Source organism: Bradyrhizobium sp. Kon37 (assembly GCF_055807535.1).
This window is the reverse complement of sequence record NZ_JBVVOY010000016.1, coordinates 56117-164252: the sequence shown is the minus strand read 5'-3', so window position 1 is coordinate 164252 and position 108136 is coordinate 56117. Positions and strand designations below refer to the sequence as shown.

Genomic DNA, 108136 nt, shown 5'->3' with positions numbered 1-108136 from the left:
CGCCGAAGCCCGTTGCGGCACCCGCTGCACCGCGCACGCCGCCGACCTCGGCCAATGCCAGTGCCAATCAGCCGCTCTCGCTGGCGCCGCAATCGGCGCCGGCTGCGGAGCCGCCGCAGCGGATGGCTGCGACCAATCCGACGCAAATTGCGCCCGCGAGCAGCGGTGGCGGCAGCTACGTCGTGCAGGTCTCCTCGCAGCAGACCGAGGATAGCGCTCACGCCTCCTACCGGGTCCTTCAGGGCAAGTACGGCAGCGTGCTCGGCTCCCGCGCACCGGTGGTCAAGCGGGTCGACCTGACCGACAAGGGCAAGGGAATCGTCTACCGCGCCTTCGCTGGGCCCTACGGCTCGCTCGAAGAGGCCAACCAGGCCTGCAACAGTTTGAAATCCGCGGGCCTGTCTGCCTGCTTCGTCCAGAGGAATTAACGGCCGTTTCCTTGACCCTCTCGCGGGTCGGGGTTAATCGGCCGTATGAGCACGCGGGCCTTCATTACCGGCGTTTCCGGAACGGAACTAACCGCCGCCGAGCGGGAGTTTATCCGCAGCGAACGCCCATGGGGTTTCATCCTCTTCAAGCGCAACGTCGAGACGCCGGCTCAAGTTGCTGCACTCGTTGCGGAATTGCGGGCGGTTGCGGGCTCTCCTGATGCCCCTGTCCTGATCGACCAGGAGGGCGGCCGGGTGCAGCGCCTAGGGCCGCCGCATTGGCCGATCTATCCGCCAGGCGCTATTTTCGCGGGCCTCTATGATACTGATTCGGCGCTCGGGCTGACCGCGGCGCGCCTCAGCGCCCGGCTGATCGCGGCCGATCTCGCAGATCTCGGCATTACCGTGGATTGCTTGCCGCTGGCCGACGTGCCGGTGGCTGGCGCCAACGCCGTCATCGGGAACAGGGCTTACGGCACCGAACCGGGCAAGGTCGCCGCGATCGCCCGCGCGGTCACCGAGGGCCTGGAACAGGGGGGCGTGTTGCCGGTCCTCAAGCACATCCCCGGCCATGGCCGAGCTACGGCCGATACCCATTTCAATCTGCCGAATGTCGACACGCCGCGAGACGAGCTGGATCGCACCGACTTCGCGGCGTTCAAGCCTTTGGCGGATTTGCCGATGGCCATGACTGCACATGTTGTGTTTAGCGCGGTCGACCCCGCCCATCCGGCGACGACATCTGCGACAATGATCGCCGAGGTGATTCGCGGCACAATCGGGTTCCAGGGTTTGTTAATGAGTGATGACGTGTCGATGAATGCGCTGTCGGGCAATATCGCCGAGCGGACCCGCGCCATCTTCGCGGCCGGTTGCGACATGGCCCTGCATTGCAACGGCAACATCGAGGAGATGCGTGAGGTCGCCGGCCAGACACCCGAACTGGCGGGCAGGGCGCTGGAGCGGGCGAATGCCGCGCTCGCGGCGCGCAAGGGACCGCAGCCGTTCGATCGCGCGGCCGCACGCGCCGAACTGGACGCATTGATCGCACGGGCAAACACGGCATCGGCATGACCGCAGAAATCCTATCGTTCGAAACCGGGCGGCCCGCAGAGCTCGCCGAGGGTGAGCCGGCGTTGGTGGTGGACGTCGAGGGCTACGAGGGTCCGCTCGACCTGTTGCTCGCACTGGCGCGGCAGCAGAAGGTCGATCTCGCCAAGATTTCGATCCTGGCGCTGGCCGACCAATATCTCCACTTCATCGAAGCCGCGCGAAAGATCCGCCTCGAGCTTGCCGCCGACTATCTCGTGATGGCGGCCTGGCTCGCCTTCCTGAAATCGCGCCTGCTGCTGCCGGAGCCGCCGAGTGCGGAAGGCCCCAGCGCGGAGCAGATGGCGACGGCGCTCGCCAACCGCCTGCGCCGGCTGGAGGCCATTCGTGAAGCCGCCAACCGGCTGATGAACCGGCAGCAATTGCTGCGCGATATCTTCCCGCGCGGCGAGCCCGAGCAGATCGCCGAGATCAAGCATCCGAAATACACCGCAACGCTCTATGACCTGCTCACCGCTTATGCCGCGCAGCGCCAGTCGCGCGTGCTGGCGAGCGTGCATCTGGCCAAGCGCACGGTGTGGTCGCTCGCCGAGGCGCGCGCCACGCTGGAGCGGCTGGTCGGCAGCATCAGCGAGCAGGACGATTGGGGCGTTCTCGACGATTTTCTGCTGCAGCACGTCGCCGATCCGACGCAGCGCGCGACGGTGCTCGCCTCGAGTTTCGCGGCTGCGCTCGAGCTGGTGCGCGAAGGTCAGCTCGAGCTGAATCAGAAAGAGGCGTTTGCGCCCATCTATTTCCGGAAGGGGCGCCCCAAGCCGGTCATGGACGCAGCTCCTGCGCCCGATGCGCCGGTCGCTTAAGTGCAACAAGGAGAATCTGCCATGGCAAGCCTGGCTGAAGTGCGGGTAGAAGAGGCCGAGCCGATGGAGAACGAGTCCCAGGCACGTCCCGAAGAATTGCGGCTGCTGGAAGCGCTGCTGTTCGCTTCGAATGAACCGCTGGACACCGCGACGCTGGCCAAGCGCATGCCCGAGGGCGTGGACGTGAAGGCTGCGCTCGAGCAGTTGCAGGCCGACTATTCCCTGCGCGGCGTGAATCTCGTGCGGGTCGCCAACAAATGGACCTTCCGCACCGCGGGCGATCTCGCCTGGCTGATGACCCGCGAGAGCACCGAGACCCGCCGCCTGTCGCGCGCCGCGATCGAAGTGCTGGCGATCATCGCCTATCACCAGCCGGTGACGCGCGCCGAGATCGAGGAGATCCGTGGCGTCGTCACCTCGAAGGGCACGCTGGACGTGCTGCTGGAAACCGGCTGGATCAAGCCGCGGGGGCGTCGCAAGACGCCGGGCCGTCCCTTGACCTTCGGAACCACCGAGGACTTCCTGTCGCAGTTCACGCTGGAACAGCTCGGCGATCTGCCGGGTCTGGAGGAGCTGAAGGGCACGGGCCTGCTGGATTCGCGCCTGCCGACCGGATTCAGCGTGCCGACGCCGTCGGATGACCCGACTTTGCGTGAGGACGAGGATCCGCTGGAGCCGGGCGAGGACCTTGATCTCGCGCTGGCGCCTGCTGTCGAGCCCGAGACGCCGCCGGAAGGCGGCCATGAGGGTGGCGTGGGCGGCAGCGAGGACTGACGTCCGGGCCTTTTAGTGGCCCCCTGCGACCAGTTAACACTAGCAAAATTACGTAGCGCCAACAGCGAATTGGCGTTGCCTTGGTCCTTGTTTTTGACACCTGCCAAGCCTAGGTTTCGGTGAAGATCGGCCGGTCCCCGGCCATGCGCGTTTGGAGGGTTGCAGGATGGGTTCACTCAGCATTTGGCACTGGGTCCTGGTGATCGCAGTGGTCCTGCTGCTGTTCGGTCGCGGCAAGATTTCGGATCTGATGGGCGACGTGGCGCAGGGCATCAAGGCGTTCAAGAAGGGCATGCAGGACGACGATAAGGTCGCCGACAAGCCCGAGCCGGCCAAGTCCATCGAGCACAACAATGCCGCGCCGACCGCGGCACGGTCCGACGCCGGCAGCAAGGCCGTCTAAGCCAGAGAGCACGCGAGACGCGGGTAGCGGACCCGATCCTGCGCGCGAGGGATTGGGCCGGCTTGCTGCTGGCGTGAACGGAAGACCTCATGTTCGACATCGGGTGGAGTGAACTGGTCCTGATCGGGGTCGTGGCCCTGATCGCCATCGGCCCGAAAGAGCTGCCGGGCGTGCTGCGCATGGTCGGGCAGTGGATGGGCAAGGCGCGCAAGATGGCCGCCGAATTCCAGGGGCAATTCCAGGAAGCGATGCGCGAGGCCGAAATGGCCGACCTCAAGAAGAGCTTCGATGAGGTCAAGGAAGCGGCTTCCGGGTTCGCCGGCAATAATCTGATGACCTCGCTCCAGAAGGACGTCAGCGACGCGCTCCGCGTCGATGCGCTGGACAAGCCGGCCGAGACCTCGACCACCGCCGATCTCGAATCGCCGGCGACTTCAAGCGACTTGCCGGCGACGCCCACCACACCGGAAGCGCCGACGCCCGAGACCTTCGTGGAAGCCGAGGCACATGCGGCCGTGAACGAGCCGCTCGCCATCACCCGTGAGGTCGAGCAGGCGCAGATCACTCAGGCTTCGGTCACCCAGGATACTGCGCCGGCCGACGCCATCAAGGACGCCAAAGCGTCATGAGCGCCGCCGATATCGAGGCCAGCAAAGCTCCCCTGATGGACCATTTGATCGAGCTGCGTTCGCGGCTGATCAAGGCGCTGCTCGGATTCGGCATTGCCTTCATCTTCTGCTTCTTCTTCGCCAAGCAGATCTACAACGTGCTGGTCTGGCCGTTCGTGTGGGTCGCGGGTCCCGAGAACTCGAAATTCATCTACACCGCGCTGCTGGAATATTTCATCACCCAGCTCAAGCTGGCGCTGTTCGGCGCCGGCTTCATCTCGTTTCCGATCATCGCGACGCAGATATACAAGTTCGTCGCTCCGGGTCTCTACAAGCACGAGAAGCAGGCCTTCCTGCCGTATCTGGTCGCGACCCCGTTCTTCTTCGTGCTGGGCGCAGCACTGGTCTATTTCGTCGTGCTGCCGATGCTGGTCCGCTTCTCGCTCGGCATGCAGCAGGCCGGCAGTGACGAGACCGCGCAGATCCAGCTGCTGCCCAAGGTCGGCGAATATCTGTCGCTGATGATGTCGCTGATCTTCGCCTTCGGCATCGCCTTTCAGCTTCCGGTGATCCTGACGCTGCTCGGCCGCATCGGCATCGTCACGGCGAAAATGCTGCGCGAGAAGCGCCGTTATTTCATCGTCGTCGCCTTCGTCATCGCGGCCGTTCTGACCCCGCCCGACGTGCTCAGCCAGTGCTCGCTCGCGGTCCCCTTGCTTTTGCTCTACGAGGGCTCGATCATCGCGGTGGGGATCGTGGAGAAGAAGGCGGCAGCTTCAAAGGCCAGTACCGGCACTGACGTGTCGACGCCGGCAAATCCGGCGGAGTAGGGCGCTTTCGCTCTATCATAGCGCTGCTCAGCCCATGATTCGTCATGCCCGGGCTTGACCCGGGCATCCACGACTTGATCTAAGGCGGCAGACACGTGGATGGCCGGGATAAACCCGGCCATGACGGGAAGACAGCCATGCACGACATCAAATCGATCCGCGACAACCCGCAAGCCTTCGACGCCGGCCTCGCACGACGCGGCCTGAAGCCGATGTCGGCGTCGCTGCTCGCGATCGACGAGAAGCGCCGTGCGGCGATCCTAGCGTCTGAGCAGGCGCAGGCGCGGCGCAATGCGGCCTCGAAGGAAATCGGCGATGCCAAGAAGGCCAAGGACGAGGCGCGCGCGGCGAAGCTGATGGCGGAGGTCGCCGAGCTCAAGACCACCATGCCGGAGCTCGAGGCGACCGCGAAGGCTGCCGACGAGGAGCTGACGAAAGAGCTGTCCGCGATTCCGAACATCCCGTTCGACGAAGTGCCCGATGGCGTCGACGAGCACGGCAACGTTCAGCACCATGTGTTCGGCAACAAGCGCAATTACGGCTTCGCGCCGAAGCTGCACGACGATCTCGGCACCGCGCTCGGTGACATGGATTTCGAGGCAGCGGCGAAACTCTCGGGTGCGCGCTTCGTCGTGCTCAAGAAGGGGTTGGCGAGACTGGAGCGCGCGCTCGGCCAGTTCATGCTCGACCTGCATACTAACGAGCACGGCTACACCGAGATCAATCCGCCGCTGCTGGTGCGCAACGAGGTGATGTTCGGCACCGGGCAGTTGCCGAAATTCGAGGACGATCAGTTCTGGGCGATCAGGGGCGAGCTCCTGGCCGCGCCGGACCCGGAGCGGCTGATGACCGAGCGCCTCGGCCTCATCCCGACCGCCGAGGTTGCCCTCACCAACCTCGTCCGCGAATCCATCCTCGACGAGAAGCAGTTGCCGATGCGGCTCACCGCATTGACGCCGTGCTTCCGCGCGGAGGCGGGTGCGGCCGGGCGCGACACCCGCGGCATGATCCGGCAGCACCAGTTCACCAAGGTCGAGCTGGTCTCGATCACGACGCCCGAAATCAGCAAGGACGAGCTGGAGCGGATGCTGTCCTGCGCTGAGCAGGTGCTGCAGAAGCTCGACCTGCATTATCGCGTGATGACGCTGTGTGCGGGAGATATGGGTTTTTCGTCGCAAAAAACCTATGACATCGAGGTCTGGATGCCGGGGCAGGGCGAGGGCGGCATGTTCCGCGAGATCTCGAGCTGCTCGGTCTGCGGCGACTTCCAGGCCCGCCGGATGGACGCGCGCTCGCGCGGACCCGACGGCAAGCCGCGTTTCGTGCACACCCTCAACGGCTCCGGCACTGCAGTTGGCCGCGCGCTGATCGCCGTGATGGAGACCTATCAGCAGGAGGACGGCTCGATTGCGGTCCCCAGTGTGCTCCAGCCCTATATGGGCGGGCTGAAGGTGGTCGCACGCGACTAGGCGCGTCCAATCTGAAGCGGTCGAAACGTTTGGTTGCGAAGCTCGGGCGGCCGGTTATCCTGCCGGCCACCCGACAACGCGAACCGATCGTTCATGGCCTTGCACCGCGACATCTTCTGGGTCGGCAGACAATGGGCGGTGACGGGTGCCGGCATCCAGGCTGTCGATCAGCGGCTGCGTGGCGTGCTCGACATCGAGATCACGCGGCTCTGGGACGACGATCTGGTCCAGAGCCGGCGGGCCAAGCCCGGTGTGAATGCCGCGGATTTCGACCAGGCACTGACGCTGGCACGCGAACGCTTTCCGCAGGCGCCGGTGGCGGACCCGTTCGTCGCACAGTTGGAGGCGCTCGGCGTCATCGAGGCTCCCATCGTGAGCCCGGTCGTGCCGGCGATGAAATTGCACGCGGAGGGTCGGCTGGCGCGCTTCCTGCCGCAATGGCGCGTTCGCCGGTAGCGGCCCAAGCCGGGACCGGCAGCCCGCCCCGATCGGCCGGTTTGCCTGATCGACCCCGGCCGGATAAGACGGCTCAGACCCCGCTTCAGGAATCGACCTTTCCCATGCGCATTCTCTGCACCAATGACGACGGCATCCACGCCCCGGGCCTCAAAGTCCTGGAGGAGATCGCGCGCGCATTGTCCGATGACGTTTGGGTGGTCGCGCCTGAGCTCGACCAGTCCGGCGTGTCGCATTCGCTGTCGCTGAACGATCCCCTGCGCCTGCGCGAGGTCGGACCGCGGCACTTTGCGGTGCGCGGCACGCCGACCGACTGCGTGATCATGGGCGCGCGCCACATCCTCGGCGCCAAGCTGCCCGATGTCGTGCTGTCCGGCGTCAACAAGGGCCGCAATGTCGCGGAGGACGTGGTCTATTCCGGCACCATCGCCGGCGCGCTGGAGGGCACCATCCTGGGGCTGCCGTCTTTCGCCCTGTCGCAGGAGTTCAGCGTCGAGACCCGCGACCGGCCGCTGTGGGACACGGCCCGCAAATTCGGACCCGAGATCCTGCGCAAGGTGATCGCCGCCGGCATCCCGAAGGACACCGTCATCAACGTCAACTTCCCGGCCTGCGCGCCGGAGGATGTGCTCGGCATCCGCGTGACGCGACAGGGCAAGCGCAATCTCGGCTTCCTCAAGATCGACGAGCGCAGGGACGGCCGTGGCAATCCCTATTTCTGGATCGGCTTCGAGCGTACCGCGATGATGGATACCCCGGCCGACGGCACCGATCTCGCGGCGCTGCGCGAACGCTACGTCTCCGTCACGCCGCTCAGGCTCGACCGGACCAACGAGGCGTTTTCGGAGGCGCTGAGTGCGACGCTGAAGTAAGTCCGACCGGGAACTGGGCCTAGTCTAGCCGCCGCGAAGCGCGGCTTCGATGGTCTTGCCGAGGGCGTCGAGCTGAAATGGCTTCTGAAGCGCCGGCCGATCGCGGTACTGCTCGGGCAGGCCGGAGGAGCCGTATCCGGTGGCGAAGATGAACGGGCAGCCCTTCGCCTTGATGACATCGGCGACCGGCGAGATGACCTTGCCGTTGACGTTGACGTCGAGAATGGCGATGTCGAACTCGGTTGCCTGGGCGAGCCGCATGGCTTCGGTGATGTCGCCAGCCTCGGCTGCGATCTTGTAGCCAAGCTCTTCGAGCATGTCCGCGACCATCATCCTGATCATCACCTCGTCTTCGACGAGGAATACAGAGCGGCCGGTAAGCCCCGTCGAGGTCATGGTCGAGTCCTTGCCCATTGCCAAAAACGTTCGCAGATAACATGAATCGACGCAATGCGCGTTTCGACGAACGGATGCATCAAAATGGCCGTCGAGGCTCGCCCGTTGCAAGCCAATTTATGGTCAACTACGCCATCCGAAGCCTATCATGGGTTCCCTGAGCCGGAACAGGAGCCCCCGCCCCAGGGTTGGCGTCCCGGACCCCAGACAGCACAAGCAGGCAATGACCTCCCATCAGCACCCGCCGGAAAAGATGATGTTTCAGCTCACGCTGAGGCGTCGGGGCATCAGCGACCAGGCGGTCCTGCGGGCCATGGAGGAGGTGCCGCGCGATCAATTCGTCGACGACGCCGATCGCGACGGCGCGTATCGCGACAGCGCGCTGCCGATCGCCTGCGGGCAGACCATCAGCCAGCCCTTCGTCGTCGCCTACATGACAGAGCAGCTCCAGCTTCAGAAGAAGCACCGCGTGCTCGAGATCGGCGCCGGCTCGGGCTACCAGGCGGCGGTGCTGTCGCGGCTCGCCGGGCAGGTGCTGACGGTCGAGCGTTACCGCAAGCTTGCGGATGCCGCACGTCTCAGGCTTGAAAAGCTCAACTATCACAACGTCGAGGTGATGCTGGGCGACGGACTCAATCTGCCCCCCAATATCGGCCCCTTCGACCGCATCATCGTCACGGCCGCGATGGAGCAGCTCCCGGACAACCTGGTCGAGCGGCTGGAGGTGGGCGGCATCCTGATCGCGCCCGTCGGCCCGCATCAGGGGGTGCAGACGCTGATCCGCCTGAGCCGGACCGAAGCCGGGATAGAGCGCAAGGAACTCGTCGAGGTCCGGTTCGTGCCGGCGCTACCCGGCGTGGCGCGGGAGCTGTAGAATTCCGGATTGGCTGTGCTGCCAACATCTTATTGGGAGGGTTAAGCCGTTATTTACTCGGCGCGTGTTTACTTAAAACACCAGTTCTGTTGCGTACGAGTGAGTAACCATGTCCGTTGCCGCCGAGTTGCTTTACTCGCGCCGTGTGCCGCAGGTCGCGGTGCTGGCGCTGATCTCCTTCAGCTTCGCAGGGTGCAGCGCCGACATGTCGTCGCGCATGTCCCAGTCGAACTTCTCCAATCCCTTTACGCAGGAATCGACCGGTTCGGTGCAGCAGGCACCGCCGCCGCAGCGTGAGCTGCCGCAATATTCGCGGCCGCAGACGCAGTCCGGTTATTATCAGTCGCAGCCTTTGCCGCCGGCGGTGTCCGCGCCGCAATCCTACCCCGTTGCAGCAGGCGGCGTGTCCGGAGGCGGCCGCGGTGTTGGCTCCTACGCACCCCCGGCGCAGCCGCATCTCGAGACCACGGCCACCGTGCCGCCGCGCTCGGTTGCAGCCGCCCAGCCGGTCGGTGGAACCAAGATCATCGTCGGCACCAGCGATACGCTCGACCTGCTTGCCAAACGCTATCGCGTCACGCCGCAGGCGATCCTCGCCGCCAACGGCTATAAGGGCCCGCGCGCGCTCTCGCCCGGCCAGCAGCTGATCATTCCGCACCAGGCTACGGCCGCTGCGCCCGCGCCGCTCATGGCTCCCGTTGCCGCTGCCCCCGCGCTGGCGCCCGCCGCGAGGCCGGTTGCGGCTGTTGCCGCGCCCTCGAGCACGCACTTCGTGAACCACGGCGACACGCTCGCCAGCATTGCCCGCAAGAACCATATCTCGGCGGCCGAACTGGCCCGCGCCAACGGCCTCAATCCCTCTGCAAAACTCAAGCTCGGCGCCAAGCTGGCCGTGCCCGGCGCCAAGACCGCCGCTGTCGCGGCACCGCTTGCCGCGGCCCCGGTCGGAGCCGCTCCCGTCGCGGGAACGCTGCAGCCCGTTGCGGCCGCACCTGCGCCCGCCACTAAGATGGCGGCCGTCGCCGCGCCAGTCCAGAGCGCGCGCCTGGCCCAGGCCACGGCCAATGTCGAAGACAAGGCCGCGGACGCTCCAGCGAAAGCTGCGGAGACCACCAGCGCGCTGCCGACTTTCCGCTGGCCGGTGCGCGGCAAGGTGGTCACGAGCTACGGCGCCAAGACCAATGGCAAGTCCAACGACGGCATCAATCTCGCGGTGCCCGAGGGTACGCCGGTCAAGGCGGCTGAAGACGGCGTCGTTGCCTATTCCGGCAACGAGCTGAAAGGTTATGGCAATCTCGTCCTGGTTCGGCACTCCAACGGCTACGTCACCGCATATGCCCATGCGAGTGAGCTGATGGTGAAGCGCGGCGATACCATCAAGCGTGGCCAGGTCATTGCCAAGTCGGGTCAATCCGGGGAGGTGGCGTCGCCGCAGCTCCACTTCGAGATCCGTAAGGGATCGAGCCCGGTTGACCCGCTTCAATTCCTGAACGGCGCGTGAGCTTGAAGTAGGGCGCGCCATCGCCACAAACGCGGTGTCGTCACCCGGCTCGACCGGGCGATCCAGTACGCCGGAGCGTCTCGATCGATCAAACCCGTCTCTGGAATGCTGGATTCCCCGCCTGCGCGGGGAATGACAGGTGAGGGAGTGGCGGCAGCTTGCTACGTCGCCGTCAGCTTCACGCCAAGCCGTCCCGCAAGCTCCTGCACGAACTGCCAAGCGACGCGGCCTGAGCGCGAGCCGCGCGTCGTCGACCATTCAAGGGCCTCGCGCTCCAGCGCGTCGTCGTCGACCTTGACGCCGAAATGGCTGCAATAGCCCCGCACCATGGCGAGATATTCGTCCTGGCTGCAGCGGTGGAAGCCGAGCCAGAGACCAAAGCGATCCGACAGCGAGACCTTCTCCTCGACGGCTTCGCCGGGATTGATCGCGGTCGAGCGCTCGTTCTCGATCATCTCGCGCGCCAGCAGATGGCGGCGGTTGGAGGTGGCGTAGAGGATGACGTTCTCCGGCCGACCCTCGATGCCACCTTCGAGCACCGCCTTGAGCGATTTGTAGGACGCATCATTGCCGTCGAAGGAGAGGTCGTCGCAGAACACGATGAAGCGGAAGGGCGAGGCGCGAAGCTGCTCCATGAGGGCAGGCAGGCTCTCGATGTCCTCGCGATGAATCTCGATCAGCTTCAGTCTGTCGGCTGGTTTGCGCTCCGCGTTGATGCTGGCATGCGCGGCTTTCACCAGCGACGACTTGCCCATGCCGCGCGCGCCCCAGAGCAGCGCGTTGTTGGCGGGCAATCCGTTGGCGAAACGCTCGGTGTTCTCCATCAGGATGTCGCGCATCCGGTCGACGCCCTTGAGCAGGAACAGTTCGACGCGGCTGACGCGCGGCACCGCCGCAAGGCGGCCGTCCGGATGCCAGACGAAAGCGTCCGCCTGCTTGAACGATTCGCGTTCGGCGGCGGGCTTGCCTTGAGCGGAGAGATGCGCCGCGATCGTCTCCAGCGCGCGGACAATGCGCTCCTGGGAGACGTTTTGGTTCGCCTTGGAAGTCGCCTTGGAAGTCGCTTTGGAAATGGTCTTGGAAGCTGCCCTGAGGGCTGCCTTGGGACGTTTTGCCGCGACGCGGGCTGGCTTCGTGGCAGGGGTGCGGGGGCCTTTGCCGGCCGGGCTTTTGCTTGGTTTTTGGGGCATGACCGAAGTTCCTGAGAATGCAGCCTTATCGGGCCTGAGCGCGCGCCGCAAGGTGGCTAAAAGGGCGGTCTGGCAGCGTTGCAATTGGGGCAATGGCCGCTATAGTCCGCGCGAATTTGACCGAACCGGTCGCCATTTGGGCCTGACCGGTTTTCCCCCGTTCTCACGAGGATCGTCCGAATGCTGATTACCCCTGCGTATGCCCAGGCTGCGGGCGCCGGCGACACCAGCGGCATGTTGATGTCGCTGCTGCCGTTCGCCCTGATCTTCGTGATCATGTACTTCCTGATTCTGCGTCCGCAGCAGAAGAAGGTCCGTGACCACGCCGACCTCGTGAAGAACATTCGCCGCGGCGACACCGTCGTGACCTCGGGCGGTCTCGTCGGCAAGGTCACCAAGGTCGTCGACGACGACCAGATCGAGTTCGAGATCGCCGATGGCGTGCGCGTGCGGCAGATGCGCTCGATGGTCTCCGGCGTGCGCGCCAAGGGCGAGCCGGCCAAGGAATCCAAGGAAAGCGCCAAGGATAGCGCCAAGGACGACGCGGCGGCGAAGTGAGCGCTTCCGCGAGTCTCTGAATCCCCTGATCTGACAGGTCCAGTCGATGTTGTATTTCACGCGGTGGAAGGCGCTCGGGATTATCCTGACGGCGCTGATCGTGTGCCTCTGCGCGGTCCCGAACTTCTTCTCCGAAGCGCAGGTCAAGACCTGGCCCGCCTGGGCGCAGCGGAAGCTCGTGCTCGGCCTCGATCTCCAGGGCGGCTCCTCTTTGCTGCTCGAGGTCGATTCCAACTATGTGAAGAAGGAAAAGCTCGATCAGATCCGCGACGACGTCCGTCGCGTGCTGCGCGAGGCCAAGATCGGCTTTACCGGCGGCGTCACCGTGCGCAACGACGCGGTCGAGGTTCGCATCACCAAGGAATCCGATCAGCAGCCGGCGCTGGCCAAGCTGCGCGATTTGGCCCAGCCGCTCGGCGGCCTGATGGGATCCAGCGGTCAGCGCGACCTCGAAGTGACTGACGCCGGGGGCGGCTTGATCCGCTTGAGCATCCCGCAGGGCGCGATGCTCGACCGTTTGCGCAAGACCATCGAGCAGTCGATCCAGATCGTCGAGAAGCGTGTCAACGAGCTCGGCACCGTCGAGCCAATCATCCAGCGTCAGGGGAACGACCGCATCCTGGTGCAGGTCCCCGGCCTTCAGGATCCGACCCGCCTGAAGGAGCTGCTGGGCAAGACTGCGAAGCTGGAATTCCGCATGGTCGATCCCTCGGTGCCGCCGGACCAGGCGCAGCAGGGCACGTTGCCGCCGGACACCGAGTATCTGCCGAACGCCTCGCCGCCGCCGCCCGGCGAGGTGGTCAAGAAGCAGGTGTTGGTTGCGGGCGGCGACCTAACGGACGCCCAGGCGACCTTCGACCAGCGTAGCAATGAGCCGGTCGTCAGCTTCAAGTTCAATAGCTCGGGCGCGCGCAAGTTTGCGCAGGCCACGCAGGAGAATGTCGGGCTGCGCTTCGCGATCATTCTCGACAACAAGGTGATCTCCGCGCCGGTCATTCGCGAGCCGATCACCGGCGGCCAGGGCCAGATCTCCGGCAGTTTCACCGTGCAGTCGGCCAACGATCTCGCGATCCTGCTGCGCGCCGGCGCGCTGCCGGCGCCACTGACCGTCGTGGAGGAGCGCACCGTCGGCCCGGGTCTCGGCCAGGACTCGATCGAGAAGGGCGAACTTGCTGCCTATGTCGGTTCGATCATGGTCGTCGTGTTCATGCTGTTGACGTATCGGCTGTTCGGCGTCTTCGCCAACATCGCCGTCTGTATCAACGTCGCCATGATCTTCGGCCTGCTGTCGCTGCTCAGCGCCACGCTGACCCTGCCGGGCATCGCCGGCATCGTGCTAACGGTCGGTATCGCGGTCGACTCCAACGTGCTGATCTATGAGCGCATCCGCGAGGAATTGCGCGGCGGGAGAAGCCCGATATCGGCGATCGACGCAGGCTTCAAGCGGGCGCTTGCCACCATTCTCGACTCCAACATCACCACCTTCATCGCCGCTGCAGTGCTGTTCATGATCGGCACCGGTCCGGTGCGCGGCTTCGCAGTGACGCTCGGCATCGGCATCATCACCACCGTCTTCACCGCCTTCACAATGACCCGCCTGATCGTCGCATGGTGGGTGCAGTGGAAGCGGCCGAAGAGCGTGCCGATTTGACCATTCGAGGCCGGCTGTGACCACTACTCAAATCGTTCTCATCTCCCTCGGCGTCGTCATTGCCGTGCTGACCGTGGTCAGCGTGCTCGGGCTGTTGCCGTCGCTGCGCATCGTGCCGGATGACACGCATTTCGACTTCACCCAGTTCCGCCGCATCTCGTTCCCGATCTCGGCGACGCTCTCGATCCTCGCCATCGTGCTGTTCTTCACGCACGGCCTGAATTTCGGCATCGACTTCAAGGGCGGCACCCTGATGGAGGTGCGTGCCAAGTCGGGCACGGCGGACATTGCGCAGATGCGGTCCACCCTGGGTAGTCTGGGCCTCGGCGAAGTCCAACTGCAGCAATTCGGCGGCCCCGCCGACGTGCTGCTTCGCGTTGCCGAGCAGCCGGGCGGCGACAAGGCGCAGCAGGCAGCTGTCGACAAGGTCCGCGCTGCCCTCGGCGACTCCGTGGACTATCGCCGCGTCGAGGTGGTGGGGCCGCGTGTCTCCGGCGAATTGCTGAGCTACGGCATGCTCGGCCTGATGCTGGCGATCGTCTCGATCCTGGTCTATCTCTGGTTCCGCTTCGAGTGGCAGTTCGCGCTCGGGGCCATGATCGCCAACGTGCACGACATCGTGCTGACGATCGGCTTCATGTCGATCAGCCAGGTCGATTTCGACCTGACCAGTATCGCGGCGCTTCTGACCATTTTGGGCTATTCGCTCAACGACACCGTCGTCATCTACGACCGCATCCGTGAAATGCTGCGGCGCTACAAGAAGATGCCGATGCCGCAGCTCCTCAACGAGTCCATCAACTCGACGCTGTCGCGCTCGATCATCACCCATTTCACCGTGACGCTGGCGCTGCTGGCTCTGCTGCTGTTCGGCGGTCATGCCATCCACAGCTTCACCGCAGTCATGATGTTCGGCGTGGTGCTGGTCGGCACCTATACCTCGATCTTCATTGCGGCGCCGATCCTGATCTATCTCGGTGTCGGCGAGCATCGCGAAGATGCGGTCGATAAGGCTACGCCGGCGAAGAAAAGCAAGGCATGATCCGAACCGCATGCCCTCGCAGGAGTTTGCGAGGGCAGTAAGCTCATTCGGACGAAGCTCATGGCCGGCGATCCCAACGCACCGCATTTCCCCCGCTCGGCGCCGATCGAAGCCTATGGCAAGGGCGGCTTTGCCTTTGCCGGCATGTCGCATCGGGGATCGCTGCTTTGCCTGCCCGACGCGATCTGGGCCTGGGACATTACCGACCCCGCGAAGATCGACCGCTATTCGCTTGATCGAGTCTTCAAGTCCGCCAACAGCATCGACACGCTCCTGATCGGCACCGGAACCGGGGTCTGGCTGCCGCCGGCGGAACTGCGCCAGGCGCTTAAAGCGGCGAGGGTGGTTCTGGATACGATGCAGACCGGTCCCGCCGTGCGCACCTACAACATCATGATCGGCGAACGGCGGCGCGTCGCGGCCGCGCTGATCGCCGTGCCATGAGTGGCTCCGCGCCGCCGCCGGATTCTGCTGCGTTCTGTGCTGACCTCGTGCGCAACCACGACTTTGCGCGCTATGCCGCGACCCTGTTCGCGCCCGCTGCCGAGCGCCGCGCGCTGCTGGCGCTCTATGCCTTCAATGTCGAGATCGTCCGCGTCCGCGACCAGGTAAGCCAGCCCTTGCCTGGTGAAATCCGCCTGCAATGGTGGACCGACATGCTGTCGGGCCAGGTCCATGGCAGCGCCGAGGGCAATCCGGTGGCGGCGGAGTTGCTCCGCGCAATCCGTGATTTCGACCTGCCGGTCGAACCGCTGTCGCTGCTCGTCGACGAGCATCAATTCGATCTCTACAACGACCCAATGCCGACCATGACGGCTCTCGAAGGTTATCTCGCCGCAACCTGCTCGGCGTTGTTCGCTCTCGCGGCGCGGATCATGGCGTCACCCTTGGACCCAGCCGAGCACCTCGCGCGGCATGCCGGATTGGCCCAAGGCATCGCGCAAGTCATCACGAACCTGCCGCGTGATGCGGCGCACCGGCAATTATTCCTGCCGCAGCAGCTGCTGACCAGCCACAATTGCAATATGGAGGACGTGTTTGCCGGCAAGGAGACGCCGAATTTGCGCGCTGTGCTGGACCAGCTCGCCGGCGAGGCCGGGCAGCATTTGACGACGGCCTTGTCGCTGTTGGCCGAGGTGCCGGTGTCGGCTCGGCCAGCGTTTCTGCCGCTGAGCCAGATACGGGCCGACCTCAAGCGCCTGTCGCAGCCCGGGCGTAATCCGTTCACGCCGGAGCAATCGCCGCGGCTGCGTACGTTGTGGACGCTGTGGCGGGCCTCGCGTTCCCGGGAGTTTACCAAATAGCGGTTGGCTTATCGCCTCAAACTGCCAAATGCCCTATGCTGTCCCATGGCCGAGTTGTCCCAAAGTATCGTCAGCGATCTCAGCGCCCTTCCAGTCTCGCTGAGCGACATCCGTGCCGCCGCCGCGACCATCCGCGACGCCGTCGTCGAGACGCCCTGTAGCTACAGTCGCACGCTGAGCAATATCTGCGGCTGCGACATCTGGCTGAAATTCGAGAACCTCCAGTTCACGTCCTCGTTCAAGGAGCGCGGCGCGCTCAACCGCCTCACCGCACTGACGCCGGAGGAGCGCGCGCGCGGCGTCGTCGCGATGTCGGCGGGTAACCACGCGCAGGGCGTCGCCTATCACGCCAAGCGGCTCGGGATTCCCGCAACCATCGTCATGCCGGTCGGCACGCCCATGGTGAAGGTCGAAAACACCAGGCATCACGGTGCCGAGGTGGTGGTGACGGGCGCCACGCTGGAGGAGGCGGCCGCGTATGCGCGCAGCCACGGCGAAGCCCATGGCATGATCTTCGTCCATCCCTATGACGATCCGCTTGTCATCGCGGGGCAGGGCACGGTCGGGCTGGAAATACTCAAGGCCGTGCCGGAGCTCGATACGCTGGTCGTTCCGATCGGCGGCGGTGGCCTGATCAGCGGGATCGCCATTGCCGCGAAATCGATCAAGCCGTCGCTGCGGATCCTCGGCGTCGAGGCCTGGCTCTACCCCTCGATGTACAACGCCATCCATGACGGCAATCTGCCGGCGCGCGGCGACACGCTCGCGGAAGGCATCGCGGTGAAGTCGCCCGGCAAGCTCACGACCGAAATCGTCCGCCGCCTCGTCGACGACATTGCGCTCGTCAACGAAGCCGAGCTCGAGCGCGCGGTGGCGACCCTGATCTCGATCGAGAAGACGGTCGTCGAGGGCGCCGGCGCCGCCGGTCTCGCCGCGCTGATGTCCGACCCGTCCCGTTTCGCCGGCCAGAAGGTCGGGCTGGTGCTGAGCGGCGGCAATATCGACACGCGGCTGATTGCATCAGTCCTGACCCGCGAGTTGGCGCGTGAGGGGCGGCTCACCCAGCTGTCGCTCGACATCCCCGACAGGCCCGGCCAACTGGCTGCGGTCGCGGCACTACTGGCCGAGGCCGGCGCCAACATCATCGAGGTCTCGCACCAGCGCACCTTCTCGGATCTTCCGGCCAAGGCGACGCTGCTGCAATTGGTGATCGAGACCCGCGACAGCGCCCATCTCGACGAGGTCATGGCGAAGCTTGGCGCATCGGGATTGAGTGCGCGCTGTACCTGAGCCGTGCATGCTCGCCGCTATCGCGGCGTCAAACCTGCCAAATTGGCGATCAGCCGATCGATCTCGGCTTCCGTATTGTAGTAATGCGGGGAGGCGCGCACCACCGGCGGCAACGAGCGAATTTCGGCGTCGATGCGCGTGCTCGACGGATCTGAGGCACCGATCGTGATGCCGGCGGTGGCCGCGTTGCTGACGACCGCTTCCGCATCGTACCCTTCCACCGTGAAGCTGACGATGGCCCCCGGAGCGCGTCCGAGGTCACGAATTCTGATGCCGTGAATGGACGCAAGGCCGCCCCGGAGGCGGTCGGCCAGCATGCGGCAACGCTGCTCGATGGGGCATATCCCGATATCGAGGGCATAATCGACCGCCGCGCCGAGCCCAAGCCGGGCTGCGTAGTTGTTCTCCCAGGTCTCGAAACGGCGCGCATCGTCACGCAGCCGATAAGCGTCCCGGGAGACCCAGGGTGCGGCGAAGTGGTCGATCATTGGCGGTTCGAGCCGCTGCAGCATCGCCCGGCGGACGTAGAGAAAGCCGGTGCCGCGCGGACCGCGAAGGAATTTACGCCCGGTTGCGGACAGCATGTCACAGCTGATAGCCTCGACGTCCACCACCATCTGTCCGACCGCCTGGCAGGCATCGAGCAGATAGGGGATGCCGTGCGCCCGCGCGATCTTCCCGACGGCTGCAGCCGGATTGACCAGCCCGCCATTGGTCGGAACCCAGGTGATCGCAATCAGCTTCACGCGCTCGTCGATCATGCGTTCGAGCGCGTCGAGGTCGAGCTCGCCGCTGACATCGCTCGGCACGATGTCGATCGCGGCGCCTGTTCGCTTGGCGACTTGAAGAAAAGCGACATAGTTGGCCGCGTATTCCGCCTCCGCGGTCAGGATCCGATCGCCGTCGCGAAACTGAAGCGCGTAGAATGCCATTTGCCAGGCAACCGTCGCGTTCTCCATGAGCGCGATCTCATCGGGCGCGGCATTCAGCAGGCGCGCCACGGAGCCGTAGACTGAATCAAGCCGGCGGGCCTCGCGATCGGCGGCCGCATAGCCTCCGATTTCGCTCTCCAGATCGATGTGCTGCTTCATGGCTTCGACGACGGGGACGGGCATGAGAGCAGCTCCCGCATTGTGCAGGTACGCCAGCCGGGAGGTAGCTGGCGTGTCGGCACGTATTCGCTCGATGTTGATCAAGTGCGCCGCCTTTGCTCTCGCGATCGTCCCGATAGATTAGACCGGCGAGGAACGCGGACAAGAGGCCGGCTGCAACATCTGATCTCACCTCAGATGCAGAGGCCGAGCAGCTTGATGTGGCAGCCGCTGGATTTCGGCTTGCTCGCGGGCGCGGCCTCGCGCTTCACGGCGACCAGAGGCTCACCGTCCTTCTTACCTTTGCCTTTGCCCTTCGGTTCGTAGTCGCCGGCGATCACCATCGCCCAATAGGTACGTTTGCCGCTGGCGTTTTTCGCGCTCGCGATCCCCACGCGGGACGCGTTGTGCAGCAGCAAATTCTTGCGGTGTCCCGACGAGTCGATCCACTGTCCGAGGGTCTTCTCGAAATTGTCGTAGCCGTAGGCGATGTTCTCGGCGGCGCGGCCTGCGCCGGCCGGTGCGACGCGGCGGTTGAACGGGCCGAGCGCGTCGTGACTGAGGTCGTCCTTCGTCGCCATCGCGCGCGCCTGGTCCATGGCGATGCGGTCGAGAGTCGAATCGCGGACGACGCGGACCTCACCATGCTTGAGGCGGAAGCTGGAGATCAGCTCGGCCGGAGCCTCGGCCATTGCGGGCGTGGTGGCGAGCAGCAGCAGGCCGGCGATCAGGCTGCCAACCACACGATGCATCATCGTCCCCCGAGTGCCCATGACCCCGCCAAGTCCTCCCGCCAAGCCGCGAATTATCCGATCGCTTCTCTATCGCCAATGTGGACGCTTCAAGGCGTGATCCACGCTAGCCAGCAGGCAGGTCGGCCTCGAAATTGAAGCGGTCGCGCAGGTTTTTGCGCTGCTCCAGGATGTCCTTGAGGAAGGCGCGGTCCTGATCGTTCTTCATCATCGGCTCGATCAGGTCGAGCTGGTTCATGGCGACCAGTTGCAGGATCTCGGTGCGCGGCTTGCCGTCGGCGTTGCGTGGAAGCGCGTGGACGACCTGGATGTGTTCCGGCGGCTTCGGCCCCTTGGCGGCGCTGAGCTCGATCCGCAATTGGCCTTCGAGCGCGGCCTGATCGGCTTCGACGAAGGCATAGAGCCCGACACCGGAACGGCGGTCGGCAAAGGCGACGATGGCGGTGTCGCGCACGGCGGGGTTCTTGCGGATCAATTCCGCCAGCACCGGCGCGTCGTTGACGAGCCGCCGGCCGCCGCCTTCACGATCGGTGAAGTTGAACAGGCCGCGGGTGATTGCCCGATAGACCTTCTTGCCGGTGGCGAGCCAGAGGCTGGCGGCGAACGACTTCTTCGCCAGGATTTTTCGCTCGCGCGGCGTCAGCGCCTCGGGCGCGTAGGAGCGCTTGTGCTTGAGCAGATGCCGGAGGTCTTCATAGGCCAGGATGCGGTAAAGCCGGCCGCGCCGGTCGAAGCACGCCGCGAGCTGGAAGTCGGTCACGTAGGCGCGACCGTCGCGGCCGACCAGCCAGTTCTGTTCCTTGGCAAGATCGTTGTGGCAGATGCCGGCGCGGCGCAGCCGTCGCAGCGCGGTCTTGGCCGAGCGAAAATAGGCGAGGTCGCCATGCGGTTTCGCCAGATGCAGCGCGACACCATCGACGAAGCTGCGCACCAGCGCGCGGCGTCCGGCCCACAGCAGCTCCGGGCCGACATCGAGTCCCTTGGCGAGTGCCAGCGCATGCGTCTCGCGGGCGAACAGATGGCGCGCCAAAAGGAATGACCACCACGGCACCTCGTCGAGGCGGCGCAGCACCGCGTCGACCTCGCCGGCATCGTCGCGGAAACGGCCGCGCTCGACGGTCGAGAACACGTCGCGCTTGAGCAGCACGCCCTCGGTCCAGCGCGCCGAGAGTGTTGCGGCGTCGTCTTTGGGAAGGTTCATCGAAAACTCACGCCGCAGCGGCAATGCGCAGGTGATCGGCGATCCAGCGATCGAGATCGGCGAGCGCGAGCGCGCTCATCGCCTGCTTTTTGGCCACCGTCTTCTCGTTGCCGCGCAGCCGGCTTCCGTCCGGCTTCTTCGTCGGTGCGCTGGCAAGCGGCGGGAACAGGCCGAAATTGATGTTCATCGGCTGGAACGAGCGCGTGCCGGGCTCGATGGTCTCGATATGGCCGCCGGTGATGTGGCCGAGCAGGGATCCGAGCGCCGTCGTGACCGGCGGACTCGCAAGCGTCTCGCCGCGCACGTCCGCTGCCGCGTAGAGGCCGGCAATCAGGCCGACGCTGGCGGATTCCACATAGCCCTCGCAGCCCGTCATCTGGCCGGCAAAGCGCAGTCGTGGTTGTGCGCGCAGGCGCAACTGGCCGTCGAGCAGCTTTGGCGAGTTGAGAAAGGTGTTGCGATGCAGGCCGCCGAGGCGGGCGAATTCGGCCTTCTCCAGCCCCGGAATGGTGCGGAAGATGCGTTGCTGCTCGCCGTATTTCAGCTTCGTCTGGAAGCCGACGATGTTGTAGAGCGTGCCGAGCTTGTTGTCTTGGCGCAGCTGCACGATCGCGTAGGCCTTGGTGGTGGGATCGTGCGGATTGGTGAGGCCGACCGGCTTCATCGGGCCGTGGCGCAAGGTCTCGGGGCCGCGTTCCGCCATGACCTCGATCGGCAGGCAGCCGTCGAAATAGGGCGTGTTGGTCTCCCATTCCTTCAATTCGGTCTTCTCGCCGGCGACCAGCGCCGCGACGAAGCCGTCATACTGCTCCTTCGTCATCGGGCAGTTGATGTAGTCGGCGCCGGTGCCGCCGGGGCCGACCTTGTCGTAGCGCGACTGGAACCAGGCCACCGACATGTCGATGGATTCGCGGTGCACGATCGGCGCGATCGCGTCGAAGAAGGCGAGGGCGCTCTCGTCGGTCAACTCGCGGATCGCGTCGGCCAGCGGCGCCGAAGTGAGGGGGCCGGTCGCAACGATGACGTTGCTCCACTCGGCCGGCGGCAGGCCTGCGACCTCGCCGCGGGCGATCTCGATCAGTGGATGATCGTTCAGCGCCTTGGTGACGGCCGCCGAGAAGCCGTCGCGATCCACCGCCAGCGCGCCGCCGGCGGGCACCTGGTTGGCGTCTGCTGCGCGCATGATCAGCGAGTCGAGGCGGCGCATCTCGGCATGCAGCAGGCCGACCGCGTTGTTGGCGGCATCGTCCGAGCGGAACGAATTGGAGCAGACGAGCTCGGCAAGCCCGTCGGTGCGGTGTGCCTCGGTCGTGCGGGTCGGCCGCATCTCGTGCAGCACCACGGGCACGCCGGATTTGGCCACCTGCCAGGCGGCTTCGGAGCCGGCAAGGCCTGCGCCGATCACGTGCACGGTATTCGATTGGGGTCCTGTCATGGGGCGGACAGGTAGCGCTTTTCGGCGGTCAGTGGAATCGCCGAGATCGAGTTTTCTGCCTCCGGATGCGACAACGCCCGCACGAGGCGGGCGCTATCGGTTCGTCCGGTTAAGGGCTGAACGATATCAGCCCTGATACTGACCGGCGGCAACGCGCGGGATGTCCGAGCGATCGAGGCCGATATCGGCCAATTCGCGATCGCTGAGCTGGGACAGCTCGGCAACATTGCGCTGATAGTCCCGGAAAGCCTGGATCATGCGGATGAGCGAGAGCAGCATTGGTAGTCTCCTGTAGTTCGATTCAGCTCTTGCCCGAGCCTCATCGTTGAAATGAATATAGGTGAGAGTGGTGCAGTGCGAAAGTTCCGATGTTGCGATGCAGCTAAGCGCTGGATGCATGGCATTGGTAACGGACGATTAACCCAGCAGCACTCCCGCCCAAAGGGTGGGCGAAACAGGGAAAAGAGCGCTGAAAATGCCCGTTAATTCACGGGTTTGTCTTAGCTCGGCCGGTTCCATTCAGCGGTGAAATAGGCTGCTTTCCGGTCATCGCAAGATGATTGACTAGCTTCTACACCCAAGTCTCGCATGCGCGAATCGCATGGTGGGTGGTGCATAAAAAGTGAATATATATTCATCTTTTGGCCTGCGGTACCTCTTCCACTGTGGCCAGCGATTCACCTGACGCCGGCGGATTCGATGTGACGAACGGCGGCCAGGAGACGAATCCATTCCGCATGGTCCGCTCTAACCGCCGCCCGGGCGCGGTGCACACACGCCGAACGTGTGGCGTTGATTACAAACGTGTAATGAAAATCAGAAATTTTGCAGGTGGCTCTGCGTGGCGCGCAACATCACGCAATTCTCGCGGGGAATTCATTGCGTCAAGTTGCCGCGCCCGGAGGAAGGTGATGTCGCAGAATCCGGCAATGTCGCTGGCTCTGGCCCAAGAACAAGAGAAGGAAGGTAACGTCATGACGAAGTTACTCGGGGTTATCGCTATTGCCGCTGTCGCGTTCGCCGTCGCGCCGGCCCAAGCCGCCAAGCACGCCGCCGCCGGCTGCAGCTCGGCCAATCTGGAGAAGACCGAGACCGCGATCGAGAACATGGCCGATGGTGACGGCAAGTTCGTCGCGCAAAAGGAGATCGCAGCCGCGCAGGACTCGCTGCTCAACGGCAAAATGGGGGCGTGCGGCGCGCATCTGAACAAGGCGATGCACGCCACCATGGGCAAATAGGGGTAAAAACGCACAGAGAGGGCCGGTCGCGGGCGATCGGCCCTACGCGTTTTTGACGAGGGGTTGCTAAGGAGCGCGCGCGAGCTGCGTGGCGAAATAAGCGATGGTCTTCGAGTAGACCTCGCTTTTGTTCCACTGCTGCAGCACCGCGAAATTCGGGCTGCCCGGCTGCCAATCCTTACCCTTCTGCCAGCCATATCCGGCAAGATAGTTCGCGGTGGAGGCGAGCACGTCGGGGGCGTTGTGCAGGAGATCGCGCTTGCCATTGCCGTCGAAATCGACGGCGTATTTCATCCATGACGACGGCATGAATTGGGTCTGTCCGAGCTCGCCGGCCCAGGCGCCCTTCATGTCGGCAGGTGCGAGGTCGCCGCGTTCGACGATGCGGAGCGCATCCAACAGCTCGGCGCGAAACTGCTCGGAGCGCCGGCAGTCATAGGCCAGCGTCGCCAGCGAACGGATGGTCGCGAACTTGCCGGTATTGACGCCGAAATCGGTCTCGAGACCCCAGATCGCGACCAGCACCTCGCCGGGCACGCCGTAGGTCTGCTCGATCCGCGACAGCACCGAGCCGTATTGCTTCATCATGTTGGAGCCGCGCGTCAGGCGCGGCGGCACCATGCGGCCGGAAAACTCCTCGAAGGTCTGGCTGAAGACCTTCTGCGAGCGGTCGCGGTTGAGCACGCTCTGATCGAGCGTCACACCGGCGAGCCCGGCGGAAATGGCCTGTTGCGAGACGCCTTTGGCCGCGGCGTCGGTTTTGAAGTCTGCAAGCCACGCGTCGAAATTTCCCGAGCCGCAGGCAACCGCGGCGAGCGCAGGCTGAGCGGATAGGATGGATGCGGTGATGGCTAAGGCTGCGAGGGCGAGACGAGAAATCGTCGGGGTCATTCGAGCAAATAAATTCCGTGAAGTGATCTGACCGGCGGGCGCAATCTCGATGGAAACCGCGGCCAAAGCAAGGCGTATGACAGTGCGCGATCCTGCCCGCTCCGGGGGCAGGATCGCACGTCACGAAATCGTCAGACGTCGGTCCGATTGCGCCAGGGGAAGAGGTTGGCGGGGAAGTCGGCGGCCGGCTTGCGTGGACGATGCGGCGGAGGCGGCACCGGACGCGCGCCCGGATCGGCCGCGATCACCTTGCGGTAGAGATGCCAGGTGGCATGGCCGAGCACGGGGACGACCACGGCAAGGCCGAGGAAGGCGGGAATCGTGCCCAGCGCCAGCAGGACGGCCACGATCAGGCCCCAGGTCGCCATCGGCACCGGGTTCTTCGCGACGACGCGCAGCGACGTCACCATTGCCTCGAACGCGCCGGCATGGCGGTCGAGCATCAGCGGGAACGACACGGCGCTGATGCAGAGCGCGGCAAGGGCGAACAGGAAGCCGGTGCCGCAGCCGACCACGATCAGCCACCAGCCTTGCCGGCTCGTGAGCACGCGCGTCAGAAAATCCGAGATCCCGGACGCGCCCTCATAGCCGAAAGCGGCGACGTAGATCGCCTGCGCGGTCGCAACCCAGGTCACGAACAGGGCCAGCAGCAGCGCGCCGAGACCGAGCATGGCGCCGAAGGAGGGCGAACGCAGCACCTCCATGGCATCCCAGGCGCTGGCCTCCTCATAGCGCTCGCGCCGGCTGGAGAGCTCGTAGAGACCGAGCGCCGCGAACGGGCCGATCAGCGCGAAGCCCGCGGCCAACGGAAACAACAACGGCAGCACTGAATAGCCCATCACCACGCGGGCGAGCACGAGGCCCAGCACAGGATAGATCACGCAGAGGATGATGGCGTGGCTCGGCACCGCCTTGAAATCGTCCCAGCCGCGCTTGAGCGCATCGTGCAGATCGGAGAGTTGGATCGTTCGGATCACCGGTCCAGCCGCTTCTGCGGTCTGGGCCATGGTGGGGACATTGCCCGGGTAGAGTGTGGCCATGGTCGCTAGCTCCCTTGCCATGCGGCCGCATTTGGCGCCAGCAAACGGCGCAAGCGGCCGCTATTCTGAGTTTCGCGATCCCCAACCAGACGCGAATTCCGGATGGCATCGCGAACTGAACGTCAAGCGTACGCCCATTTGCGAGTCCTGTCCCTCACGCTTGGGTGAGATTCGATGCCGCAGCGCAACCTCGATGATGTCATTCGGTCGTCATTTCGCCGTAGATAAGCTGATGCTGCTTGCTGGTCCGCGGAACTTTGCGGGTGCAACGACGCAACTTGGTCTATAAGTGCCACTCAAGGCCCTCCAGCGGGTCCTTTTCGGGGAGCAGACATGAGCATTTTCGGGAAAATTATGGGCGCGATCTTCGGTAGCCAGCCAGCTTCCGCCGCGCCCGCAGGCAGCGCACCGTCGGGCAGCGCGCCCGCAGGGGCCGCGCCGAGCGGATCGGCGCCCGCGGCGACGGTGGACGTTGCCTCGATCGTCGACGCGGCGGCCGCCGCGCACAAGGGCGAAAAGCTGGAATGGCGCACCTCGATCGTCGATCTGATGAAGGCGCTCGACATCGATTCCAGCCTCGCTGCGCGCAAGGACCTGGCCAAGGAGCTCGGCTACAGCGGCGACACCAACGATTCCGCGACCATGAACGTCTGGCTGCACAAGCAGGTGATGTCCAAGCTCGCGGCGAATGGCGGCAAGCTGCCGCCGGAGATCAAGCACTGACCGATCGCCCGGTCGCAATCCAAGGGCCCGCGATCGCGCGGGCCCTTTTGCATTCAGGCGACGAGATCCGCATCTTCCGGATGCCTGTCGAGATAGTCGACGACGAAGCCGCAGCCAGCGATCACCTTCCTGCCGTCGCGGCGGATCAATTCCAGCGCGCCCTTGACCAGCTCGGAGCCGATGCCCCGGCCGCGCAGCGCGCGCGGCGTCTCGGTGTGGGTGATGATCACCGCCGACGGCGTCAGCCGGTAATTGGCGAAGGCGATTTCGCTGCCGACATCGAGCTCGAAGCGGCTTCTGTCCTTGTTGTCCCGTACCGATGGCGCCATGGAAAATCCTTCCGACCTGCTGCTTGCCTTTGATCTAGGCGTCTGAACCGGCCCTTGCCAAGGTGCGACCAAGAGAGGTTGCCGCAGGGGAGATATCCGGAAAATGCGTGTCCCGCTCAGCCTCATCGCGCTGCTCGCCGCGCTGATCTCGCCGGCTCCGGCGTCGGCGGCAGGCGGTCCGGCCTGGGAGGCTTGCGTCGGACTGGCCAGCACGCCGGACGAACGGATCAAGGCCTGCTCGACCGTGATCGATACCAAGAGCGAGAGCGGAGCCCGGCTCGCCGGCGCTTATTGCAATCGCGGTCATGGTCTGACGGAGAAGCGCGAGCTCGACGCGGCGCTGTCCGATCTCGACGAGGCGATCAGGCTCGAGCCCAGCTATGCCTGCGCCTACAATAATCGGGCCCGTGTCTACAGTTTCAAGCACGACTACGATCGCGCCATTGCCGATTACGACCAGGCGATCAAGCTCGATCCGTCGCTGGCGCTGGCCTACAGCAATCGCGGCGAGTCGCGTTTCAACAAGGGCGATCTCGACGGTGCGTTCGCCGACTTTGACGCCGCGATCAAGCGCGATCCCAAATACGCCGTGGCCTATGCCAATCGCGCACTGGTGTATTACCGCAGGCGCGACATGGCGCACGCCATCGCCGACTACACCACGCGGATCAAGCTTGCGCCCGATCTGCTCGCCTATATCGACCGCGGCAACGTCTATCGCGACAGCGAGCAGCTCGATCGCGCCGCCGCCGATTATGGCGAGGCGATCCGTGTTGCGCCGACCGACGCGCGCGGCTGGCGTAATCGTGGCATGATCCGGCTCTATCAGGGCGACAGCAAGGGCAGCCTTTCCGATTACGACAAGGCGCTGCAATACGATCCCTCCGACGTGTTCTCGTGGAACAACCGCGGACAGGCCAAGCTGCGGCTCGGCGACAAACAGGGCGCGATTGCCGATTTCAGGAAGGCGCTGGAATTGAAACCGGGCCTGCAGACCGCACAGGAGTCGTTGCGGAAGCTCGGAGCGTTGTAGCTCCCGGTCGCTTCTCGCGACGACGGGGCTGGATTTCCACAGGTCGTTATAAGACCGGATGCTTCAATCGGTCGCCTTGGCGAGCCTGGAATCCTCCGGCTGCGGCTGCGGGCGCAGGCATCCCTGGCAGATGACGAGGGAACGGTTGACCCTGGCGTCCTGCTCCGCCTCGATGCCGTCCTGCGCCTGCCACCATTCCTTCGAATAGGGCTGAAGCCCGGCTTGCGACCTGTTGCGCTCGGATCGGGCGACCCGTGTTGGTTCTGAAGCCGCGCGTGGGCGATTGGGATTTTCGCCGGCGCCGTCCCAGGCGTAACGCGCAGGCTTGAAAGCGGGATCGGAGGCGAGGTGCGCTTGTGGGCCCACGGCACATCCGGCAAGCGCCAGCGACAACAGGAGGAGGGCGGGCGCTTTGACCATGATGCGGCACTCTGTACGCGAGAACTGACCAAGGTTGCGCCGATCATGTTTAAAATTTCCTGAACGATCGCGGCTGCGCTGGCGACCAATGCCAATGCGATATCTGATCCTCCTGCTCGTCCTGTTCGCAAACGCTGCGCGCGCCGAGAACGCAAAGCCGTTCAATCCTGTTGACTATCCGCCGGGCGTGCAGAAGGCCGTGCGCTACGCGAACGAGGAATGCGAGAGCCAGGGCGGTGGCGCGGTGACTTTTGCGCCCGATACGGTGCGCAGGATCGATCTGACCGGTGACGGCCGCGATGACTACATCGTCGATTTCCGCGACACCAAATGCGGCGATCGCGAGACGACCTATTGCGGAACCGGCGGCTGCGTCATGAACATCCTGGTCACGTTGCCGGACGGCAGTGTGCAACCCGTCTTCGATGGCCATGTCCGCAGCTACGGGATCAAGTCGAAGCCAACGAAGCGGGGTGCGGGACGCACCATCCGCTTCGATCTGCATGGCAGCTATTGCGGCGGCTTTGGTGCGCAGGCCTGCGTCAAGGAGAAGGCCATCACGGCTACGCCGTTCGCGTTCAAGCAGCCGTAGGGCAGGCGTGCGGCCGACGGCCTTGCGAGGTCGTGGGCGATGGCGATAAATGGGCTGCAATGAGCGGGCGGCTCGCGTGCCGTCCGCCGCCGAAGAGGAAGCCCGATGCAGCCCCTGCGCATGTCCCGTCGCGTCATGAATCTCGCTCACATGCTGACCCAGAATGCGCGGCGGCATGGGACGCGTCCCGGTTTCGTCTGGGGTGACAGATCCTGGACCTGGCGCGAGATCGATGCGCAGGTCTCGGCGCTCGCGGCAGCCCTCGCGGCGCGCGGCATCGCGAAGGGCGACCGCATCCTCGTTCATTCCAAGAACGGCGACGAGATGTTCTTCTCGATGTTCGCGGCGTTCCGGCTCGGTGCCGTCTGGGTACCCACCAATTTCCGACTGATGCCGGACGAAGTGACTTATCTTGCGCAGGCCTCCGGCGCGAAGGCGTTTCTGTGCCACGTCGATTTCCCCGAGCACGCCGCGGCGGTGAAGGGTGGCGCGCTGGAATTCACCTGGAGCATCGACGGTCGGGCGCCATTTGCCGAAACGTCGGTTGCGGATGCCGTCGCGTCGCGCGGCGGCACGGTGGTCGAGAACGTCGCGGTCGAGCACGACGATCCCTGCTGGTTCTTCTTCACGTCGGGGACCACCGGCCGCTCCAAGGCTGCGGTGCTCACCCACGGCCAGATGGGTTTTGTCGTCACCAACCATCTCGCCGATCTCACGCCGGGCGTCACCGAAGCGGATGCCTCGCTGGTAGTGGCGCCGCTGTCGCATGGCGCCGGCGTGCATCAGCTGGTGCAGACCGCGCGCGGCGTCTGCACGGTGCTGCTGCCGACGGAGAAATTCGACATCGACGAGGCGTTCCGCTTGATCGAGGCGTATCGGGTCAGCAATCTCTTCGTGGTGCCGACCATTCTGAAGATGATGGTCGAGCATCCCGCCGCCGACAAATACGATCATTCCTCGCTGCGCCAGGTGATCTATGCGGGTGCGCCGATGTATCGCGAGGACCAGAAGGCTGCGCTGAAGAAGCTCGGCAAGGTCATCGTGCAGTATTTCGGCCTCGGTGAGGTGACCGGCAACATCACCGTGTTGCCGGCGGCGCTGCATGATCCCGAGGACGGGCCGCACGCGAAGATCGGCACCTGTGGCTTCGAGCGTACCGGCATGCAGGTCTCGATCCAGGACGACGAGGGCCGTGAACTCGGCGCCAACCAGAGCGGCGAGATCTGCGTGATCGGCCCCGCGGTGCTGGCCGGCTACTACGACAATCCCGAAGCCAATGCCAAGGCGTTCCGCAACGGCTGGTTCCGCACTGGCGATCTCGGCCACATGGACGAGGAGGGGTTCGTCTACATTACGGGACGAGCCTCCGACATGTACATCTCCGGCGGCTCCAACATCTATCCGCGCGAGATCGAGGAGAAGATCCTGACCCATCCTTGCGTCGGCGAGGTCGCGGTGCTCGGCGTGCCCGATGCGACTTGGGGCGAGGTCGGCGTTGCCGTCTGCGTCGCCCGCGAAGGCGCGAAGCCGGTGAGCGAAGCGGAGATGGCGGCATTCCTCTTGCCAAAAGTGCCGCGCTACAAGATGCCGAAGCGGTTCTTCTTCTGGGAGGCCTTGCCGAAATCCGGCTACGGCAAGATTCCGAAACGGATGGTTCGGGACGAGCTCGAGGCGCGCGGCCTGCTCGATCTCGACAAGATACGGGCGGGCTGAGCGAAGGTCATGCGCAGCATCAAGCAGCCCGGCGCGCCGGTCGCCGAACGCATCCAATGGGTGGAGGCGAGGGGACGCGCTTTCTCCTTCACGCTTCAAGCAGGTCTGCCGCTGCTGGAAGCCGCGCGCCGCGGTTTTGCCGCGGAGGGGTTTTCCGGCGGCGTGCTCAGCTTCGGGCGCGGCGCGCTCGGGCCGTTCGGCTATGTCATGCCGGCGCTGTCGAAGACCAGCGAGAACGCCGCGTTCTATAGCGACACCTTCCGGCCAAGCGGCGTGACGCGCACCAGGCTCGGCAGCATGACGCTGGGCATGCGCGATGGCGCGCCGTTCTTTCATTGCCATGGGCTGTGGACGGAGGCCGATGGCCGCGGCAGTGGCGGCCACATGCTGCCGGACGAGACCGATGTCGCCGAGCCGTTCGAGGTCGAGGCCTTCGGTATCGATGGTGCGATGTTTGCCGCCGAGCTCGATCCCGAGACCAACTTCAAGCTGTTCGGGCCGGTGGCGGCTGCGAGCACCGGCGCACGCACGACCAGCCGCGCGTTCGCGCTGCGGCTGCGCCCCAATCAGGATTTCGCCTTCTGTCTCGAAGACTTCTGCCGCGCGCACGGCATCGCGCGCGCGAAAATCCACGGCGGCGTCGGTTCGACCATCGGCGCCCGATTTACCCATGGCGGCGTGACCGAGCCCTTCGCAACCGAGCTTGCGGTAACAGCCGGCACGATTGCGGTGGGTTCCTCCGGCGCGCTCGAAGCCGCACTCGACGTCGCCCTGATCGACTACACCGGCGGCATGGCGGAGGGCCGGCTGATCCGTGGCGACAATCCCGTGCTGATGACCATGGAGCTGGTGCTCGAGGTGTTGGACTAGTCCCGGGGAGCGATCATCAGTGGGTGCGTAGCTTGGCAATGGCCAAGTACGTGGAGTCACTGATCCCCGAACCGGATCCCTGAAACAGGTTGAGCAGAGGGGATTGACCCTGGCCGGTGCTCTGGCTGTTTCTGATGTCATACATGGCGGAGAAACGGCTCAGCAGCTTTGTAACCTTCGCGGGATCGGACAGATCCTTGATCTTCATGAATCTGTCCACGAACTTGGCCTGCTGATCGATCGGCATCGCCGCCATCGAGTCAGGCAGATTGAAGGTGGTCCTGAACACCTCCGAAAGCGCCTTGTCGGCAAGGATGTCGTACGCGGACGTGATGTCCCCCGCCTTCCGTTGGAAATAGATCGCCAGGCGCACGCCGGGATTTGCATCCCCTTGCTGCTGCTCCAGGCTTTGTTCGACATAATTCGCCTGTGTTTCCCGAAACTGATCCCGCTTCTGCGGACCCATCATCGGAAGGCGCGCGACGTTGCCCTTGCTGTCGAAATTGAACGACGCGACGATTTCGGCAAAGCGAGGATCGTTCTCGGTGTTCGCGAAGCTCTTTGGATCGTTCAGGTCGGAGCTGAAGATCTTCTTGAGAAATTCCGTGCTGACCTTCCTGGGGTCCAAGCCCTTTGCCAGGAGGATGAAATCAACCATCGGCCTGTTTGCGAGAAGATCGGAAACCCTGTCGATGCCGGTGATGGCTTGCTGATATTCCGACGCATCCTTCGTGGCCTGTGCCCGAACTGCCGCCTGCTGCTGGGGAGTTGCCGTGCTTGCGCTCTTCACCGCTGCAACGACATAGTCCTTCGCGATCTGGAGGACTTCAGCCGAGTCCTGAGCCACCAACGGGGTCGTCAGATTACCTTTTGCGTCGAAGTTGAAGGCGCGGGCCAGCTCCAGATATCGATTGTCCTTGAGAGTATAGACGTAGCTCTTGGGGTCGTTGAGGTCGCTTTCGAGCACGGCCGTGACAGTCGCCGGCGAGACGTTTCCGGGATCGAGGCCAACGGCTCCCAGCGCAAAATCATAAACGCCCGGTGTCGATACGAACGCCTGGACTGAATTGATCTTGAGGATGGCAGTTCTGAATTGCCTGATTGCAAAAGCTTCGTTCAACGGGCTTGCCGCCGAATAGACGTCGGACTTGCTGTCGTCGAACTTCTGTTTCGTGATCGTGACATTTGCAGCAGTCTGCGCCGACACACCTGACGGCAGCGATCCGTCGGAGGAAAACTCGAACGCACCGGCCAGGTCGACGAACCCGCCGATCGTCCCTATCTGGTCGCTGAGGCTGGAAATGCTGCTCGCATATGACTCCAGGTGATATTTTTCGACCAGGATCTGGACGTTCAACTGGGTCACGTTCGCGCCCGGTTGCGATAGTTGGGCGGTGTAGTCGGCTATCCTTGAAGTGGCCGCGGTGACATCCGATCGGGCCTGAGCAAGGTCGGCGTTGAGGCCACTCAATTGAGAGGCGAAAGTGGTGTTGACGTAGCTGCTGGGATCGGATGGATCGCTGCGCAAGACCTGACTTATCGTGTCACGCGACCACTTGCTTTGATCGATCCCGTACGCCGAATAGACGTAGTTGCGAAGGCGGTCGTTGTTCAGGAGCTGGTCTGCACTGCTGATGTTGCCGATTTCGGCGCTGTAGTAATTGGAGTCGCTGGCAAGTGCATCGACCTGGCTCTTCCTGGTCGCCGTGTACAGGCCGATCATCTCATCGGTCTGGTTCTCCGATTCCGCAACCGGCGTGGCACTGCCATTGAAGGAAAACGCGGCGGCGAACTCGCGGTAGCGCTTGTCGACCAGCTTGTTGACGAAGCTGTTTGCGTCGGAGAGGTCGCTCTCCAGCACCTTCTTCATGAAGGCTTTGGCGTAGGCCATGTCTTCCAGGCCATATGCCTTCGTTGCATAGTGATAAAGGCGATAGTCTTTCATGAAGTCGTCGACGGACTTCACCTTGCCGATGTGGGCTTTGTAGTAGGCGGCCTCTCGCGCCACGTACTGTTGCTGTTCGACCCGCGTCAGGGACTGCTTGAGATTGCGCGTGATGTAGCTGTAACTGAAATAGGTCGATACCATCGCGCACTCCTCGCGGCTCTTACGGTCCCGGACGTCCGTCAATCATTGCGGGGTCGGGAGGTGGGGACTGGCCTCGTGCCGGCAAACTGTCTCAGAGCCAGGTTCTCCAAGGCGATTTCGGACCGCAATCCCAGATGCCAGTTTGCCCTCGCCACGCGTGTCGGGGTTTGTTGCTGCATGTTTCTCAGATGCAGCTTTCGCGAGGGTTTCGTTCCTGATATGTTCACATCAAAGATGGTCGGAATGGATCAGAACCCGGACATGAGCCGAAGAAGCAGCCGAACGATCAACCTGCCGGCGCCTTACCTGAAACGTGTCTGGCTCGACCCGTCGCAGGTTCGCGATCGCGAAGTCTATCCGTTTTGCCTGCCCATCTTTCCGGATGATTTCGATCTCAACTTCGACGCCGCCATCACGATCATCGTCGGAGAGAATGGCACCGGGAAGTCGACGATTCTCGAGGGGATTGCCGCGCTCGCCGGCTACGACGATGCCGGTGGCGGGAAGGGTTACATGCCGGTCGATCACTCCGAAGCGCGGGAGAAGATGGGTGGTCAACTCTCCAGGGCGCTGCGCGCAAGTTGGCTGCCGAAAATCACGAATGGCTGGTTTTTTCGCGCCGAGAGTTTTTTCTCGGTGGCGCGATATCTCGACAAGGCCGCACGTGATGTCGGCCAGCTCGGTCCCGATTTCCTGTCGCATTCCCATGGCGAAGGCTTCCTGCGCTTCTTCGAGGAGCGTTGCCAGCGCCAGGGCATTTTCATCTTTGACGAGCCTGAATCGGCATTGTCGCCGGCGCGCCAGATCGAATTTCTGAAGCTGCTGCGACGCATGGAGGATTCCCGCATCTGCCAAGTCATCATGGCGACCCATTCGCCGATGCTGATGGCCTATCCCAACGCACAGCTGCTCCAGCTCGGGAAATACGGCCTGGAGCCGACGACGGTGGAGCAGACCGATCATTACCGGGTGATGCGGGAGTTCTGTGACGACCCGCGCGGGTTCGTGGAGGCGACGTTGGGGGAGTGATCGGGCGGCGCGACCGGCACTCTCTGTCTCGGTGGTCATTGCGAGGAGCTCTTGCGACGAAGCAATCCAGAGTCTCTCCGCGGAGGTACTCTGGATTGCTTCGCTGTGCTCGCAATGACGGAGCGAGCAGCATTCGTTGTTCTCCACCAACTCGCTTCTGAATCGTAGACACATCTTCGCCTCCTCGCGGCACATCGCGCCCGAGCTTTGCGGTCATCACAGCCCCCAAAAATGCCGAGGGCGCAGGGAAGGCCGGGTGCCGGCTGGCACCCACGGTCCACTGTGCGAAGGTTGCGCTACAAGAGGCTGCACAGCGGCATACAGGTGAAGCCCAACACACGGCCTTCCCTGCGCAGTGGTTTTACGGCTTATGTCGCGCTCTCCCCGGGGAGCGATGCACTATTGCCCCCGTCGCCTTGCGGATGGCTGATGCTGCGGACCCGGTCGGGCCGCCACATCACCGCAACACTTGGCGCACAGACCCCGGGCGCCAGGACCACACGATTTTGCCGTACGCAGGCTGCACCGGTCGTGTGCGCGACGCCTTCGCTCACGGTTTCCCGCCCTGCAAAGCCCTTCGCGCCGACGCCGCCTGCGTCCACCACGTCCCATCCCGCGTTCGTGACGATCGCGATCCGCCCCTCGGCCGGGTTGGGATGGCTCTCTATATGATAATCCGAAATACGGATAAAGAGAAATATTTTTGCACACCGTGATTGACCCTCTGCTTGGGTGTTTTGCCCGCCGGGCGGCAAGGGGTTGTGGGGCACGCGGACACCCGCCGCAACGTGGCCACGAACGGGTCTCCCCCCGGCCGCAAAATGCGCTACCATGATCCCAGCGCGCTTCAAGTCGCGCATGATCAACGAGACGCATGAGGAAACGAGATGAGGGTGACGATTGGACGGCGCACGGTCCTGGCCGCGGTGCTGACTGCCGCGGGCGTGCTGGCTTTGACGGCGGCGTTTGGCCCGGCTTCGACATCGGCCTGGGCCCACGGGCCGACCCGGCAGAAGGTGCGCGGATCCATCGAGATCAACGCCGCCCCGGCCAAGGTGTGGGCCGCAATGGGCAATTTCCAGGACATGAGCTGGCTGCCGCCGGTCACCAAGACCCAGGGCGAGAAGGGCAACGAGATCGGCGCGACGCGGAAGCTGACGCTGACCGGAGGCGCGACCGTCGACGAGGAACTCTACAAGTTCGATGCCGCCGCGATGAGCTATTCCTACCGGATCACCAATGTGGACGTGAAGGTGCTGCCGGTCACCAATTATTCCTCGACGCTGACGGTGACGCCGAGCGCTGACGGCAAGGGCTCGACCCTGGAATGGGCCGGCGCGTTCTACCGCGGCTTTCCCAACAACGATCCGCCGCCGGAGCTGAGCGACGAGGCCGCGGTCAAGGCGGTGAAGGGGCTGTACCAGGCGGGCCTCGAGGCACTCAAGAAGAAGATCGAGAGCGGAAGCTGACTGTGCGGGCGCTGGTCCTGGCGGCGCTCGCCGCCAGCCTTTGCCTTGCCGGCATCGCGCATGCGTCCGCCGACGAGGCGTTCGTCACCAACCAGCTCAGCGACGATCTGATGGTGGTGGACCTCGCCACGGCGCGTGACGTCGCGATGATCCCGATCGGCGGCAAGCCGGCCGGCATCGCCGTTAGCGCCGACGGCCGCTTTGCCTATGTCACGAGCCCGGATGCCAAGGCCGTGACCGTGGTGGACGCAGCAACGCGGCAGGTTGCGGCGCGGATCGAAGTCGGCGGCGGGCCGCTTGGCATTGCCGTCGCGCCTGATGGCAAGACCGTCTATGTCGCGGACTGGTATGCGGCGGCCGTGCGGGTGATCGATGCGGCCTCGCGCAGCGTCACGGCCAGCATCGCGGTCGGCACCTCGCCGTCGGGGCTCGCGGTGACGCCGGACGGCAAGCTGCTGCTCTCGGCCGACCGCGACGACGACAGCGTCTCGGTGGTGGACACCGCGACGCGCCAGCGCAGGGCGATGATCAAGGTCGGCACCCGTCCGTTCGGCGTCACCATCGATGCCGATGGCAAGCGCGCCTACACCGCCAATGTCGGCTCTGACGACGTCTCCGTGATCGACATCGCCGAAGCGCGCGAGATCGGCCGCGTGCCGGTCGGGATGCGCCCTTATGCGGTGGCGCTGGCGCAGGGCCGCGGCTTCGTCACCGACCAGTATGGTGGCACTGTCAGCGTGTTCGATCTGGCGATCTTGAAGCCGCTCAAGCGCATCAATGTCGGCGATTATCCCGAAGGCATTGCCGCGACCGCCGACGGCAAGCGCATCGTCGTCGCCTGCTGGGAGAGCAACACGCTCGACATCATCGACGCGATCGAGCTGAAGGTGATCGGCGAGGTCAAGACCGGCGATGGCCCGCGCGCGTTCGGGGCGTTCTTGCGCAGGACGGAGTAGGGGCGTGTAGCCCGCATGAGCGGAGCGACATGCGGGACAGGGCTCTCCTCATCCGCCGGCGTTCCCGGATATCGCTTCGCTCATCCGGGCTACTGCACCGGGGCACAGCGTCCATACAATCTCGTCCATCCGCTCGAACATGTGATCCGGCGCCAGCGCCCGCAGCGCGGCCGGTGCCGCATAACCCCAGCCCACCGCGCCGCAGGCGGTCCCCACAGCCCGCGCCGCCTCGATGTCGCGCACCTCGTCGCCGATCGCGATGACCTTGCCCGGCGCCACGCCGGCGCGCCGCATGACGCGGCGGAATTTAGCGGGCTTGCCGAACAGCGAGGCCGCGCAATCGAAATGCGCGAACAGCGCCGCGCAATCGCCGAGTTTTTCGCGCGCATTGGCTTCGCTGTCCGACGTCACCAGTGCGAGCTGCACGCCGTTACCGGCCAGCGTTTTCAACATTGTCTCGACGCCCGCAAACAACGCAATTTCCGCCGCTGCCTCCGCCTTCAGCCGCCGCGCATGCCGCGCGATCGCCGGTAGCTTCCACAAGGGCACCTCGAGCCGGCTGAGGATCTCGCGCGACGAAGCATGCCGCAGCCCCTGGACGTCTTCATCGGCGACACGGCGAAAGCCGAAGCGGTCGGCGACGTCGTTGATGGTGCGCAGGAACCACGGAAAGCTGTCGGCCAGCGTGCCGTCGAGATCGAAGATGGCGAGGGAATAGGGCATGGAGACGAAGCTACACCGCTAGGCTTTCCACACCGTTTCCTCGGTCCATCCGAGTTGGTCGAATTCGGTGGCCCTGAGCGGCGCCTCTCCCTCGGCGAAGAACTCGTCTAGCTGGGGCGGGGTAACGTGCGTTTCGGACAGCATCGCGTGGGCTTGTCCGCGATGATGAATTTGATGCTGGAACAGATGCATGAGCAGCCGGTCGCGACGTTCGATCTGCACGCGGGTGTCGCGGTTGATCCGCACGAGACCGTCGAGCAGCTCGGGCGTCAGCCCATCGCAGACGGCAATCAAGCGCTTGTCGATCGCGGACTGCGCGGGTTTTAGCGCGGCAAGCGCAGTGTGCGGCACTTCGTTCTTCCAAGCCGCCGGTCCCAGCCATCCGCCTTCAAGCGCATCGACATAGAAGAGATCAATGACATAGATGTGGTTCAGCGTGCGCTGCAGGCTTGGAAAGAAGCCGGTTCGTGCGGCTTCGAAGTCGGCCTGAGACAGCGCGGCGCAAGCGGTGAGCAGCCGGTGGTTCGCCCAGGCATTATTGTGGGCGAACGCACGATAGGTTTGCACAAGTCCGGCAGGCAAGCGCGATCTCCCTCAGACAAATGCTTCTGCTCATTCCAGGTGGGCTACTCCGCCGCCTCGCTGGCGGTCCGCCTCCGCTTCGGCTTCCGTGCCTTTGCCAGCACCGGGGCCAGGAACTTGCCCGTGTAGCTCCGCGGCGCTTTCGCGATGTCTTCCGGCGGGCCCCAGGCGACGATCTCGCCGCCGCCGTCGCCGCCTTCGGGGCCGAGGTCGATGACCCAGTCGGCGGTTTTGATGACTTCGAGATTGTGCTCGATGACGACGACCGTGTTGCCTTGCGCGACCAGCTCGTGCAGCACCTCCAGCAGCTTCTTGACGTCGTGGAAATGCAGGCCGGTGGTCGGCTCGTCCAGGATGTAGAGCGTGCGGCCGGTGGCGCGCTTGGACAGCTCCTTTGCCAGCTTGACGCGCTGGGCTTCGCCGCCCGAGAGAGTCGTGGCCTGCTGGCCGACATGGATGTAGTCGAGTCCGACACGATGCAGCGTCTGGAACGTCTCGCGCACGCGGGGGACCGCCTTGAAGAACTCGGCGGCTTCCTCGACGGTCATGTCGAGCACGTCGGCGATGCTCTTGCCCTTGAACAGCACCTCGAGCGTCTCGCGGTTGTAGCGCTTGCCCTTGCAGACGTCGCAGGTGACGTAGACGTCGGGCAAGAAGTGCATCTCGATCTTGATGACACCGTCGCCCTGGCAGGCCTCGCAGCGGCCGCCCTTGACGTTGAAGGAGAAGCGGCCGGGTTCGTAGCCGCGCGCCTTCGACTCGGGCAGGCCGGCGAACCACTCGCGGATCGGCGTGAAGGCGCCGGTATAGGTCGCGGGGTTGGAGCGCGGCGTGCGGCCGATCGGCGACTGGTCGATGTCGATGATCTTGTCGATGTGCTCGAGGCCCTCGATGCGGTCGTGCGGCGCGGCGCCTTCGCTGGCATTGTTCAGCTTGCGGGCGATCGCCTTGTACAGCGTGTCGATCAGCAGCGTCGACTTGCCGCCGCCGGAGACGCCGGTGACGCAGGTGAACAGGCCGAGCGGAATTTCGGCCGTGACGTTCTTGAGGTTATTGCCGCGCGCGTTCACCACCTTGATGGTGCGGCGATGGTTCGGCGGACGCCGCTCCGGCACCTCGACCTCGAGCTCGCCGGTGAGATATTTGCCGGTGAGCGAATTCGGGTTGCGCATGATCTCGGCGGGCGTGCCTTCGGCGATGATGTTGCCGCCATGCATGCCGGCGCCGGGGCCGATGTCGAGCACGTGGTCGGCGAGCAGGATGGCGTCCTCGTCGTGCTCGACCACGATCACGGTGTTGCCGAGGTCACGAAGTCTCTTGAGGGTGTCGAGCAGGCGCGCGTTGTCGCGCTGGTGCAAGCCGATCGAGGGCTCGTCGAGCACGTAGAGCACGCCTGTCAGCCCCGAGCCGATCTGCGAGGCCAGGCGGATGCGCTGGCTCTCGCCGCCGGACAGCGTGCCGGAGGAGCGGGAGAGCGTGAGGTAGTTGAGGCCGACGTCGAGCAGGAAGGTGAGGCGCTCGCGGATCTCCTTGAGGATGCGGCCGGCGATCTCGTTCTGCTGGGTGTTCAGCGCCTCCGGCACGGTCTCGAACCACGCGCCGGCGCCCTTCACCGACATCTCGGAGATGTCGCCGATATGCTTGCCGCCGATCTTGACGCAGAGCGCCTCGGGCTTGAGCCGAAAGCCGTGGCACGCCTCGCAGGGCACGTCGTGGAAATACTTCGCCAGCTCCTCGCGCGCCCACTCGCTCTCGGTCTCGCGATAGCGGCGGTTGATGTTGGTGATGACGCCCTCGAACGGCTTCTTGGTGTCGTAGGAGCGGACGCCGTCCTCGTAGGAGAACTTGATCTCGTCCTCGCCGGAGCCATGGAGGATCGCGTTCTGCGTCTTCTTGGGCAGATCCTTCCACTTGGTGGTCAGCGTGAACTTGTAGTGCTTGCCGAGCGCAGTCAGCGTCTGAATGTAATAGGGCGACGAGGACTTGGCCCAGGGCGCGATCGCGCCCTTGCCGATGGCGAGCTCCTTGTCGGGGATGACGAGGTCTTCGTCGACATGCTGCTCGACGCCGAGGCCGCCGCAGGCGGGGCAGGCGCCATAGGGATTGTTGAACGAGAACAGTCGCGGCTCGATCTCGGGGATGGTGAAGCCGGAGACCGGGCAGGCGAACTTTTCCGAGAACAGCATGCGCTCGGGTCCGCTTTTGTCGTGGATCTTCGCCGTCTTCTTTTTCTCCTCCGCGGGTGCTGCTGCAGCCGGCGCGTCCGCGAATTCGATCACGGCGAGGCCCTCGGCGAGCTTCAGCGCGGTCTCGAAACTTTCGGCGAGGCGCTGGCCGATGTCCGGGCGCACCACGATGCGGTCGACGACGACGTCGATGTCGTGCGGAAATTTCTTGTCGAGAACAGGGGCTTCCGCGAGCTCATGGAAGGCGCCGTCGATCTTGACGCGCTGAAAGCCCTTCTTGAGCCATTCGGCGAGCTCTTTGCGGTACTCGCCCTTGCGGCCACGCACGACCGGCGCGAGCAGATAGAGGCGCGAGCCCTCGGGCAGCGCCAGCACGCGGTCGACCATCTGCGAGACGGTCTGGCTCTCGATCGGCAGGCCGGTGGCGGGCGAATAGGGCACGCCGACGCGCGCCCACAGCAGGCGCATGTAGTCGTAGATTTCGGTCACCGTGCCGACGGTGGAGCGCGGGTTCTTCGACGTCGTCTTCTGCTCGATCGAGATCGCCGGCGACAGGCCGTCGATCTGGTCGACGTCTGGCTTCTGCATCATCTCCAGGAACTGGCGGGCATAGGCCGACAGCGATTCGACGTAGCGGCGCTGGCCCTCGGCGTAGATGGTGTCGAACGCGAGCGAGGATTTGCCGGAGCCTGACAGCCCCGTGAACACCACCAGCTTGTCGCGGGGAATCTCGACGTCGACGTTCTTGAGGTTGTGCTCGCGCGCGCCACGGATCGTAATTGCGCGCAGGTTTGATCCCACGTTCTGTTGTTGGCGCTTCGCCTTGATCACTTCATCCATCCTGGTGGTCCTCAGGGAATCCAAAAGCGCGCGATCGCGCCAACTGAACAGGCGCGCTTCGCCCGGAACCGGGATCGGCGCCGATGGGTATGCGAGTGAACGTAGGAAGAACGGGGACGGATTTCCAGTGGGACTTGCGAATCGTCAACCGATTGTTGGCGCGCTGGCGGCATCTGGCAGGAGCAGGGCTCGGGAAACTGCAGGAACGGCCGGTCAAACAAAAAGGCCGGCGCAAGGCCGGCCTTTCGTAACGCGGATGGCGTTGGAGCTAAGTACTGAACTCAGTACTTGGCGACCACCGGGCCGCCGAAGTGATAGTTCACGCCGACCTGCACGGTGTGAAACTCGAGCGTGCCGGTGGGCAGGGCGCCCGAGAAGTAGGTCTCGCCGCCGAGGCTGCGAAAGAGGTACTCGCCCTTGACCGACCACTGCGGAGCGAAGAACGCTTCGACGCCCGCACCGACGGTCCAGCCGGAGTGCCACTTGCTGTCGGAAACGGTCACGCCGAGCGCGCTGATGCTGAGCTTGTTGTCGATCCAGGCGTAACCACCGGTGCCGTAGAACAGGACGTTGTTGACGGCGTAGCCGATGCGGCCGCGCACGGTGCCCATCGCATCGGTCTTCGAGCTGAGGGTGGTGCTGACGAGGCCGAAGCCGGGGACGGCAACGGGGCCGGTGACCGACGCGCTGACGTCAGCCCAGGCGCCATCGGCCTCGATGCCGAACACGACATTGCCGGTCTGCCAGTTGTAGCCGGCGGTACCGCCGACGAAGCCGCCCTTCATCTTCGGGTCGGTCGAGGAATTTTCCCAGGCGCCGCCACCGACGATACCGAGGTAGAAGCCGGTCCAGTTGTAGACCGAAGCCATGGCCACCGGAGCCTTGGTGTAGGGGCGCGCCGCCAGATCAGCGGCCGAGGCCGGGGCAGCGAGAGCGAACAAACAGGCCGAAGCCAACAAAACCTTTTTCATTTTCAACTAATCCCAGTCCCAGTTTCTGATTGTGCCTTCCACGATAGGGAAGTGCATCGGACTCACTTGCCCAACTGAGGCCGTACTTACACCATTGAAGCCGCAAGTTGTGTCACTGGAAAGCCACAGCGGCCTGAAAATGGTGCAATTACTGACCTTTGGTTCCCCCATGGGAACAGCAATGGAAAAGGCCGGCGCGAGGCCGGCCTTGCTTTGATGGATCTCAATTCGATCAGTATTTCGCGATCACCGGACCGCGCCAGCGATAGTTCAAGCGGACGAGGCCCATGTCGCATCCCGGCGAATCCGGTCGCTGCCGAATGCCGCCCCCTCGGGCGTTGTGAAGCCGATCGTGCGGTCGCCGAGGAAGATGTGGCGGCAAAGTCCGTCCTCCGAAATGCAACAAGAACGGGGGCAGGACGAGTTCCCGTAACTTACTGAATGTTAAGTTCTTTCCATCGTTTTCGGGAACCTACAAAGGTTCCCGTCGCTGCGCGCATTCCCGCACTACATTGGCCGATCGACGCCACACATCGATGCGGTCGTTTCGCCAAGAACAAATCTGGAACGAACGGGAGGTCGATGCTATATGTGGGGATAACCGGAGGGGTGACGGACTGATCGTCGTCCGCAAGCGTTCGGCGAGCGTATAGGGTCGCCTCAACAGGCACGGCGGAACGCGGGGAGCGGACCGGCCTTCTTGAATTCAGTGGCATTCGGAGCGGAGAGCGGAGATGGCGGGAAGCGTCAACAAGGTCATTCTGGTTGGAAATCTCGGCAAGGATCCTGAAATCCGCCGCACCCAGGACGGGCGGCCGATCGCCAATCTGAGCGTCGCGACGTCGGAGACGTGGCGCGACAAGGCGACCGGCGAGCGCAAGGAAAAGACCGAGTGGCACCGCGTCGTGATCTTCAATGAAGGGCTCTGCAAGGTCGCCGAACAGTATCTGAAGAAGGGCGCGAAGATTTACGTCGAGGGGGCGCTCCAGACCCGCAAATGGACCGACCAGAGCGGCGTCGAGAAGTACTCGACCGAAGTCGTGCTGCAGGGCTTCAACTCGACCCTGACGATGCTGGACGGTCGTAGCGGCGGCGGGGGAGGCGGCAGCTTCGGCGACGAGCCGGGCGGCGATTTCGGCTCCTCCGGTCCGGTCAGCAGCGCGCCGCGCCGTCCCGTTGCTGCCGGCGGCGGTGGCCGCAACAGCGACATGGACGACGATATCCCGTTCTGAGCGATTCCGTTCTGAGAGCGGGGTGTCTCAATGCGACGCGCCGGCCGGATGGGCGGCGCTTCTCATCTCGTGTCAGAAAATCCCACTAATCGGCAGGACGGGCTCGGGATTTCCGGGCCCGCTTCATGTTTGGGGTGAGCTCGGATTGCGGCTTGGCAAGCGCGCTGACGGGGCAAGCTCGCCGCGCGATTTTCCACGCGTGAGCGGCGATTTTGCAAGGCCGATGCAGGGGCTGTCCGAGACACCGCTCGCAAGGGCTTAAGTTGTTGGAAAAATAGGCGGAAAAAGCGCTTCCCAGATCGCCGCGAGGGTGGTTATCAGAGGCTCGATGCGCTATATGATTCCCAGATAAAACCTCACCGGATTTCCCCTTGGCTGACGACGACGACAAGCCCGGCGACCAGCCGGCGCAACCCTCGGATATTCGCCCCGTCTCCATCTTCGAGGAGATGAAGAAGTCCTATCTCGACTACGCCATGAGCGTGATCGTGGCGCGGGCGCTGCCTGACGCCCGCGACGGTCTGAAGCCGGTGCATCGCCGCATCCTGTACTCGATGAACGAGCAGGGGCACACGCCGGACAAGAAGTACGTCAAGTCCGCCCGCGTGGTCGGTGACGTCATCGGTAAATATCATCCGCATGGCGACCAGTCGATCTACGACGCCATGGTCCGGATGGCGCAGGACTTCTCCATGCGCGTGCCGCTGATCGACGGCCAGGGCAATTTCGGCTCTGTCGACGGCGATCCCCCGGCTGCCTATCGTTATACCGAAGCCCGATTGACGAAGGTGGCGCTGGCTCTGCTGGCCGACATCGACAAGGACACGGTCGACTTCCAGCCGAACTACGACAACAACGAGACCGAACCGTCGGTCTTGCCGGCCAAGTTCCCGAACCTGCTCGTCAACGGCGCCGGCGGCATCGCGGTCGGCATGGCGACCAACATCCCGCCGCACAATCTCGGCGAAGTCATCGACGCCTGCGTCGCGCTGATCGACAACCCCGCGCTCACCATCGACGAGCTCATCAACATCGTGCCGGGACCGGATTTCCCGACCGGCGGCGTCATCCTCGGACGGCAGGGCATCCGCGCCGCCTATCACCTCGGGCGCGGCTCGGTCATGATGCGCGGCAAGGTCGCGATCGAGACCATCCGCAAGGAGCGCGAGGCGATCATCATCAGCGAGATTCCCTACCAGGTGAACAAGGCGACGATGGTCGAGCGCATCGCCGAACTGGTCAAGGAAAAGAAAATCGAGGGCATCGGCGACCTGCGCGATGAATCCGATCGCGACGGCTACCGCGTCGTCATCGAATTGAAGCGCGACGCCGTGCCGGATGTGGTGCTGAATCAGCTCTACAGGTTCACGCCGTTGCAGACGAGCTTCGGCGTCAACATGGTGGCGCTCGACAGCGGTCGCCCGCGGATCATGCATCTGAAGGACCTGCTGGCGATCTTCGTCGACTTCCGCGAGCGCGTCGTCACGCGGCGCACCAAGTTCCTGCTCGCCAAGGCCCGCGATCGCGCCCATATCCTGGTCGGTCTCGCGATCGCGGTCGCCAATATCGACGAGATGATCCGCGTCATCCGGACCTCGCCCGACCCGACCACCGCGCGCGACACCCTGATGTCGCGCGACTGGCCGGCCCGGGACGTCGAGGACATGCTGACGCTGATCGACGATCCGCGCCACCGCATCAGCGAGAACGGCACGATCCGGCTGTCGATGGAGCAGGCGAGGGCCATTCTTGATTTGCGCCTGCAACGCCTCACCGCACTTGGCCGCGACGAAATCCGTGAGGAGCTCGACAAGCTCGCCGGCGAGATCGCCGACTATCTCGACATCCTGCGCTCGCGCGATCGCGTGCTGGAAATCATCAAGTCCGAGCTCGCCGAAGTGAAGGCCGAGTTCGCGACCCCGCGCCGCACCGTCATCATCGAGCAGGAAGGCGAGGTCGAGGACGAGGACCTGATCCAGCGCGAGGACATGGTCGTCACCGTCTCGCACGCCGGTTACGTCAAGCGCGTGCCGCTGTCGGCCTACCGGGCCCAGCGCCGCGGCGGCAAGGGCCGCGCCGGCATGCAGACCCGCGACGAGGATTTTGTCAGTCGGCTGTTCGTGGCGTCCACGCATACGCCGATGCTGTTCTTCTCCTCCCGCGGCCAGGTCTACAAGATCAAGGTCTGGCGCCTGCCGATGGCCGCGCCGAATGCGCGCGGCAAGGCGCTGATCAACATCCTGCCGCTGGAGCAGGGCGAGCGCATCACCACCATCATGCCGCTGCCGGAGGACGAGTCCACCTGGGGCAATCTCGACGTGATGTTTGCCACGACGGGCGGCAACGTCCGGCGCAACAAGCTGTCCGACTTCGTCGACGTCCGCCGCTCCGGCATCATCGCGATGAAGCTCGACGACAACGAAGCTATCGTCGACGTGCAGATCTGCACCGAGCACGACGACGTCCTTTTGACCGGCGCCGGCGGCCAGTGCATCCGTTTCCCCGTTACCGACGTGCGCGTGTTCACCGGGCGCACCTCGATGGGCGTGCGCGGCATTGCGCTTGCCGAGGGCGACAAGGTGATCTCGCTGGCGATCCTGCGCCACGTCGAGACGACGTCCGACGAGCGCTCGGCGTACCTAAAGATGCGTCGCGCGGTCGCCGGCGAAGCTGCGGCCGAGGAGCCTGCGGCGGACGCCGAGGCCGAAGAGACGACCTCCGGCAGCTTCCAGCTCGCCCAGGAGCGCTACATCGAGATGTCGGCGCAGGAGCAGGTCGTGCTGACTGTCTCCGTCAACGGCTACGGCAAGCGGACCTCGTCCTACGAGTACCGCACCACGGGCCGCGGCGGCAAAGGCATCGTCGCCATGAGCGTCAACAACCGCAACGGCAATCTGGTCGCATCCTTCCCCGTGGAAGATGCTGACCAAATCATGCTGGTCACCGACAAGGGCCAGCTGATCCGCTGCCCAGTCGAAGGCATCCGCGTCGCCGGCCGCTCGACCCAGGGTGTGATCGTGTTCGACACCGCCGAGGACGAACACGTCGTCTCGGTCGAGCACATCACGGAAGAGGCCGAGAGCGGGAACGGGGCGAACGGAGACGCAAACGGGGAGTGATGCGCCCTGCCGCGCGCCCCCGTCCATGCGTGTGACCTTGTGACGCGATTGATTAAACCTGTTTCATGCAGGAACTGCATCAGGACGCGCTTGTTGGCTCCGCGTTGATGAATGACGGAGTTTACCATGCGAAAATCCCGAACTCTGCTTGCTGCCGTTCTCGCTGGTGCGACCGCTCTGGCCACTGTGCAATCTGCCTCGGCTGCGCCGCTTCAAGCAGATCAAGCGCTCGGTGTGAATGGAGCGAATGTCGAGACCGTCCAGTATCGCCCCGGTTGGCGTCATAGCCATCGCGGATATCACCATGGCTACGGACATCGGGGCTACGGAACCGGTGCAGCTGTGATCGGCGGACTGGCGGCCGGAGCGATTATCGGCGGCGCGATCGCCAACAGCCAGGCACGCCAGGATGCTGTGAGCTCTTGTGCCCAACGCTACAAGTCCTACGATCCGGCCTCGGGAATGTATCTGGCCTACGACGGGCAGCGTTACGCCTGTCCATAACGGACAAGCGAGGGAGCCGCGCGATCGACGTGGCTCCCGAGCTCCTCGCTTCAGCTCCGTCCGGCTGACAGTGCTTCGATATTGAAGTGTTGCTTTAGCCGCGCCGGAGCCTGCTAAATCTCCAGCTCCGTGCCGAATTCCACCACCTGCTTGGTCGGCACGCCGAAGAACGCGGCGGAGCGTTCGGCGTTGCGCTGCAGGAATGCGAACACGGTTTCGCGCCAGACCCACATGCCCGGCACGTCCTCGCGCGGGATGATGGTCTCGCGGCCGACGTAGTAGGTGATGTCGGAGAGGTCGATGCCGGGCAGCTTGCCGTGGCGGCACGCGAAGGTCAGCCCTTCGTAGATCGTCGGGTTCTGCATGAAGCCGTAATGCAGGACGACGCGGGTAATACCGGGAATGATCTCGATCACCTCGATGCGGTCTTCGTCGGCGATGTGAGGAAGCTCCTCGATCAGCACGGTGACCAGAACGATGCGCTCGTGCAGCACGTGGTTGTGCTTGACGAACTGGGTCAGCGCCAGCGGCACGCCACGCGGCGCCGACGCCAGGAACACCGCCGTGCCGGGGAGTCTGGCGCTGCACTTGTTGACCGCGGTCTCGATCAGATCCTCCTCGGGCTGGCGCAGCTTCGCGCGTGCCGCTTCGACGAGCTTCACGCCGCTGCGCCAGGTCAGCATCAGGAAGGCGACGAAGGCCGCGAGCATCAACGGAAACCAGCCGCCCTCGAACAGCTTGATCGAATTGGCCGAGAAGAAGATCACGTCGATCACGAAGAAGAAGCCGTTCACGGCAACCACGAGCCACGGCGAATAGCCCCACTGGATCGCGACGAGGGCAGCGAGCAGCGTGGTGATCGCCATCAACAGCGACACCGCGATGCCATAGGCGCCGGCCAACGCCTCCGAGCTGCCGAAGCTCAGCACGGCGCCGAGCGTTGCGGCGGCGAGCAGCCAGTTCACCAACGGCACGTAGATCTGGCCGATCGCTGCGCTCGTGGTGTGACGGATCTGCATGCGCGGCAGGAAGCCGAGCTGGATCGACTGCTGCGTCAGCGAGAACACGCCGGAGATGATGGCCTGCGAGGCGATCACGGTCGCGACCGCCGAGAACGCGACCAACGGGTAATGCAATGCGTCGGGACAGAGCTGGAAGAACGGATTTTCGATCATGGTGGGGTCGGTGATCAGCAGCGCGGCCTGGCCGAAATAGTTCAGCACCAGTGCGGGCAGGCAGATCGCGAACCAAGCCAGCCGGATCGGCAGGCGGCCGAAATGCCCCATGTCGGCATACATGGCTTCGCCGCCGGTCACCGCGAGGAAGGCGGCCCCCAGGATCGCGAAGGAAACATGAGAATCCTGGTGGATCAGGAAGTCGAACGCATAGAGCGGGCTGAGCGCCGCCAGCACCGCCGGCGCCTTGACGATGCCGTGGATGCCGAGCGCTGCCAGCACGAAGAACCAGGCCAGCATCACCGGTCCGAAGATGCGGCCGATGAAGCCGGTGCCCTGCTTCTGCATCATGAACAGTCCGATCAGGATGACGACGGTCACGGGCACGACCGCCGGCGCGAGCGAGGGCGCGTCGACCTTCAGACCTTCGATGGCTGAGAGCACCGAGATCGCCGGCGTGATCGCGCCGTCGCCGTACAGTAGCGCGGCGCCGACGAGGCCGACGACCAGCAGATGCGCGCGCCAGGTGCCGGGTTGGGCGTTGCGCGCATGCAGCAACGCCAGCAGGGCGACGATACCGCCTTCGCCGCGGTTGTCCGCACGCAGAATCAACAGCGCATATTTGAGCGAGATGATCAGCAACAGCGCCCAGAGGATCAGCGAGGCAACGCCCAGAACGGCATCATTCGTCAATGTGCCGCCGTGGGCGGCGGCCTTGGCGGCTTCCTTTAAGGCATAGAGGGGGCTGGTGCCGATATCGCCATAGACCACCCCGAGGGCGCCCATGGTCATGGCAAGCGGCAGTGGATCAGGTTGATGGCCGGAGGCGACTGCGGGCGTGCTGGACAATGGCGACCCCTCGATGGGATCGCGCCCGACGGGTCATTCCGGCGGGCGCGAGCATCGGGCAGTCTGCGACGGGACGTCGCAAATATCCATGGGTTATCTTTGGGGTCTATCGTTTGGACTTATCGCGAGGATTCCTGACGCGAAACTGACAGGCCCCGCTACGGAGTGCGATTGGCGCTCACGAGGCGAGCCTCGCGGATGTTGGCTTTGGTGCCGGCCTGACGAAGGCAGGACGCCTCGAAGTTCGGCCAAGCCTGCTGCGAGCAGTCCTTGCCGATGGTGCGGATATCGAGCCGGTCGCTTTTGGCGAGGGGCTGCGGCACGCTCGCCTCGACGGTCGGGGCGAAGCCGGGCAGAAGGGTGAGAGCGGCAGCAACACACGCAGAGATGGCGATCGCCGAAAGAGCTTTGATCATGACAGTCCCCTGTGATGCGGCCGCTACGCCCAGTTGTGCGGCCCGTCGTTCGTTGGCCGGATTAGTAACCATGGCCAGTTTCCGGACGTCTTCGCGAACGTGGGAAATGGTTTCGTTCTCGCCCCGTTTTGTTTCGTGGCCCCCTCAGGACGAAACAATTCGGCGCATTCCGACACGGTTTTGCGGAAAAACCGCCAGGGAACCCGACCGGCTTGCCGGGCCGGGCCGGGCGCGGTAGGACGTGGCCATGCCCCGCATTGCCTTCTATCCAGGTTCCTTCGACCCCATCACCAACGGCCATCTGGACGTGGTCCGGCACACCGTGTCGCTGTGCGACAGGCTCGTTGTCGCGATCGGGGTCCATCCCGGGAAGAAGCCGCTGTTCTCGACCGAGGAGCGGCTCAAGATGCTCCACGACGTCTGCGGGCCGGTGGCGGCCCAAGCGGGCTGCGTGCTCGAAGCCGTGACGTTTGACGACCTGTCGGTGACATCGGCGCGCAAGCACGGCGCGACGATCATGATTCGGGGCCTGCGCGACGGCACCGACCTCGACTACGAGATGCAGCTCGCCGGCATGAACGAGGCCATGGCGCCCGAGGTGCATACGGTCTTCCTGCCGGCTTCTCCCATGGTCCGCCCGATCACCGCCACTTTGGTGCGCCAGATCGCCGCCATGGGCGGGGACGTCTCGGCCTTCGTCCCGCCGCTGGTTGCGGCCCAGCTCAAGGCAAAATTCGCCTGATAACGGCGCGTTTCCTTTCTCATCTCTGATCCGGAGTTATCATGATCCGAATTCTCGCAGTTCTTGCCGCGGTTCTGTTCGCGGTGCCGGCGTTCGCGCAAACCTTGCCGGCCGGCCTCGACAAGGCCAACGCCATCGTCATCGACTCCACCAAAGGCCGCATCGTCATCAAGCTGAGGCCGGACCTTGCGCCCCAGCACGCCGAGCGCATCAAGCAGCTCGCGCGCGAGGGCTATTACAACAACGTGCCGTTCCACCGCGTCATGGACGGCTTCATGGCGCAGACCGGCGATGGTCAGAACTTCAACGGCACTGGCGGCTCGAAATATCCGAACCTGAAGCAGGAATTCTCCAAGGTGCATTTTGCGCGCGGCATCGTCGGCATGGCCCGGCGCGGCGACAGCGTCGACACCGCCAATTCGCAGTTCTTCATCATGTTCGCCGACGGCGGCAGCCTCGACAACCAGTACACCGTGATCGGCGAGGTCGTGCAGGGCATGGACGTCGTCGACAAGCTGAAGAAGGCGCCTCCCGGATCGAGCGGCGGCACCGTCACCGACCCCGACAAGATGGTGAAGGTGCAGGTCGCTTCCGACATCAAATAGTAGAGGCGATGGCGCGCTGCAGTGGCAAGCTCCTGCTGATTGCCGCAGTGCTGCTGCTCGGCGTCCCTGGCGCTGTCGCCGAGGACGCACAGGTCAACACCATCCAGGACATCTTCCGGCATCTGCGCACCTGCTGGAAGCCACCGCCCGCCGCCAAGGCCCGCCCGATCGACATCACCGTCGTCGTGAGCTTTAACCGGGCTGGAAACATTCTGGGCCATCCGAGGATTACCTATGAATCCGCGGAGGCCTCCGACGAGGACCGGCTGCAATACCGGGTCGCGGTGATGGAGGCATTGCAACGCTGCACGCCGATGCCATTTACCGATGCGATGGCTGGCGCCGCTGCGGGGCGTCCATTCGCGATCCAGTTTCGCAACCGCAAATCTTCACCTGACAGGACTTCACCCTCAACCCAAGAGAGACGAGCATGAGCGCCACCGAAAACACACTGATCCTCGAGACCACGCAGGGCCCCGTCACCATCGAGATGCGGCCTGATCTGGCGCCGGGCCACGTCGCGCGCATCAAGGAACTCGTGCGTGAAGGCTTCTACGACGGCATCGTGTTCCATCGCGTGATCGACGGCTTCATGGCGCAGACCGGCTGCCCGCAGGGCACCGGCACCGGGGGCTCCGGCAAGAAGCTGAAGGCCGAGTTCAACAAGGAGCCGCATGTGCGCGGCACCACCTCGATGGCACGCGCTGCCAGCCCCGATTCCGGCGACAGCCAGTTCTTTATCGTGTTCGACGACGCCCGCTTCCTCGACAACCAGTACACGGTGTGGGGCAAGGTCACCGAGGGCATGGAGAACGTCGACAAGATCAAGCGCGGCGAGCCCGTGCAGAACCCCGACAAGATCGTCAAGGCGCGAATGGCGGCTGACGCGGAGTAGGCGTTTCTCCTCATGGTGAGGAGGCGCGTAGCGCCGTCTCGAACCATGGAGGCCAAGCTGCAGCAGCGGGGCCTTCATCCTTCGAGACGCGCGTCCCGCGCTCCTCAGGATGAGGAGTGACTGGCTGACGGAGGTCTTGCTTGACAACAAAGCAATTTGTGATCGCGCCTCAGGACATAAGACCGCTCGCCCCGGAAAAGGGTGCGTGCTTGGCCTCCGATCGGATTACGGTCGGCGGTCAGCGCGTCGGTTTCATGTATCGGGAGGCGCCCGACAATACCTCTGACAGCGGCTGGCGCTTCTTTTCAGGCGAGGAGAGCCAGGACTTCGCCGATGATCCGAATAATTTCGAGATCTACGATGTGAACACAATCGCCAACTACGATCCAGATATCATCCCGCTTCTGGAGTCGCCTGCTTTCTCTGCCTTCGAACGCGAGCCTAAATCGTCTGCATTCGTTCGCACGGACTTTCCCGGCTGATGCGGGAAAGCCGCCAGAATCGCCTAATGGGCTGAAGACTATCCAACCTAGGTTCTATGCGCACCGACCTCTTCGATTTCGACCTGCCCGCCGAGCGCATCGCATTGCGCCCGGCGAGCCCGCGCGACTCCGCGAAGATGCTGGTTGTCGATCGCGGCACGTTGCGCGACCAAATCATCGCCGATCTGCCGCAATGGCTGAAGCCGGGCGACCAGCTCGTCGTCAACGACACCAAGGTGATCGCGGCGCAATTGAAAGGCCGCCGCATCGGCCGCGAGACCGAGCCAAAGATCGAGGCAACGCTGATCAAGCGCCTCGATGGCTCGCGCTGGCAGGCGCTGGTGAAGCCCGCCAAAAAACTCACGGCCGGCGACCGCATCCGCTTCGGCAACGAGGGCAAGGTCTGCCTGCTCGGCCATCTCGACGCCGAGGTCGAGGCCAAGGGCGTGGAAGGCGAGGTGACGCTGTCATTTTCGTTCCACGGCCCGACACTGGATCAGGCCATCGCCGATCTCGGCAGCCCGCCGCTGCCGCCCTACATCGCCTCGAAACGCACGCCTGACGATCAGGATCTCGCCGACTACCAGACCATGTTCGCGGCGAACGAAGGCGCCGTTGCCGCGCCGACAGCCGGCCTGCATTTCACGCCCGCGCTGGAGCAGGCGCTGCACGCGCGCGGCGTCGGCGTCAATCGCGTCACGCTGCATGTCGGGGCAGGGACCTTCCTGCCGGTGAAGGTGGACGACACCAAAGGCCACAAGATGCATGCCGAGTGGGGCACGCTCTCGGCCGAGACGGCGGAACGGCTCAACACCGCGCGCAAGACCGGCGGCCGTATCATCGCGGTCGGCACCACGTCGTTGCGTCTGCTTGAAAGCGCAGCCAGCGAAGGCGGCACTATTGAGCCGTTCGCCGCCGAGACGTCGATCTTCATCACCCCCGGCTACCGCTTCCGCGCCGTCGATGTTCTGCTGACCAATTTCCATTTGCCGAAATCGACACTGTTCATGCTGGTGTCGGCATTCTCCGGGCTGGAGACGATGCAGCAGGCCTATGCGCATGCGATCGCGACCGGCTACCGGTTCTATTCGTATGGCGATGCGTGCCTGTTGCTTCGGGCGCGGGAGTGACGGCGGCGGCGTTCTCGTGCTATACTATTCACGTCGTTTGCAGGGATCGAGTGGCCGATGAACATCCGTTCCGCGAAAGTCGATGAGCTTGCCCAGCGCCTCGCCCGCCTGACGGGGGAAGATATCGAGACGGCGCTCGAACGCGCCATCGAGGAGCGCTTGTCTCGTGTGGCGTCGCCGGCGGTCGATCGAAGAGCCGCCTTGACGTCGTTCTTCGAGCGAACCGCGCGCTTGCCCGTTCTCGATTCTCGGTCTGCCGACGAAATCCTCGGCTATGACCGTTTCGGGCTGCCGTCCTGATGGTGCTGGATACGTCTGCGATCGTCGCGACCGTAACCAACGAGCCAGATGGGCAAGGCTATCGAAAAGCCATGCTGGATGCTGCCAGCCTGTCGATGTCGGCAGTAGCCGTCCTGGAAACCAAGATCGTTCTCTCTGCCCGCTTCGGGTCATCTGCCGTGAAATTTTTCGACGAATTGCTGGAGACTGCCGGGATTGTCGTCGTGCCGTTCGACGTAGATATGGCGAAAGGCGCGTTCGAGGCATTTCAACGCTTCGGCAAGGGCGGGGGGCATCCGGCGCAACTCAACATCGTCGATTGTGCGGTCTACGCTTTGGCGAAAGCGCGTTCGCAACCGCTGCTCTTCAAGGGAGCCGACTTTGCTAAGACAGACATTCTCCCCGCGCTGCCCTGACGGTTCACTATTGTAGGTGCGCGAGCGAAGTGGTGGGCACGGCGCTCGCGCGCCTCTGCCCACCCTACGCACCTTTTGCGCTAAGCCATCACCCGCTGCGGCAGGAGCTCCGCGATCTGTACCGCGTTGAGCGCCGCGCCCTTCAACAGCTGGTCCGCCGCCACGAACATCGAGATCGAATGCCCGGAGGAGTCGCTGAGGTCCTTGCGGATGCGACCGACCAGGACGTCGTCCTGGCCCGAGGCGTCGATCGGCATCGGGAAGTAGTTCCTGGCGCGGTCGTCGACGATCCTGACGCCCGGCGCTCGTGCCATGATGGCGCGGACCAGATCCTCGCTGATCGGCTTCTCGCATTCGAAGGTGATGGCTTCGCAATGAGCCCGCAGCACCGGCACGCGCACGCAGGTGACGCCGATCGCGATCTTGTCGTCCTCGAAGATCTTGCGGGTTTCGTTGATGACCTTGGTCTCTTCGTCGTTGTAGCCGGTGTCTGGGTCGATCGCCGTGTTGTGATTGAAGAGGTTGAAGGCGTAGGGATGCGACATCACCTTCGGCGTATAAACCTGCCCGTTGAGGTTGGCGCGGGTGGACTCGACCAGCTCGTCCATCGCGGCAGCGCCGGCGCCGGAGGCCGCCTGGTAGGTTGAGATGATCACGCGCCTGATGCGGTTGCTCTGATGGATCGGCCACAGTGGCACCAGCGCCGTGATGGCGGCGCAGTTCGGGTTGGCGATGATGCCCTTGTGGTCGCGGATGCGGTTCGCGTTGATCTCGGGGATCACCAGCGGCACGTTCGGGTCCATGCGGAAGGCGGAGGAGTTGTCGACGACGACGGCGCCGGCCTTGACCGCGATCGGCGCGAACTTCTTCGAAATGCTGCCGCCGGCGGAGAACAGGGCGATGTCGACGCCTTCGAAGGCGCGTTCGGTCAACTCCTCGATGACGACGTCTTGCCCACGGAACGACACCGTCTTGCCGGCTGAGCGGGCGCTGGCGAGCGCCTTGAGCTTGCCGACGCGAAAGCCGCGCTTGTCCATGGTGGCGATGAATTCGGCGCCCACCGCACCGGTGACGCCGACAATCGCGACGACGGGATCGTTACTCACTGTGTCCTCCATTGATTTGAGAATTCAGACAACAAAAAAGCCCCGGACCAACGAGGGCGGGGCTTCGGTAGAGTGGATTGCGTTCTAGTCGACGACTACACGCGCACGCCTCCCCGGGCCCCGAAGGCCGTGGTGGTTTTAGTCGCGCGTTTGGTGGTCGTGAACATGGCGGGAGCTTATGCGGGAGAGTTTTGCGCCCGTCAATGGCTTTTCGGCGGGATTGTGGCTGCCGCTATTTGGTCCGGGCGCCCGGCGGTTCCAGGATGACCTCCTTGAGGTTGTCACCACTGATGACGACGATCGCGAAATTCAGCCGGCCGCGTTCGCGCACCAGCCCGCCGCTGATCGCCTTGCCGGAGGCCGCGCGTTCGGCGACGTGCACAGCATCCGCAAGTCGGTGCTTGATGGCGCCGAGCGCTGCGAGGTTGCTGCGGTCGTCGAGGTCGAGCTCGGCGAGAGGGAGGGCGGCTTCCCCGCCGACGAGCTCGCCGGTCGCGGCATTGATGGTGTGGCGCCAGATCCGGTCGTTGTGCAGGGTCTTCACCCGGTAGACCGGCACGCCGGAGGCTCCGTCGAAACTCACATCCGCCGTGGTGGCACCCGCGTGACGGGCTTCCGCAATCGCCATGGCCTGGTTGATCGAGATCGACGAGCTGCGGAAGCGCTCGATCTCGCGACTGACCGTCTGGCGGTCGGCCTCGGCGTCACCATCTGCGTCGCTGTGAAGGGCGGTCGACGTGCCCGTGCTCACGATCGCCCGCGCCGGCGCTGCGAGGAGGAGTGCGGATAGGGTGATCGCGAGCAATCCCGAGATCCGTCGTTTGGCTGTCGTCATGCTCGAAACCCTCGGCCAGCGAGTGTGCCGGATGATCGTAAAGTATTTGCGGCCGACCTTGGGCATCGGTCGGCCGCTGAGCGTCGTGACGGTGGTACCGCCGCGGCGATCGAGGCGGTGCGGACCCCTTTGGGGCTGGTGAAAAAGCGACCCGCATCGCCCTATAATTAAACCATACCGTATCGTTTTGTTTCGGTCAACGGCGTGGGCGTGCGATCCCTCTGGAAAGATCGCAATCTCACGGAATTGTCAGCGGGATGGGCGCCGCCGCCGCGTGGTCTTGGCAGCGTCATGGAGGCGGTCCGGGGGGCCAAGCGCTCCGGCCAGGAACAGCTTGATCGTAACCCGCATGCGCTTTTCGGCGTCTTTCAGCTCGAGCGTCGTTCCGAACGTCGCCATGCGGTGGGTATGCCCCACGACGACGTCGAGAAACACCTCGGCTGCGATCGTGGTGTCTTCCATATCGAGCGCGCCTTGCGCCACCAGATGGTCGAAGAAGCGTGCCGTGGTGGCGACGGCCTTGAGCCAGCCTTCCTCCTTGCCGAGCTTGGCGATCTCGGGGAAGTTGATGGCCTGCGACGTCATCATGCGGCTGAAGGCGACGGCATCGGGACCGCAGGTGAATGTCAGCATCTCGCGCCCGATCTCGACCAGCCGCTGTTCGACCGAGATATCCGAGGCGCTGCCGAGCTGGGTCTCGGCGGCCGCGGATAGCGGTGCGAGCCATCGCGCGATCTCGCGCCGCAGCACGGCGGCGAACAGGCCGCGCTTGTCGCCGTAACGGGCATAGACGGTGGGCTTGCTCACGCGCGCGGCTTCCGCGACTGCGTCGAGCGAGGTCGAGTCAAAGCCTCGATCCAGGAACAGGCGGGTGGCGACCTCGATTAGCCGCTGATCGCGCTCGATCGCGGCGCTCTTCGTCGGCCGGCCGCCGCGCGATTTCGGCACCTCGCGCCGCTGAGCTGCTGGTCTGGTCCTGGTCGCAGTCAATCCCATGCCCAATGATTCCTGCGCGGTCGTGACATCAGTCATTGCTCTATAACGCGCAGCAACGGGTGCGTCATGGCCAATCTGGCCGAATAGGCCGCATCGTCAACCGTCTCGGCACGGCCCTGTTCCTCAGCGAGCGCCTACGGAAGCGTGGAAGTCCAGGCCTGGCCCGAAGCCGCCTTCTCATATCCGTACTGATAGAGCGCCCGCATATAGGCGGTGTCGAACCCTTCCGAGGGGGCGGCCGGATAATCGCGCGCGATGTAGGAGAGGTGGAAGCCCAGGTGGTTGCGCCGGGCAAAATCATAGGTCGAGAAGATGATCGAACGGGTTTGCGACTGGGTGATCGACGACAGGCTGCGCGAGGCGACGTCGATGGTGCTGTTGGAGACGAGCTCGAAATTGCGTTCGATCTTCTTGTTGACGAGGATGTAGATGTCCAGCTTCGCAGGGCCGGGCAGGCGACTGCCCTGGAAAAGCAGGGCTTCCGGCAGTGTCAGCACCGGGGCCGTCACGCCGCCGTCGACATGCATCTCCTGAAACCTGCGGCCTTCGCCTTCGGCGTCGATCATGATCGGCGGAAACACCAGCGGGATGCTGGCGGAGGCCGCCATCACGTCGCGAAACAGCTTGAGCGCCTCGGGCGTGCCGACCGCGGCGATCTTGCCCATGTCCCAGATCGCGGTCCGTTGGGTATCGAGATCGGTCGTCACCACCAGCAGCCTTCGGCCCTTGGCGTTTTCACGGGCGACCTGCGCCATGATTTCGGGGCCGACATAGCGGGCGACGAGCTCCCGCAACCTCGTGTTGCCGAACAGGCCGGATCCGAACAGCACGCGCATGATGCTGGGATCACTCAACAGGCTCTCGGCGACACCGCTGGTGTAGACTTCCTTCAGCGTGTCGTCATATCGCGAGCCGAGAAACGCAAAGGGCGCAATCAGGCCGCCGGTGCTCACGCCCGAGACGACCGAGAAGGTGGGACGGGTTCTGGCCGCGGTCCAGCCGTTCAGCACGCCGACGCCGTAGGCGCCATCGGCACCGCCGCCTGACAGCGCCAGATAGGACTTGCTCGCGGTGCTGGTGTCCTTCTCGAAGCTGAATTTCGTGATGGGTTCGTCGGCGTAGCGCCGGAGCCCGTCGATATCGAGCACGCGCGATGTGCTGGCTTCGGCGGCCGTATAGGGTGTGCGGGGCAGGGAGGTGCAGGCGCCGAGCGCCAGGCTGCAGGTCAGGACCAGCCATCCGAACAGGCGGGCGCCGGTCTGCCTTGCCCAGCCATGCGAACGGCCGGACGTGTCAGTCGAATTTAAAGGGAAGGGCATTGTCGGTGGCTGGCGATCACGCATCTACCGCCGCCGGCAACATCGCCGCGGCATCTCGTCCAGCCCCAAGCTAAAACTACACTGTATCGTTTTGTTTAACAAGCGCAGCAGGTGCACAATTCCGTGTCCCCGATATTGGTGTCCATTGTCCCAGTCTGATGCATCAGCCGGCCGAAGCACGCCTGAGCGGGTTGATCGGCCTGCTCCGACACGCAATAAGCACCGTCATGAATCGTCCTGACACGGGTCTGCCCAATCATTTCGAACTGCTCGCCACCGATGGCGCCGCGCGCACCGGGCGCCTGACCACCCCGCACGGCGTCGTGCGCACGCCCGCCTTCATGCCGGTCGGCACCGCCGGCGCGATGAAGGGGATGCACTGGCGCGAGGTGCGTGAGGCCGGTGCCGATATCGTGCTCGGCAATACCTATCATCTGATGCTGCGTCCCGGCGCCGAGCGGATCGCGGCACTTGGCGGCCTGCAGACATTCACCGGCTGGAATGGGCCGATGCTGACGGATTCCGGCGGCTTCCAGGTGATGTCGCTGGCGGATTTGCGCAAGGTCAGCGAGCAGGCCGTGACGTTCCGTTCGCATATCGACGGCGCCAAGGTCGAGCTGTCGCCGGAGCGCTCGATCGAGGTGCAGCGTTTGCTCGGATCCGACATCGCCATGCAGATGGACGAATGCGTGCGGCTGCCCGCCGAGCGCGCCGACATCGACCGCGCGATGCAATTGTCGCTGCGCTGGGCCGAGCGAAGCAAGCGCGCGTTCGAGAGCGCGCCCGATGGCTACATGCTGTTCGGCATCGTGCAAGGCGGCGACATCCCCCAGCTTCGCCATGCCAGCGCCCAATGCCTCGTCGAGATCGGTTTCCATGGTTATGCGATCGGCGGCCTCGCCGTCGGCGAGCCGCAGGCCGTGATGCTCGCGATGATCGACGAGACGGCGCCGCTGCTGCCGAGAGAGCGGCCGCGCTATCTGATGGGCGTCGGCACGCCCGACGACATCCTCGAGGCCGTCAAGCGCGGCATCGACATGTTCGATTGCGTGATGCCGACGCGCAATGGCCGGCATGGCGTTGCCTTCACACGCTTCGGCCAGGTCAATTTGCGCAACGCGCGCCACGCCGACGATCCGCGTCCGCTCGACGAAGAGAGTTCATGGCCGTCGGCGCGCAGCTACGCGCGCGCCTATCTGCACCACCTCGTCAAGGCGGGCGAGACGCTGGGTGCGATGCTGCTGTCCGAGATCAATATCGCGTACTACCAGTTCCTGATGCAGGGCATCAGGGACGCGATCGCACAGGGCACCTTTGAGGAGTTCTATCGGCGCACGCGCGAGGACTGGGCGAGGGGCGACATCGCCCCGCGCTAGATCAATTGCAGAGGAAGCGCTGCTTGACGGAGTGCTTGGTCACGAAGCCGTAGCCGCAATTGTCGCAGGTCCAGAGATAGCTGATCACGTGTTCCGACAGATACGCAGAACCTTCGGCGGCGACCATGGAGTCGGCGCAGACGGGGCAGGTGGGTAACTCACTGCAACGCGGAGCGCGGTTCGGTGCGACGGTCGACAACACTTCAGCGACTGCTGACATCGTGGTGACCTCCCAGCTTTGAGACCTAAGTCTAACATAAGCAGAATCAGTTGACGAGGTCGCAACACAAATGCGTTGGTTTTCTGATAATTGCAGTTCACGCGATTTTGCGATGCAGCGTATTTAACATGTGCCGCAATCTCGCTTGCGTGTCGCCGCAGGCTGTCTCTAACTGCGCAAGAGCTGCAACAGAAGCGCAAATCGTCGCCACAGGGAGTTGATCATGGACGCGTCGTCCACCACGGGTGCAGCGCACCAACCCGGCCGCGGCCGGATCTATGACTCGATCGTCGATGCTTTTGGCGACACGCCGATCGTGCGCTTGCGCCGGCTTCCTGGCATGCACGGCGTGAACGCGACCATTTTGGCAAAGCTTGAATATTTCAATCCCGCCGCAAGCGTGAAGGATCGCATCGGCGCGGCCATGATCATCGTTATGGAGAAGGCCGGCATCGTCAAGCCCGACACCGTGCTGATCGAACCAACCTCCGGCAATACCGGCATCGCGCTGGCCTTCGTCGCGGCGTCGCGCGGCTATCGGCTCAAGCTGGTCATGCCGGAGTCGATGTCGATCGAACGACGCAAGATGCTGGCTTTTCTGGGCGCCGAGCTGGTGCTGACACCGGCCGCACAAGGCATGAAGGGCGCGATTGCGACGGCCGAAGAGCTCTTGAAGACGACGCCGAATTCTGTGATGCCGCAGCAGTTCAAGAATCTGGCCAATCCCGAGGTGCACCGCCGCACCACCGCGGAGGAGATCTGGAACGACACCGGCGGCAACGTCGACTTCTTCGTCGCCGGCGTCGGCACCGGCGGCACCATCACCGGCGTCGGCCAGGTGCTGAAGCCGCGCAAGCCCTCGCTGCGCGTCGTTGCGGTCGAGCCGGAGGAGAGCCCGGTGCTGTCGGGCGGTCAGCATACGCCGCACAAGATCCAGGGCATCGGCGCGGGCTTCGTGCCTGACATCCTCGATCGCTCGGTGATCGACGAGATCGTGAAGATCAACTCGACGACGGCGATCGAGACCTCCCGGGCGCTGGCGCGGCATGAGGGCATTCCGGGCGGCATCTCCTCGGGCGCCGCGATCGCCGCGGCCCTCGAGATCGGCAAGCGGCCGGAAGCTGCGGGAAAAACCATCCTGGCTATAGTGCCGTCCTTCTCCGAGCGGTATCTTTCGACGGCTCTGTTTGAGGGAATCTAGGACATGGCGGATCAACCACCGAGGCGGCCGCGGACGTTGGGCGACGCCAGGACGGAGGCCGAGGCGGCGTTCAAGAAGGTGACGGCGAAGGTCGCCGCAGCGCCGCCAAAGCAGAACGTGGCGCCGGGGGTCAAGGAGCAGGTCACGCTGCGGATCGACCAGGACGTGCTGGAGCATTTCCAGGCCGGCGGCCCCGGCTGGCAGGACCGCATCAACGAGGCGCTGCGAAAGGCCGCGGGGAAGTAGACGCTTCGTCATTGCGAGCGCAGCGAAGCAATCCAGTCTGTTACCGCGGAGGGATTCTGGATTGCTTCGCTGCGCTCGCAATGACTGCGTGTGCTGCAGCAGCGGCCCCTCTGGACGCGCGAGAACAGCAACGAAAAAGCCCGGCGTGAGCCGGGCTTTTGTATTTGCGATTGGCCTCGCCTCAGCGGCGGAACATGCCGCCCATCATGCCACCGACGACACCGCCGACGAAGGCTGCTCCGGCAGGATCGCCGCCGCTGCTGCGATGAGGAGCCGGTGCGGGCGCGCCGCTGGCCGCGGGGGCGGCGGCCCGGCGAGCTGCCTTCTGGCTGTTGTCGCTCGCGGTCGGCGGGCCGGCCACGACCTCCGAAAGCAGAGCCTTGTGCTGGAGCTTGTTCAGGTAGCCAGACGCGGGATAGCCGCGCGCCGCCTGCCAGCGCTTGAGCACCGACCGGGTCTCGTCGCCGAACACGCCTGTCTGTTTGTTGTCGAAGCCGAGCCCGCCCAGGCGACGCTGAACGTCGCGGCGTTGGTTCTTGTCGAGGCCGATCTGATCCTCGGTAAGCTGGGTGGCCTCTTCGGTGAAGGTCGCGGGATCGACGCCAGCGGTGAGGGTACGCGTCGCGGTCGAGGGGCCGCTCTTGATGGCCGCGAGGCGTGCCAGCGCCAGCGCCTTGAACTGGCCGTTGGGGTAGGCGGAGAGATAGGCGTTGAGCTCTTCCGATTTGTTGCTCTCCTTGACCGAGCGCCAATATTCGAGCTCGACACCGTCCGAATTGCCGCCTGTTGCCGCGGGCACGACGCCAGCAGCCGTCGGTGCCGCATTGGCGACCTGGGTCGTCGGAGCCTGGTTGAGATAGACCGCGCCGATCAGATTGGTGTGGCCCCAGGGCAGCTGACCCTTGTGGGTCTCCTCGTTGACCTGAGCGCGGACCGACGTCATCGCCTGCTGGATCTCGATGCCAGGCTTGGTGATGTTGTCGATCAGCGCACGGGTGAACGGGCTGTTGTTGCCCTCCTGGCCATCGAGCGCTGTCTGGCCCGGGCCGGTGGCGAACGCGATCAGCGTGCCTTCGCCGGATTTCATCTCGGCAAGACCGCTCTGCACGTTGACGCTGCGCGTCGCGGAGTTCGACTTGATCTTGGCGGCGAATGGATTGTCGCGGCAGGCGTCAAGGAAGACCAGCTTGACCTTGGCGTCGCCCATGGTCTGCTCGAGCGTCAGATCGATGTTGATGGCGGCACCGAGCTTGACGTCCATCTCCGATTTGATGTCGGCGTCGACAGGCAGAAGATAATTGGAGCCGCCGACCGCGATGCCGTGACCGGCATAATAGAACACTGCGACATCGGAGCCCTGCGCCTTGCGGCCGAAGTCCAGCAGCTTCTCCGTCATCTGGTCGCGCGAGAGGTTCGAACCTTCGATCACCTCGAAGCCGACATTGCGCAGCGTTGCCGCCATCGCTTTGGCGTCGATCGGCGGGTTCGGCAATTGTGCGACGTTCTTGTAGGTGCCGTTGCCGACGACGAAAGCAACACGGCGGTCGGCCTTCGCGGCACTGACCGACAGTACCATGCACATCAGCGACGCGAGGAGGGTGAGAGTGCGCATCTGGAATCCCCAACAGAATCGAAATTGCAGGCAGCAACAGATTGGCAACGAACTTACATGAAGTGCCCGCCTTAACGCCATCAAAACGGCAGTTCGTCGCGTTCAACCCGCTGCTGTGTGGCAGAATGTGCACGATGGAATACCCTTCCAACGTGATCTAAATCACACGGCCACTTGGTTTTGTCGCACGAAGCGGCGCGAGGTTCAGCGTGCGCGGGCGGGAACCGGCGAAGCCGGCTTCAAGTTCAGGAGATTGCCGCAGAGGATCAGCGCCGCGCCGAGCACGGTCCAGGAGTCGAGCCGCTCGGAATAGAGCAGCCAGCCGACGGTGGCCGTGAGCGGAACCCGCAGAAAGTCCATCGGCACCACGATGGTCGCATCCGCGTACCGGAGCGCGCTGGCGAGGCAATAGTGCGAGAATGTGCCGCAGACCCCGATAACGAACAACCAACCCCACAGGGAGGCCGACGGCCAGGTCCAGACATAGAGCGTCGGGAGCAGACCCACGACCATCTGCACGACGATCATCCAGAACAGGATCGACAATGCGCTCTCGGTTCGGGTCAGTGATTTCGCCAATATCATGGAGATGCTGAAGCCGATCGCGGCTCCCAGCGCGATCAGCTGGCCCGGATTGATCTCGCCGGTGGCGGGCCGCACGATCATGACCACGCCGACGATGCCGAGCACGATCGCGGCGATCTTCCAGACGGTCATGCGTTCGGACAGGAATGTTGCGGCCAGCAGTGCCGTCCAGATCGGCATGGTGAATTCGATCGCGACGACCTGGCCGATCCCGATCAGCGTCAGTGCGTAGAACCAACCGAGCTGTGCGAAATAATGCACCCCATTGCGCGCGAGATGCTGGGGCAGGCGCTTGGTCGCGACCGCCTTGAGGCCACCGGATCGGTAGATGATCGGCAGCAGAAGCGTGAACCCGATCACCGAGCGCACTTCCATGATCTCGAAGACGTTAAGCTCACGTGTGGTCTCGCGCCCGGCGACCGCCATGACCAGCATCAGCGACAGCCAGCCCGCCATCCACAGGGCAGCCATCGTTTTGGACGGTGTGGTGTTCATCGGCGCGGGTGTGGGAGGCGAGGGTCCTGAGGGAGGGCCGGTATCGGCGACATCGTCGCCGTTTGCAACGGCCAAATCTGCCGGTGCAGCGATGCATGGCGGCGTGCTAAGGCATCACCGAACAACGAGAAAAATCGGGAGATCTTCGCTCATGGACATCTTGCAGCCGGCCGAGTGGAAAAAACCGCGCGGCTTTTCCCATGGCGTCGCGGTCGAGGGGCCGGGCCGCTGGGTGGTGCTGGCCGGCCAGACCGGCGGCGACGAGACCGGCGATTACGCGCCTGACATGGCAGCGCAGGTCGGGACCGCGCTGAAGCGGATCATCAAGCTCCTGGGCGAGGCCGGCGCCGGCCCCGAGCACATCGTCCGCCTGACTTGGTACCTGACCAGCCGCAGCGAATATGAGGCCGCCGGGACCGGCATCGGCGCGGCCTGGAAGGAAACGCTGGGGCGCAATTTTCCGCCTTCGACCTTGCTCTACATCGGCGGTCTGGTGGACGACCGGGCCAAGGTCGAGATCGAGGTCACGGCGTTTGTGCCCGGCACATAAAAAATCGACCCGGCGAGATCGCCGGGTCGATTGTCAATCTACTCGTATCGGCCTAGCGCGACAGCGAGATGTTGGCGCCGCGGAACTGGCTGTCGGCGCGCATCGTGACGTTCTGCTTGTTGCCGGACGTCTTCAGCGAGATGTTGGCGTTGAAGCCGGCGGTGGAGGCGAGCAGCTCATAGTTTCCGCCGGCGCCACGACCCGAAAGGGCGCCGCTGATATTGCGGCTGGCCTCGGACCAGCTGCCCGCGATGGCGCTGCCTTCAGCCTTGACGTTGGCGCCGAGGTTGAACTTGTAGGCGTCGCTGGCGCAGGTCAGAGACAACTCCATGGTCGGTCCGATCGGAGCGTATTTGGCCCGGCAGCGGATCCGCTCGGTCGAGCCGTCATCCAGGGTGACTGTACCTGAGCCGCTCCAGCTGCCCGCCAGCGCGGCGAACGGGCCGGACTGGGCCTTGCTCTCGGAGTTGGCAATCGCGGCCGCAAACATAACGGCGGCCGCGATCAGCAGCCGCTGGCCCAGACCGCTCGTCACGATTTTTCTATTGGCGCGATGCTTCCCACCGCCCGCTGCACGGTATGCCTGCAGATGCTCCATTCCACTTCCCCGATCCGGCGTTGCCGCTGAGTTGACCGTTGGCATATGCACCATTGATCGAAACTTTCACAAGTCCCCCGCTGCCGATGGTGCCGGAAACGTTAGCGCCGGGCGCGGTGATCTTGCCGTCGGCAACCGTCAGCAAGGAGCTTGCGGTCGGCTCGCAGGAACCGCTTTTGGTGACGATGGTGACCTGCCAGTTGCCGTCATAGGGAGTCTGGGCGAAAGCGGGCGCGGCGAGGGTGAAAACTGAAGCGGCACAGAACGCCGCAATGCGAGCAAAACGCATAAAATCCGTCCTTGAATTTGTCTGATATGCTGACCCTTATTCGGGCCAAATGTGACGGAAATTTGGTGCGGTGCCAAATCGAAAATTGTTCCTGTGGGAACAATGGTTTATTTGGGTTTCCGGCTGCAATTTTCGAAGCAGAATCAACGCCCCTTCACGTTAAGGGTAAACGTCGGGACAGCGACTCAGGAAAGGGGCTTAGGAAAGGCTTGGCGCCGTGGTCGCGAACTGCTCGTCCTGAGTCTTGGACGGCAGCGCCTTGTGGACCTTGGCGTAATCGATCACGTCGGCCAGCAATTTGAGCCCGAGCGGGGCGAGCGCGCGCTCCCACAGTTCCCGCGCCGTCTCGCCCTTCTTGACGAAGCACCACTCCTGGGCGGCGATGGCGCCGGCGTCCATGCGGTCGGCGAGGTGGTAGATCGTGCCGCCGGCGATCGGATCGCCTTCCTTGATGGTCCATTCCACGGCCGCCTTGCCGCGGTGACGCGGCAGCAGCGAGGGATGATAGCCGATCCCGCCCAGCTTCGCGGCCTCGAGCGCGTCTTTGCCGATCCGGGCGTGGCTGTGCGCGGTGACGATCAGATCGGTGTCGGGAGCGATCTCGGAGGCCACCACCAGCTTGGGATTGGCCTGGACCACGACGTCGATGCCGGCCGCCTTGGCTGTCGCGGCGAGACGATCCTCGGGGTCAGCCACCACGACCCGCACGATCGAGACACCGTGCTCCCGGAGCATGTTCAGGGTGGTCACGCCGAAATGGCGGGAGCCGACGAGGGTAATGCGCATGGGTGTCCGATCCGTCTCGCAACTGCGTCATCTCCCGATAACACGTCCGGACGTCCTGTCACCACCCGCACCGCGTTTGCGCCGGTTATCAACAATGCACCGAGCAAGCTGCGCGATGAATTCCGCGATTGCGGCGTCGGCCGGTCCGGTGCTTCCATACGCGCATGGCATCGGCTCGGAGCGAACGCATGCGAAGCGCGTGGTTTGTCCTTCTCGCGGCCCTGGTCGCAACCGTTCCGGCACGCGCCGGCGGACAGCCCTATCCGGTGGTTCCGCCCGAGGTTGGTTTGGCGCCCTTCATCGGCCCGACCTGGAACGCCTATCGCTGCGCGGAAGGGCCTGTCATCAATTTCTATCACGGCGCCTATTACGGCCAGGAGCCGCCGGCACTCTATCGGGGCTACGCATACCGGCCGCATCACCGCTACAGCGCCTACCGCAGGCTGCCGCGGAAATATTTCTGCGTTTTGGATTAGGTTCCTGTGTTTCGTTCTTAACAGAGAGATCCAGGATTTGGCGTTAGAAGGTGGACCCACCGGGGCTGGCGACATTTCAACCCGCATCCGTTTTCGAACCTGGATTTGGCCGCTGGCGGGATCGCCAGCGGCTTTTTCATGCACGGCCATCACGAAATCATCTGGCGGTAACATGATCTCAACCAGCTTGGCGTATCGACGAATCCGTCGCGGATTTGTATTGCGTACCGCGACACCGAGATTGTCCCGCCGGCGTGGGTGCGCCGTGCGGGCTTTTTCGCCGGGACCGATTTCATGCCGAGCGCGATTGAGCAGATCGTCGATGTCTATGTCCGGCTGAAGAATCGGCGCGGCCTCGACGAGCTGATGATGCACAGGCAACGGCTTGCGGTCGATCTGAAGAGCAGGTCCGGCTACGACTTCAGCCTGCCGATCGGGCAGATCGACGAGGAGATCGCGATCATCGAAGCCGGCCTCAGCCGGCTCAAGTCGGGCGATATCGCCGCGACGGACAATAGCCGGCCAGTTTGACGCTCAGTCGCGCCGGCCGCCGTCGATGACGGTGAACAACGGCCGTGCCTGGGTCGGCTCGACCAGCAATTCCTCCACCAGTGCGGTCGCCGCATCGACATATTTGCGCGTCGGCTTGTCGAGGGGACGCGCGGCCTCGTCGTCGAGCGCGACCTTTGCGGCCTCGACCAGCTTGCGCATTCGCGCCGCGTGGTCATCGCCCGCCGTCAGCGTCGCGCGGGCCAGCGAGCGCAGCACGAACAGCTCGCCCTCGAGGCGGAGCAGACGGTCGTTGAGCCTGGTGAGGACGGCGTTGAGGTCGGCCATGGCGCGCGTTCGTTTTCGGAAGATCCATCCTGCTCTAGCGGCGATCGGTGAACGGAGTCCAAACGGCATCGGCGCAATTGGGCCGATCTCCCCTCAGGTCTCGGTCCGCGCCAGATAGTCGCGTGCAAAGGCAAGATACCAGTCGAGGCAGGCGGGATTGGCCATCGCCTCCCGGTTGATGACCTTCTCGACGGGCTGGCCGAGCAGCAGCTTCTTGATAGGCAGCTCCTGCTTCTTGCCCGAGAGCGTGCGCGGAATCTCGGCGACCGCAAAAATCTCGTTGGGCAGGAAGCGGCGCGAGAGGCCGGCCTCGATCGCCTTGTTGATCCTCGCCTGCATTGCGCCGTCGAAGGCGACGCCTTCGCGCAGCACCACGAACAGCGGCATGTAGCTGTCACGGCCGAGATATTCGAGATCGACGACGAGGGAATCCAGCACCTCCGGCAAGGCCTCGATCGCGGAGTAGAGTTCGCTGGTGCCCATGCGCAGGCCATGCCGGTTGATGGTGGCATCGCTGCGGCCATAGATGATGCAGGAGCCGTCCGGGTCGACCTTGAGCCAGTCGCCATGCCGCCACACCGGCCCGCGGCCGCTGCCGTCGAAATTGTCCGGATAGGTCTCGAAATAGCTCGCGCGATAGCGCGCATCGTGCTTGTCGTTCCAGAAATAGAGCGGCATCGACGGCATCGGCTCGGTGCAGACGAGCTCGCCGACCTCGCCGATGACGGCGCGGCCCTGTTCGTCGAACGCTTCTACGGCAGCACCCAGCAGACGGCACTGCATCGCGCCCGGCGTCTGCGGCAGTTCGCGATTTCCCCCAATGAAGGCGCCGGCGAAATCCGTGCCGCCGGAGATGTTGGCCCACCAGATATCGGCCTGCGCCTTGCTGCCGTTGGTCTTCGAGAGCGCTGCGAAGCGGCTGTTGAACCAGGCTTGCGTGTCCGCGCTCAGCGGAGAGCCGGTCGAGCCGAGACATCGAAGCTGTGAGAGATCACCGGCGGCGGCGAGGTCGATCTCGGCCTTGGCGCAGTTGGCGAAGAACGCCGCGCCCGCCCCGAAGAAGGTCGCTTTGGATTGCGCGACGAAGCGCCACAGCGTGGTCCAGTCCGGCTTGTCCCTGGCGCCGCCGGGGCTGCCGTCGAAGATGCAGCAGGTGGTGCCGCTGAGCAGGCCGCCCACCTGGCTGTTCCACATGATCCAGCCCGTCGAAGAGTACCAGTGATAGCGCTCGCCGAACGAGTTCTCGTGGTAGGAGCAGCCGAGATCGTTATGCAATCCCAGCAGCGCCAGCACCACGATGACGATGCCGCCATGGCCGTGCACGATCGGCTTCGGCAGGCCGGTGGTGCCGCTGGAATAGACGATCCAGAGCGGATGATCGAACGGCAGCCACGCTGGCTCGAACGCGTTGATCGCGGCGCCCGTTGTTGCGGTAATGTCGGAGAGCAGGGCGTCCGCCGCTGCGGGCGCGGGGGCTTCGCTGTGCAGGATGACGTGCTCGACGGTCGGCAGCGATCGCCGCAGCTCGGCGAGAACGCCTTTGCGATCGTGCCGGCGTCCGGCATAGGTGACTGCGTCGCAGGCGATCAGCACTTTCGGTTCGATCTGCTTGAAGCGGTCGATCACGGCGGGCGCGGCCATATCGGGCGCGCACACGCTCCAGACCGCGCCGATGCTGGCGCTCGCCAGGAATGCGATGATGGTCTCGGGGATGTTGGGCAGATAGGCCGCGATGCGGTCGCCGGGCTTGATGCCTTTTTCTTTCAGATGCAGCGCGAGGGCCGCCGCCTTGCGCCGCAGCTCCGGCCAGCTCGTCTCGCAAAGCCTGCCGTCCTCGCCGCAGCTGACGATCGCGGGCAGGCCGGCCGCATCGGCCGCCTCCACATGGCGGAACACCTGCCGGGCATAATTGACCTGGGCGCCGGGAAACCAGACCGCGCCGGGCATCTTGCGCTCGGTGATCACGGCCGCAAACGGCGTTGGCGATTGCAGATCGTAATAGTCCCAGATGCTGTGCCAGAAGCCGTCGAGATCGCGCACCGACCATTGCCGCATCTCCTCGTAGCTGGCGAAGGTAAGGCCGCGTTGCTCGGCGAGCCAGGTGCGGTAAAGGGCGATCTGGGGAACGAAAGCTGCGGTCATTGCGTGTCGGCTTCAGTTGCGGGGCGGGGAGTTTAACCGTTGCCGCAGAGGAGCAGAAGCCGCAGTTCGGGCAGGCAGCGTTGACGCGAGTAGCTGGTCTGGGTCCGCTGGAAGCAGCCTACCATCCGGCCCCGGCCCAGCGCCTTCCGAACACGGGTGGCTTGGTCTTCACCGCTTCCCAGCCGAAGAAATGGTGCTTGCCCGACCAGGTGTGCACCACGCCGCTGCAGATGCTGCATTTGAAGCTGCCGGAATGCGCTTCGGCGTGCTCCTCCCTTGTCGCGGTGTAGTTCATGCTGCAACCCGGGCAGGTGAATTCTTCGATCGTCCAGATGGTATTGGCCATTGCACCGAAACTGGTTTGGGGGACCTCGATGGAAGCCTAGGTGCGCGCCTTTGCAACGGCGTAAACCGGTTGGGCGAAATCCGGTTAATCACCGTTAGCCAAGCCGTCGGCGACAGAGCCCGCCCCGGGCTCGGATCCGCCTCGTCTTGACGCCGGGTGCGCGGCTGGCAATAACGCTGGGCCGCGCAAGTGCCGGAACCCGCGTCAATGCCGCAAGGAAAGCCGTGCCCGTGAAAAGTCTGCGTCAGCTCCTGACGGGCGAGGACATCATCCAGCTCGTGATCCGCGTCGGCCTGCTCGGCCTGCTGATCATCTGGACCTTCCTGATCATCCGCCCCTTCGTGCCGATCCTTGCCTGGAGCGGCGTGCTCGCGGTCGCGTTCTACCCGGCCTTCAGCTGGGTCGCGAAGATCCTGGGCGGCCGGCCCAAGACCGCAGCGGCGATCCTGACCCTGATCACGCTCGGCATCGTCATCGGTCCTGCGACCTGGCTCGGCATCAGCGCAGTGGACGGCGTGCGCGAGTTGGCGCACCAGCTCGGCACCGGCGACCTCGCGCTTCAATCGGCGCCGGAGCAGCTGAAGTCGTGGCCGGTCGTTGGCCCCTGGCTATTCGACCTCTGGGAGCAGGCCTACAACAACATCCGCGCGGTGCTGCGCGAGGTGGCGCCGTATCTCCAGCCGCTGGCGGGACCGTTGCTTGGGCTCGCGGGTGACGCCGGCGTCGGCACGCTCCAGTTCCTGGTCTCGGTGTTCGTGGCCGGCTTCCTGTTTCCGCACGGGCCGCGGCTGGTTGCGGCCGGACGCGGCTTCCTGTTTCGCATCGTGCCCGAACAGAGCGAGCATTTCCTCGGGCTCGCGGGCGCGACCATCCGCGCGGTGGCGCAAGGCGTGATCGGCGTCGCGATCGTGCAGGCATTGCTCGCCGGCATCGGCTTCAAGCTTGCGGCGGTGCCGAGCGCAGGCCTGCTCGCCTTCATCGTGCTGCTGCTCTCGATCGTGCAGATCGGTGCCTTCCTGGTGCTGCTGCCGGTGATCATCTGGATCTGGACCGCCAAGGACGTCACCACCGCGCTGCTGCTCACCGTGTTTCTCGTCGTCGTCGGCTTCCTCGACACCATGTTGAAGCCGCTGGTGATGGGGCGCGGCCTGACCACGCCGACCATCGTCATCTTCGTCGGCGTGATCGGCGGCACGCTCGCCCACGGCATCGTCGGCCTGTTCATCGGCCCGATCATCCTGTCGGTGGCCTGGGAGATGATGATGGCCTGGATCAGGACGGAGGATCGGGCCGAGGCGGGGTCGAGGGCGGGGACAGCGACGGGCGAGGGCTGATCGGGCGCCTCGGACGGCGGGATCGACCTGCCTGCCGGATTCGATCAGACCTGGCGGCCTTAGCCCCGTGTGATCAAGGTCCACGGAACTTGTCTATCCGACTAGACAAGTTACCATGGGCTCGATTCTTTTTTCGATTACGGCGGACATGGCGAAGTCTTCCAAGCTGGTCGCCGCCAAGCGCGGCAAGGTATTGTTGGTCAGGCGTCGGTCGGACGGCCTGTGGATGTTCCCGGGCGGCCGCAAGCGCGCGCGAGAGTCCGACAAGGACTGCCTGCGGCGGGAGATCAAGGAAGAGCTGCCCAAGCTGAAGCTCGGCCGGATCAGCCTCTGGAAGGAAGTGACGACCAGGAACAAGCGCTCCGGCCGCAAGATGAGCGACGCGATCTTCATCGCCAAGGGCGCCAAGGGCAGGCTCGCCATCGGCGACAAAAACGAGATCGACCGCGCCGTCTGGCAGAAGCCGCGCGGCATCCGTCTGACGCCGACCTCGCGCTATATCCGCGACCGCCTGTTTCCGCGGAAGCGCGGGTGAGCTAGGCCTCCTCGTCGTCCTCCGACGAGTGCTGTATCCGTCCGGTTTGGGCCCGCGAAAAATTGGCGCGCGCTTGCGGTGCGGACATTCTGGCCATTTCGGCTTCGCGCTGCTCCTTGCGAACCTTGCGCGCGCGCTTCATGGCTTGCTTGACCTGAGGGTTCGGCGAATCCTCCGCGAAAAACAGCACCACCTCGCAGCTCGGACATTGCCTGGAATAGCCGTCCTGCAACCGTCCCGCGCGGTCGCGGAACACGGTCTTGCAGCGCGTGCACTGAATCTGGACGAAACTCATGCGCGGTCGATCGACAATGACTGATGGAAATGGATCATCAGGTGATCCCAAATGTCTGAAGAAAGCCTGAACGCGTCGGCGAGTTCAAGCCGCTCCATCAGCCGCCTATTGCTTGGCCGCTATCGTGTCCAGGCAATGGTTGAGGTAGACGGTGCGATCCCTGGGCAGCACCTTCTCGAGATCCGCCTTCAGCGCGCATTCGCGCTGCCGCATCTGCTCGGCCCGCCGCTTCTCGGCCGCCTCGCGATATTCGGGAGCGACCTTGTTGGGATCGACGAGGGCCTGCGAGCGGGCGGGAGCCGTCACGGCGAGTGCAATGGCGGTGATGATAATGAACTGTTTCAAATGAGCCTCCGTTAAAAGGCTCATTCTAGCGCTCGGGCGGCGAGGGCTCAAACGGCAAATTCGCCAAGACAACCGGCGGCACAGTTGATTTCAACTACCTGAAGTTGGGACGAGGGGAGGCCGTCACTTCGGGACGTGGTCGATCTTGTGGCCGAGATGCCCGGTGTCGTGATCGCGACGCAACTGGCTGAGCGATGTCTCGTTCAACTGGTGCAGGACCTCGCTGAGTTCAGTCGTATCCGGATAACCGGCGGCAAAACCCTTGCCGTAGATCTTGCGCAACGTACCGACCAGCGTATTGCCGTGCTTCTTGCTGATCGCGCCATCCTTGTCGCGGTGGCGATGATCCAGGCCCGTGTCCTTCATGGCTTTCTCCCTGAGTGGCGTCTGCGCGCCTGGAGAGAGCGTGCTCCCAAACGAGTTGATTGGCAACGGCACGGCGCGCGGCAGTTGAGCCTCGTCAAGGTGTGGAAAGATCGAAGGATGTGTGAAGCAGTTCACAAGCGATGGTCGGGATCGCTGCTACGAAGGCCTCATTGCTTCACCAATTGATATTTTGAAAACGCCCCAGCGCTCCACCAGGCGCTGGGGTTTTCACGTCGATCACCGCAACGGCCAGAGCGCGCGACGCGCGATCGATGGGCGGGTGCTTTCCGAATGATGCCGAAGATTGATGCCGAAGGCCGGCGACTACGCGGCTTGCTCCTCGAACGAGGTGTAGACCTGGCCACCTGGACCAATCACCTGAACGCCCCAGCACCCGTCAGCGATAAGCTCCTTGGCCTTCTTGAGGGCGGCGGTGAGTGACAGCCGCTTGAGGCTGACGATTCCTGCCGTGTCGAAACCGCTGATTTCAAACATGCCGCTCCTCCCTGTTTTGTCGAATCCTACACTTTTTGAGCGGGTTGTCTCGCGGCTTTTGGGACAGGGATACAAAACCGCGAAAACAACCCCATGCACAGTAGCTAAGTCCTGCTGGCGCAACGCTTTCTTTTTGGCACACGGCGGTCTTGCATCCGGCGGAGACGCCGGTTGACTCGTCGGGCAAAACAGGGGTAGTTTGCCAAATTCGGAAAATCCGCTTCGGGCCGCGGCGACCTCCCGGGATCGGGAGGAGCTCTCGCACCGGCCTGCGTGTCATGTCTGTCGCACGCCCCCGTAGTCGGCCGGATGGCGGGGCGTGCGGCAGGCCGCGGCCGCTAACGTGGAATTAAGCTGAAAAGCCCACAATTTTAGACAGTTGTAGATGGGTGCTGCGTAAGGGAGCCGTCGCGAGGACGTTCCGGCGACGGCTTCCTATTGCTCTCATTTGGGGTCAATGCCATGACCGCGACTTTCGAAACGCAAGGCCTTGTCGAACAGCTCGACCCTGCAGCTCTTGCTGCGGCCATCGCGGCCGACGAACCCGCAAGCTTGGACGCTCCAGAACCGATCAAGCGGTCGAGCCGCACGTCGGTCATGGCGCTATCGGTGTGTGCGCTGGCCATCAACGGCGCGGCGGCGATCTACACATGGCCGTCCGGCCTGCCATCGCTGAACCTGAGCAGCCTGGCTGATCTGCTACCGCGGCAAGAGGCTTCAGTGCCAAAGCCGGATCCGGTTGTCGCTGCCTTGAAGGATATTCAGTCGACCCAGCAGCAACACACGGCTTCGCTGCAGGAGAGCAACCAGGCACTGCAGCAAAACGCGGCTGTGCTGCAGGCGGATTCCATGGTGCTGCTTTCGCTGCGACAGAGCATCACGGACGAACGTGTCGATGTGAAGAAGGTATCCTCCCAGCTGTCCACGCTGATTGCGAAGATCGACTCGCTGCAAAATGCCATGATGTCGGACGTCACGTCCTCCGTTCGCAGAGCGCATGCGCGCTACGGACTGTCCGCAGCGATCCGCAAACGGCTCGCCCGGCAGTCGAAATCTGTAGGTCCCGTTTCAGTTGGAGGAGCGCCGCTGAGCGTGCCTGCTACAGTTTCGGCCCCGGAGAGCTGAAGATAGGATCAGGCAAGTCATCTGGACCGAGTGATCTGGGGCTATCTCCGCGCTCACTTGGCGGGCTCACGTGAGCGCGGCTTTTTACCCGACTTGGAATTACGGAATGCTGGTGACAGTGCAGTCCGCCACCGTCACCACGGATCCGAAGAAGCGATTATTGGGAGCCCGCCGGTTTACCCTGAGGGCCTTTCAATAGTAACGGCGCCTCGGACGGCGTTCGTAATAATCATCGCCGTAATAGCCTTGCCGGCCCTGTTGAAACTGCAGCGGAACCGTTCCGTTCGGGTAGCACTGGCCGTCGCGGGAATCGATATCGGCACCGTTTCCGCAAGGAACGGGATAGTGGCCATAGCCTCTGCCGCCACCATGGTACTGCCGTGCGGCCTGTTCTTGCGGCGGCAAGTAGCCGTTGGGGTAGCACATGCCGTCGCGGGCGCCGACGTCCCAGCCGTTGCCGCACGGCGGTGGGTGCACAGGGACACGGTATTGAACCTGATGAACCTCACCGAGCTGTAGAGCCAGCAAGGTTGCGACGACTGCACCGATCATCGGATTTTCTCCCAATCGCAATATGCCTACGACTGAGCGGCTGAATGATCGCTGAACGGGTTTGCGCCGGCGATCTTAACCTCATTTTAGGAAATCGTTGTCCGGCGGCGTCCCGTTAGATATAAAAGGAACCTTCCGCCAGCGTCAGTCGCGTCCGTGAGTCATGATTACGTATAAGCAGTACCATATCCAGCAAGTTGAGCACGGCCCCAAGCGCTGGGTTGCTCGCATCACGCGGACAGACGGCCAGAACATCCGCACCATCCTGCCGGCGACTGAGCGCCCCTACCTCGACACGAAGCCGACAGCGTCCCCCGAGGAAGCTGAGGCGCTTGCCAAGGAAGGCATCGACTTCGGCGGCGTGGTGTAGTCCGCCGTCGCCATCTCCCGACTTTCATTCGCGAACTCGCTGGTGACTTCATTCGCAGCGGTGGTGCGGGGCGTGCAGCTTTGTCCGTTACCGGCGATCTGCTCGACATGCTCGTTGATTGCTACGATCAGCGGCCGCTGGCATTCACGCGTACCCAGTTATGGTACAGGCCCAAGCGCGAGATCAATAGACCGTTCATCGAACTGGATGAACTAGGGAGGATAGGGCAACGGAAGGTGCTTTAGTTCGTCGGCCTCGCTCGCCAGCCGTTTTCCTGATGGGGAATGGTGGCAGTGATATCGACGTCTCTCACAGCGGATTGGCGCCACGCCGCCACCCCGAAGCACAGGGTCAGAGTCATGGCGGTCGCCAACAGCAGCACGGACAAAAACTGGCTCACGCGCACCCCCACAAGCAGAACATACTGAGGCAGCGAGCACGCACAGGCGATTCGGAAAATGCAGGCGCGCTGACCTGCAGGCAGTTTTCCCCAGGTTGTAGAACGGTGGATTAGCACCTTCAACCTTGCACCCGCCGCGGCTCCGGAGCCGCTATTGCAGGCCGGCTTTTCACCCGAAAACTATTGTGGCTCGGTTGGCTTATCTCGCTCATGGCTCTCGGCTTCGGCGGCCGCGCACGCATCCATGCCATGGCATTTGCTTAGATAGTACCGGGCGCCTGCGAAGATCGAGCAAACAATCACCACGGAAACCAGCAGGACGATCATCCACCGACGATTCAACATTCCCATGACCTTCTGCACCCTCCATCCAACGCCGCCCGTTCGCTGACCGGCTCAACCAGGCGAGGCGAAAGCTGGATTAGCCCAAATCAGACCTTGCGCTTCGGATTCAGTCGAGCCTCACGCTCCAGCCGTTCGGACTTCAGGCGTTTCAGGTTTTCCTGAAACTCCGGCGTGGCTTGACTGTCCGCTATCGTCTGTCTCGATCCTATCGGATTGAGGGTCCTTCGCTCGGCTTCGTCCGCGATTTGTTGCTCGGCCGACCGTTTGGGTTTGATCATTTGCTTTTTGCCTTGAGGCCGGGATTGACCAAGCGGGCGCCGGTCAAATCATTTTCGATTTGGCCGATCGCGTCGAACGTTCTGGAATTCCTCGGGTCCCTTGACGAGCCGCCGCTTGCGGCTGGCCTGGTCATCCGGGCTCGCTTTGTTGTCTTTGAGCTTGTCGATCGCGTTACCCGCCATTTCCCGAGCCCGCTCGGACGAGGCCTTGGCGGCAGATGTAACCGCGAGGGCGGGGGCGGGTTTGCCCAAGCCAATATCGACCAGCCGACGGATGGATTCAGAGCGAGCCGGAGTGTCTTCCTGCCGCGACGCCCATGCGTCGATCTGAACGACAGTCGATTCCGGCCAGCGCGTGCCGATCTGGACGCCCTGACCAGTAGCGGGGCGGCCGCGATGTTTTTTGGCACGAATCTTTTTTGCTGGTTTCATTTTATTTGGTACCAAAAAATCATGCCAAGGGGAAGCGCGAACTTCCGATAAGCGTGCTGGTTTGGTGCGCTGGCACCGCGATCCCGCGCAACATCACGATCACAGGTTTTGAAGTCAGGCGGCGCCCCGGAGAGGAAGCGCCAGTTGTACAGCAAACGGTCGGGAAGCATTTGCCTGGACGAAGGCCTGCAAGGCCGGCGTGATCTCGCTACTGGTGACACGCACGGCAAGCCCATCTGCGATCTCGCTGGTGGCATCGCGAGACCAGCCCTCGATCGCGTTGAAGGCGACAATGCGGACGGGATAGGCGTACTGCCCGGAGAGCAGGTCGCGGATGATGGTCTCGACGTCGGTGTCCTGCTCGTCGGTCTCACGCCAGGAGCAGCCGGCGCGCGCGCCGAAGTCTTCCAGCACCAGGTAAATCTCACGGTCGAGCCGATCCAGCGGGACAATCGACGGCGCATGACGCATGACGCTACTCCTACCCAAAGAAGAGCAATTGCGCTGCCATGGGGATCGTTCCGTTCCCGCGTGAGGGGCAAGGCTTATGCGGAAAAGAGCCGGCCGCTGAGGCGGCCTTATTCCTTGTCCTCAGTCCAGGTGCGGTCGCCGCACTGGCACTCATAGACCCGGACCGTCAGCCCGCGCATGGCGTCCATCATCGTGTGCTTGAGCTTGGGTTGAGCGCCGCAGCTACAGCGACGTTCCTCTCGGGTCTTGGCGCCTGAAAATTTATCGCTGCTGAAATAGTTCATCAACTCACCCTGCCAAAGGTCAGTCGTTAAGTCCCAAAGTGGACATTTGTTCCCACAGCGGATTTGCCAAGCGTGGCTCGGCTGGTCATCAGAGATGGGGCGGGCGAAGCAGAAGTGCGCCAACTATAGGAACGACGCCCATCAGCCAACCTTGGTTCTACATGCGTTTTAGACGCATGAGGCTATCGGTTCGGTAGCCGGGAGCGGCCTCAGCCCTGGGTCTGCCACCTTGGCCTGGGGCCGTTTCCTTGGGGGAGGCGGCGCGTTGCGATCCGCCAGGTCATTCCGCGGCTCGCAGCCCTTGCTCTGTTGGCTCATAGCGCTGGCCATACTGTTTGAGCCAGCCGCCTTCGACCATCTTCCGCGCCATAGCCATCGTGCATATCGGCTGACCGCCGCCTGGGTGATACAGGCCATCTGCGCGCTGGATCAGGTAGCCGTAGACGCGGGCCTGTCGCAGCGGCTTGATCATACCAGGAAAGAGAACGACGGAGTGGTCGGTCATTGCCCAATCCCGAACATTTCGGGTTACCGATCGTTCCAGATCCGCTTGGACACGCCGATCGCCGGCTAAGTCGAGGGACGTATGCCTTGGCCTAACCTCATTTCTTAAGGCTCGACTCGAGGAGTTGGGTCGCAAAGTCGTCGCCGATGCAGGCACCCTGAAGGAGGCCATCGGAGTCGCGTGGGTGGCTGAGTTGGATCTGACCATTCTCGACCTGAGGCTTGGCGATGAAACGACTGAACTCGTGGCGGAGATCACTCGTGGTCGCGGCTTGCCATTTTTCTTCCTGACCGGCCATACATCCGATGGATTGCCAAGTGGCTTCCGCAATGCTCCCCGATTGGAGAAGCCGGTTCTCTGCTCCGCGCTCCCGAAGATGACGATAGCTGCGCGAGGTCTTGAGCGGCTAGGCTGCGACCTTCACGCTGCGGCCTTGCCCTTCGCCAAGCTTGCAAGGTCCTTCCAGGCCAAGGCGGTCCGCAACCACTTCAACCGCTCGGCGGGACAGGTCGCGGCGATCGCCTTCTGCATCGCGGCGATGGCTTCTGCTTGATGGTCTAGGTCTCCAATCATCGGAGCAATCATTCGCCAGAATTATTAAGACCTGCGAAAATCCACAGCCCGGAAAACTACCGGCTTACGCCGCCGTCGAGCCTGCATCCAAGCCTGGCCCTGTGGACTCGCCAGTCCGGCGCCAGCCGCTCGCCCCGTCCTGCGTGGGTTGGTTATCACAGGTTAAAGCGCGACTCAGCAGATGCAGCCGAGGATAAACTGGCAACAGGCTGGGGACGCCGGGCGATGGCACAGTCACGCTATCCGTTGATCCGAAGGTGGACACCGGAGGAGCATCAACAACTGCTGGCGATGGCGGCGGCTGGGTGCCGACCCGACGAGATCGCGCAGGCGTTGGGCAGGACAGAACCGGCCGTGCGAGGCCGCGCGAATTTGCACAACATCCCGTTGCGGCTGGTGGCGCAAAAGCGGAAGGGCCCATGATCAAGGGCGTGGCCATAGCTGCTCTCGTACTGGCGGCGGCGAGTCTCGCAGACCAGCGGTTGTCCTAGGGGCGCTATACCGATGCGGCGCTGAGGCTCCTGCGCGAAATTGAGCATTCATTCCGGCGACAATTACGAAGAGACAGGGAGCGATCACTGATGCAGGACCTTTGCCGCCCAGTCGGGCCTCATGTCCGCGGCGCGCGTGCTGCGAGCGGTGCAGGGGCATCAAGCGCCGCGCATGCTACACCGGCAACCGATCTGCAGACACAGCGCCGACACACAGTTTATCGGAGCGCGTCGTCTCGGCGTAAGTATCTAAGTGATTTGGTGAGCGCGCTGGGGCTCGAACCCAGGACCCCGTGATTAAAAGTCACGTGCTCTACCGGCTGAGCTACGCGCTCCCATGGCCGCTGATGGCTTTGAAGAAATCGCCATCGTCTTCGGTCATTTGGAAAAGCATGTCTTGCCGCCACGTCGACGCAAGCGTTGCGGAAAAACCGGCTGTTTCCGGATCATGCTTTCGGCCCGGGCTGTGTAGGGGGATGGGGCGCGGAGGTCAATAGCAGGTGAGGGTGCCGAAGTTGAAGGCAGGAGCGGGAATTCGCTCGCCGTTTCCGATGCTTGAGCCGGGATTTTCAACCGGAATGGCGGGCCGTCATCCACGCCGAAGAAGCCGCGACGTCCGCCCCACGGGACGGATGCCGCATTCGGAGCCCCGTCAGTTCGCTTCCCGCCGCACCTCGCTCGGCACCGGCACTTGCTGCGGCGTGCCGGCGGGGGTCGGTAGCGCGACCGGGCGCAGGCCGATCAGCTCCGCGGTGCGGATCGCGCTGTCGCGCCAGAACTGGAACGAGTTGATGCGGCTGAGCTCGAGGATGGCGATGGCAACCGCAGCCAGGAACGGCAGGCTCTGGAGCACCAGCACGCCGGCGAAGATGTAGATCTCGGTGATCTGGCGGTAGCTGTTGGAGGCCACCAGCACGCCGGCGCCGATCAGGAGCAGGGCGCCGATCACCGCCTCCCAGAACGCCTGGAACTCGATCGACATCCTGGACAGGCCGCCCTTGGACGTGCGCGCGAACGCGATGTGCTCGGTGATCAGTCCCTGCGCGACCGCGCGCGATACCGTCCACTGCACGCTCATCGCCGCGATCATCGCGCCCAGCATCTGGCCGGGCTTGATCGCGACGCGCGCGCGGTACATCGACAAGAAATGCGCGAGCGAGACGATGAAGGCGCCGATGATCGGCAGCGTCAGGATCTTGTCGGGGATGGCAATGTCGGCGAAGGCGACGATCGGTACCCAGACCAGGTTGAGCAGCGCCACGACCACGCCGAGGCTCTCGGCGCCCAGCCAGTTCAGCCAGCCCAGGCCATATTCGCGCTTCTGGTCCGGCGTCAGCCGGCTTCGTCCCGGCAGGAAGTTCCGCCAGTGCTTCTTGACGATCTGGAGACCGCCATAGGCCCAGCGGTGACGCTGCTTCTTGAAGGCCTCGTAGGTGTCGGGGAGCAGGCCCTGGCCGTAGCGGTGGTTGGTGTAGTGCGTGGTCCAGCCGAGCTGCTGGATCGAAAGGCCGAGATCAGAGTCCTCGCAGATCGTGTCGGACGACCAGCCGCCGGCCATGTCCATCGCGGCGCGGCGGATCAGGCACATCGTGCCATGCACGATGATGGCGTTGGTCTCGTTGCGCTGGACCATGCCGATGTCGAAGAAGCCGGCATATTCGCCGTTCATGATGTAGTGCATGATCGACAGGTCGCCGTCGCGATGTTCCTGCGGCGCCTGCACCAGGCCGACGCTGGGATCAGCGAACGCCGGCACGAGGTCCTTCAGCCAGTCGGGATCGACGACGTAGTCGGCATCGAGGATGCCGATGATCTCGGCGTCGACGGCGGTGCGATCCATCGCGATGCGCAGCGCACCGGCCTTGAAGCCCTGCACCTTCTCAGCGTTGATGAACTTGAAGCGTTCACCGAGCGCGCGGCAATGATCCTGGATCGGCTGCCAGAACGCAGGGTCCGGCGTGTTGTTGATGATGACGACGCATTCGTAGTTCGGATAGTTCAGCCGCGAAAGCGCATCGAGCGTCTGCTTGAGCATCTCGACCGGCTCGAAATAAGCGGGGATGTGGATCGAGACTTTTGGGAAGTAATTCTCCGGAACGCTCTCGACCGGCTTGCCCTTTGTGAGCAGCCGCTGCGGCGCCCGGCCGAACGCGACGGCCGCGATCTCGTCGATGCGCGCCATCGCGATCAGCACGAGGGGAACAAGCAGGATCATACCGAGCGTGAGCGCGAAGGCGGAGCCGAAGATGAAATAGTGCCCGTTCCAGAACGCGAACACCGTGGCGGCCCAGGCGCCGACGCCATTAGCGGTGGACGACAGCAGGAACGCCTGCTTCGCCGTGGGCTGCTGCAGCCGCAGGATCGGCAGCGACAGCAGGATTCCGACCAGAAGCGCGACACCCATCAGCTTCCAATAGTCGGGATTCTCCACCGGCCCGGTCCAGGCGAATTTCGGCTCGCGGCTGGCGTTGAGGATGCCCCAGTACGGACCGACGCCGCCTTCGAAGTATTTCCAGGGCTGATCGATGGCCTCGACGATGTTGTATTCCATGCCGATGGCGTCGGCGCGGCTGACGAAGTTGCGCAAGGTCAGTGCCTGCTGGAACGGACCGGGGTCGGCATTGCGCAAATTGTAACCCGCACTCGGCCAGCCGAACTCGGCGATCACGATGCGCTTGCCGGGGAACAGGTTACGCAACAGATTGTAGCGGTCGACGGCCTGATCGACCGCCTGGTCCGAGCGGAAATTTTCCCAATAAGGCAGCACGTGGGCGGCGATGAAGTCGACGTTCGAGCCGAGGTCGGGATTGTCGCGCCAGATGTTCCAGATCTCGCCGGTCGTGACGGGCACGCGGACCGAGCCCTTGACCTTCTTGATCATCTCGATGAGGTCTTCGACCTTCTGCTCGCCGCGGTAGATCACCTCGTTGCCGACCACGACGCCGTTGACGTTGCTGTTCTTGCGGGCGAGATCGATGGCGGCCTTGATCTCGCGCTCGTTGCGATCCTTGTCCTTGTCGATCCAGGCGCCGACGGTAACCTTGAGGCCGAACTCGGCCGCGATCGGCGGCACCAGTTCCACGCCGCCGGTGGACGAATAGAGGCGGATCGCGCGCGTCATCGTCGACAGCGTCTTCAGGTCGGCGCGGATTTTCTCCACCGACGGGATGTTGTCGATGTCGGGGTGAGCCGAGCCCTCGAACGGCGCATAGGAGACGCTGGGCAGCAAGCCCTTGAAGTCGGGCGCGGGTTCCTTGTCGCGCAAGACTCCCCAGAGGCCGGCGTGGAGCGCGGACACAAGCAACAGAACGGCGGCGACAACCCGCATCGCGGCTAAACCAAAAGGGGCTGAGGGGGCAGGGAAGCGGATCCGACCCCGAGATCCGACCAAGTCCGCGGCAAATGGAGCATACCTCTGCCGCGCGGTTTCACAACTGTCATCGCCTCATGACCATATGAGGGCATGCACATTTCGGAATTCGCAGCAGTGCCAATTGCCTCTATCGCCGATCGTTCCTGAACGCAGCCTGAAACAATCGCGGCTATTTCGGGGGCGCCGGTGACGGGCTTGCCGCCGGCGAGGGGCTCGCGGCCGGCTGCGGCTGCGCATTGCCCGCTGCCGGCGCGGCCGGCTGCGAGGCCGCGGCTGCCGCCTGCTGCGGCTGCGACGCCGGGTTGATCCAGCAAGCGTGCACACGGCTGTCCAGGGTCTCGGCGACCTTGGGATCGATCTGGCCGCCGAAGCGGGTCAGGCAGCGGAAGGCGGCCTGGATGTGGCCGCCGGGACAGCCGAAGCGGTCGTAGAGGTCGAGATGGCGGAATGCGGTATCGAGGTCATCCCGCCACATCAGCCGCACCACGCGGCGGCCGAGCCAGACGCATTCGGGGTTGCCGGCCGGGCCGCTGATGACCTGGGCTGCTTCGGCGAATTCGTCGGTGCGGCGCTGGTTCTGGGCGGCATCCTTGGCCGCGTCGGCGGGCTGGGCGGCTGCCTTGCTCTGGTCCGGGGCGGGCGTGCCGCTCTGGGCGGAGGCGGCGCCGATACCCATCAGGATGACAAGGGAAGAAACGGCCAAGGTGGCGGCGAACTGCCGCAGGACCGCATTTCGTAACTCGAACACCCGTTGCCGCATGAATTCCCCAATATATCACTGACCGTCCGCGTCAGGACCTTCGCGGACGCGCCTGCGTGATGGCGTCCAAATGGGTCTCCAATGCGGCGGAAAAGTCCTCCCGAGTCCATGGCCTGAATCTGAAATTTTGTCCAGCAAAGTCACGATCCTAGGCCTCGGTCGAACGGCCGCAGGTAAATTCCTCAGGGGAGGGATGGATCCATAACGGAGTCACCCCCTTGGCAGACGGCGTGCTAGCAGGTAATCGACGGCCCTTCGCGGAGGACGGAACCGATTTCTCTTCGTACGCCACTGGCGCTTCTGCTCGTTTCACTGGGTGCGATCGCTGCCGTGTGGTGGTGGCTTGCCACGCCGATCTCGCTCGCGCGCGCCCCGATCGATCCCGCCGACAAGGTCCAGTGCGTCTCCTACGCGCCGTTCCGCGGCGAGCAGTCGCCGCTGAACGCATGGACCCATATCGAGGCCGACCAGATCGAGCAGGACCTGCGCCAGCTCAAGGAGATCACCGACTGCGTTCGCACCTATTCGATGGAGAACGGGCTGGACCAGGTGCCGGCGATCGCGGCCGGGATCGGCGGGATGAAAGTGCTCCAGGGCATCTGGCTCTCCAGCAACCGCACCAAGAATTTCGAGCAGGCCGCGCTCGCCATTCGCCTTTCCAAGGATTTCCCCGGGATCATCACCAGCATCATCGTCGGCAACGAGGTGCTGCTGCGCGGCGAGATGACGACCGCGGACCTAGTCTCCATCATCCGCTCGGTGAAGGCCCAGGTCAGCGTGCCCGTCACCTATGCCGATGTCTGGGAGTTCTGGCTCAGGAATCGCGAGATCTATGACGCCGTCGACTTCGTCACGATCCACATCCTGCCCTATTGGGAGGACTTCCCGGTCAAGGCGAAGTTTGCCGCCTCCCATGTCGAACAGATCCGCGAGCGCATGGCGGTCGCATTTCCCGGCAAGGAGATCCTGATCGGCGAAACCGGCTGGCCGAGCGAAGGGCGCATGCGCGAGGGCGCGCTGCCGTCGCGCACCAACCAGGCGCGCGTGGTCTCGGAGATCCTGAGTCTCGCGAAAGCGCAGAAATTCCGCGTCAATCTGATCGAGTCCTACGACCAGCCGTGGAAGCGCAAGCTGGAAGGCACCGTCGGCGGCTATTGGGGCCTCTATGATTCGGTGCGCCGGAGCCTGAAATATCCGCCGGGCCAGCCGATCAGCAACTTCCCGTACTGGAAATGGTACATGGGCGCCGGCATGGGCCTCTGCGTGCTGGTGTTCGCGGTGGCCGGCCTGACGTTGCGGCGCAGGCCCTGGACGCCGCGCTTCTCGGCCTGGCTCGGTGTGGCGATCTCGGCGACCTCGGCCGGCATCCTGCTCGGGATCGGCGCCGACAAGATGTACTACGAGAGCTACGGCATCGGCGGCTGGCTGCTGTGGGGCACGCTGCTCGCGGCCGGCATCCTGTCGCCGATCTTCTGCGCGCAGGCGATGGTGATCGGCCGCAGCCTTCCGACCTTCCTCGATCTGCTCGGTCCGCGCGAGGGCCGGAAATGGTCGAAGCTCACCGCCGTGCTGGGTCTGACGCTGGCGGTGACGGCGGTGATCGCGGCGCAGACCGCGCTCGCCTTCGTGTTCGACCCGCGCTACCACGACTTCCCCTACGCCTCGCTGACGATGGCGGTGGTGCCGTTCGCGCTGTTGATGCTGAACCGGCCGCAGATCGGCCAGCGTCCGATCGCGGAGTCGGTGTTCGCCGGCGTGCTGACGCTGTCGGCGGCCTATGTGCTGTTCAACGAGGGCCGCGACAATTGGCAGTCGCTGTGGACCTGCGCGATCTATCTCTTGTTCGCGCTCACGCTGTGGCGGGCGCGGGCCGAGCAAATCCAAGGATGAACAGGCCGATGGCCAGGCCCGAGAGCACGACATTGTAGAGCACGATGCCGAGGCCGGCGGCGATGATGCCGACGGTGAGCAGCACGATCGACGGCCGCATCAGGTTCAGCGTCGCCACCACCAGCGCGACGATGCCGAACACCGAATTCTTGAACAGCACGGTCGAGACCGAGCGCGCCTTGCAGACCAGGGTCTGAAGCCCGGCGTCGCAGGCGAGACCGACCTGCGAGTTTTCGATTCCGAGGTAGCGCAGATAGAGCGCATAGCCGACGCTGGCGAAGCCGACGACGATCAGGAACTGCACCTGGTAGGGCGTGAGACGGAAGGGCTTTTTTGTCATGGCGGCAATATGGTCGGGATGGCGCGTACGGGCAACAGGGAAGGTGAGTTTATGTTGATCCCGGGCAGTTAAAGGCGGCCGCGCCTGGCCCCAAGATATCCAGGAACAGGCTGGGGTCGCGCAGGTTCTGAATGGTGTGACCGCACGAACGCATGCTGCATGCAAGGAGCGAGCATGGAAAAGCCAACTCAGGAGCAACTGGACGAACTCAAGAGGCTGAGCAAGCAAGCTCGGGTCGAGGATTGGTCGGAACTGGTTCAGTCGAAGGATGAAGCTGACAACCGCATTCGCGACCTGAAGGAAAAAGCGCGCATCGAGTAGGTGATTGCGTGCGCCGATGAGCTCTCAAGGGCGAGTTTGTATCGTCCGGTTCTGGTCCCTCAGCCGACGTTCGTATTTTTCGGCCAAGGCCAGCAATCGCTTCTTGATATGGGGGTCGGCCTGTTCGGCCAACTCGCGGATAAGCGCGAGGTGCTCGCGCAAAAACGTCTCGTCCGCCATCTCCGCTCCGAATCATGTTCGTCGCGGATACTGCCGTTTTGTGTTGGAAGCCTTCGTATCGTTTGATACGTCGGCCGCGAGACGGTCTTCCCCGCCGCAGAGCGGATGCCGCGTCTACCGCCTGAAGAACGACGACAGCGTCGATCCCGCGGACGCCGTCTCCGGCTTCGGCTGTGCGGCCGGCTGCGCCGCAGGAGCAGGCGCGGGCTCCTCGCGCTTCGACGAGCGTTTCGAGGAATAGCTGCGGCGATGCTTGTCCGGCTTGGCGGCGGGCGCGGGCGGCGGGGCGGTCTCGGCTTGCGGCACCGAGTCCTGGTTCTTGTCGGAGTTCTTCTCCTGAACCCTGTCTTGCGTCTTGTCTTGCCCCTTCTCCTGGCCGCCGCGCATTGACAGCCGCTGGCCGTCGAACACGGTGGTCTCGCAGTGGCGGTCGTTCTCGGCGAGGCCGGCGCAGAGTTTTGCCGCAGCCGCGGCATTGATCAGCGGGCCGGCACCGAGGCGGAGCTGCATGCCGAGGCCGGTGTTGCCTTCCTTGATCATGATGATCGGCCGCAGCGCCGCGATCTCGGGATTGGATTTGGTGACCCCGCGCCACAGTGCACGCAGGCCTTCGAGCGAGTTGGCGCCACCGAGATCAATCGCAAAGCGCGTCTGCTGGACCGCGATCGCGGAGGCCTCGCTTTCGGCAGCCTCCGGCGGCTTGACTGGTGCCGCAGCGACTTCGATCGGCGCGGGCGCCGGATCGGGCTTCTTCTCGGCAGCTTTGTCGGTCGCTTTCTCAGTGGTCTTCTCAGTGGTCTCGGGCTGAACCAGTTTCGGGGCGGCCGGATCGGGCGGCGCCATGATCGATTTGGATGGGACCAGCGGAAGCATCGGCATTGGCGCCGTCGTCGCCGGGGATTGCGCGACGAGCGAGGCCGCGGCTGCGCTCTGCGGCGGCGGGCTCGACGGCTCCTTTGCGGCCTCGGTGCGCGGCTTGTCGTTGGCCGGAGCTGGCGTCGAGGCAACCGGCCCGATGCCGGGCGCCGGCGGCCCGATCAAAGCTGGCGCGTCCTGCGGCTTCGCAACGGACGCCTGCGGCGGCGTTGTCGTCTGCTTGGCGATGGCGCCGGTGACGGAATCGAGTCCTTGCTCCAGCACGGTGACGCGCGAATAGAGCCGGTCGCGATCGGTGTTCAGCGTCTCGATCGCGGAGGCGAGCCGGCGAGCCTCGTTCTGGCTCTCCTTGGTCAGGATCTGGAGCCGGTCGGCCTGACGCGCGAGATCGGCGGACGCAACCTGGTCGCGCCGCCAGCCGAGCTGGGCCTGGTTGGCGAACACGGCAAGCACCACGGCGCCGACGGCCGCCACGCCCCATGAGCCCAGCCGCCACATCATGCCGCGATCGAACGAACTCTCCTCGGCCACAAGTCCGGAGAACAGCCCGCCGGTCTCCTTGGCGCCGAAGGCATCCGCCAGTGGGTCGGAATCCTTTGCCATGAACGTTAAGTGCCCAACCCCTGTCCGGCTTCCCCGAATCAATCAGGGAACATTAACAGGAAAAGCGTGTCGCACTTGAACTCCGGGCGTTTGCGGGGGTAGCAAGGCGATAGCTCATCAGGGCGGCCGTCGCCCGCTGGCGCCGATTGATTCGGCCGATTGACAGGATTTCGATGACCGCCCGTTCCAGCCTCACGATCGTGCTCGCCGCCGGCGAAGGCACGCGTATGCGCTCACACCTGCCGAAAGTGCTGCATCCGGTCGCGCATCAGAGCCTGCTCGCCCACGTGCTCGCCGCGGCGCCCAGGGGAACCGGCACCTCGCTCGCGGTCGTGATCGGACCCGACCATCAGGCGGTGGCGGACGAAGCAAAGCGCATCCGCCCCGACGCGCTCACCTTCGTCCAACAGGAACGGCTCGGCACCGCGCATGCGGTGCTGGCGGCGCGCGATGCCATTGCGCGGGGCGTGGACGACCTGCTGATTGCGTTCGGCGACACACCGCTGATCTCGGCCGAGACCTTTGCGCGGCTGCGCGCGCCGCTGGCCAAAGGCGCCGCGATTGCCGCACTCGGCTTCCGCGCCGCCGATCCCACCGGCTATGGCCGCTTCATCGTCGACGGCAACCGCATGGTCGCGATCCGCGAGCAGGCCGATGCCAGTGCCGAGGAGCGCAAGATCGACCTGTGCAATGCCGGGGTCATGGCGATCGACGGCCGTCGCGCGCTCGCGATCCTCGACAAGATCGGCAATGCGAATTCCAAGGGCGAATATTATCTGACCGACGCGGTCGGCATTGTCAGCGAACAGGGATGGGATGCCGTGGTGATCGAAACCAGCGAGGACGAAGTGCGCGGCATCAACACCAAGGCGCAGCTCGCCGAGGCCGAAAGCGTGATGCAGGCGCGGTTGCGGAAAGCGGCGATGGAGGCCGGCGTCACGCTGATCGCGCCCGACACCGTCTATCTCGCCGCGGATACCGTGTTCGGCAAGGACGTGACGATCGAGCCCTTCGTGGTGATCGGCCCCGGCGTTTCGATCGGCGACGGCACGGTGGTCCATTCCTTCTCGCATATCGTCGAGACCAGGCTCGGCAAGAAGGTCTCCATCGGCCCCTATGCGCGGCTGCGGCCCGGCACCTCGCTCGGCGACGGCGCGCGCATCGGCAATTTCGTGGAGACCAAGGCCGCGACGCTGGAGGCCGGCGTCAAGGTCAACCATCTCTCCTACATCGGCGACGCTACCATCGGCGCCAATTCCAACATCGGCGCCGGCACCATCACCTGCAACTACGACGGCTTCAAGAAGCACAAGACGATCATCGGGCAGGGCGCCTTCGTCGGCACCAACTCCTCGCTGGTCGCACCGGTGACCGTCGGCAACGGGGCCTATATCGGCTCGGGCTCCGTGATCACGCGCGACGTGCCTGATGACGCCATGGCGCTGGAGCGCAGCCCGCAGACCATCCGCGAAGGTGGTGCGGCGCGCTATCGCGAGATGAAGACGGGTGGCAAGAAGCTTGAAAAGAAGCCGGAGAAATGAGGCCCGCTATTCGTCGTCGGCGAATTCCGAGAAGATCGCGCGAGTCAGGCGCCAGCCGCGCGCCTTGGCACGCTTGGCCGGCTCGCCGGCGACGTGCTTGATGAAGACGGGCTTGCTTTCCTTGCCGCGCTGGGGCGGCGGCCAATGCGCCAGGTGCGTGCCGGTGGTCTCGCTGGCGCTCACCGACATCGATGACAGACCTTTGCGGTTGGATGAGCCTTTCATGGCCTTCTCTCCTCGGTCTGCAAGGGTTGGCCAAATTCGTTGACAACTAGTTAATGCGCGCGGTTTAAGGCTCAGCCAGTTCGACGCAGGCGAGGCGCGTTGCCATCGGTGCTGTCTCAATCAGCAATAATTATTGAGTATCTGGTTCCTTAGGAACTTCGCTAAAAACCGAGCGCGTCGTTTAGGCGATTTTTCGACGATTTGGGGGATATTGATCCGCATGTGCGGGATTGTCGGCATTCTCGGGCGCGAACCGGTTGCAGAGCAATTGGTGGATTCGCTCAAACGTCTTGAATATCGCGGCTATGACTCGGCGGGCGTCGCCACGCTCGAGGGCAAGCATCTCGAGCGCCGCCGCGCCGAGGGCAAGCTGAAGAATCTGGAGAAGCGGCTGGAAGCCGAGCCGCTCAAGGGCACGACCGGAATCGGTCACACCCGCTGGGCCACCCACGGCAAGCCGACCGTGAACAATGCGCACCCGCACGCGACCGAGCGTGTCGCCGTGGTCCACAACGGCATCATCGAGAATTTCCGCGAGCTGCGCGAGGAGCTCGAGAAGAAGGGCACGGTGTTCCACACACAGACCGACACCGAGATCGTGCTGCATCTCGTCGACGATCTGCTCACGCGCGGCAACAAGCCGGTGGAAGCGGTGAAATTGACGCTGGCGCGGCTGCGTGGCGCGTTCGCGCTCGGCTTCATTTTCGCCGGCGAGGACGATTTGATGATCGGCGCCCGCAATGGTCCGCCGCTCGCGATCGGCTATGGTGACGGCGAGATGTATCTCGGCTCCGACGCCATCGCGCTCGGGCCGTTCACCGACACGATCAGCTATCTCGAGGACGGCGACTGGGTCGTGCTGACCCATACGAGCGCTTCTATCTTCGACAAGGACGGCCTCGCCGTCCAGCGCGAGAAGACCAAGCACGCCGCCTCGACCTCGCTGGTCGACAAGGCCAACTATCGCCACTTCATGGCCAAGGAGATCCACGAGCAGCCTGAAGTGGTTGGCCACACGCTGGCACGCTATGTCGACATGGCGACCGAGCGGGTCTCGCTGCCGGTCAAGCTGCCGTTCGACTTCAAGAATATCCAGCGCATCAACATCACGGCCTGCGGCACTGCGAGCTACGCCGGGTTCGTCGCAAAATACTGGTTCGAGCGTTTTGCGCGCGTGCCGGTCGAGGTCGATGTCGCCTCCGAATTCCGCTACCGCGAGGCGCCCTTGCGCAAGGGTGATCTCGCCATCTTCATTTCGCAATCGGGCGAGACCGCCGACACGCTGGCCGCGCTGCGTTACGCCAAGGACCAGGGCGTGCACACGGTCGCCGTCGTCAACGTGCCGACCTCGACAATCGCGCGCGAAAGCGAGACCGTGCTGCCCACGCTGGCCGGCCCCGAGATCGGCGTCGCCTCGACCAAGGCCTTCACCTGCCAGCTCATGGTCCTGGCAAATCTTGCGATCGCGGCCGGCAAGGCCCGCGGCGAGCTGTCCGACGAGGACGAGACCAAGCTCGTCCACGGGCTCGTCGAGATCCCGCGTTTGATGTCCGATGCGCTCACCGCCGAGCTCCAGATCGAGAAGCTCGCCCGCGAGATCGCGAAATCGCGCGACGTGCTCTATCTCGGCCGCGGCACCAGCTTCCCGCTCGCCCTCGAAGGCGCGTTGAAGCTGAAGGAGATCTCCTACATCCACGCCGAGGGTTATGCCGCCGGCGAGCTCAAGCACGGCCCGATCGCGCTGATCGACGAGACCATGCCCGTCGTCGTCATCGCGCCGTACGACCGGGTGTTCGAAAAGACCGTCTCTAACATGCAGGAGGTCGCTGCCCGCGGCGGCAAGATCATCCTGATGACCGACGCAAAAGGCGCGGCGGAGGCGACGGTCGAATCCCTCGTCACCATCGTCATGCCTGATATGGCGGCGGCGTTCACGCCGATGGTCTATGCTGTCCCCGTTCAGCTGCTCGCCTATCATACGGCGGTGATCATGGGGACCGACGTCGACCAGCCGCGCAATCTCGCGAAATCCGTGACCGTGGAATAGGCAGAAGGGTCGGGCCGGAACGCTTCGTGGTCTTCCAAAACCTGCTAGAAGACCCTAGCTTGAACGAAGCGACCGACCTGGAACCCGAATGACCCCCCGTGACGACGCGCCTGCGCCTCTTGATCCCGTGCCGGAGCCGCATACCGGCCTGATTGGCCGCTTCCGCAACTATTTCCTCACCGGTCTCGTCGTGACGGGACCGGTTGCGATCACCTTTTATCTGGTTTGGTGGTTCGTCACCTGGGTCGATGGCGTGGTGCGGCCGTTCGTGCCGCTGGCCTATCGGCCTGAAACCTACATGCCGTACGTCATCCCCGGCTGGGGACTGATTGTCGCATTCTTCACGCTGACTCTGGTCGGCTTTCTCGCGGCCAATTTGATCGGCCGGACGCTGGTCGATGTCGGCGAGACCTTCCTCGGCCGCATTCCGGCAGTGCGCGCCATCTACCGCGGCCTCAAGCAGGTGTTCGAGACCCTGTTCTCGGGCAAGGGCTCGAGCTTCCGCAAGGTCGGCCTGGTCGAGTTTCCCTCGCCGGGCATGTGGTCGATCGTGCTGATCTCGCAATCGCCGAACGAGGATGTCTCCCGCAGCCTGCCGGGTCAGGAGGAGCACGTCTCGGTGTTTCTGCCTTGCTCGCCGAACCCGACCACCGGCTTCTTCTTCTACGTGCCCAAGAGCAAGATCGTCGAGGTCGATATGAGCACCGAAGACGCCGCGACGCTGATCATGTCGGCCGGCGTGGTGCAGCCGGGCTCGGCGCCCGACCCGAAGAAGGCGGCGGCGCTGGCGGGCATGGCGAATGCCGCGCGTATTGCCAACGCCTCGGCGGCGCTGCAGCCCCAGCCTGCGAGGGTGGAGTAGGGCCATTCCTCAGCGGGATGGCCGCCGCTCACGCGGGCGTCCCGTCCTCTGCTAGTCTCCGGTGAATCGAGCGCGTTGCTCGGACTTCGACTGGAGTGCACGATGTCCAAAACCATTGCGATCCTCGCGCCCGGTGCCATGGGCAGTGCCGTGGCCCGCCGTCTCGGCGAGCACGGTGCGCGTGTGTTGACGTCGTTGAAAGGGCGGAGCGAGGCGACGCGCAAACGCGCGATGGATGCCGGCATGATCGGCGCCGAGGACGACGCGATCGCGGATGCCGACATCATCCTCTCGATCGTGCCGCCGGGCGAAGCCGTGGCGCTCGCGGAGCGGCTGGCGGGGCTGATCGTCCGGCGCGAGAAGAAGCCGGTCGTGGTCGATTGCAATGCCGTCAACGTCGATACCGTGATGAGGATCGAGGAGATCATCGGCTCGGCACAGGCGCCGTTCGTCGATGCCGGCATCATCGGATTCCCGCCCCAGCCCGGTGGCAAGAGCCCGGCCTTCTACATGTCCGGCGAGCACGCCAAGGATGTCGCCGTGCTGAAGGATTTCGGGCTCGACCTGCGGATCGTCGAAGGGCCGGTCGGCGCCGCGTCCGCGCTGAAAATGTCCTATGCCGGTATCGTCAAGGGCCTCGCCGGGATTGGCTCGGCGATGGTGGTCGCGGCAACGAAAGCGGGAGCTGCGGACGCGTTGCGTGAAGAACTCGCACTCAGCCAGCCCGCGGTTCTGGCCCGGCTCGAAGTCGCGCTCCCGGACATGATCCCGAAGGCGTATCGCTGGGTTGCGGAGATGCGTGAAATTTCCGGCTTCCTCGGCCCCGATCATCCGGCGAGCCAGGTTTACGAAGGCTTTGCGCGCTGGTTCGAGCATCTCGCCGAGGACGCGAAGGGCGAGGCGGCGGATACCGACCTGATGAAAGCATTCGCCGCGCGTATCGCGCAGAAGAAATCCTGATCGTCCGGTCTCACGTCGCGGTCATCGATCATGTGCCGTGCACCGAATCCAGAAAACCCTGGATGTCCCGATCGCGTCTCAAGCGCACGACCGGGACGTCGGCGCCAAACTGCACGCGCTCGGCCTCGATGACAGGCGCGCGCTCGGTGTCGTAGCGCCATGCCTCCCGCATCAATTTCCAGTCGAACTGTTCGGGACACCCCTCCGGGAGATCAGGTCGGGTCATGTCGCGATCGAAGGCGGAGCGCAAGAGAATGCGCCACTGGCAGAGCCAGCGCGGGCGGTCAATGACGACCAGTGTATCGGCGCGCGCGAGCGTGAGATCGAAGGCAAGTCCCGAGAAGCTGCCGTCGACGACCCATGCGTCGCCCGCGATCGCATCAGCGACGCGCGCCCGGAAGCTCGGCTTGTCGGATGGCTTCCATCCCGGCCGCCAGTAGAGCACGTCGAGATGCACCACGGGCAGCCCGAGCTTTCGCCCGAGATTCCGGGAGAGGCTCGTCTTTCCGCTGCCCTGACAGCCCACGACGATGATCCGGCGCATCGTCGTAGGGTCCCATAAAGTCGGGCCCCGGGGAAGAGGAGGCCTGCTGAACGCGCTTTATTACCTGGCATGTAATTGAGCCCATCCGCAGCTTGATTACTGTCCCGCTCATCCACCCGACAGGACGCATTCAATCAAGCCTCCTGTCGCGCGTGTGTCGGCATGAGGAGAGAGCTATGCAAGTCATGTTTACGAAGAAGGAGCCGCCGCAATGGCTGCTCGACATGTGGCGGGAGATCGACGACAAGACCTTTGGACGAGGCTTCGACTGTTTTGCGGAGGACGCCGTCTGCAATCTCGGCGTCGCCGATTGGAAGGGGCGCGAGGTGATCCGCGCCAAGCTGAAGGCCTTCATCGACACCGGATTCACCGCACTGCATCACATCACCGAATATTGGGATGCGGGCTCGCTGAAGGTGTTTCGGGGTGTCGTCGACATGACGCCCGATGATCCCTCGATGAAGACGGTTCATCCCACGATGACGCACTTCTTCTACATGGACGAGAGGGACGCTACCAAGGTACGGCACTGGGTCGGCGCCGTGGGACCGGTCGCTTTCGGTTGATCGCCACGAACCTGCTACCATCGGCGGGGGTGCCAGAGCGCGCCGCCGCCGATGCGCGTTGACGGTGCCGCAGATCGACCGGAAGGACCGACTGACAATGAAAGCGACGGCCAGTGCCATCAAGACGCGCGCCAGTTCCGCGGGCGCGCTGCTGCGTCAATGGCGGGACATTCGCGGCAAGACGCAGCTCGACCTGTCCTTCGACGCCGGCGTCTCGCAGAAGCACATCAGCTTCGTCGAGAGCGGCCGCAGCGTTCCAAGCCGCCAGATGCTGCTCGATCTTGCGCAAGCGCTCGATGTGCCCTTACGCGAACGCAACGAGCTGCTGCTGGCCGCCGGCTATGCGCCGACCTATTCCGATCCCGCGCTCGAGGCGCCCGCTATGACGAGCATCAACCGTGCCCTGCAACGCATGCTGCGTCAGCACGAGCCGTTTCCCGCCATCGTCATGGACCGGTACTGGAACGTGCTGATGACCAACGAGGCTGCGCCGCGTCTGTTCAATTGCTTCATCGACATGTCGGCGCGGCCGGCGCCACGAAACCTGCTGCATCTCATGTTCGATCCGGAGGGCATGCGCCCCTTCATCGCGAACTGGCCGCAGACCGCACGCGGGCTGCTGGCGCGGGTGTATCGCGAGGCAGTCGGACACGTCGTTGACATCAGGACGAAGGCGCTGCTGGAGGAATTGTCGCAATACCCCGGGGTGAAGCCGGAATGGCGTGCGCCGTCGGCCTCCGATGCGATGCCGATGATCCCGTTGTCCTTCGTCAAGGACGGCGTGACGCTGGACTACTTCTCCCTGATCACGACGGTCGGAACGCCGCAGACGGTGACGGCGGAGGAACTGCGGCTCGAATGCATGTTCCCCGCCACCGAGGCGACCGAAGCCGAGCACGGCAGGTTTTTGGGCGCGCACGCCGGTTGAGGAGACGTCGCGAGGCTCATCTGTTATTGTTTCTGCGGAAGCGGTCACTCCGCAATGGGAGTTCGAATGAGAGTACTTGTGATCGGCGCGGGAGCGCTTGGAGGCTATTACGGAGCGCGCCTGGTCCGAGCCGGCAGCGACGTGACCTTTCTGGTGCGGGCCGGGCGTGCGGAGCAATTGCGGCGGAATGGATTGCAGGTCGTGAGCCCGCACGGCGATTTCGCCGTGCAGCCGAAGATCATCCTGGCCAACGATCTCAAGGAAACCTTCGACGTCGTGCTCGTCGGCGTGAAATCCTACTCGCTCGACGATGCGATGGCCCAGTTTGCCCCGGCGGTTGGCGCCAACACGATGATTTTGCCAATCCTCAACGGGTTGAAACATGTCGACGCCCTGACGGCGCGGTTCGGCGCGAGCTGCGTCCTCGGCGGGCTCGCGAACGTCAGTGCCGGGCTCGATGCGGATGGCCGTGTCGTTCAGTTCATGGCCAATCAGACCATCGTCTTCGGCGAGATCGAGGGTTCGCTAAGCGAGCGTGTGCTCGCCCTGGAGACGCTGCTGCACGTGCCCGGTATCGACGTGCGGGCCAGCGAAGCGATCATGCAGGACATGTGGGAGAAATTCGTCCAGCTCTCGACGCTCGCCGGCATCACCTGCCTGATGCGTGCAAGCATCGGAGACATTCTGGCGGTGCCGAACGGCGAGCAATCCATCTTCCGGCTGTTTGCCGAATGCTGCGCCGTCGCGACGGCCTCGGGTTTTGAGCCGCGAGCGCCTTTCATCGAGTTTGACCGCAAGCTGTTCACGACTCCTGATTCCCCGCTCAAGGCCTCGATGCTGCGTGATATCGAGCGCAGCTCGATGACCGAGGCCGAGCACATCCTCGGCGATATGGCGAACCGGGCCCGTGCGCTCGGCATCGACACGCCGCTGCTGGATTTGGCCCGCGCGCATGTGGCGGCCTATGAGATTGGACGGCAACGAGCGGCCAGCTAACCCGCCCCGATCAGCGGGATCGCTTCATCCCGCTCATACAGATACAGCAGGCATCGCAGTGCCTCGCCGCGCTCGCCCTTGAGTTTTGGATCGTCCTTGAGGATGCGCAGCGCCTCATCGCGGGCTTGCGTAATGAGCTGGCCGTGCACTTCCGAACGGGCGATGCGGTAGCCGGGCAGGCCGCTCTGGCGTACGCCGAGCACGTCGCCTTCGCCGCGCAGCTTCAGATCTTCCTCGGCGATGCGAAAACCGTCGGTGGTCTCGCGGATCACCTTCAGCCGTGCCTTCGACATCTCGCCGAGCGGATCGGAGTAGAGCAGCAGACAGGTCGAGGCCTCCGAGCCGCGCCCGATGCGGCCGCGCAATTGATGGAGCTGGGCGAGGCCGAAACGTTCGGCGTTCTCGATCACCATGATGGTCGCCGCCGGCACGTCGACACCGACCTCGACCACGGTGGTCGCGACCAGCAGCCCGATCTCGTGGGCGGCGAACTGGCCCATCACGCGGTCCTTCTCGGTGCCCTTCATCTGGCCGTGGACGAGGCCGACGCGGTCGCCGAAACGTTGTTGCAGGCTTTCGAAGCGCTTGGTCGCATTGGTCAGGTGCTCGGTACCTTCGGCCTCGGATTCCTCGACCAGCGGGCAGATCCAGTAGACCAGCTTGCCGGATTCGAGCGCGCGGCCGATACTGGCCGTGACCTCTTCGAGGCGGCTCATCGATATGGTGCGAGTTTCGATCGGCTGGCGGCCGGCCGGCTTCTCCCTGAGCTCGCTGATGTCCATGTCGCCGAAATAGGTCAGCACCAGTGTGCGCGGAATCGGCGTGGCGCTCAGCACCAGCACGTCGACGGCCTCGCCCTTCGACGTCAGCGCCAGCCGCTCGCGCACGCCAAAACGATGCTGCTCGTCGACGACGGCGAGGGCGAGATCGCTAAAGATCACGTCGTCCTGGATCAGCGCATGGGTGCCGACCAGCAGGTCGATCTCGCCGGCTTCGAGTTGTGCCAGCAGCTCCCGCCGCTCCTTGCCCTTTTCGCGGCCGGTGAGGATCGCGACCCGCATGCCCGCGCGCTCGGCGAGCGGCGCGATGGTCTTGATGTGCTGACGGGCCAAAATTTCGGTCGGCGCCATCAGGGCGGCCTGCTTGCCGACCTCAGTGACGGCAGCGGCGGCCAGCAGCGCGACCACGGTCTTGCCGGAGCCGACGTCGCCCTGGAGCAGGCGCAGCATGCGCACGGGTTGTTGCAGATCGTCGGCGATGGCCGCGGCGGCATCGCGTTGGGAGATTGTCAGCGCATAGGGCAGGGCGTCGATGATCTTGTTACGGAGGTGCCCGTCGCCGGCGTTGCGTACGCCAGCCGGGCGGCGCAATTGCGCGCGAATCAGGGCAAGCGCAAGTTGCCCGGCCAGGAGCTCGTCGAAGGCGAGGCGCGACCAGAACGGCTGGTCGGGCAGAATGTCGGTGAGCTCGACCGGCTGGTGCACGCGATTGAGCGCCTCGGCGATCGGCGGGAAGCCGCAGCGGCGCAGCACCTCCGGGCTGATCCATTCCGGCAGCGCCGGCAGCTTCAGCAGCGCCTGCGCGACCGCGCGGCGCAGCGAGCCGAGCGCAAGACCTTCGGTCAAGGGATAGACCGGATCGATGCCGGAGAGCTTTGAAATCGCCTCCTCGTCCAGCACCCGGTCGGGATGCACGATCTGCGGGATGCCGTCGTACATCTGCAGCGTGCCGGAGACGAAGCGCTTTTCGCCGATCGGCAGCAGCTTCTCGACATAGCCGGGCTTTGCGCGGAAGAACGTCAGCACGACGTCGCCGGTGTCGTCGCTGGCGTAGACGAGGTAGGGCGCGCGAGCATTGCGCGGCGGGGGCGGGCGGTGGCGGTCGACCGTGACCTCCAGCGTGACCATGGTTCCCTGCACGGCGTCGCGGATCTTCGGCCGGGCGCGGCGATCGATGACCTGGCTCGGCAAATGCAGCAACAGATCGACCAGCCGCGGCGTCTCGCTGCGGCTGAGCAGATATTGCAGCAGCTTGTCCTGCTTCGGACCGACGCCGGGCAGGCTGGTCACGGGGGCAAACAGCGGATTGAGCAGGCTGGGGCGCATCAGGCGAATCTAGGACCGTTTTCGCTCGTCATGCCCGGCTTTATGCCCGGCATCCACGTGTTTTTTCGTGTCCCTGCGGCGGCAGCGGCCATGACAAATCGAGGGCTGACAGGGCCCGCCCGAGTAGCTATATCACCCCGGCCCGGCACGTCCGGGCTTTTGGCGTTTGACTGGAATTGAGACATGACGGGAACGACACGATCGAGCGACGGGCTGGACGACCGCCGCAAGCGGCTTCTGTTCCGCTGCTGGCACCGCGGCACGCGCGAGATGGACCTGATCCTCGGCCGCTTCGCGGATGCCGAGATCGGCAATCTGTCCGAGGACGAGCTGACGCAGCTCGAGACCCTGCTCGAAGAGGCCGATCCCGACCTCTATGCCGCCATCACCGGCGACAAGGTGCTTGCCGCCGAAGTCGTCGGCCCGCTGTTTGCGCGCATCAAGGCGTTTCCGATCGCGGACCGCGACGTATGAAGGCGGGGATGAAATCGCCGGCCGAGCTGCTCACGCCCGGCCGCGCGCTGACGCTTGCGAATGTCGCCGAGGGCGCCGAGGGCCTCGTCGTCTCCGATCTCGCGCGCGCCATCGCGGCGCGGCCGAAGAAGCCGGCCGTCAGCCTCGCGGTGATCTGCCGCGACGGCCCGCGGATGCAGCAGCTCGAACGGGCCCTGCAGTTCTTCGCGCCCGATTTGCCCGTGCTGACTTTTCCGGCCTGGGACTGCCAGCCTTATGACCGCGTCTCGCCGCATGGCGGCGTCCTCGCGCAGCGGCTGACGACGCTGGCACGGCTTGCGTCCCTGACCGGCAGCGACAAGCCGCTGATCGTGCTGACCACGGTGAACGCCGCGGTGCAGCGCGTGCCGGCGCGTGACCTCGTCGCAGCGCAGGCGCTGTCGGTGGCGCCCGGCAACGTCGTGCCAATGGACACCATCGTCGCCTGGCTCGAACACAACGGCTACAACCGCTCTTCGACCGTGCGCGAGCCCGGCGAATACGCGGTGCGCGGCGGCATTCTGGACCTGTTTCCGGCCGGCCTGGAGCAGCCCGTCCGCTTCGACTTCTTCGGCGACAGCCTGGAATCGATTCGCACCTTCGATGCCGAGACCCAGCGCACGCTGCTCGACATGCGCGCGCTCGATCTCGTGCCGATCTCCGAATTCCAGCTCGTCACCGACACCATCCGCCGCTTTCGCATGGGCTATGTCGCCGAGTTCGGCGCGCCCGAGCGTGACGATGCGCTCTACGAAGCCGTCAGCGAGGGCCGCCGTCATCCCGGCATGGAGCATTGGCTGCCGCTGTTCCAGGACCGGATGGACACGTTGTTCGACTATCTGCAAGGGGCAGCCGTCGCGATCGAGCCGCAGGCCGAGGACGCCATCCGCGAGCGCTTCAAGCAGATCCTCGACTATTACCAGGCCCGCCGCGATGCGATGGAGCATCCGGGCGGCGGCGCCATCTACAAGCCGCTGCCGCCTGACCGGCTCTATCTGACCGAGGAGGAGTGGGGCAAGCGCGAGAGCGGGATGCCGCTGGTGCGGCTGACACAGTTTTCGGTGCCTGCCGATGGTACCAGCGTGGTGGATGCCGGCGCACGCAAGGGCCGCGACTTCGCGCCGGAGCGCAACGACAGCAAGGTCAACGTCTTCGAGGCCGTCGTCGCACATGTGCATGGGCTGCTGACAAGCCGCAAGAAGGTGGTCATCGCGCTCTGGACGGAGGGCTCGCGCGACCGCATGACCTCGATGTTGCGCGATCACAAGCTCACGCCCGTGACCAGCGTCAATAGCTGGCGCACGGTGCAGGCGACCCCGCGCAACGAGACCATGCTTGCCGTGCTCGGTCTGGAAAGCGGTTTCGAGACCGACGAGATCGCGCTCATCAGCGAGCAGGACATCCTTGGCGATCGGCTGGTCCGGCCGCGCAAGGCGAGCCGCAAGCTCGACAATTTCATCTCGGAGGTGACGAGCCTCGCCGCCGGCGACATCGTGGTCCATGTCGATCACGGCATCGGCCGCTTCATCGGCCTGCAGACGCTCGACGTCGCGGGCGCGCCCCATGACTGCCTCGAGCTGCATTATGCCGCCGAGACCAAGCTGTTCCTGCCGGTCGAGAACATCGAGCTGCTGTCGCGCTATGGCTCCGACCAGACCACGGTCGAACTCGATCGTCTTGGCGGCTCGGGCTGGCAGACGCGCAAGGCCAAGCTCAAGAACCGCATCCGCGAGATCGCGGGCGAGCTGATCAAGATCGCCGCCGAGCGCCATCTGCACGAAGCGCCAAAGCTGCCGGTGCAGCCGGGCCTCTACGACGAGTTCTGCGCGCGCTTCCCCTATGACGAGACCGAGGATCAGCTTGGCGCGATCGAATCCACGCTGAAGGACCTCGAGCTCGGCCGTCCCATGGACCGGCTGATCTGCGGCGACGTCGGCTTCGGCAAGACCGAGGTGGCGCTGCGCGCCGCCTTCGCGGTCGCGCTGGAAGGCAAGCAGGTCGCGGTCGTGGTACCGACCACGCTGCTCGCCCGTCAGCATCACAAGACGTTCACCGACCGTTTCAAGGGTTTCCCGGTGCAGGTCGCGCAGGCCTCCCGGCTGGTGCCGGCCAAGCAGCTCAATCTGGTCAAGAAAGGTCTCACCGACGGCTCGGTCGATATCGTCGTCGGCACCCATGCGCTGCTCAGCAAGTCGATCAAGTTCCGCGACCTCGGCCTGCTGATCGTCGACGAGGAGCAGCATTTCGGCGTCACCCACAAGGAGCGGCTGAAGCAGCTCCGCGCCGAGGTGCACGTGCTGACGCTGTCGGCAACACCGATTCCACGCACGCTCCAGCTCGCGCTCACCGGCGTGCGCGAGCTCTCGATCATCGCATCGCCGCCGGTCGACCGTCTCGCGGTCCGCACCTTCGTCGCTCCGCACGATCCCCTGATGATCCGCGAGGCGCTGCTGCGCGAGCGCTATCGCGGCGGCCAGGCATTCTACGTGGTGCCGCGCATCGACGACCTCGCCGAGGTCAAGGACTTCCTCGACAAGAACGTGCCGGAGATGAAGGTCGCGGTCGCGCACGGGCAGATGCCGCCCGCCGTGATCGAGGACATCATGACCGCGTTCTACGACGGCAAGTTCGACATCCTGCTGTCGACCACGATCGTGGAATCCGGCCTCGACATCCCCAATGCCAACACGCTGATCGTGCACCGCGCCGACATGTTCGGCCTCGCCCAGCTCTATCAGCTCCGCGGTCGCGTCGGCCGTTCCAAGCTGCGGGCCTATGCGCTGTTCACGCTGCCGGCGCAGCAGAAGATCACGGCGCAGGCCGAGCGCCGGCTCACCGTGCTGCAATCGCTGGAGACGCTTGGCGCGGGCTTCCAGCTCGCCTCGCACGACCTCGACATCCGCGGCGCCGGCAACATCCTGGGCGAGCAGCAGTCCGGCCATATCAAGGAGGTCGGCTTCGAGCTCTATCAATCGATGTTGGAGGAGGCGATCGTCAACCTCAAGGCCGGCGTGTCCGAGCCCGCCGCCGATCGCTGGTCGCCGACCATCACCATCGGCATGCCCGTGCTCATTCCGGAGGACTATGTCGGCGATCTCTCGGTGCGGCTGTCGCTCTACCGCCGGCTCGCCGACCTCGACAGCGAGGAGGAGATCGAGAACTTCGGCGCCGAGATGCGCGATCGTTTCGGCGTGCTGCCGGACGAGGTGCGCTATTTGTTCAAGGTGGCCGCAATCAAGGCGTTCTGCCGTCAGGCCAATGTCGGCAAGATCGATGCCGGTCCGAAGGGCGCCGTCATCGCCTTCCGTGATAATTCATTCGCTCATCCCGACCGCCTGGTGTCGTTCATCCGCAGCCACGGCCAGGCCGCGAAGGTACGGCCCGACATGAAGGTGGTGTTCCTGCAGGATTGGGAGACGCCGGAGGAGCGTCTGGCCGGCACCACCGAGATCATGCGCCAGCTGGCGCAGCTCGCGCAGAGCAAGAAGGCGGCGTAGAAGTTTCCGGGTGCGGCGCGGCGCGAAACGACGCGCCGCACCCGGATCCCGGAACAGCGACATATGATCACTTGCGGAATGATCGAACAGTTGCTACCTTCAATCTATCGAGTTTCGGCCGAACGACTTGGCCTCGCCGCTGAAAAGCGCGCCTGACTGACGACCCTCCCTCCAGATCTCGACGACACCCACCGCGCTTCTGAGCGCGGCTAAACGTTTATCTATCTTAAAGGACGATCCCCATGACGACGGGAACTGTGAAGTGGTTTAACAGCCAAAAGGGCTTCGGATTCATTCAGCCGGACGAAGGCAGCCAGGATGTCTTCGTTCATATCAGCGCCGTTGAACGCGCCGGCATGAATACCCTCAACGAAGGGCAGAAGGTTTCTTTTGAAATCGTTGCAGATCGCCGGACCGGCAAGTCTGCTGCTGAAAATCTGCGCGCCGCATAGGCTGCCGCAATCTCAATGACGTTGCTTTGACCACGGATGTACTGGCAGAGCTTCGGATCTTTGAACCCGCGACCGTGCACCGGCCGCGGGTTTTTTGCGCCGGCTGCCGGCCGTCGCGAATGAGAATGCGAACGGTGTTTCGCGTAAAGATTCCACATAAGAGCAGTCGAGCTCCGACGGCAGCGAGCGCTGGCGGATGACTATGACGCCGCCCGCGACGCATCGGCCGACAGCCGCCCAAGCAGCGACCGTGCCGTATCCGACGGCGACAGCGAATCCACCGAGACGACGGGATCGCTGCGCATCTCGTGCTTACCGTTCGACGTGTGCCGCATCACCGAAGAGAGACGGCGGGCGATCATGTGCGCGGTGCGGAAGTCGGTCTCCGCGAACACCACGATGACCGAGCCGTCCTTTTGCGCCACGCCAAAATCCATCTGCCGCATCAGGCGGCTGAGAATGCGCGCGGCATCGAGCTGGGCGCGGGAATTGCCCGGATCGAAAGCGAAGCGCGCGACCGAGAGGCCGCCGCCGCGGGCCAGCGTCTGCTCGACCGCCTTGGCAAAATCGCGCGCAAAAGCCTCCACCGTGAGCAGGCCGCTGCGCGGGTCGAGCCAGCCGCCGGCATCGATCGAGCGCAGCGTACGGCTCAGCTGGGCTTCCATGGCGTGCTGGCGGATCAAGGGCAGCGCGTTGGCGGCGACCTTCGCCGGCTCGCCCGGGATCAGCTCGAGATTGGGCAGGTCGTAAGTCTGCGTCAATTGATGCGCGGTGACGACCACGGGCAGGCTGCGGAAGCGGGTGTCCTCGGCCAGCACCGTGAGGAAGGCATCGGTCACGCGGGGGGTAAAACCTTCGGCGAGCACGACGCCGTCGAGGTCGCGGGTGTTGAGATGCTTGGCCGCCGCCTCGATCGAGAGCGCCCCGATGACGCCGACGCGCTCGCCGAGCGCGACGGAAAGCGCAGGGTAAGCCGCGCCGCGACCAATCAGAAGCACCGTGGCATCGCGAACGGGATCAGCCTCCGGCAGCGCGACTTTCACCTCGGGCAGCCGGCGCAGCACAGTGGCATGGAGCGTGCGAATCCGTAGTGCGGCGCGAAGCCGCGCGATCAGGCGTTCGGAATGGCCGGCGCGCGAGGAGGAGAAAGGCAGGGCGTTGTGCGGGAGTGCGCCTGCCGCATCCAGCGCCACGAAGGGAAGGTAAGGCGATTGCTCCGCGATCTTCCTGGCGAGCAGCGCCAGATGCGGCTCGTGCCCGGCATCCATCGCGGCGAGAACCACGGCCGGCTGCACCTCTTCGACCGCGCGCACAGCGCCGGCCCAACCGGTGTCGATCACGGGGAAGAATCGCGCCTCGTCCAGCGCCGCGATGAAGGCCGGCCGCTCGCCATTGGACACAAACAGGATCGGGCCGGCCTGGGACATCGAGAGACTCTGATCACACGACAGGTGCCGCGCAATCTAGTCCCGCCGCCTTAATGCAGCGTCAATGGAACGGTCGAAACTACGCTTAGACCGGCCCGGAACGGTCGCGAAAAGCTTCGACCATCAGAGGGTTAAGCCCGAGTTCGCTGAGCGCCTCGCGGGCGCGGGCATTGTCCTGGGCGCGGCCAGCGAGCCGGTGACCGGAGAGCCGGTCGGGCAGCGCTGTCAGCAGGGCGCCCTGGCCGAGCCGTCGCGCCCATTCCTGGAGGTCGTTGGAGAGGAAGCGGTAGCCGCCGACGGCCATGATCCCGGAGGGCGGCGCGGTGATGCAGATCGCGCCGCTGGGACGATCGAGCCGCGCGGCATAGCCGGTATCGACATAGTCGCGTGGCGGTTGCGCGATCAGGGTGTCGCCGACCGGCGGCGGCGGGGCGTAGGCCGCGATCGGCACCATGGGGCCGCGCAGCCCGAGCGTGCCCTTCGGCGTCAGCAGAATCTCGCCGGCGATCGACGAACCCGACTGCTCGCGCGGCGCGCCATGCGGTCCCGGCATCACCGGCACCGGCATGCCGTTTTCGCCACGCCGGGCGCCGAACAGTCCGGCCTCGCCGAACAGATAGACGTCCGTGAACGGCGCTTGCGGCGCGATCCATGCCTCGCTCGCCGCCACCTGCTCGGGGGCACGCCACAGGCCGATGACGTTGCGCAAGGTCGGCATCCGCGCCGCCAGATCGGAATCGCCGAGCCGCTGGGCAAATTGCGCCGGCGCGATCAGCACGTCGCATTCGTGCGCGTTGATCTGCTGCTCCAGCACGTCGTTCTCGAACGGATGATGCAGCGCCAGCGTGCCGCCGCACAGCAGCCACACCGCGAGCGAGGAGGCGAGCCCTGCGAACGACATCGGTGTGAACGCCGCCATCACGGTCGCGCCTTGCCTGATGTCGGCTTCCAGCGACATCGCGAGCCCACCGGCGATCAGGCTGAAATGCGGCCGCGGCACCGGACGAAAGCCTTCCGCCGTGACGTCGAAGGAGATCATCGCCGCCTTGCGGCCATCCTGAATCACGGCGCGCGCGGTGCCGGGCGGACGGGCCAAGACGTCGTCGAGCGAGGCCATGCCTTCGGGCAGGTTGGTGCCGAAGCCGCAGACATGGCGAATCGAGAAGGCTTCCGCGGCCGCGTGCATCGCGAGATCGGAATAGCTGACACCATCGACCGTGCTCATGGTGACGATGGCGCGCGCCGCGGTGCGATTCAGAGCGGCGGTCAGTTCGGCATGGCGCCAGAGCAGCGGCAGCACGGCAACGACGAGGCCGGCGCGGTGGGCGGCGAGCACGGTGAGCACGAACTCAACCGTGTTCGGCAGCTGGATGGCGATGACGGAATTGGCCGGCAGGCCCGATTCGACGAAATAGGCCGACAGCGCCTCGATGGCCGTGTCAGCCTCGGCATAGCTCATCCGCCGCGGCTGGTGCCCGGTCACACGGAACTTGTTCAGGGGGTCGAGCAGAGCGGTCGCGTGCGGCTGCCGCATCAGCGTGCGCTGAAATAGCGTGTCGAGCGTCGGCGATACGGCTGGCTGGTTCACGGCGTCACTTTGCTTGATGAGCTTGCGGCGGCCCCCTCGACCACCAGGTCTCCGGCAAATAGCCGGACAGCGAGGTGGCCTCTGGCCGTTCTATCCGATTCCAGCGCGCGATCCATTGCTCGGATACGTTAAACAGGGGGATTGTGTAGAAACCGGAGATCAAAGCGCGATCGAGCGCCCGCACTGCGGATACGAAATCCGTATGTTCACGGGCTTCCAGCAGTGCGGCGATCATCGCATCGACCGCGGGATCCCTGGCGCCCATGTAGTTGCGGGTGCCCGGATTGTCGGCGGCAGCGCTCCCCCAATAGAAATATTGCTCGTTGCCGGGCGACAGCGACTGGTCCCAGCGGTTCTGGATCATGTCGAATTCGTAGGCGAGCCGGCGCTGGTCGAATTGCACGGGATCGACCGATCGTACGCTCGGCTCGATGCCGGCGCGCCTGAGGTCGCGCTGGAACGCAAGCGCGACGCGTTCCTGGTCGCGGGTCGTGACCAAGATCTCGAAGGTGAAGGGCGCCTTGGTCGCGCGGTTGCGCAGCACGGTGCCGTCGAGATCGTAGCCGGCTTCCGACAACAGCTTCAGGGCCGCGCGGAGCGTGGTCCGGTCGCGGCCCGAACCGTCGGTCACCGGCAGGCGGTAGCTGCCGTCCAGGATGTCAGGCGGGATCTGCGCGGCGAACGGCTTGAGCAGCTCGCGCTCGCGCGCATCGGCGGGATGGCCATACGCTGACAGATCCGAGCCGGCAAAATAGCCGGCGACGCGCGAGTAGAGGGTGAAGAAGTAGTTGCGGTTGACCAGCTCGAAATCGAACAGCAGCGTCAAGGCCTGACGCACGCGGATGTCGGCGAAGATGGGACGCCGCGTGTTGAAAACCAGAAATTCGGAAGGTTGCGGCACGCCCGGCTTGAAGGTGTCGCGGATCACGTCGCCATTCTTCGCCGCGGGAAAGTCGTAGCCGTCGTGCCAGCGCAGCGGCTCGTGCTCGATGCGGAAATCATAGAGGCCGCGCTTGAAAGCTTCGAACTGGCCGTTGGCCTCGCGAAAATAGTCGAGCCTGATCTCGTCGAAATTGTAGAGCCCGCGATTGATGGGGAGGTCGCGGCCCCAATAGTCGGGATTGCGGGTCAGCGTCACGCTGGCGCCGGGCCTCACCGCGGTGACGCGATAGGGGCCGGAGCCGACCGGGCCCGTAAGCGTCGTCTCCTCGAAAGCCGCGACGTCGACCGCGTGTTTCGGCAGGATCGGCATCAGGCCGAGGATCAGCGGCAGTTCGCGGTCATTGGCTCCCGCAAGGTCGAAGCGGACGGTGAGGGGATCCGGCGCCTCGGCCCTTGCCACCTTGCCGTAATATTGCCGGTGGTTGGGGCGGCCATGGTCGCGCAGCAACTGCCAGGAGAACAATACGTCCTCGGCGCGGACCGGCTTGCCGTCGGAGAAGCGGGCGCGGGGATCGATGTGGAACGTGACAAAGCTGCGCTCGTCATCGGTCTCGACCGATCTGGCGAGCAGGCCATAGAGCGTAAACGGCTCGTCATTGCCGCGTGCGAGCAGGCTCTCGACCACGTAGTTCCGGACCGGCTGCACGGCCAGTCCCTTGACGATGAAAGGATTGAGGCTGTCGAAGGTGCCGAGAACACCCCAGGTCAGCCGGCCGCCTTTCGGGGCTTCAGGGTTGACGTAAGGCATGTGGGTGAAATCGGCAGGCATCGCCGGCTTGCCGTGCATGGCGATCGCATAGGCTTCCGCGGCCCTTGTGCCGCTTGCCGGGAGCCCCAAGGCGAAAGCCAGGATGCAGAGGCGGACGCAAAGACCCTCAGGGCGGCCCTCGAGAAGGCGCTGGAACATGAACATCTGCACACGTTGATTCGAGGACTGCGGGCCTGAATCCTATCACAGGGATTTTCCCGGGGGCGCACGCCGGCACGCGGCCAAAGACGCTTGTCGGCATTGATCTTTTCGTCGGCCACGTTAAGAAGGCACGCAATCGCGCACGAGCGCCGAGCCGTCACTTATCCGCCTCATTTGACGGGGAGAGAGCCGCGCCCAACGCGGCCAGGTTCGGTGCGTCGAAGCGGTTCGGGCACTTCCCGTTTAGAAAGGGTTTTCCGCAATGAATTTCCGTAACTTGGCCGCGTCCGTCCGGCCGCGCGGGCGACTTCTCGCCTTGTTGACGGCGACGGCGTTGGCCGTCCCGTTTGCCGCCGAGGCTCAGGCTCCCGCGCCAGCTCCGGGCGCGCCCGCGCCCAAGGCGGCTCCGAAGGCGGCTCCGAAGGCTGCCCCCAAGGCACCTGCGCCGGCCGCTCAGGCACCCGCCCAGCCGGCTCCCGCCCAAGGCGCTCCGGCTCAGCAGGGCGCGGCTCAGCCCGCGGATCAGCAGATTCAGCTGATCTATGCCCCCTGGACCAAGTTCTGCCTCAAGGGCCAGGACGCCAATGCCAAGCAGGTCTGCTTCACTGGCAAGGACGGCCGTATCGAGTCGGGCCAGCCGGTCATCGCGGCCGTCATCATCGAGCCGGAAGGCGAGCCGAAGAAGATCCTGCGCGTGACGCTGCCGCTCGGCATGCAGCTGGTGCACGGCACCCGCATCATCGTGGACAACAATGCGCCGTTGCAGAGCCCGTACGTGATCTGCTTCCAGAACGGCTGCATGTCCGACTACGAGGCCACGCCCGAGTTCATCAACAGCATGAAGAAGGGCCAGAACCTCGTTGTTCAGGCGATCAATGCCAACGGTGCGCCGCTGACGCTGCCGCTGCCGCTCGCCGGCGAATTCCA

115 protein-coding genes and 1 tRNA gene (2 of these 116 cut by a window edge) are annotated in these 108136 nt (G+C 64.3%); 63 read left to right on the top strand and 53 right to left on the bottom strand.

Annotation, left to right across the window (positions count from 1 at the left end):
* The 10 genes from AC0L3J_RS26225 to surE all read left to right on the top strand — a co-directional run.
* On the top strand, nucleotides 1-428 hold the end of the coding sequence (locus tag AC0L3J_RS26225; RefSeq protein WP_473348806.1) for an SPOR domain-containing protein. 1189 nt of this gene lie to the left of the window's left edge; only the last 428 of its 1617 coding nucleotides appear in the window; its start codon lies beyond the left edge, outside the window; the stop codon is at nucleotides 426-428.
* A gap of 45 nt (nucleotides 429-473) precedes the next feature.
* Nucleotides 474-1502 carry a beta-N-acetylhexosaminidase gene (nagZ, locus tag AC0L3J_RS26220; RefSeq protein ID WP_473348799.1) on the top strand — a complete coding sequence of 343 codons (1029 nt, stop codon included), beginning with the start codon at nucleotides 474-476 and terminating at the stop codon, nucleotides 1500-1502.
* Nucleotides 1499-2338 (top strand): segregation and condensation protein A, encoded by an 840-nt coding sequence (locus AC0L3J_RS26215; RefSeq protein ID WP_007590654.1) that lies wholly within the window; start codon nucleotides 1499-1501, stop codon nucleotides 2336-2338. The genes nagZ and AC0L3J_RS26215 overlap by 4 nt, the downstream gene beginning before the upstream one ends.
* A gap of 21 nt (nucleotides 2339-2359) precedes the next feature.
* Complete coding sequence (scpB, locus tag AC0L3J_RS26210; protein WP_473348798.1) at nucleotides 2360-3112, top strand: SMC-Scp complex subunit ScpB; 753 nt, start codon at nucleotides 2360-2362, stop codon at nucleotides 3110-3112.
* A gap of 166 nt (nucleotides 3113-3278) precedes the next feature.
* Nucleotides 3279-3515, top strand: coding sequence for a twin-arginine translocase TatA/TatE family subunit (locus tag AC0L3J_RS26205; RefSeq protein ID WP_473348797.1), 237 nt, complete (start codon nucleotides 3279-3281; stop codon nucleotides 3513-3515).
* An 89-nt stretch (nucleotides 3516-3604) separates the two neighbouring features.
* Nucleotides 3605-4144, top strand: a complete 540-nt coding sequence (tatB, locus tag AC0L3J_RS26200) for a Sec-independent protein translocase protein TatB (protein WP_473348796.1) — start codon at nucleotides 3605-3607, stop codon at nucleotides 4142-4144.
* Complete coding sequence (tatC, locus tag AC0L3J_RS26195) at nucleotides 4141-4953, top strand: twin-arginine translocase subunit TatC (protein WP_473348795.1); 813 nt, start codon at nucleotides 4141-4143, stop codon at nucleotides 4951-4953. Before tatB ends, tatC begins: the two co-directional genes overlap by 4 nt.
* Before the next feature lie 137 nt (nucleotides 4954-5090).
* Nucleotides 5091-6422: a serine--tRNA ligase gene (serS, locus tag AC0L3J_RS26190; protein WP_473348794.1), complete on the top strand. Its 1332-nt coding sequence runs from the start codon at nucleotides 5091-5093 to the stop codon at nucleotides 6420-6422.
* Nucleotides 6423-6515: 93 nt separating this feature from the next.
* Nucleotides 6516-6878, top strand: coding sequence for a hypothetical protein (locus AC0L3J_RS26185; RefSeq protein WP_473348793.1), 363 nt, complete (start codon nucleotides 6516-6518; stop codon nucleotides 6876-6878).
* A 104-nt stretch (nucleotides 6879-6982) separates the two neighbouring features.
* Entirely contained in the window at nucleotides 6983-7750 is a 768-nt protein-coding gene (gene surE / locus AC0L3J_RS26180; RefSeq protein WP_473348792.1) for a 5'/3'-nucleotidase SurE, read from the top strand.
* A 24-nt stretch (nucleotides 7751-7774) separates the two neighbouring features.
* Here surE and AC0L3J_RS26175 read toward each other — a convergent pair whose 3' ends face one another.
* Nucleotides 7775-8146: a response regulator gene (locus tag AC0L3J_RS26175; protein WP_027567081.1), complete on the bottom strand. Its 372-nt coding sequence runs from the start codon at nucleotides 8144-8146 to the stop codon at nucleotides 7775-7777.
* Between the two features lie 223 nt (nucleotides 8147-8369).
* On the opposite strand from AC0L3J_RS26175, the gene AC0L3J_RS26170 reads away from it, so the two are divergent.
* Both AC0L3J_RS26170 and AC0L3J_RS26165 read left to right on the top strand, forming a co-directional pair.
* Nucleotides 8370-9020, top strand: a complete 651-nt coding sequence (locus AC0L3J_RS26170; RefSeq protein ID WP_473348791.1) for a protein-L-isoaspartate(D-aspartate) O-methyltransferase — start codon at nucleotides 8370-8372, stop codon at nucleotides 9018-9020.
* A 109-nt stretch (nucleotides 9021-9129) separates the two neighbouring features.
* Nucleotides 9130-10521 (top strand): peptidoglycan DD-metalloendopeptidase family protein, encoded by a 1392-nt coding sequence (locus tag AC0L3J_RS26165; protein WP_473348790.1) that lies wholly within the window; start codon nucleotides 9130-9132, stop codon nucleotides 10519-10521.
* Between the two features lie 161 nt (nucleotides 10522-10682).
* Here the strand turns inward: AC0L3J_RS26165 and AC0L3J_RS26160 are convergent, their stop codons facing one another.
* The gene (locus tag AC0L3J_RS26160; RefSeq protein WP_473348789.1) at nucleotides 10683-11711 is read right to left on the bottom strand and encodes an ATP-binding protein; all 1029 of its coding nucleotides are present in this window, start codon (nucleotides 11709-11711) and stop codon (nucleotides 10683-10685) included.
* A 180-nt stretch (nucleotides 11712-11891) separates the two neighbouring features.
* On the opposite strand from AC0L3J_RS26160, the gene yajC reads away from it, so the two are divergent.
* From yajC to AC0L3J_RS26130, 6 genes are read left to right on the top strand one after another with little or no spacing between them, the layout of a single operon-like run.
* Nucleotides 11892-12269 (top strand): preprotein translocase subunit YajC, encoded by a 378-nt coding sequence (yajC, locus tag AC0L3J_RS26155; RefSeq protein WP_027518118.1) that lies wholly within the window; start codon nucleotides 11892-11894, stop codon nucleotides 12267-12269.
* A gap of 46 nt (nucleotides 12270-12315) precedes the next feature.
* Nucleotides 12316-13920, top strand: a complete 1605-nt coding sequence (gene secD, locus AC0L3J_RS26150) for a protein translocase subunit SecD (RefSeq protein ID WP_473348788.1) — start codon at nucleotides 12316-12318, stop codon at nucleotides 13918-13920.
* 16 nt (nucleotides 13921-13936) lie between these two features.
* Entirely contained in the window at nucleotides 13937-14962 is a 1026-nt protein-coding gene (gene secF / locus AC0L3J_RS26145) for a protein translocase subunit SecF (RefSeq protein WP_027518116.1), read from the top strand.
* Between the two features lie 60 nt (nucleotides 14963-15022).
* Nucleotides 15023-15406, top strand: a complete 384-nt coding sequence (locus AC0L3J_RS26140) for an Mth938-like domain-containing protein (protein WP_007590678.1) — start codon at nucleotides 15023-15025, stop codon at nucleotides 15404-15406.
* Nucleotides 15403-16266: a phytoene/squalene synthase family protein gene (locus AC0L3J_RS26135; RefSeq protein ID WP_473348787.1), complete on the top strand. Its 864-nt coding sequence runs from the start codon at nucleotides 15403-15405 to the stop codon at nucleotides 16264-16266. The genes AC0L3J_RS26140 and AC0L3J_RS26135 overlap by 4 nt, the downstream gene beginning before the upstream one ends.
* 45 nt (nucleotides 16267-16311) lie before the next feature.
* The gene (locus AC0L3J_RS26130; protein WP_456764209.1) at nucleotides 16312-17556 is read left to right on the top strand and encodes a threonine ammonia-lyase; all 1245 of its coding nucleotides are present in this window, start codon (nucleotides 16312-16314) and stop codon (nucleotides 17554-17556) included.
* Between the two features lie 17 nt (nucleotides 17557-17573).
* Here AC0L3J_RS26130 and AC0L3J_RS26125 read toward each other — a convergent pair whose 3' ends face one another.
* The 5 genes from AC0L3J_RS26125 to AC0L3J_RS26105 form a co-directional block, all read right to left on the bottom strand.
* Nucleotides 17574-18752, bottom strand: coding sequence for an aminotransferase class V-fold PLP-dependent enzyme (locus tag AC0L3J_RS26125; RefSeq protein WP_473348786.1), 1179 nt, complete (start codon nucleotides 18750-18752; stop codon nucleotides 17574-17576).
* An 89-nt stretch (nucleotides 18753-18841) separates the two neighbouring features.
* Nucleotides 18842-19420 (bottom strand): CAP domain-containing protein, encoded by a 579-nt coding sequence (locus AC0L3J_RS26120; RefSeq protein WP_473348785.1) that lies wholly within the window; start codon nucleotides 19418-19420, stop codon nucleotides 18842-18844.
* A gap of 85 nt (nucleotides 19421-19505) precedes the next feature.
* Nucleotides 19506-20600, bottom strand: coding sequence for a serine/threonine protein kinase (locus AC0L3J_RS26115; RefSeq protein WP_473348784.1), 1095 nt, complete (start codon nucleotides 20598-20600; stop codon nucleotides 19506-19508).
* Between the two features lie 7 nt (nucleotides 20601-20607).
* Entirely contained in the window at nucleotides 20608-22035 is a 1428-nt protein-coding gene (gene trmFO / locus AC0L3J_RS26110) for a methylenetetrahydrofolate--tRNA-(uracil(54)-C(5))-methyltransferase (FADH(2)-oxidizing) TrmFO (protein WP_473348783.1), read from the bottom strand.
* 126 nt (nucleotides 22036-22161) lie between these two features.
* Nucleotides 22162-22314: a DUF1127 domain-containing protein gene (locus tag AC0L3J_RS26105; protein WP_007590701.1), complete on the bottom strand. Its 153-nt coding sequence runs from the start codon at nucleotides 22312-22314 to the stop codon at nucleotides 22162-22164.
* A 632-nt stretch (nucleotides 22315-22946) separates the two neighbouring features.
* Between AC0L3J_RS26105 and AC0L3J_RS26100 the strand changes: the two genes are divergently transcribed.
* Nucleotides 22947-23273: a hypothetical protein gene (locus AC0L3J_RS26100; protein ID WP_473348782.1), complete on the top strand. Its 327-nt coding sequence runs from the start codon at nucleotides 22947-22949 to the stop codon at nucleotides 23271-23273.
* 66 nt (nucleotides 23274-23339) lie between these two features.
* On the opposite strand, the gene AC0L3J_RS26095 is transcribed toward AC0L3J_RS26100, so the two are convergent.
* On the bottom strand, nucleotides 23340-24164 hold the full coding sequence (locus tag AC0L3J_RS26095) for a lytic murein transglycosylase (protein WP_473348781.1): 825 nt from the start codon (nucleotides 24162-24164) through the stop codon (nucleotides 23340-23342).
* Between the two features lie 131 nt (nucleotides 24165-24295).
* The gene (locus AC0L3J_RS26090; RefSeq protein WP_473348780.1) at nucleotides 24296-25204 is read right to left on the bottom strand and encodes a DUF2189 domain-containing protein; all 909 of its coding nucleotides are present in this window, start codon (nucleotides 25202-25204) and stop codon (nucleotides 24296-24298) included.
* A 333-nt stretch (nucleotides 25205-25537) separates the two neighbouring features.
* Here AC0L3J_RS26090 and AC0L3J_RS26085 point away from each other — a divergent pair, with 333 nt between their 5' ends.
* A complete protein-coding gene (locus AC0L3J_RS26085) occupies nucleotides 25538-25927 on the top strand; it encodes a DUF3597 domain-containing protein (protein ID WP_027518105.1) in 390 nt (129 codons plus the stop codon).
* Between the two features lie 53 nt (nucleotides 25928-25980).
* Here AC0L3J_RS26085 and AC0L3J_RS26080 read toward each other — a convergent pair whose 3' ends face one another.
* Nucleotides 25981-26256 (bottom strand): GNAT family N-acetyltransferase, encoded by a 276-nt coding sequence (locus AC0L3J_RS26080; protein ID WP_018458006.1) that lies wholly within the window; start codon nucleotides 26254-26256, stop codon nucleotides 25981-25983.
* 103 nt (nucleotides 26257-26359) lie between these two features.
* Between AC0L3J_RS26080 and AC0L3J_RS26075 the strand changes: the two genes are divergently transcribed.
* On the top strand, nucleotides 26360-27289 hold the full coding sequence (locus tag AC0L3J_RS26075) for a tetratricopeptide repeat protein (protein ID WP_473348779.1): 930 nt from the start codon (nucleotides 26360-26362) through the stop codon (nucleotides 27287-27289).
* Between the two features lie 63 nt (nucleotides 27290-27352).
* On the opposite strand, the gene AC0L3J_RS26070 is transcribed toward AC0L3J_RS26075, so the two are convergent.
* Entirely contained in the window at nucleotides 27353-27709 is a 357-nt protein-coding gene (locus AC0L3J_RS26070; protein WP_473348778.1) for a hypothetical protein, read from the bottom strand.
* A gap of 94 nt (nucleotides 27710-27803) precedes the next feature.
* On the opposite strand from AC0L3J_RS26070, the gene AC0L3J_RS26065 reads away from it, so the two are divergent.
* The 3 genes from AC0L3J_RS26065 to AC0L3J_RS26055 all read left to right on the top strand — a co-directional run bounded on the left by AC0L3J_RS26065 (nucleotide 27804) and on the right by AC0L3J_RS26055 (nucleotide 30884).
* Entirely contained in the window at nucleotides 27804-28301 is a 498-nt protein-coding gene (locus tag AC0L3J_RS26065) for a hypothetical protein (protein ID WP_456764219.1), read from the top strand.
* A 105-nt stretch (nucleotides 28302-28406) separates the two neighbouring features.
* Nucleotides 28407-30014 carry an acyl-CoA synthetase gene (locus AC0L3J_RS26060; protein WP_473348777.1) on the top strand — a complete coding sequence of 536 codons (1608 nt, stop codon included), beginning with the start codon at nucleotides 28407-28409 and terminating at the stop codon, nucleotides 30012-30014.
* 9 nt (nucleotides 30015-30023) lie between these two features.
* Nucleotides 30024-30884 (top strand): PCC domain-containing protein, encoded by an 861-nt coding sequence (locus tag AC0L3J_RS26055; RefSeq protein ID WP_473348776.1) that lies wholly within the window; start codon nucleotides 30024-30026, stop codon nucleotides 30882-30884.
* A gap of 16 nt (nucleotides 30885-30900) precedes the next feature.
* On the opposite strand, the gene AC0L3J_RS26050 is transcribed toward AC0L3J_RS26055, so the two are convergent.
* Nucleotides 30901-32973, bottom strand: coding sequence for a DUF1217 domain-containing protein (locus AC0L3J_RS26050; protein WP_473348775.1), 2073 nt, complete (start codon nucleotides 32971-32973; stop codon nucleotides 30901-30903).
* Nucleotides 32974-33234: 261 nt separating this feature from the next.
* Here AC0L3J_RS26050 and AC0L3J_RS26045 point away from each other — a divergent pair, with 261 nt between their 5' ends.
* The 3 genes from AC0L3J_RS26045 to AC0L3J_RS26035 all read left to right on the top strand — a co-directional run bounded on the left by AC0L3J_RS26045 (nucleotide 33235) and on the right by AC0L3J_RS26035 (nucleotide 36427).
* Nucleotides 33235-34002, top strand: a complete 768-nt coding sequence (locus AC0L3J_RS26045) for an AAA family ATPase (RefSeq protein ID WP_473348774.1) — start codon at nucleotides 33235-33237, stop codon at nucleotides 34000-34002.
* 887 nt (nucleotides 34003-34889) lie between these two features.
* Nucleotides 34890-35471: an SRPBCC family protein gene (locus AC0L3J_RS26040; protein ID WP_473348773.1), complete on the top strand. Its 582-nt coding sequence runs from the start codon at nucleotides 34890-34892 to the stop codon at nucleotides 35469-35471.
* 2 nt (nucleotides 35472-35473) lie between these two features.
* Nucleotides 35474-36427, top strand: coding sequence for a YVTN family beta-propeller repeat protein (locus AC0L3J_RS26035; protein ID WP_473348772.1), 954 nt, complete (start codon nucleotides 35474-35476; stop codon nucleotides 36425-36427).
* Between the two features lie 48 nt (nucleotides 36428-36475).
* Here AC0L3J_RS26035 and AC0L3J_RS26030 read toward each other — a convergent pair whose 3' ends face one another.
* The 4 genes from AC0L3J_RS26030 to AC0L3J_RS26015 all read right to left on the bottom strand — a co-directional run bounded on the left by AC0L3J_RS26030 (nucleotide 36476) and on the right by AC0L3J_RS26015 (nucleotide 41729).
* Entirely contained in the window at nucleotides 36476-37150 is a 675-nt protein-coding gene (locus AC0L3J_RS26030) for an HAD-IA family hydrolase (protein WP_473348771.1), read from the bottom strand.
* Between the two features lie 18 nt (nucleotides 37151-37168).
* Nucleotides 37169-37732, bottom strand: coding sequence for a DinB family protein (locus tag AC0L3J_RS26025; protein ID WP_473348770.1), 564 nt, complete (start codon nucleotides 37730-37732; stop codon nucleotides 37169-37171).
* Between the two features lie 44 nt (nucleotides 37733-37776).
* The gene (uvrA, locus tag AC0L3J_RS26020; RefSeq protein ID WP_473348769.1) at nucleotides 37777-40758 is read right to left on the bottom strand and encodes an excinuclease ABC subunit UvrA; all 2982 of its coding nucleotides are present in this window, start codon (nucleotides 40756-40758) and stop codon (nucleotides 37777-37779) included.
* A gap of 281 nt (nucleotides 40759-41039) precedes the next feature.
* On the bottom strand, nucleotides 41040-41729 hold the full coding sequence (locus AC0L3J_RS26015; protein ID WP_473348768.1) for an outer membrane protein: 690 nt from the start codon (nucleotides 41727-41729) through the stop codon (nucleotides 41040-41042).
* Nucleotides 41730-42463: 734 nt separating this feature from the next.
* Between AC0L3J_RS26015 and AC0L3J_RS26010 the strand changes: the two genes are divergently transcribed.
* The 3 genes from AC0L3J_RS26010 to AC0L3J_RS26000 all read left to right on the top strand — a co-directional run bounded on the left by AC0L3J_RS26010 (nucleotide 42464) and on the right by AC0L3J_RS26000 (nucleotide 46584).
* Nucleotides 42464-42961: a single-stranded DNA-binding protein gene (locus tag AC0L3J_RS26010; protein WP_007590726.1), complete on the top strand. Its 498-nt coding sequence runs from the start codon at nucleotides 42464-42466 to the stop codon at nucleotides 42959-42961.
* A 371-nt stretch (nucleotides 42962-43332) separates the two neighbouring features.
* Nucleotides 43333-46080, top strand: a complete 2748-nt coding sequence (gene gyrA / locus AC0L3J_RS26005) for a DNA gyrase subunit A (protein WP_473348767.1) — start codon at nucleotides 43333-43335, stop codon at nucleotides 46078-46080.
* A 126-nt stretch (nucleotides 46081-46206) separates the two neighbouring features.
* Nucleotides 46207-46584, top strand: coding sequence for a BA14K family protein (locus AC0L3J_RS26000; RefSeq protein WP_473348766.1), 378 nt, complete (start codon nucleotides 46207-46209; stop codon nucleotides 46582-46584).
* Nucleotides 46585-46697: 113 nt separating this feature from the next.
* On the opposite strand, the gene AC0L3J_RS25995 is transcribed toward AC0L3J_RS26000, so the two are convergent.
* Nucleotides 46698-48551, bottom strand: coding sequence for a potassium transporter Kup (locus tag AC0L3J_RS25995; RefSeq protein WP_473348805.1), 1854 nt, complete (start codon nucleotides 48549-48551; stop codon nucleotides 46698-46700).
* A gap of 215 nt (nucleotides 48552-48766) precedes the next feature.
* The gene (locus AC0L3J_RS25990; protein ID WP_473348765.1) at nucleotides 48767-49024 is read right to left on the bottom strand and encodes a hypothetical protein; all 258 of its coding nucleotides are present in this window, start codon (nucleotides 49022-49024) and stop codon (nucleotides 48767-48769) included.
* A gap of 247 nt (nucleotides 49025-49271) precedes the next feature.
* On the opposite strand from AC0L3J_RS25990, the gene coaD reads away from it, so the two are divergent.
* From coaD to AC0L3J_RS25950, 8 genes are all read left to right on the top strand, one after another.
* Complete coding sequence (gene coaD, locus AC0L3J_RS25985; RefSeq protein WP_473292200.1) at nucleotides 49272-49766, top strand: pantetheine-phosphate adenylyltransferase; 495 nt, start codon at nucleotides 49272-49274, stop codon at nucleotides 49764-49766.
* Nucleotides 49767-49807: 41 nt separating this feature from the next.
* Complete coding sequence (locus tag AC0L3J_RS25980) at nucleotides 49808-50371, top strand: peptidylprolyl isomerase (RefSeq protein WP_027567049.1); 564 nt, start codon at nucleotides 49808-49810, stop codon at nucleotides 50369-50371.
* An 8-nt stretch (nucleotides 50372-50379) separates the two neighbouring features.
* Complete coding sequence (locus tag AC0L3J_RS25975) at nucleotides 50380-50805, top strand: hypothetical protein (RefSeq protein WP_473348764.1); 426 nt, start codon at nucleotides 50380-50382, stop codon at nucleotides 50803-50805.
* The gene (locus tag AC0L3J_RS25970; RefSeq protein ID WP_007590736.1) at nucleotides 50802-51266 is read left to right on the top strand and encodes a peptidylprolyl isomerase; all 465 of its coding nucleotides are present in this window, start codon (nucleotides 50802-50804) and stop codon (nucleotides 51264-51266) included. Before AC0L3J_RS25975 ends, AC0L3J_RS25970 begins: the two co-directional genes overlap by 4 nt.
* A 140-nt stretch (nucleotides 51267-51406) precedes the next feature.
* A complete protein-coding gene (locus tag AC0L3J_RS25965; protein WP_409188671.1) occupies nucleotides 51407-51748 on the top strand; it encodes a DUF2185 domain-containing protein in 342 nt (113 codons plus the stop codon).
* A 56-nt stretch (nucleotides 51749-51804) separates the two neighbouring features.
* A complete protein-coding gene (gene queA, locus AC0L3J_RS25960; protein WP_473348763.1) occupies nucleotides 51805-52878 on the top strand; it encodes a tRNA preQ1(34) S-adenosylmethionine ribosyltransferase-isomerase QueA in 1074 nt (357 codons plus the stop codon).
* 57 nt (nucleotides 52879-52935) lie between these two features.
* On the top strand, nucleotides 52936-53178 hold the full coding sequence (locus tag AC0L3J_RS25955; protein ID WP_473292212.1) for a type II toxin-antitoxin system VapB family antitoxin: 243 nt from the start codon (nucleotides 52936-52938) through the stop codon (nucleotides 53176-53178).
* The gene (locus AC0L3J_RS25950) at nucleotides 53178-53573 is read left to right on the top strand and encodes a type II toxin-antitoxin system VapC family toxin (protein ID WP_473348762.1); all 396 of its coding nucleotides are present in this window, start codon (nucleotides 53178-53180) and stop codon (nucleotides 53571-53573) included. The genes AC0L3J_RS25955 and AC0L3J_RS25950 overlap by 1 nt, the downstream gene beginning before the upstream one ends.
* A gap of 80 nt (nucleotides 53574-53653) precedes the next feature.
* On the opposite strand, the gene AC0L3J_RS25945 is transcribed toward AC0L3J_RS25950, so the two are convergent.
* From AC0L3J_RS25945 to AC0L3J_RS25930, 4 genes are all read right to left on the bottom strand, one after another.
* Nucleotides 53654-54691, bottom strand: a complete 1038-nt coding sequence (locus AC0L3J_RS25945; protein WP_473348761.1) for an aspartate-semialdehyde dehydrogenase — start codon at nucleotides 54689-54691, stop codon at nucleotides 53654-53656.
* A gap of 220 nt (nucleotides 54692-54911) precedes the next feature.
* Complete coding sequence (locus AC0L3J_RS25940) at nucleotides 54912-55514, bottom strand: PepSY domain-containing protein (protein ID WP_473348760.1); 603 nt, start codon at nucleotides 55512-55514, stop codon at nucleotides 54912-54914.
* 249 nt (nucleotides 55515-55763) lie between these two features.
* Nucleotides 55764-56510, bottom strand: coding sequence for a TetR/AcrR family transcriptional regulator (locus tag AC0L3J_RS25935; protein ID WP_473348759.1), 747 nt, complete (start codon nucleotides 56508-56510; stop codon nucleotides 55764-55766).
* A 134-nt stretch (nucleotides 56511-56644) separates the two neighbouring features.
* Complete coding sequence (locus AC0L3J_RS25930) at nucleotides 56645-57829, bottom strand: patatin-like phospholipase family protein (protein WP_473348758.1); 1185 nt, start codon at nucleotides 57827-57829, stop codon at nucleotides 56645-56647.
* Nucleotides 57830-58056: 227 nt separating this feature from the next.
* Between AC0L3J_RS25930 and tgt the strand changes: the two genes are divergently transcribed.
* Nucleotides 58057-59205, top strand: a complete 1149-nt coding sequence (gene tgt, locus AC0L3J_RS25925; RefSeq protein WP_473348757.1) for a tRNA guanosine(34) transglycosylase Tgt — start codon at nucleotides 58057-58059, stop codon at nucleotides 59203-59205.
* 1 nt (nucleotide 59206) lies between these two features.
* Here tgt and AC0L3J_RS25920 read toward each other — a convergent pair whose 3' ends face one another.
* Nucleotides 59207-59425: a hypothetical protein gene (locus AC0L3J_RS25920; protein WP_456764239.1), complete on the bottom strand. Its 219-nt coding sequence runs from the start codon at nucleotides 59423-59425 to the stop codon at nucleotides 59207-59209.
* Between the two features lie 223 nt (nucleotides 59426-59648).
* On the opposite strand from AC0L3J_RS25920, the gene cysK reads away from it, so the two are divergent.
* Entirely contained in the window at nucleotides 59649-60626 is a 978-nt protein-coding gene (cysK, locus tag AC0L3J_RS25915; RefSeq protein WP_473348756.1) for a cysteine synthase A, read from the top strand.
* A 3-nt stretch (nucleotides 60627-60629) separates the two neighbouring features.
* Nucleotides 60630-60872 (top strand): BrnA antitoxin family protein, encoded by a 243-nt coding sequence (locus AC0L3J_RS25910; protein ID WP_027518078.1) that lies wholly within the window; start codon nucleotides 60630-60632, stop codon nucleotides 60870-60872.
* Nucleotides 60873-61053: 181 nt separating this feature from the next.
* Here the strand turns inward: AC0L3J_RS25910 and AC0L3J_RS25905 are convergent, their stop codons facing one another.
* Both AC0L3J_RS25905 and AC0L3J_RS25900 read right to left on the bottom strand, forming a co-directional pair.
* Nucleotides 61054-62484, bottom strand: a complete 1431-nt coding sequence (locus AC0L3J_RS25905) for a caspase family protein (protein WP_473348755.1) — start codon at nucleotides 62482-62484, stop codon at nucleotides 61054-61056.
* Between the two features lie 204 nt (nucleotides 62485-62688).
* Entirely contained in the window at nucleotides 62689-63564 is an 876-nt protein-coding gene (locus AC0L3J_RS25900; protein ID WP_473348754.1) for a DMT family transporter, read from the bottom strand.
* A 151-nt stretch (nucleotides 63565-63715) separates the two neighbouring features.
* Between AC0L3J_RS25900 and AC0L3J_RS25895 the strand changes: the two genes are divergently transcribed.
* Nucleotides 63716-64114: a RidA family protein gene (locus AC0L3J_RS25895; RefSeq protein ID WP_473348753.1), complete on the top strand. Its 399-nt coding sequence runs from the start codon at nucleotides 63716-63718 to the stop codon at nucleotides 64112-64114.
* 52 nt (nucleotides 64115-64166) lie between these two features.
* On the opposite strand, the gene AC0L3J_RS25890 is transcribed toward AC0L3J_RS25895, so the two are convergent.
* The 3 genes from AC0L3J_RS25890 to AC0L3J_RS25880 all read right to left on the bottom strand — a co-directional run bounded on the left by AC0L3J_RS25890 (nucleotide 64167) and on the right by AC0L3J_RS25880 (nucleotide 65787).
* Complete coding sequence (locus AC0L3J_RS25890) at nucleotides 64167-64712, bottom strand: hypothetical protein (protein ID WP_473348752.1); 546 nt, start codon at nucleotides 64710-64712, stop codon at nucleotides 64167-64169.
* A complete protein-coding gene (locus AC0L3J_RS25885) occupies nucleotides 64657-65001 on the bottom strand; it encodes a hypothetical protein (RefSeq protein WP_007590760.1) in 345 nt (114 codons plus the stop codon). The genes AC0L3J_RS25890 and AC0L3J_RS25885 overlap by 56 nt, the downstream gene beginning before the upstream one ends.
* 198 nt (nucleotides 65002-65199) lie before the next feature.
* Nucleotides 65200-65787 carry a formyltransferase family protein gene (locus tag AC0L3J_RS25880; protein WP_473348751.1) on the bottom strand — a complete coding sequence of 196 codons (588 nt, stop codon included), beginning with the start codon at nucleotides 65785-65787 and terminating at the stop codon, nucleotides 65200-65202.
* Between the two features lie 188 nt (nucleotides 65788-65975).
* Between AC0L3J_RS25880 and AC0L3J_RS25875 the strand changes: the two genes are divergently transcribed.
* Nucleotides 65976-66263 carry a hypothetical protein gene (locus tag AC0L3J_RS25875; protein ID WP_473348750.1) on the top strand — a complete coding sequence of 96 codons (288 nt, stop codon included), beginning with the start codon at nucleotides 65976-65978 and terminating at the stop codon, nucleotides 66261-66263.
* A gap of 294 nt (nucleotides 66264-66557) precedes the next feature.
* Complete coding sequence (locus AC0L3J_RS25870; protein WP_473348749.1) at nucleotides 66558-66794, top strand: hypothetical protein; 237 nt, start codon at nucleotides 66558-66560, stop codon at nucleotides 66792-66794.
* A 3-nt stretch (nucleotides 66795-66797) separates the two neighbouring features.
* Here AC0L3J_RS25870 and AC0L3J_RS25865 read toward each other — a convergent pair whose 3' ends face one another.
* The 3 genes from AC0L3J_RS25865 to AC0L3J_RS25855 form a co-directional block, all read right to left on the bottom strand.
* The gene (locus AC0L3J_RS25865; protein ID WP_473348748.1) at nucleotides 66798-67100 is read right to left on the bottom strand and encodes a hypothetical protein; all 303 of its coding nucleotides are present in this window, start codon (nucleotides 67098-67100) and stop codon (nucleotides 66798-66800) included.
* 93 nt (nucleotides 67101-67193) lie between these two features.
* Nucleotides 67194-69242, bottom strand: a complete 2049-nt coding sequence (locus tag AC0L3J_RS25860; RefSeq protein ID WP_473348747.1) for an acetoacetate--CoA ligase — start codon at nucleotides 69240-69242, stop codon at nucleotides 67194-67196.
* A gap of 118 nt (nucleotides 69243-69360) precedes the next feature.
* Nucleotides 69361-69588: a hypothetical protein gene (locus AC0L3J_RS25855; RefSeq protein WP_456764251.1), complete on the bottom strand. Its 228-nt coding sequence runs from the start codon at nucleotides 69586-69588 to the stop codon at nucleotides 69361-69363.
* 224 nt (nucleotides 69589-69812) lie between these two features.
* On the opposite strand from AC0L3J_RS25855, the gene AC0L3J_RS25850 reads away from it, so the two are divergent.
* Both AC0L3J_RS25850 and AC0L3J_RS25845 read left to right on the top strand, forming a co-directional pair.
* Complete coding sequence (locus AC0L3J_RS25850) at nucleotides 69813-70922, top strand: AI-2E family transporter (RefSeq protein WP_456764252.1); 1110 nt, start codon at nucleotides 69813-69815, stop codon at nucleotides 70920-70922.
* A gap of 148 nt (nucleotides 70923-71070) precedes the next feature.
* The gene (locus tag AC0L3J_RS25845; RefSeq protein WP_179950106.1) at nucleotides 71071-71457 is read left to right on the top strand and encodes an NUDIX hydrolase; all 387 of its coding nucleotides are present in this window, start codon (nucleotides 71071-71073) and stop codon (nucleotides 71455-71457) included.
* 1 nt (nucleotide 71458) lies between these two features.
* Here AC0L3J_RS25845 and AC0L3J_RS25840 read toward each other — a convergent pair whose 3' ends face one another.
* The 3 genes from AC0L3J_RS25840 to AC0L3J_RS25830 form a co-directional block, all read right to left on the bottom strand.
* Nucleotides 71459-71752 carry a hypothetical protein gene (locus AC0L3J_RS25840; RefSeq protein ID WP_473348746.1) on the bottom strand — a complete coding sequence of 98 codons (294 nt, stop codon included), beginning with the start codon at nucleotides 71750-71752 and terminating at the stop codon, nucleotides 71459-71461.
* A gap of 105 nt (nucleotides 71753-71857) precedes the next feature.
* Nucleotides 71858-72097, bottom strand: coding sequence for a hypothetical protein (locus AC0L3J_RS25835; protein ID WP_473248989.1), 240 nt, complete (start codon nucleotides 72095-72097; stop codon nucleotides 71858-71860).
* Between the two features lie 123 nt (nucleotides 72098-72220).
* Nucleotides 72221-72463 carry a hypothetical protein gene (locus AC0L3J_RS25830; RefSeq protein WP_007590794.1) on the bottom strand — a complete coding sequence of 81 codons (243 nt, stop codon included), beginning with the start codon at nucleotides 72461-72463 and terminating at the stop codon, nucleotides 72221-72223.
* A gap of 121 nt (nucleotides 72464-72584) precedes the next feature.
* On the opposite strand from AC0L3J_RS25830, the gene AC0L3J_RS25825 reads away from it, so the two are divergent.
* Nucleotides 72585-72758, top strand: coding sequence for a hypothetical protein (locus AC0L3J_RS25825; RefSeq protein WP_473348745.1), 174 nt, complete (start codon nucleotides 72585-72587; stop codon nucleotides 72756-72758).
* Nucleotides 72759-72787: 29 nt separating this feature from the next.
* On the opposite strand, the gene AC0L3J_RS25820 is transcribed toward AC0L3J_RS25825, so the two are convergent.
* On the bottom strand, nucleotides 72788-72958 hold the full coding sequence (locus AC0L3J_RS25820) for a hypothetical protein (RefSeq protein ID WP_007590796.1): 171 nt from the start codon (nucleotides 72956-72958) through the stop codon (nucleotides 72788-72790).
* A gap of 462 nt (nucleotides 72959-73420) precedes the next feature.
* On the opposite strand from AC0L3J_RS25820, the gene AC0L3J_RS25815 reads away from it, so the two are divergent.
* On the top strand, nucleotides 73421-74083 hold the full coding sequence (locus AC0L3J_RS25815; RefSeq protein WP_473348744.1) for a hypothetical protein: 663 nt from the start codon (nucleotides 73421-73423) through the stop codon (nucleotides 74081-74083).
* A 192-nt stretch (nucleotides 74084-74275) separates the two neighbouring features.
* Here the strand turns inward: AC0L3J_RS25815 and AC0L3J_RS25810 are convergent, their stop codons facing one another.
* On the bottom strand, nucleotides 74276-74635 hold the full coding sequence (locus tag AC0L3J_RS25810; RefSeq protein WP_473348743.1) for a hypothetical protein: 360 nt from the start codon (nucleotides 74633-74635) through the stop codon (nucleotides 74276-74278).
* A 163-nt stretch (nucleotides 74636-74798) separates the two neighbouring features.
* Here AC0L3J_RS25810 and AC0L3J_RS25805 point away from each other — a divergent pair, with 163 nt between their 5' ends.
* Nucleotides 74799-75005: a hypothetical protein gene (locus AC0L3J_RS25805; protein WP_456764258.1), complete on the top strand. Its 207-nt coding sequence runs from the start codon at nucleotides 74799-74801 to the stop codon at nucleotides 75003-75005.
* 831 nt (nucleotides 75006-75836) lie between these two features.
* On the opposite strand, the gene AC0L3J_RS25800 is transcribed toward AC0L3J_RS25805, so the two are convergent.
* From AC0L3J_RS25800 to AC0L3J_RS25780, 5 genes are all read right to left on the bottom strand, one after another.
* Entirely contained in the window at nucleotides 75837-76028 is a 192-nt protein-coding gene (locus AC0L3J_RS25800) for a hypothetical protein (protein WP_456764259.1), read from the bottom strand.
* Nucleotides 76029-76076: 48 nt separating this feature from the next.
* Entirely contained in the window at nucleotides 76077-76460 is a 384-nt protein-coding gene (locus AC0L3J_RS25795) for a hypothetical protein (protein WP_456764260.1), read from the bottom strand.
* 114 nt (nucleotides 76461-76574) lie between these two features.
* Nucleotides 76575-76931, bottom strand: a complete 357-nt coding sequence (locus tag AC0L3J_RS25790; protein WP_473348742.1) for a hypothetical protein — start codon at nucleotides 76929-76931, stop codon at nucleotides 76575-76577.
* A 107-nt stretch (nucleotides 76932-77038) separates the two neighbouring features.
* Nucleotides 77039-77215, bottom strand: a complete 177-nt coding sequence (locus AC0L3J_RS25785; protein ID WP_456764262.1) for a hypothetical protein — start codon at nucleotides 77213-77215, stop codon at nucleotides 77039-77041.
* Nucleotides 77216-77495: 280 nt separating this feature from the next.
* Complete coding sequence (locus AC0L3J_RS25780) at nucleotides 77496-77720, bottom strand: hypothetical protein (protein WP_473292274.1); 225 nt, start codon at nucleotides 77718-77720, stop codon at nucleotides 77496-77498.
* A gap of 124 nt (nucleotides 77721-77844) precedes the next feature.
* Between AC0L3J_RS25780 and AC0L3J_RS25775 the strand changes: the two genes are divergently transcribed.
* Nucleotides 77845-78273 carry a response regulator gene (locus tag AC0L3J_RS25775; protein WP_473348741.1) on the top strand — a complete coding sequence of 143 codons (429 nt, stop codon included), beginning with the start codon at nucleotides 77845-77847 and terminating at the stop codon, nucleotides 78271-78273.
* 770 nt (nucleotides 78274-79043) lie between these two features.
* On the opposite strand, the gene AC0L3J_RS25770 is transcribed toward AC0L3J_RS25775, so the two are convergent.
* The 3 genes from AC0L3J_RS25770 to AC0L3J_RS25760 form a co-directional block, all read right to left on the bottom strand.
* Nucleotides 79044-79119, bottom strand: a tRNA-Lys gene (locus AC0L3J_RS25770).
* Between the two features lie 317 nt (nucleotides 79120-79436).
* Nucleotides 79437-82112 (bottom strand): glycosyltransferase, encoded by a 2676-nt coding sequence (locus AC0L3J_RS25765; protein ID WP_473348740.1) that lies wholly within the window; start codon nucleotides 82110-82112, stop codon nucleotides 79437-79439.
* Between the two features lie 214 nt (nucleotides 82113-82326).
* Complete coding sequence (locus tag AC0L3J_RS25760) at nucleotides 82327-82917, bottom strand: beta-1-3, beta-1-6-glucan biosynthesis protein (RefSeq protein WP_247289897.1); 591 nt, start codon at nucleotides 82915-82917, stop codon at nucleotides 82327-82329.
* A 330-nt stretch (nucleotides 82918-83247) separates the two neighbouring features.
* Here AC0L3J_RS25760 and AC0L3J_RS25755 point away from each other — a divergent pair, with 330 nt between their 5' ends.
* A complete protein-coding gene (locus tag AC0L3J_RS25755; RefSeq protein ID WP_473348739.1) occupies nucleotides 83248-84807 on the top strand; it encodes a glycoside hydrolase family 17 protein in 1560 nt (519 codons plus the stop codon).
* On the opposite strand, the gene AC0L3J_RS25750 is transcribed toward AC0L3J_RS25755, so the two are convergent.
* Nucleotides 84767-85147 (bottom strand): hypothetical protein, encoded by a 381-nt coding sequence (locus AC0L3J_RS25750; protein ID WP_211395731.1) that lies wholly within the window; start codon nucleotides 85145-85147, stop codon nucleotides 84767-84769. The genes AC0L3J_RS25755 and AC0L3J_RS25750 overlap by 41 nt on opposite strands.
* 174 nt (nucleotides 85148-85321) lie before the next feature.
* Here AC0L3J_RS25750 and AC0L3J_RS25745 point away from each other — a divergent pair, with 174 nt between their 5' ends.
* The gene (locus AC0L3J_RS25745) at nucleotides 85322-85468 is read left to right on the top strand and encodes a hypothetical protein (protein WP_155809610.1); all 147 of its coding nucleotides are present in this window, start codon (nucleotides 85322-85324) and stop codon (nucleotides 85466-85468) included.
* Nucleotides 85469-85492: 24 nt separating this feature from the next.
* On the opposite strand, the gene AC0L3J_RS25740 is transcribed toward AC0L3J_RS25745, so the two are convergent.
* Together AC0L3J_RS25740 and AC0L3J_RS25735 are read right to left on the bottom strand one after the other, a co-directional pair.
* Entirely contained in the window at nucleotides 85493-85648 is a 156-nt protein-coding gene (locus AC0L3J_RS25740; RefSeq protein ID WP_473348738.1) for a hypothetical protein, read from the bottom strand.
* Between the two features lie 114 nt (nucleotides 85649-85762).
* Entirely contained in the window at nucleotides 85763-87127 is a 1365-nt protein-coding gene (locus AC0L3J_RS25735; protein WP_473348737.1) for a hypothetical protein, read from the bottom strand.
* 173 nt (nucleotides 87128-87300) lie between these two features.
* Here AC0L3J_RS25735 and glmU point away from each other — a divergent pair, with 173 nt between their 5' ends.
* A complete protein-coding gene (glmU, locus tag AC0L3J_RS25730) occupies nucleotides 87301-88668 on the top strand; it encodes a bifunctional UDP-N-acetylglucosamine diphosphorylase/glucosamine-1-phosphate N-acetyltransferase GlmU (RefSeq protein ID WP_473348736.1) in 1368 nt (455 codons plus the stop codon).
* A gap of 6 nt (nucleotides 88669-88674) precedes the next feature.
* Here the strand turns inward: glmU and AC0L3J_RS25725 are convergent, their stop codons facing one another.
* Nucleotides 88675-88893 carry a hypothetical protein gene (locus tag AC0L3J_RS25725; protein ID WP_473348735.1) on the bottom strand — a complete coding sequence of 73 codons (219 nt, stop codon included), beginning with the start codon at nucleotides 88891-88893 and terminating at the stop codon, nucleotides 88675-88677.
* Between the two features lie 220 nt (nucleotides 88894-89113).
* Between AC0L3J_RS25725 and glmS the strand changes: the two genes are divergently transcribed.
* The 3 genes from glmS (at nucleotide 89114) to AC0L3J_RS25710 (ending at nucleotide 92762) form a co-directional block, all read left to right on the top strand.
* Nucleotides 89114-90940, top strand: coding sequence for a glutamine--fructose-6-phosphate transaminase (isomerizing) (gene glmS, locus AC0L3J_RS25720; RefSeq protein WP_473348734.1), 1827 nt, complete (start codon nucleotides 89114-89116; stop codon nucleotides 90938-90940).
* An 88-nt stretch (nucleotides 90941-91028) separates the two neighbouring features.
* Nucleotides 91029-91802, top strand: a complete 774-nt coding sequence (locus AC0L3J_RS25715) for a DUF502 domain-containing protein (RefSeq protein ID WP_473348733.1) — start codon at nucleotides 91029-91031, stop codon at nucleotides 91800-91802.
* Nucleotides 91803-91904: 102 nt separating this feature from the next.
* Entirely contained in the window at nucleotides 91905-92762 is an 858-nt protein-coding gene (locus tag AC0L3J_RS25710; protein WP_473348732.1) for an NAD(P)-dependent oxidoreductase, read from the top strand.
* 28 nt (nucleotides 92763-92790) lie between these two features.
* On the opposite strand, the gene AC0L3J_RS25705 is transcribed toward AC0L3J_RS25710, so the two are convergent.
* Complete coding sequence (locus AC0L3J_RS25705) at nucleotides 92791-93306, bottom strand: P-loop NTPase family protein (RefSeq protein WP_473348731.1); 516 nt, start codon at nucleotides 93304-93306, stop codon at nucleotides 92791-92793.
* A 176-nt stretch (nucleotides 93307-93482) separates the two neighbouring features.
* Here AC0L3J_RS25705 and AC0L3J_RS25700 point away from each other — a divergent pair, with 176 nt between their 5' ends.
* From AC0L3J_RS25700 to panE, 3 genes are all read left to right on the top strand, one after another.
* Nucleotides 93483-93872, top strand: coding sequence for a nuclear transport factor 2 family protein (locus AC0L3J_RS25700; RefSeq protein ID WP_473348730.1), 390 nt, complete (start codon nucleotides 93483-93485; stop codon nucleotides 93870-93872).
* A 97-nt stretch (nucleotides 93873-93969) separates the two neighbouring features.
* The gene (locus AC0L3J_RS25695; protein WP_473348729.1) at nucleotides 93970-94800 is read left to right on the top strand and encodes a helix-turn-helix domain-containing protein; all 831 of its coding nucleotides are present in this window, start codon (nucleotides 93970-93972) and stop codon (nucleotides 94798-94800) included.
* A 66-nt stretch (nucleotides 94801-94866) separates the two neighbouring features.
* On the top strand, nucleotides 94867-95796 hold the full coding sequence (gene panE, locus AC0L3J_RS25690; RefSeq protein WP_473348728.1) for a 2-dehydropantoate 2-reductase: 930 nt from the start codon (nucleotides 94867-94869) through the stop codon (nucleotides 95794-95796).
* Here the strand turns inward: panE and recG are convergent.
* A complete protein-coding gene (gene recG / locus AC0L3J_RS25685) occupies nucleotides 95793-97901 on the bottom strand; it encodes an ATP-dependent DNA helicase RecG (protein ID WP_473348727.1) in 2109 nt (702 codons plus the stop codon). The genes panE and recG overlap by 4 nt on opposite strands.
* 183 nt (nucleotides 97902-98084) lie before the next feature.
* Here recG and AC0L3J_RS25680 point away from each other — a divergent pair, with 183 nt between their 5' ends.
* The 3 genes from AC0L3J_RS25680 (at nucleotide 98085) to AC0L3J_RS25670 (ending at nucleotide 102342) form a co-directional block, all read left to right on the top strand.
* Nucleotides 98085-98375 carry an FAD assembly factor SdhE gene (locus AC0L3J_RS25680; protein ID WP_473348726.1) on the top strand — a complete coding sequence of 97 codons (291 nt, stop codon included), beginning with the start codon at nucleotides 98085-98087 and terminating at the stop codon, nucleotides 98373-98375.
* A complete protein-coding gene (mfd, locus tag AC0L3J_RS25675; RefSeq protein WP_473348725.1) occupies nucleotides 98372-101890 on the top strand; it encodes a transcription-repair coupling factor in 3519 nt (1172 codons plus the stop codon). The genes AC0L3J_RS25680 and mfd overlap by 4 nt, the downstream gene beginning before the upstream one ends.
* Before the next feature lie 242 nt (nucleotides 101891-102132).
* Entirely contained in the window at nucleotides 102133-102342 is a 210-nt protein-coding gene (locus tag AC0L3J_RS25670) for a cold-shock protein (protein ID WP_027518024.1), read from the top strand.
* Nucleotides 102343-102542: 200 nt separating this feature from the next.
* Here AC0L3J_RS25670 and AC0L3J_RS25665 read toward each other — a convergent pair whose 3' ends face one another.
* The 3 genes from AC0L3J_RS25665 to AC0L3J_RS25655 form a co-directional block, all read right to left on the bottom strand.
* A complete protein-coding gene (locus AC0L3J_RS25665; protein ID WP_473348724.1) occupies nucleotides 102543-103769 on the bottom strand; it encodes a GGDEF domain-containing protein in 1227 nt (408 codons plus the stop codon).
* 85 nt (nucleotides 103770-103854) lie between these two features.
* Nucleotides 103855-105357 carry an AMP-binding protein gene (locus AC0L3J_RS25660; RefSeq protein ID WP_473292336.1) on the bottom strand — a complete coding sequence of 501 codons (1503 nt, stop codon included), beginning with the start codon at nucleotides 105355-105357 and terminating at the stop codon, nucleotides 103855-103857.
* Between the two features lie 4 nt (nucleotides 105358-105361).
* Complete coding sequence (locus AC0L3J_RS25655; RefSeq protein WP_473348804.1) at nucleotides 105362-107212, bottom strand: extracellular solute-binding protein; 1851 nt, start codon at nucleotides 107210-107212, stop codon at nucleotides 105362-105364.
* Between the two features lie 259 nt (nucleotides 107213-107471).
* Here AC0L3J_RS25655 and AC0L3J_RS25650 point away from each other — a divergent pair, with 259 nt between their 5' ends.
* Nucleotides 107472-108136: the 5' portion of an invasion associated locus B family protein gene (locus AC0L3J_RS25650; RefSeq protein WP_456764283.1), read on the top strand. It continues 145 nt past the right edge of the window; the window shows 665 of its 810 coding nt (coding positions 1-665); the start codon lies at nucleotides 107472-107474; its stop codon lies off the right edge, out of view.

What these genes read in the sequence shown, in the direction of transcription:
- nagZ (WP_473348799.1), top strand. Translation starts at nt 474, where the DNA reads ATGAGCACGCGGGCCTTCATTACCGGCGTTTCCGGAACGGAACTAACC.
- AC0L3J_RS26215 (WP_007590654.1), top strand. Translation starts at nt 1,499, where the DNA reads ATGACCGCAGAAATCCTATCGTTCGAAACCGGGCGGCCCGCAGAGCTC.
- scpB (WP_473348798.1), top strand. Translation starts at nt 2,360, where the DNA reads ATGGCAAGCCTGGCTGAAGTGCGGGTAGAAGAGGCCGAGCCGATGGAG.
- AC0L3J_RS26205 (WP_473348797.1), top strand. Translation starts at nt 3,279, where the DNA reads ATGGGTTCACTCAGCATTTGGCACTGGGTCCTGGTGATCGCAGTGGTC.
- tatB (WP_473348796.1), top strand. Translation starts at nt 3,605, where the DNA reads ATGTTCGACATCGGGTGGAGTGAACTGGTCCTGATCGGGGTCGTGGCC.
- tatC (WP_473348795.1), top strand. Translation starts at nt 4,141, where the DNA reads ATGAGCGCCGCCGATATCGAGGCCAGCAAAGCTCCCCTGATGGACCAT.
- serS (WP_473348794.1), top strand. Translation starts at nt 5,091, where the DNA reads ATGCACGACATCAAATCGATCCGCGACAACCCGCAAGCCTTCGACGCC.
- AC0L3J_RS26185 (WP_473348793.1), top strand. Translation starts at nt 6,516, where the DNA reads ATGGCCTTGCACCGCGACATCTTCTGGGTCGGCAGACAATGGGCGGTG.
- surE (WP_473348792.1), top strand. Translation starts at nt 6,983, where the DNA reads ATGCGCATTCTCTGCACCAATGACGACGGCATCCACGCCCCGGGCCTC.
- AC0L3J_RS26175 (WP_027567081.1), bottom strand. Translation starts at nt 8,146, where the DNA reads ATGACCTCGACGGGGCTTACCGGCCGCTCTGTATTCCTCGTCGAAGAC.
- AC0L3J_RS26170 (WP_473348791.1), top strand. Translation starts at nt 8,370, where the DNA reads ATGACCTCCCATCAGCACCCGCCGGAAAAGATGATGTTTCAGCTCACG.
- AC0L3J_RS26165 (WP_473348790.1), top strand. Translation starts at nt 9,130, where the DNA reads ATGTCCGTTGCCGCCGAGTTGCTTTACTCGCGCCGTGTGCCGCAGGTC.
- AC0L3J_RS26160 (WP_473348789.1), bottom strand. Translation starts at nt 11,711, where the DNA reads ATGCCCCAAAAACCAAGCAAAAGCCCGGCCGGCAAAGGCCCCCGCACC.
- yajC (WP_027518118.1), top strand. Translation starts at nt 11,892, where the DNA reads ATGCTGATTACCCCTGCGTATGCCCAGGCTGCGGGCGCCGGCGACACC.
- secD (WP_473348788.1), top strand. Translation starts at nt 12,316, where the DNA reads ATGTTGTATTTCACGCGGTGGAAGGCGCTCGGGATTATCCTGACGGCG.
- AC0L3J_RS26140 (WP_007590678.1), top strand. Translation starts at nt 15,023, where the DNA reads ATGGCCGGCGATCCCAACGCACCGCATTTCCCCCGCTCGGCGCCGATC.
- AC0L3J_RS26135 (WP_473348787.1), top strand. Translation starts at nt 15,403, where the DNA reads ATGAGTGGCTCCGCGCCGCCGCCGGATTCTGCTGCGTTCTGTGCTGAC.
- AC0L3J_RS26130 (WP_456764209.1), top strand. Translation starts at nt 16,312, where the DNA reads ATGGCCGAGTTGTCCCAAAGTATCGTCAGCGATCTCAGCGCCCTTCCA.
- AC0L3J_RS26120 (WP_473348785.1), bottom strand. Translation starts at nt 19,420, where the DNA reads ATGGGCACTCGGGGGACGATGATGCATCGTGTGGTTGGCAGCCTGATC.
- AC0L3J_RS26115 (WP_473348784.1), bottom strand. Translation starts at nt 20,600, where the DNA reads ATGAACCTTCCCAAAGACGACGCCGCAACACTCTCGGCGCGCTGGACC.
- trmFO (WP_473348783.1), bottom strand. Translation starts at nt 22,035, where the DNA reads ATGACAGGACCCCAATCGAATACCGTGCACGTGATCGGCGCAGGCCTT.
- AC0L3J_RS26105 (WP_007590701.1), bottom strand. Translation starts at nt 22,314, where the DNA reads ATGCTGCTCTCGCTCATCCGCATGATCCAGGCTTTCCGGGACTATCAG.
- AC0L3J_RS26100 (WP_473348782.1), top strand. Translation starts at nt 22,947, where the DNA reads ATGTCGCAGAATCCGGCAATGTCGCTGGCTCTGGCCCAAGAACAAGAG.
- AC0L3J_RS26095 (WP_473348781.1), bottom strand. Translation starts at nt 24,164, where the DNA reads ATGACCCCGACGATTTCTCGTCTCGCCCTCGCAGCCTTAGCCATCACC.
- AC0L3J_RS26090 (WP_473348780.1), bottom strand. Translation starts at nt 25,204, where the DNA reads ATGGCCACACTCTACCCGGGCAATGTCCCCACCATGGCCCAGACCGCA.
- AC0L3J_RS26085 (WP_027518105.1), top strand. Translation starts at nt 25,538, where the DNA reads ATGAGCATTTTCGGGAAAATTATGGGCGCGATCTTCGGTAGCCAGCCA.
- AC0L3J_RS26080 (WP_018458006.1), bottom strand. Translation starts at nt 26,256, where the DNA reads ATGGCGCCATCGGTACGGGACAACAAGGACAGAAGCCGCTTCGAGCTC.
- AC0L3J_RS26075 (WP_473348779.1), top strand. Translation starts at nt 26,360, where the DNA reads ATGCGTGTCCCGCTCAGCCTCATCGCGCTGCTCGCCGCGCTGATCTCG.
- AC0L3J_RS26070 (WP_473348778.1), bottom strand. Translation starts at nt 27,709, where the DNA reads ATGGTCAAAGCGCCCGCCCTCCTCCTGTTGTCGCTGGCGCTTGCCGGA.
- AC0L3J_RS26065 (WP_456764219.1), top strand. Translation starts at nt 27,804, where the DNA reads ATGCGATATCTGATCCTCCTGCTCGTCCTGTTCGCAAACGCTGCGCGC.
- AC0L3J_RS26060 (WP_473348777.1), top strand. Translation starts at nt 28,407, where the DNA reads ATGCAGCCCCTGCGCATGTCCCGTCGCGTCATGAATCTCGCTCACATG.
- AC0L3J_RS26055 (WP_473348776.1), top strand. Translation starts at nt 30,024, where the DNA reads ATGCGCAGCATCAAGCAGCCCGGCGCGCCGGTCGCCGAACGCATCCAA.
- AC0L3J_RS26050 (WP_473348775.1), bottom strand. Translation starts at nt 32,973, where the DNA reads ATGGTATCGACCTATTTCAGTTACAGCTACATCACGCGCAATCTCAAG.
- AC0L3J_RS26045 (WP_473348774.1), top strand. Translation starts at nt 33,235, where the DNA reads ATGAGCCGAAGAAGCAGCCGAACGATCAACCTGCCGGCGCCTTACCTG.
- AC0L3J_RS26040 (WP_473348773.1), top strand. Translation starts at nt 34,890, where the DNA reads ATGAGGGTGACGATTGGACGGCGCACGGTCCTGGCCGCGGTGCTGACT.
- AC0L3J_RS26030 (WP_473348771.1), bottom strand. Translation starts at nt 37,150, where the DNA reads ATGCCCTATTCCCTCGCCATCTTCGATCTCGACGGCACGCTGGCCGAC.
- uvrA (WP_473348769.1), bottom strand. Translation starts at nt 40,758, where the DNA reads ATGGATGAAGTGATCAAGGCGAAGCGCCAACAACAGAACGTGGGATCA.
- AC0L3J_RS26015 (WP_473348768.1), bottom strand. Translation starts at nt 41,729, where the DNA reads ATGAAAAAGGTTTTGTTGGCTTCGGCCTGTTTGTTCGCTCTCGCTGCC.
- AC0L3J_RS26010 (WP_007590726.1), top strand. Translation starts at nt 42,464, where the DNA reads ATGGCGGGAAGCGTCAACAAGGTCATTCTGGTTGGAAATCTCGGCAAG.
- AC0L3J_RS26000 (WP_473348766.1), top strand. Translation starts at nt 46,207, where the DNA reads ATGCGAAAATCCCGAACTCTGCTTGCTGCCGTTCTCGCTGGTGCGACC.
- AC0L3J_RS25995 (WP_473348805.1), bottom strand. Translation starts at nt 48,551, where the DNA reads ATGACCATGGGCGCCCTCGGGGTGGTCTATGGCGATATCGGCACCAGC.
- AC0L3J_RS25990 (WP_473348765.1), bottom strand. Translation starts at nt 49,024, where the DNA reads ATGATCAAAGCTCTTTCGGCGATCGCCATCTCTGCGTGTGTTGCTGCC.
- coaD (WP_473292200.1), top strand. Translation starts at nt 49,272, where the DNA reads ATGCCCCGCATTGCCTTCTATCCAGGTTCCTTCGACCCCATCACCAAC.
- AC0L3J_RS25980 (WP_027567049.1), top strand. Translation starts at nt 49,808, where the DNA reads ATGATCCGAATTCTCGCAGTTCTTGCCGCGGTTCTGTTCGCGGTGCCG.
- AC0L3J_RS25975 (WP_473348764.1), top strand. Translation starts at nt 50,380, where the DNA reads ATGGCGCGCTGCAGTGGCAAGCTCCTGCTGATTGCCGCAGTGCTGCTG.
- AC0L3J_RS25970 (WP_007590736.1), top strand. Translation starts at nt 50,802, where the DNA reads ATGAGCGCCACCGAAAACACACTGATCCTCGAGACCACGCAGGGCCCC.
- queA (WP_473348763.1), top strand. Translation starts at nt 51,805, where the DNA reads ATGCGCACCGACCTCTTCGATTTCGACCTGCCCGCCGAGCGCATCGCA.
- AC0L3J_RS25955 (WP_473292212.1), top strand. Translation starts at nt 52,936, where the DNA reads ATGAACATCCGTTCCGCGAAAGTCGATGAGCTTGCCCAGCGCCTCGCC.
- AC0L3J_RS25950 (WP_473348762.1), top strand. Translation starts at nt 53,178, where the DNA reads ATGGTGCTGGATACGTCTGCGATCGTCGCGACCGTAACCAACGAGCCA.
- AC0L3J_RS25945 (WP_473348761.1), bottom strand. Translation starts at nt 54,691, where the DNA reads ATGGAGGACACAGTGAGTAACGATCCCGTCGTCGCGATTGTCGGCGTC.
- AC0L3J_RS25940 (WP_473348760.1), bottom strand. Translation starts at nt 55,514, where the DNA reads ATGACGACAGCCAAACGACGGATCTCGGGATTGCTCGCGATCACCCTA.
- AC0L3J_RS25935 (WP_473348759.1), bottom strand. Translation starts at nt 56,510, where the DNA reads ATGGGATTGACTGCGACCAGGACCAGACCAGCAGCTCAGCGGCGCGAG.
- AC0L3J_RS25930 (WP_473348758.1), bottom strand. Translation starts at nt 57,829, where the DNA reads ATGCCCTTCCCTTTAAATTCGACTGACACGTCCGGCCGTTCGCATGGC.
- tgt (WP_473348757.1), top strand. Translation starts at nt 58,057, where the DNA reads ATGAATCGTCCTGACACGGGTCTGCCCAATCATTTCGAACTGCTCGCC.
- AC0L3J_RS25920 (WP_456764239.1), bottom strand. Translation starts at nt 59,425, where the DNA reads ATGTCAGCAGTCGCTGAAGTGTTGTCGACCGTCGCACCGAACCGCGCT.
- cysK (WP_473348756.1), top strand. Translation starts at nt 59,649, where the DNA reads ATGGACGCGTCGTCCACCACGGGTGCAGCGCACCAACCCGGCCGCGGC.
- AC0L3J_RS25910 (WP_027518078.1), top strand. Translation starts at nt 60,630, where the DNA reads ATGGCGGATCAACCACCGAGGCGGCCGCGGACGTTGGGCGACGCCAGG.
- AC0L3J_RS25905 (WP_473348755.1), bottom strand. Translation starts at nt 62,484, where the DNA reads ATGCGCACTCTCACCCTCCTCGCGTCGCTGATGTGCATGGTACTGTCG.
- AC0L3J_RS25900 (WP_473348754.1), bottom strand. Translation starts at nt 63,564, where the DNA reads ATGAACACCACACCGTCCAAAACGATGGCTGCCCTGTGGATGGCGGGC.
- AC0L3J_RS25895 (WP_473348753.1), top strand. Translation starts at nt 63,716, where the DNA reads ATGGACATCTTGCAGCCGGCCGAGTGGAAAAAACCGCGCGGCTTTTCC.
- AC0L3J_RS25890 (WP_473348752.1), bottom strand. Translation starts at nt 64,712, where the DNA reads ATGGAGCATCTGCAGGCATACCGTGCAGCGGGCGGTGGGAAGCATCGC.
- AC0L3J_RS25885 (WP_007590760.1), bottom strand. Translation starts at nt 65,001, where the DNA reads ATGCGTTTTGCTCGCATTGCGGCGTTCTGTGCCGCTTCAGTTTTCACC.
- AC0L3J_RS25880 (WP_473348751.1), bottom strand. Translation starts at nt 65,787, where the DNA reads ATGCGCATTACCCTCGTCGGCTCCCGCCATTTCGGCGTGACCACCCTG.
- AC0L3J_RS25875 (WP_473348750.1), top strand. Translation starts at nt 65,976, where the DNA reads ATGCGAAGCGCGTGGTTTGTCCTTCTCGCGGCCCTGGTCGCAACCGTT.
- AC0L3J_RS25870 (WP_473348749.1), top strand. Translation starts at nt 66,558, where the DNA reads ATGCCGAGCGCGATTGAGCAGATCGTCGATGTCTATGTCCGGCTGAAG.
- AC0L3J_RS25865 (WP_473348748.1), bottom strand. Translation starts at nt 67,100, where the DNA reads ATGGCCGACCTCAACGCCGTCCTCACCAGGCTCAACGACCGTCTGCTC.
- AC0L3J_RS25860 (WP_473348747.1), bottom strand. Translation starts at nt 69,242, where the DNA reads ATGACCGCAGCTTTCGTTCCCCAGATCGCCCTTTACCGCACCTGGCTC.
- AC0L3J_RS25855 (WP_456764251.1), bottom strand. Translation starts at nt 69,588, where the DNA reads ATGGCCAATACCATCTGGACGATCGAAGAATTCACCTGCCCGGGTTGC.
- AC0L3J_RS25845 (WP_179950106.1), top strand. Translation starts at nt 71,071, where the DNA reads ATGGCGAAGTCTTCCAAGCTGGTCGCCGCCAAGCGCGGCAAGGTATTG.
- AC0L3J_RS25840 (WP_473348746.1), bottom strand. Translation starts at nt 71,752, where the DNA reads ATGAGTTTCGTCCAGATTCAGTGCACGCGCTGCAAGACCGTGTTCCGC.
- AC0L3J_RS25830 (WP_007590794.1), bottom strand. Translation starts at nt 72,463, where the DNA reads ATGAAGGACACGGGCCTGGATCATCGCCACCGCGACAAGGATGGCGCG.
- AC0L3J_RS25820 (WP_007590796.1), bottom strand. Translation starts at nt 72,958, where the DNA reads ATGTTTGAAATCAGCGGTTTCGACACGGCAGGAATCGTCAGCCTCAAG.
- AC0L3J_RS25815 (WP_473348744.1), top strand. Translation starts at nt 73,421, where the DNA reads ATGACCGCGACTTTCGAAACGCAAGGCCTTGTCGAACAGCTCGACCCT.
- AC0L3J_RS25810 (WP_473348743.1), bottom strand. Translation starts at nt 74,635, where the DNA reads ATGATCGGTGCAGTCGTCGCAACCTTGCTGGCTCTACAGCTCGGTGAG.
- AC0L3J_RS25805 (WP_456764258.1), top strand. Translation starts at nt 74,799, where the DNA reads ATGATTACGTATAAGCAGTACCATATCCAGCAAGTTGAGCACGGCCCC.
- AC0L3J_RS25800 (WP_456764259.1), bottom strand. Translation starts at nt 76,028, where the DNA reads ATGATCAAACCCAAACGGTCGGCCGAGCAACAAATCGCGGACGAAGCC.
- AC0L3J_RS25795 (WP_456764260.1), bottom strand. Translation starts at nt 76,460, where the DNA reads ATGAAACCAGCAAAAAAGATTCGTGCCAAAAAACATCGCGGCCGCCCC.
- AC0L3J_RS25790 (WP_473348742.1), bottom strand. Translation starts at nt 76,931, where the DNA reads ATGCGTCATGCGCCGTCGATTGTCCCGCTGGATCGGCTCGACCGTGAG.
- AC0L3J_RS25785 (WP_456764262.1), bottom strand. Translation starts at nt 77,215, where the DNA reads ATGAACTATTTCAGCAGCGATAAATTTTCAGGCGCCAAGACCCGAGAG.
- AC0L3J_RS25780 (WP_473292274.1), bottom strand. Translation starts at nt 77,720, where the DNA reads ATGACCGACCACTCCGTCGTTCTCTTTCCTGGTATGATCAAGCCGCTG.
- AC0L3J_RS25765 (WP_473348740.1), bottom strand. Translation starts at nt 82,112, where the DNA reads ATGCGGGTTGTCGCCGCCGTTCTGTTGCTTGTGTCCGCGCTCCACGCC.
- AC0L3J_RS25760 (WP_247289897.1), bottom strand. Translation starts at nt 82,917, where the DNA reads ATGCGGCAACGGGTGTTCGAGTTACGAAATGCGGTCCTGCGGCAGTTC.
- AC0L3J_RS25750 (WP_211395731.1), bottom strand. Translation starts at nt 85,147, where the DNA reads ATGACAAAAAAGCCCTTCCGTCTCACGCCCTACCAGGTGCAGTTCCTG.
- AC0L3J_RS25745 (WP_155809610.1), top strand. Translation starts at nt 85,322, where the DNA reads ATGGAAAAGCCAACTCAGGAGCAACTGGACGAACTCAAGAGGCTGAGC.
- AC0L3J_RS25740 (WP_473348738.1), bottom strand. Translation starts at nt 85,648, where the DNA reads ATGGCGGACGAGACGTTTTTGCGCGAGCACCTCGCGCTTATCCGCGAG.
- AC0L3J_RS25735 (WP_473348737.1), bottom strand. Translation starts at nt 87,127, where the DNA reads ATGGCAAAGGATTCCGACCCACTGGCGGATGCCTTCGGCGCCAAGGAG.
- glmU (WP_473348736.1), top strand. Translation starts at nt 87,301, where the DNA reads ATGACCGCCCGTTCCAGCCTCACGATCGTGCTCGCCGCCGGCGAAGGC.
- AC0L3J_RS25725 (WP_473348735.1), bottom strand. Translation starts at nt 88,893, where the DNA reads ATGAAAGGCTCATCCAACCGCAAAGGTCTGTCATCGATGTCGGTGAGC.
- glmS (WP_473348734.1), top strand. Translation starts at nt 89,114, where the DNA reads ATGTGCGGGATTGTCGGCATTCTCGGGCGCGAACCGGTTGCAGAGCAA.
- AC0L3J_RS25715 (WP_473348733.1), top strand. Translation starts at nt 91,029, where the DNA reads ATGACCCCCCGTGACGACGCGCCTGCGCCTCTTGATCCCGTGCCGGAG.
- AC0L3J_RS25710 (WP_473348732.1), top strand. Translation starts at nt 91,905, where the DNA reads ATGTCCAAAACCATTGCGATCCTCGCGCCCGGTGCCATGGGCAGTGCC.
- AC0L3J_RS25705 (WP_473348731.1), bottom strand. Translation starts at nt 93,306, where the DNA reads ATGCGCCGGATCATCGTCGTGGGCTGTCAGGGCAGCGGAAAGACGAGC.
- AC0L3J_RS25700 (WP_473348730.1), top strand. Translation starts at nt 93,483, where the DNA reads ATGCAAGTCATGTTTACGAAGAAGGAGCCGCCGCAATGGCTGCTCGAC.
- AC0L3J_RS25695 (WP_473348729.1), top strand. Translation starts at nt 93,970, where the DNA reads ATGAAAGCGACGGCCAGTGCCATCAAGACGCGCGCCAGTTCCGCGGGC.
- panE (WP_473348728.1), top strand. Translation starts at nt 94,867, where the DNA reads ATGAGAGTACTTGTGATCGGCGCGGGAGCGCTTGGAGGCTATTACGGA.
- recG (WP_473348727.1), bottom strand. Translation starts at nt 97,901, where the DNA reads ATGCGCCCCAGCCTGCTCAATCCGCTGTTTGCCCCCGTGACCAGCCTG.
- AC0L3J_RS25680 (WP_473348726.1), top strand. Translation starts at nt 98,085, where the DNA reads ATGACGGGAACGACACGATCGAGCGACGGGCTGGACGACCGCCGCAAG.
- mfd (WP_473348725.1), top strand. Translation starts at nt 98,372, where the DNA reads ATGAAGGCGGGGATGAAATCGCCGGCCGAGCTGCTCACGCCCGGCCGC.
- AC0L3J_RS25670 (WP_027518024.1), top strand. Translation starts at nt 102,133, where the DNA reads ATGACGACGGGAACTGTGAAGTGGTTTAACAGCCAAAAGGGCTTCGGA.
- AC0L3J_RS25665 (WP_473348724.1), bottom strand. Translation starts at nt 103,769, where the DNA reads ATGTCCCAGGCCGGCCCGATCCTGTTTGTGTCCAATGGCGAGCGGCCG.
- AC0L3J_RS25655 (WP_473348804.1), bottom strand. Translation starts at nt 107,212, where the DNA reads ATGTTCATGTTCCAGCGCCTTCTCGAGGGCCGCCCTGAGGGTCTTTGC.